This window comes from Nostoc sp. (assembly GCF_036917535.1).
Classification (GTDB): domain Bacteria; phylum Cyanobacteriota; class Cyanobacteriia; order Cyanobacteriales; family Nostocaceae; genus Nostoc.
On sequence record NZ_JBALDA010000100.1, the window covers coordinates 1 to 115,343 of the forward strand.

The 115,343-nt window shown below is 41.6% G+C and carries 95 protein-coding genes and 9 pseudogenes (1 of these 104 running past the window's edge); 35 read left to right on the forward strand and 69 right to left on the reverse strand.

The features are described from left to right. A pseudogene (locus V7K56_RS33465) lies at positions 1–577 on the reverse strand (ISAzo13-like element transposase-related protein); the annotation flags it as partial. Between the two features lie 425 nt (positions 578–1,002). After that, the gene (locus tag V7K56_RS33470) at positions 1,003–1,230 is read right to left on the reverse strand and encodes a hypothetical protein (protein ID WP_334917896.1); all 228 of its coding nucleotides are present in this window, start codon (positions 1,228–1,230) and stop codon (positions 1,003–1,005) included. Positions 1,231–1,358: 128 nt separating this feature from the next. On the opposite strand from V7K56_RS33470, the pseudogene V7K56_RS37360 reads away from it, so the two are divergent. After that, positions 1,359–1,481 (forward strand): annotated as a pseudogene (locus tag V7K56_RS37360) (ISNCY-like element ISAtsp9 family transposase); the annotation flags it as partial. 37 nt (positions 1,482–1,518) lie between these two features. On the opposite strand, the gene V7K56_RS33475 reads toward V7K56_RS37360, so the two are convergent. Continuing rightward, positions 1,519–2,292: a MinD/ParA family ATP-binding protein gene (locus V7K56_RS33475; RefSeq protein ID WP_334917898.1), complete on the reverse strand. Its 774-nt coding sequence runs from the start codon at positions 2,290–2,292 to the stop codon at positions 1,519–1,521. Between the two features lie 18 nt (positions 2,293–2,310). Here V7K56_RS33475 and V7K56_RS33480 point away from each other — a divergent pair. Beyond that, positions 2,311–2,532 (forward strand): annotated as a pseudogene (locus V7K56_RS33480) (IS982 family transposase); the annotation flags it as partial. Between the two features lie 938 nt (positions 2,533–3,470). On the opposite strand, the gene V7K56_RS33485 reads toward V7K56_RS33480, so the two are convergent. Further along, the gene (locus tag V7K56_RS33485) at positions 3,471–3,950 is read right to left on the reverse strand and encodes a HAMP domain-containing protein (RefSeq protein WP_334917900.1); all 480 of its coding nucleotides are present in this window, start codon (positions 3,948–3,950) and stop codon (positions 3,471–3,473) included. Positions 3,951–4,383: 433 nt separating this feature from the next. Beyond that, a pseudogene (locus V7K56_RS33490) lies at positions 4,384–4,608 on the reverse strand (helix-turn-helix domain-containing protein); the annotation flags it as partial. Between the two features lie 80 nt (positions 4,609–4,688). Between V7K56_RS33490 and V7K56_RS33495 the strand changes: the two are divergent. Beyond that, the gene (locus tag V7K56_RS33495) at positions 4,689–7,541 is read left to right on the forward strand and encodes a cyclic nucleotide-binding domain-containing protein (RefSeq protein WP_334917902.1); all 2,853 of its coding nucleotides are present in this window, start codon (positions 4,689–4,691) and stop codon (positions 7,539–7,541) included. 297 nt (positions 7,542–7,838) lie between these two features. On the opposite strand, the pseudogene V7K56_RS33500 reads toward V7K56_RS33495, so the two are convergent. The 11 genes and pseudogenes from V7K56_RS33500 to V7K56_RS33550 all read right to left on the reverse strand — a co-directional run. Beyond that, positions 7,839–8,166: pseudogene (locus tag V7K56_RS33500) on the reverse strand (IS5/IS1182 family transposase); the annotation flags it as partial. Between the two features lie 170 nt (positions 8,167–8,336). Continuing rightward, positions 8,337–8,681, reverse strand: coding sequence for a slr1659 superfamily regulator (locus tag V7K56_RS33505; RefSeq protein ID WP_334917904.1), 345 nt, complete (start codon positions 8,679–8,681; stop codon positions 8,337–8,339). A gap of 40 nt (positions 8,682–8,721) precedes the next feature. Beyond that, entirely contained in the window at positions 8,722–9,282 is a 561-nt protein-coding gene (locus V7K56_RS33510) for a DUF6272 family protein (protein WP_334917906.1), read from the reverse strand. A 24-nt stretch (positions 9,283–9,306) separates the two neighbouring features. Further along, on the reverse strand, positions 9,307–10,470 hold the full coding sequence (locus V7K56_RS33515; protein ID WP_334917907.1) for a PP2C family protein-serine/threonine phosphatase: 1,164 nt from the start codon (positions 10,468–10,470) through the stop codon (positions 9,307–9,309). Positions 10,471–10,658: 188 nt separating this feature from the next. Beyond that, positions 10,659–10,892 carry a transposase gene (locus V7K56_RS33520; RefSeq protein WP_334917908.1) on the reverse strand — a complete coding sequence of 78 codons (234 nt, stop codon included), beginning with the start codon at positions 10,890–10,892 and terminating at the stop codon, positions 10,659–10,661. A gap of 348 nt (positions 10,893–11,240) precedes the next feature. Then, a complete protein-coding gene (locus tag V7K56_RS33525) occupies positions 11,241–12,878 on the reverse strand; it encodes a DAHL domain-containing protein (RefSeq protein ID WP_334917909.1) in 1,638 nt (545 codons plus the stop codon). Next, positions 12,875–13,912 carry a cytochrome-c peroxidase gene (locus tag V7K56_RS33530; protein WP_334917911.1) on the reverse strand — a complete coding sequence of 346 codons (1,038 nt, stop codon included), beginning with the start codon at positions 13,910–13,912 and terminating at the stop codon, positions 12,875–12,877. The genes V7K56_RS33525 and V7K56_RS33530 overlap by 4 nt, the downstream gene beginning before the upstream one ends. Before the next feature lie 197 nt (positions 13,913–14,109). Next, positions 14,110–17,082, reverse strand: coding sequence for a CHAT domain-containing protein (locus V7K56_RS33535; RefSeq protein WP_334917913.1), 2,973 nt, complete (start codon positions 17,080–17,082; stop codon positions 14,110–14,112). 63 nt (positions 17,083–17,145) lie between these two features. Then, the gene (locus tag V7K56_RS33540) at positions 17,146–20,487 is read right to left on the reverse strand and encodes a two-partner secretion domain-containing protein (protein ID WP_334917915.1); all 3,342 of its coding nucleotides are present in this window, start codon (positions 20,485–20,487) and stop codon (positions 17,146–17,148) included. 51 nt (positions 20,488–20,538) lie between these two features. Then, positions 20,539–22,218 carry a ShlB/FhaC/HecB family hemolysin secretion/activation protein gene (locus tag V7K56_RS33545; protein ID WP_442940365.1) on the reverse strand — a complete coding sequence of 560 codons (1,680 nt, stop codon included), beginning with the start codon at positions 22,216–22,218 and terminating at the stop codon, positions 20,539–20,541. Positions 22,219–23,384: 1,166 nt separating this feature from the next. Beyond that, positions 23,385–23,630, reverse strand: coding sequence for a hypothetical protein (locus tag V7K56_RS33550; protein ID WP_334917919.1), 246 nt, complete (start codon positions 23,628–23,630; stop codon positions 23,385–23,387). A 103-nt stretch (positions 23,631–23,733) separates the two neighbouring features. Between V7K56_RS33550 and V7K56_RS33555 the strand changes: the two genes are divergently transcribed. The 3 genes and pseudogenes from V7K56_RS33555 to V7K56_RS33565 all read left to right on the forward strand — a co-directional run. Beyond that, positions 23,734–24,258, forward strand: a complete 525-nt coding sequence (locus V7K56_RS33555; protein ID WP_334917921.1) for a plasmid pRiA4b ORF-3 family protein — start codon at positions 23,734–23,736, stop codon at positions 24,256–24,258. Positions 24,259–24,556: 298 nt separating this feature from the next. Then, positions 24,557–26,482 (forward strand): S9 family peptidase, encoded by a 1,926-nt coding sequence (locus tag V7K56_RS33560; RefSeq protein ID WP_334917923.1) that lies wholly within the window; start codon positions 24,557–24,559, stop codon positions 26,480–26,482. Positions 26,483–26,788: 306 nt separating this feature from the next. After that, a pseudogene (locus V7K56_RS33565) lies at positions 26,789–26,881 on the forward strand (hypothetical protein); the annotation flags it as partial. 154 nt (positions 26,882–27,035) lie between these two features. On the opposite strand, the gene V7K56_RS33570 reads toward V7K56_RS33565, so the two are convergent. Beyond that, complete coding sequence (locus V7K56_RS33570) at positions 27,036–27,431, reverse strand: tetratricopeptide repeat protein (protein ID WP_334917925.1); 396 nt, start codon at positions 27,429–27,431, stop codon at positions 27,036–27,038. A 114-nt stretch (positions 27,432–27,545) separates the two neighbouring features. After that, positions 27,546–27,743 carry a hypothetical protein gene (locus tag V7K56_RS33575; RefSeq protein WP_334917927.1) on the reverse strand — a complete coding sequence of 66 codons (198 nt, stop codon included), beginning with the start codon at positions 27,741–27,743 and terminating at the stop codon, positions 27,546–27,548. A 574-nt stretch (positions 27,744–28,317) separates the two neighbouring features. Between V7K56_RS33575 and V7K56_RS33580 the strand changes: the two genes are divergently transcribed. Next, positions 28,318–28,716, forward strand: a complete 399-nt coding sequence (locus tag V7K56_RS33580; RefSeq protein ID WP_334917929.1) for a nuclear transport factor 2 family protein — start codon at positions 28,318–28,320, stop codon at positions 28,714–28,716. A 152-nt stretch (positions 28,717–28,868) separates the two neighbouring features. Here V7K56_RS33580 and V7K56_RS33585 read toward each other — a convergent pair whose 3' ends face one another. Continuing rightward, positions 28,869–29,486, reverse strand: a complete 618-nt coding sequence (locus V7K56_RS33585; RefSeq protein WP_334917931.1) for an S-layer family protein — start codon at positions 29,484–29,486, stop codon at positions 28,869–28,871. A 10-nt stretch (positions 29,487–29,496) separates the two neighbouring features. Between V7K56_RS33585 and V7K56_RS33590 the strand changes: the two genes are divergently transcribed. The 5 genes from V7K56_RS33590 (at position 29,497) to V7K56_RS33610 (ending at position 39,239) form a co-directional block, all read left to right on the forward strand. Next, complete coding sequence (locus V7K56_RS33590; protein ID WP_334917933.1) at positions 29,497–29,646, forward strand: hypothetical protein; 150 nt, start codon at positions 29,497–29,499, stop codon at positions 29,644–29,646. Positions 29,647–30,109: 463 nt separating this feature from the next. Continuing rightward, the gene (locus tag V7K56_RS33595) at positions 30,110–30,535 is read left to right on the forward strand and encodes a GFA family protein (protein ID WP_334917935.1); all 426 of its coding nucleotides are present in this window, start codon (positions 30,110–30,112) and stop codon (positions 30,533–30,535) included. A 946-nt stretch (positions 30,536–31,481) separates the two neighbouring features. Continuing rightward, positions 31,482–37,781 carry an ATP-binding sensor histidine kinase gene (locus V7K56_RS33600; RefSeq protein WP_334917937.1) on the forward strand — a complete coding sequence of 2,100 codons (6,300 nt, stop codon included), beginning with the start codon at positions 31,482–31,484 and terminating at the stop codon, positions 37,779–37,781. Between the two features lie 307 nt (positions 37,782–38,088). Then, positions 38,089–38,292, forward strand: a complete 204-nt coding sequence (locus tag V7K56_RS33605) for a hypothetical protein (protein ID WP_334918080.1) — start codon at positions 38,089–38,091, stop codon at positions 38,290–38,292. 230 nt (positions 38,293–38,522) lie between these two features. After that, positions 38,523–39,239 (forward strand): pirin family protein, encoded by a 717-nt coding sequence (locus tag V7K56_RS33610; protein ID WP_334917939.1) that lies wholly within the window; start codon positions 38,523–38,525, stop codon positions 39,237–39,239. Positions 39,240–39,542: 303 nt separating this feature from the next. Here V7K56_RS33610 and V7K56_RS33615 read toward each other — a convergent pair whose 3' ends face one another. From V7K56_RS33615 to V7K56_RS33625, 3 genes are all read right to left on the reverse strand, one after another. Beyond that, the gene (locus V7K56_RS33615) at positions 39,543–40,895 is read right to left on the reverse strand and encodes a serine/threonine-protein kinase (protein ID WP_334917941.1); all 1,353 of its coding nucleotides are present in this window, start codon (positions 40,893–40,895) and stop codon (positions 39,543–39,545) included. A gap of 418 nt (positions 40,896–41,313) precedes the next feature. Next, a complete protein-coding gene (locus V7K56_RS33620; RefSeq protein ID WP_334917943.1) occupies positions 41,314–44,682 on the reverse strand; it encodes a tetratricopeptide repeat protein in 3,369 nt (1,122 codons plus the stop codon). A gap of 84 nt (positions 44,683–44,766) precedes the next feature. Continuing rightward, a complete protein-coding gene (locus V7K56_RS33625; protein ID WP_334917945.1) occupies positions 44,767–45,090 on the reverse strand; it encodes a hypothetical protein in 324 nt (107 codons plus the stop codon). A gap of 336 nt (positions 45,091–45,426) precedes the next feature. Between V7K56_RS33625 and V7K56_RS33630 the strand changes: the two genes are divergently transcribed. From V7K56_RS33630 to V7K56_RS33640, 3 genes are all read left to right on the forward strand, one after another. Next, a complete protein-coding gene (locus tag V7K56_RS33630; protein WP_334917947.1) occupies positions 45,427–46,131 on the forward strand; it encodes a mobilization protein in 705 nt (234 codons plus the stop codon). Between the two features lie 217 nt (positions 46,132–46,348). Further along, a complete protein-coding gene (locus V7K56_RS33635) occupies positions 46,349–46,549 on the forward strand; it encodes a hypothetical protein (protein ID WP_334917948.1) in 201 nt (66 codons plus the stop codon). 20 nt (positions 46,550–46,569) lie between these two features. Beyond that, positions 46,570–47,292 (forward strand): class I SAM-dependent methyltransferase, encoded by a 723-nt coding sequence (locus V7K56_RS33640; protein ID WP_334917949.1) that lies wholly within the window; start codon positions 46,570–46,572, stop codon positions 47,290–47,292. An 8-nt stretch (positions 47,293–47,300) separates the two neighbouring features. Here V7K56_RS33640 and V7K56_RS33645 read toward each other — a convergent pair whose 3' ends face one another. The 3 genes from V7K56_RS33645 to V7K56_RS33655 all read right to left on the reverse strand — a co-directional run bounded on the left by V7K56_RS33645 (position 47,301) and on the right by V7K56_RS33655 (position 49,552). Beyond that, entirely contained in the window at positions 47,301–47,858 is a 558-nt protein-coding gene (locus tag V7K56_RS33645) for a YidH family protein (RefSeq protein WP_334917950.1), read from the reverse strand. 262 nt (positions 47,859–48,120) lie between these two features. After that, positions 48,121–48,777, reverse strand: coding sequence for a hypothetical protein (locus tag V7K56_RS33650; protein ID WP_334917952.1), 657 nt, complete (start codon positions 48,775–48,777; stop codon positions 48,121–48,123). Positions 48,778–48,838: 61 nt separating this feature from the next. Continuing rightward, complete coding sequence (locus V7K56_RS33655; RefSeq protein ID WP_334917953.1) at positions 48,839–49,552, reverse strand: cadmium resistance transporter; 714 nt, start codon at positions 49,550–49,552, stop codon at positions 48,839–48,841. Positions 49,553–49,777: 225 nt separating this feature from the next. On the opposite strand from V7K56_RS33655, the gene V7K56_RS33660 reads away from it, so the two are divergent. Beyond that, positions 49,778–50,764 carry a LysR substrate-binding domain-containing protein gene (locus V7K56_RS33660; RefSeq protein ID WP_334917955.1) on the forward strand — a complete coding sequence of 329 codons (987 nt, stop codon included), beginning with the start codon at positions 49,778–49,780 and terminating at the stop codon, positions 50,762–50,764. Between the two features lie 108 nt (positions 50,765–50,872). On the opposite strand, the gene V7K56_RS33665 is transcribed toward V7K56_RS33660, so the two are convergent. From V7K56_RS33665 to V7K56_RS33680, 4 genes and pseudogenes are all read right to left on the reverse strand, one after another. After that, the gene (locus tag V7K56_RS33665; RefSeq protein WP_334917957.1) at positions 50,873–51,241 is read right to left on the reverse strand and encodes a pentapeptide repeat-containing protein; all 369 of its coding nucleotides are present in this window, start codon (positions 51,239–51,241) and stop codon (positions 50,873–50,875) included. Then, positions 51,231–51,545 carry a hypothetical protein gene (locus tag V7K56_RS33670; RefSeq protein WP_334917959.1) on the reverse strand — a complete coding sequence of 105 codons (315 nt, stop codon included), beginning with the start codon at positions 51,543–51,545 and terminating at the stop codon, positions 51,231–51,233. The genes V7K56_RS33665 and V7K56_RS33670 overlap by 11 nt, the downstream gene beginning before the upstream one ends. A 175-nt stretch (positions 51,546–51,720) precedes the next feature. Further along, a complete protein-coding gene (locus V7K56_RS33675; protein ID WP_334917960.1) occupies positions 51,721–52,251 on the reverse strand; it encodes a hypothetical protein in 531 nt (176 codons plus the stop codon). A gap of 94 nt (positions 52,252–52,345) precedes the next feature. Further along, positions 52,346–52,471, reverse strand: a pseudogene (locus tag V7K56_RS33680) (DNA-binding response regulator); the annotation flags it as partial. Positions 52,472–52,666: 195 nt separating this feature from the next. Here V7K56_RS33680 and V7K56_RS33685 point away from each other — a divergent pair. From V7K56_RS33685 to V7K56_RS33695, 3 genes are read left to right on the forward strand one after another with little or no spacing between them, the layout of a single operon-like run. Next, positions 52,667–53,647 (forward strand): ABC transporter substrate-binding protein, encoded by a 981-nt coding sequence (locus V7K56_RS33685; RefSeq protein WP_334917962.1) that lies wholly within the window; start codon positions 52,667–52,669, stop codon positions 53,645–53,647. Positions 53,648–53,656: 9 nt separating this feature from the next. Continuing rightward, positions 53,657–56,320, forward strand: coding sequence for a hybrid sensor histidine kinase/response regulator (locus tag V7K56_RS33690; protein WP_334917964.1), 2,664 nt, complete (start codon positions 53,657–53,659; stop codon positions 56,318–56,320). Next, positions 56,310–57,677 carry a diguanylate cyclase domain-containing protein gene (locus V7K56_RS33695; protein ID WP_334917966.1) on the forward strand — a complete coding sequence of 456 codons (1,368 nt, stop codon included), beginning with the start codon at positions 56,310–56,312 and terminating at the stop codon, positions 57,675–57,677. Before V7K56_RS33690 ends, V7K56_RS33695 begins: the two co-directional genes overlap by 11 nt. A gap of 74 nt (positions 57,678–57,751) precedes the next feature. Here the strand turns inward: V7K56_RS33695 and aat are convergent, their stop codons facing one another. After that, complete coding sequence (aat, locus tag V7K56_RS33700) at positions 57,752–58,327, reverse strand: leucyl/phenylalanyl-tRNA--protein transferase (RefSeq protein WP_334917968.1); 576 nt, start codon at positions 58,325–58,327, stop codon at positions 57,752–57,754. Between the two features lie 164 nt (positions 58,328–58,491). On the opposite strand from aat, the gene V7K56_RS33705 reads away from it, so the two are divergent. After that, complete coding sequence (locus V7K56_RS33705) at positions 58,492–58,821, forward strand: hypothetical protein (protein WP_334917969.1); 330 nt, start codon at positions 58,492–58,494, stop codon at positions 58,819–58,821. A 129-nt stretch (positions 58,822–58,950) separates the two neighbouring features. Here the strand turns inward: V7K56_RS33705 and rpsN are convergent, their stop codons facing one another. The 5 genes from rpsN to V7K56_RS33730 all read right to left on the reverse strand — a co-directional run bounded on the left by rpsN (position 58,951) and on the right by V7K56_RS33730 (position 63,162). Continuing rightward, complete coding sequence (rpsN, locus tag V7K56_RS33710) at positions 58,951–59,253, reverse strand: 30S ribosomal protein S14 (protein WP_334917971.1); 303 nt, start codon at positions 59,251–59,253, stop codon at positions 58,951–58,953. Between the two features lie 76 nt (positions 59,254–59,329). Next, positions 59,330–60,019 (reverse strand): endonuclease III, encoded by a 690-nt coding sequence (nth, locus tag V7K56_RS33715; RefSeq protein ID WP_334917973.1) that lies wholly within the window; start codon positions 60,017–60,019, stop codon positions 59,330–59,332. After that, complete coding sequence (gene rseP / locus V7K56_RS33720; protein WP_334917975.1) at positions 59,995–61,095, reverse strand: RIP metalloprotease RseP; 1,101 nt, start codon at positions 61,093–61,095, stop codon at positions 59,995–59,997. The genes nth and rseP overlap by 25 nt, the downstream gene beginning before the upstream one ends. A 103-nt stretch (positions 61,096–61,198) precedes the next feature. Further along, on the reverse strand, positions 61,199–62,479 hold the full coding sequence (gene serS, locus V7K56_RS33725) for a serine--tRNA ligase (RefSeq protein WP_334917977.1): 1,281 nt from the start codon (positions 62,477–62,479) through the stop codon (positions 61,199–61,201). A gap of 104 nt (positions 62,480–62,583) precedes the next feature. Next, on the reverse strand, positions 62,584–63,162 hold the full coding sequence (locus V7K56_RS33730) for a DUF3611 family protein (RefSeq protein ID WP_334918071.1): 579 nt from the start codon (positions 63,160–63,162) through the stop codon (positions 62,584–62,586). Between the two features lie 630 nt (positions 63,163–63,792). On the opposite strand from V7K56_RS33730, the gene V7K56_RS33735 reads away from it, so the two are divergent. Both V7K56_RS33735 and V7K56_RS33740 read left to right on the forward strand, forming a co-directional pair. Beyond that, positions 63,793–64,140 (forward strand): PadR family transcriptional regulator, encoded by a 348-nt coding sequence (locus V7K56_RS33735; RefSeq protein WP_334917979.1) that lies wholly within the window; start codon positions 63,793–63,795, stop codon positions 64,138–64,140. 52 nt (positions 64,141–64,192) lie between these two features. Further along, positions 64,193–64,723 (forward strand): cofactor assembly of complex C subunit B, encoded by a 531-nt coding sequence (locus V7K56_RS33740; protein WP_334917981.1) that lies wholly within the window; start codon positions 64,193–64,195, stop codon positions 64,721–64,723. Between the two features lie 451 nt (positions 64,724–65,174). On the opposite strand, the gene V7K56_RS33745 is transcribed toward V7K56_RS33740, so the two are convergent. Further along, complete coding sequence (locus tag V7K56_RS33745) at positions 65,175–65,492, reverse strand: DUF3155 domain-containing protein (protein ID WP_041566316.1); 318 nt, start codon at positions 65,490–65,492, stop codon at positions 65,175–65,177. A 286-nt stretch (positions 65,493–65,778) separates the two neighbouring features. Here V7K56_RS33745 and V7K56_RS33750 point away from each other — a divergent pair, with 286 nt between their 5' ends. Next, a complete protein-coding gene (locus V7K56_RS33750) occupies positions 65,779–67,134 on the forward strand; it encodes a GAF domain-containing sensor histidine kinase (protein WP_334917983.1) in 1,356 nt (451 codons plus the stop codon). 640 nt (positions 67,135–67,774) lie between these two features. Here the strand turns inward: V7K56_RS33750 and V7K56_RS33755 are convergent. The 4 genes from V7K56_RS33755 to V7K56_RS33770 form a co-directional block, all read right to left on the reverse strand. Then, entirely contained in the window at positions 67,775–68,662 is an 888-nt protein-coding gene (locus V7K56_RS33755; RefSeq protein ID WP_334917985.1) for an aldo/keto reductase family oxidoreductase, read from the reverse strand. Positions 68,663–68,787: 125 nt separating this feature from the next. Then, positions 68,788–69,543 carry an SDR family oxidoreductase gene (locus V7K56_RS33760; protein WP_334917987.1) on the reverse strand — a complete coding sequence of 252 codons (756 nt, stop codon included), beginning with the start codon at positions 69,541–69,543 and terminating at the stop codon, positions 68,788–68,790. Between the two features lie 274 nt (positions 69,544–69,817). Then, positions 69,818–70,747 (reverse strand): NADP-dependent oxidoreductase, encoded by a 930-nt coding sequence (locus V7K56_RS33765; protein WP_334917989.1) that lies wholly within the window; start codon positions 70,745–70,747, stop codon positions 69,818–69,820. 180 nt (positions 70,748–70,927) lie between these two features. Then, positions 70,928–71,893, reverse strand: a complete 966-nt coding sequence (locus tag V7K56_RS33770; RefSeq protein ID WP_334917991.1) for a quinone oxidoreductase family protein — start codon at positions 71,891–71,893, stop codon at positions 70,928–70,930. 280 nt (positions 71,894–72,173) lie between these two features. Here V7K56_RS33770 and V7K56_RS33775 point away from each other — a divergent pair, with 280 nt between their 5' ends. Then, positions 72,174–73,094 (forward strand): AraC family transcriptional regulator, encoded by a 921-nt coding sequence (locus tag V7K56_RS33775; RefSeq protein ID WP_334917993.1) that lies wholly within the window; start codon positions 72,174–72,176, stop codon positions 73,092–73,094. 561 nt (positions 73,095–73,655) lie between these two features. Here the strand turns inward: V7K56_RS33775 and V7K56_RS33780 are convergent. The 4 genes and pseudogenes from V7K56_RS33780 to V7K56_RS33795 form a co-directional block, all read right to left on the reverse strand. Continuing rightward, complete coding sequence (locus V7K56_RS33780) at positions 73,656–74,897, reverse strand: S-layer homology domain-containing protein (protein ID WP_334917995.1); 1,242 nt, start codon at positions 74,895–74,897, stop codon at positions 73,656–73,658. A 404-nt stretch (positions 74,898–75,301) separates the two neighbouring features. Beyond that, positions 75,302–75,943 (reverse strand): annotated as a pseudogene (locus V7K56_RS33785) (S-layer homology domain-containing protein); the annotation flags it as partial. Between the two features lie 1,634 nt (positions 75,944–77,577). Then, positions 77,578–78,291: a conjugal transfer protein TrbI gene (locus V7K56_RS33790; RefSeq protein WP_334917997.1), complete on the reverse strand. Its 714-nt coding sequence runs from the start codon at positions 78,289–78,291 to the stop codon at positions 77,578–77,580. A gap of 402 nt (positions 78,292–78,693) precedes the next feature. Beyond that, positions 78,694–81,030 carry an NACHT domain-containing NTPase gene (locus V7K56_RS33795; RefSeq protein ID WP_334917999.1) on the reverse strand — a complete coding sequence of 779 codons (2,337 nt, stop codon included), beginning with the start codon at positions 81,028–81,030 and terminating at the stop codon, positions 78,694–78,696. Positions 81,031–81,191: 161 nt separating this feature from the next. Between V7K56_RS33795 and V7K56_RS33800 the strand changes: the two genes are divergently transcribed. Both V7K56_RS33800 and V7K56_RS33805 read left to right on the forward strand, forming a co-directional pair. After that, entirely contained in the window at positions 81,192–81,389 is a 198-nt protein-coding gene (locus V7K56_RS33800) for a hypothetical protein (protein ID WP_334918001.1), read from the forward strand. A 355-nt stretch (positions 81,390–81,744) separates the two neighbouring features. Beyond that, the gene (locus V7K56_RS33805; RefSeq protein ID WP_334918003.1) at positions 81,745–84,771 is read left to right on the forward strand and encodes an SMC family ATPase; all 3,027 of its coding nucleotides are present in this window, start codon (positions 81,745–81,747) and stop codon (positions 84,769–84,771) included. 533 nt (positions 84,772–85,304) lie between these two features. Here V7K56_RS33805 and V7K56_RS33810 read toward each other — a convergent pair. From V7K56_RS33810 to V7K56_RS33820, 3 genes and pseudogenes are all read right to left on the reverse strand, one after another. Continuing rightward, a pseudogene (locus V7K56_RS33810) lies at positions 85,305–85,952 on the reverse strand (DUF4114 domain-containing protein); the annotation flags it as partial. A gap of 186 nt (positions 85,953–86,138) precedes the next feature. Next, positions 86,139–86,393 (reverse strand): hypothetical protein, encoded by a 255-nt coding sequence (locus tag V7K56_RS33815; RefSeq protein WP_190875772.1) that lies wholly within the window; start codon positions 86,391–86,393, stop codon positions 86,139–86,141. 126 nt (positions 86,394–86,519) lie between these two features. Beyond that, the gene (locus tag V7K56_RS33820; protein ID WP_334918010.1) at positions 86,520–87,938 is read right to left on the reverse strand and encodes a peptidoglycan-binding protein; all 1,419 of its coding nucleotides are present in this window, start codon (positions 87,936–87,938) and stop codon (positions 86,520–86,522) included. A gap of 271 nt (positions 87,939–88,209) precedes the next feature. Between V7K56_RS33820 and V7K56_RS33825 the strand changes: the two genes are divergently transcribed. Next, positions 88,210–89,979, forward strand: coding sequence for an MHYT domain-containing protein (locus V7K56_RS33825; RefSeq protein WP_334918012.1), 1,770 nt, complete (start codon positions 88,210–88,212; stop codon positions 89,977–89,979). A 76-nt stretch (positions 89,980–90,055) separates the two neighbouring features. Here the strand turns inward: V7K56_RS33825 and V7K56_RS33830 are convergent, their stop codons facing one another. Continuing rightward, on the reverse strand, positions 90,056–90,565 hold the full coding sequence (locus tag V7K56_RS33830; protein ID WP_334918073.1) for an SH3 domain-containing protein: 510 nt from the start codon (positions 90,563–90,565) through the stop codon (positions 90,056–90,058). Between the two features lie 291 nt (positions 90,566–90,856). After that, the gene (locus V7K56_RS33835; protein ID WP_334918014.1) at positions 90,857–92,368 is read right to left on the reverse strand and encodes an AAA family ATPase; all 1,512 of its coding nucleotides are present in this window, start codon (positions 92,366–92,368) and stop codon (positions 90,857–90,859) included. A gap of 30 nt (positions 92,369–92,398) precedes the next feature. Between V7K56_RS33835 and V7K56_RS33840 the strand changes: the two genes are divergently transcribed. Continuing rightward, a complete protein-coding gene (locus V7K56_RS33840; protein ID WP_334918016.1) occupies positions 92,399–92,527 on the forward strand; it encodes a hypothetical protein in 129 nt (42 codons plus the stop codon). A gap of 25 nt (positions 92,528–92,552) precedes the next feature. Here the strand turns inward: V7K56_RS33840 and V7K56_RS33845 are convergent, their stop codons facing one another. From V7K56_RS33845 to V7K56_RS33880, 8 genes are all read right to left on the reverse strand, one after another. Then, positions 92,553–94,523 (reverse strand): AAA family ATPase, encoded by a 1,971-nt coding sequence (locus V7K56_RS33845; protein WP_334918075.1) that lies wholly within the window; start codon positions 94,521–94,523, stop codon positions 92,553–92,555. A 177-nt stretch (positions 94,524–94,700) separates the two neighbouring features. After that, positions 94,701–95,219: a YceD family protein gene (locus tag V7K56_RS33850; RefSeq protein WP_334918018.1), complete on the reverse strand. Its 519-nt coding sequence runs from the start codon at positions 95,217–95,219 to the stop codon at positions 94,701–94,703. A 147-nt stretch (positions 95,220–95,366) separates the two neighbouring features. Then, the gene (locus V7K56_RS33855; protein WP_334918020.1) at positions 95,367–95,894 is read right to left on the reverse strand and encodes a Jag family protein; all 528 of its coding nucleotides are present in this window, start codon (positions 95,892–95,894) and stop codon (positions 95,367–95,369) included. Beyond that, a complete protein-coding gene (gene yidC / locus V7K56_RS33860; protein ID WP_334918022.1) occupies positions 95,891–97,042 on the reverse strand; it encodes a membrane protein insertase YidC in 1,152 nt (383 codons plus the stop codon). Before yidC ends, V7K56_RS33855 begins: the two co-directional genes overlap by 4 nt. A 273-nt stretch (positions 97,043–97,315) precedes the next feature. Further along, positions 97,316–97,708: a PH domain-containing protein gene (locus V7K56_RS33865; protein ID WP_334918024.1), complete on the reverse strand. Its 393-nt coding sequence runs from the start codon at positions 97,706–97,708 to the stop codon at positions 97,316–97,318. Then, positions 97,695–98,117 carry a ribonuclease P protein component gene (gene rnpA / locus V7K56_RS33870; protein WP_334918026.1) on the reverse strand — a complete coding sequence of 141 codons (423 nt, stop codon included), beginning with the start codon at positions 98,115–98,117 and terminating at the stop codon, positions 97,695–97,697. The genes V7K56_RS33865 and rnpA overlap by 14 nt, the downstream gene beginning before the upstream one ends. 28 nt (positions 98,118–98,145) lie before the next feature. After that, a complete protein-coding gene (rpmH, locus tag V7K56_RS33875) occupies positions 98,146–98,280 on the reverse strand; it encodes a 50S ribosomal protein L34 (RefSeq protein WP_334918028.1) in 135 nt (44 codons plus the stop codon). Positions 98,281–98,394: 114 nt separating this feature from the next. After that, positions 98,395–98,907, reverse strand: a complete 513-nt coding sequence (locus tag V7K56_RS33880; RefSeq protein ID WP_334918030.1) for a DUF2808 domain-containing protein — start codon at positions 98,905–98,907, stop codon at positions 98,395–98,397. An 808-nt stretch (positions 98,908–99,715) separates the two neighbouring features. On the opposite strand from V7K56_RS33880, the gene V7K56_RS33885 reads away from it, so the two are divergent. The 5 genes from V7K56_RS33885 to V7K56_RS33905 all read left to right on the forward strand — a co-directional run bounded on the left by V7K56_RS33885 (position 99,716) and on the right by V7K56_RS33905 (position 103,525). Beyond that, a complete protein-coding gene (locus V7K56_RS33885; protein ID WP_334918032.1) occupies positions 99,716–100,888 on the forward strand; it encodes a Re/Si-specific NAD(P)(+) transhydrogenase subunit alpha in 1,173 nt (390 codons plus the stop codon). A 191-nt stretch (positions 100,889–101,079) separates the two neighbouring features. Continuing rightward, positions 101,080–101,373: an NAD(P) transhydrogenase subunit alpha gene (locus tag V7K56_RS33890; protein WP_138499926.1), complete on the forward strand. Its 294-nt coding sequence runs from the start codon at positions 101,080–101,082 to the stop codon at positions 101,371–101,373. After that, on the forward strand, positions 101,370–102,776 hold the full coding sequence (locus V7K56_RS33895) for an NAD(P)(+) transhydrogenase (Re/Si-specific) subunit beta (RefSeq protein ID WP_334918035.1): 1,407 nt from the start codon (positions 101,370–101,372) through the stop codon (positions 102,774–102,776). The genes V7K56_RS33890 and V7K56_RS33895 overlap by 4 nt, the downstream gene beginning before the upstream one ends. A gap of 173 nt (positions 102,777–102,949) precedes the next feature. Next, positions 102,950–103,240 (forward strand): hypothetical protein, encoded by a 291-nt coding sequence (locus tag V7K56_RS33900; protein WP_334918037.1) that lies wholly within the window; start codon positions 102,950–102,952, stop codon positions 103,238–103,240. Positions 103,241–103,321: 81 nt separating this feature from the next. After that, the gene (locus tag V7K56_RS33905) at positions 103,322–103,525 is read left to right on the forward strand and encodes a hypothetical protein (protein ID WP_334918039.1); all 204 of its coding nucleotides are present in this window, start codon (positions 103,322–103,324) and stop codon (positions 103,523–103,525) included. Here the strand turns inward: V7K56_RS33905 and V7K56_RS33910 are convergent. The 6 genes from V7K56_RS33910 to V7K56_RS33935 all read right to left on the reverse strand — a co-directional run bounded on the left by V7K56_RS33910 (position 103,509) and on the right by V7K56_RS33935 (position 105,677). Further along, complete coding sequence (locus V7K56_RS33910; protein WP_334918043.1) at positions 103,509–103,958, reverse strand: type II toxin-antitoxin system VapC family toxin; 450 nt, start codon at positions 103,956–103,958, stop codon at positions 103,509–103,511. The two genes, V7K56_RS33905 and V7K56_RS33910, sit on opposite strands and share 17 nt — an antisense overlap. Then, positions 103,955–104,233, reverse strand: coding sequence for a hypothetical protein (locus V7K56_RS33915; protein ID WP_334918045.1), 279 nt, complete (start codon positions 104,231–104,233; stop codon positions 103,955–103,957). The genes V7K56_RS33910 and V7K56_RS33915 overlap by 4 nt, the downstream gene beginning before the upstream one ends. Positions 104,234–104,244: 11 nt before the next feature. Beyond that, the gene (locus tag V7K56_RS33920) at positions 104,245–104,505 is read right to left on the reverse strand and encodes a hypothetical protein (protein ID WP_334918047.1); all 261 of its coding nucleotides are present in this window, start codon (positions 104,503–104,505) and stop codon (positions 104,245–104,247) included. Between the two features lie 244 nt (positions 104,506–104,749). Beyond that, positions 104,750–105,112: a DUF5615 family PIN-like protein gene (locus V7K56_RS33925; RefSeq protein WP_334918049.1), complete on the reverse strand. Its 363-nt coding sequence runs from the start codon at positions 105,110–105,112 to the stop codon at positions 104,750–104,752. Between the two features lie 9 nt (positions 105,113–105,121). Next, positions 105,122–105,352 (reverse strand): DUF433 domain-containing protein, encoded by a 231-nt coding sequence (locus V7K56_RS33930; protein WP_334743507.1) that lies wholly within the window; start codon positions 105,350–105,352, stop codon positions 105,122–105,124. A gap of 67 nt (positions 105,353–105,419) precedes the next feature. Beyond that, positions 105,420–105,677: a hypothetical protein gene (locus V7K56_RS33935; RefSeq protein ID WP_334918051.1), complete on the reverse strand. Its 258-nt coding sequence runs from the start codon at positions 105,675–105,677 to the stop codon at positions 105,420–105,422. Between the two features lie 273 nt (positions 105,678–105,950). On the opposite strand from V7K56_RS33935, the gene V7K56_RS33940 reads away from it, so the two are divergent. Then, positions 105,951–106,181 (forward strand): type II toxin-antitoxin system HicA family toxin, encoded by a 231-nt coding sequence (locus tag V7K56_RS33940; RefSeq protein ID WP_334918078.1) that lies wholly within the window; start codon positions 105,951–105,953, stop codon positions 106,179–106,181. Beyond that, positions 106,168–106,386, forward strand: a complete 219-nt coding sequence (locus V7K56_RS33945; RefSeq protein ID WP_334918053.1) for a type II toxin-antitoxin system HicB family antitoxin — start codon at positions 106,168–106,170, stop codon at positions 106,384–106,386. Before V7K56_RS33940 ends, V7K56_RS33945 begins: the two co-directional genes overlap by 14 nt. A 536-nt stretch (positions 106,387–106,922) precedes the next feature. Here V7K56_RS33945 and V7K56_RS33950 read toward each other — a convergent pair. From V7K56_RS33950 to V7K56_RS33975, 6 genes are all read right to left on the reverse strand, one after another. Further along, the gene (locus V7K56_RS33950; protein WP_334918055.1) at positions 106,923–107,678 is read right to left on the reverse strand and encodes a hypothetical protein; all 756 of its coding nucleotides are present in this window, start codon (positions 107,676–107,678) and stop codon (positions 106,923–106,925) included. A 456-nt stretch (positions 107,679–108,134) separates the two neighbouring features. Next, a complete protein-coding gene (locus V7K56_RS33955; protein WP_334918057.1) occupies positions 108,135–111,275 on the reverse strand; it encodes a GAF domain-containing sensor histidine kinase in 3,141 nt (1,046 codons plus the stop codon). A gap of 154 nt (positions 111,276–111,429) precedes the next feature. After that, the gene (locus V7K56_RS33960) at positions 111,430–111,591 is read right to left on the reverse strand and encodes a hypothetical protein (RefSeq protein WP_322732972.1); all 162 of its coding nucleotides are present in this window, start codon (positions 111,589–111,591) and stop codon (positions 111,430–111,432) included. Positions 111,592–111,598: 7 nt separating this feature from the next. Beyond that, positions 111,599–111,688, reverse strand: a complete 90-nt coding sequence (gene petN / locus V7K56_RS33965; protein WP_012408302.1) for a cytochrome b6-f complex subunit PetN — start codon at positions 111,686–111,688, stop codon at positions 111,599–111,601. Between the two features lie 347 nt (positions 111,689–112,035). Continuing rightward, positions 112,036–112,740: a Uma2 family endonuclease gene (locus tag V7K56_RS33970; protein WP_334918061.1), complete on the reverse strand. Its 705-nt coding sequence runs from the start codon at positions 112,738–112,740 to the stop codon at positions 112,036–112,038. Between the two features lie 564 nt (positions 112,741–113,304). Continuing rightward, positions 113,305–115,343 carry the 3' portion of a tetratricopeptide repeat protein gene (locus tag V7K56_RS33975; RefSeq protein WP_334918063.1) on the reverse strand. The gene runs 1,708 nt beyond the window's last position, so the window shows 2,039 of its 3,747 coding nt (coding positions 1,709–3,747); its start codon lies beyond the right edge, outside the window — the gene reads right to left on this strand; it ends in the stop codon at positions 113,305–113,307.

The window sequence follows — 115,343 nt, forward strand, 5'->3', positions numbered from 1 at the left end:
AAATATCAATAAACCATTTCCCTAAATCTGGGAAGGATTCATAGTTGGAATCAGTCAAACGCTTGATTTGCTTCTCAAGAGTTAACATAGCTTCTGTAGTCAGCCTAACTCCTAGCTCAGAAGTTTTAGTGACTAGTTTAACAACAGGATGTTTTCCATTCCACGTCATGTTCTGAGCAAAATTTAAAGCGGTTTCTACTTCATCTAAAATGCTTCCATTCCAATAATTTTCTAGTACAGCCCAAGTCCGTTCGATGGGATTATATTTACTGTGATAGGGAGGGTAGTAAGCTAAACGTAAATTCAGCTGATATTTCTGAGAAAATTCAACTATGCGTTTCATGAATTGTGTGCGCCGAGAATTATTCTCTCCTCCATTATCTTGATTAATAAGCAGAGTTTTTATTTCTGGAAATCGCCAACTTTCTGATTCCCAAAAATCTCCTAAAATATCAACGATAAAATCACTCGTTACTTTTGATTCTGTAAAATACAAAAATAGTTCGTCAAGCCCTGGAAGAAAGATACCATAAGGAGTCACGCTTGTTTTCGGGTGGAAGTCGTGGTCAGGCAGTTCCCTTCAATAACTTTTTTAATGAATCCGTTAGTTGTATTGACATCTATGCACACCCAAAAATCGAATCATCATCGAATTTACTACAATTTGGGGAGGGAGAGGCTGCCGTTGGCAGCCTCTCCCTCCCCTCGTAATGATTATCATTCTTATTAAATGTATATTTTATTTTTTGGAAGTCCCCAAATTTAAATTCTTTAAGCAAATACTGACATCTTGCACCTAACGATTAAAATCGCGGCTAAGAGAACAAATCCTGCCTCCACAAGCTTCAAAACACTTGATTTTTCGTTAGTCCGCGCAGGCGGACGAGAGTTTGTGTAGCCGCGACTTTCAGTCGTTTGGGCTTGATGTAAGATGTGAGCGCCCGACTAGCCGCGTTTTTCGCCGCTAGCAACGAATGAAACAAATACATTTTTTTGTTTGGCTCAAAGCCTTGCTATATAAGGGTTATGAAATGTGTTAGTTAAAAGCATATCTGGAGTTATTGTAGCTCGTTCGCTTGCGATCGCTTTTAATAATTCTTGCGTCAATATCATCAAATCTGGTAGCCGTCTGCTGCCTCTAACTTCCCCCTCATAATGATTGTCATTACTATAACCGTGAAGATTTAATTCCTCAAAGTCATGTCTGAACGGGGTTTTGGTGAATTCCACCCTTAGGGTGGCTTGTCAATATTTAGATGCGTTTGCCCTAGAGAAAATCGCGCCCGTCAATTTATTTTATAAGAGCGATCGTCTACACCAACTCCAGTAGATGGGTTTCGCTGTTTTGAGAACAATTTGCTGGTAGTTCTGGATGGAAGGTTGAGAACGAAAATAACAATACGCTTAAAACCAAAGGTTACAACTTAGAACATAATTTCGGTCATGGTAAAACGCATTTATCCTCTTTATTTAGAGGCTTGAGAAATTAACAGATGTATAACACTTGCATTTTGTGCTTTAGCTCAGAATTTGCCCCGCAACCTTATTGATCTCTTGAGTCCAAGGATGCTTTGGGTATTGCAGGCAAAAAATATCGCTACTAGCAAGTTCAACCATCTCTTCGCACAGGGGGAAGACACCAGCAACTGGCACGTTATAGGCTTTTTGTATTTTTTGCCGTAGGGCTTCAAAATCAAATTTCGTTAGGACTTTATTAACCACTAACAGCATATTAGGAACCTCAAGTTCACGAGCGATGTCAATAGCCACAGCCGTACCCTGGTAATCTTGAGTATCTGGACGCAGGATTAGCACCAGTATATGAGACATAGCAATTGAGAGGAGAGTCTCTTCATTGATGCCGGGATGAGTGTCAATGAATAGGTAGTCCAGCTTCAAACTATGGATCAGTTCCTGGAAACCATCATTGAGTAGCTCAACGTCATACCCTTCATTTAAGATTTGGGCGATTTCAGTTGCCTTAATGCTGGAAGGAACTAGGTAAAGAGCGCTGTTGGGTGCAGCTGCCCGACCTTGTTCTGTCTGTAGAATTTGGCTGACATCGTAAGCAGCTTCCTTGATCGCGCAGTTACCCCACAAGTAGTCATTCAGGGCGTAGTCTATCTTTTCCTCATCCAAGCCAAAAAGGGCATGTACCCCTGGTGACTGAATGTCAGTATCAACAATACCCACTCGATTGCCGTAGGAGGCAATCGTTGTAGCTAAGTTGCTAGTTGTATTTGATTTGCCAGTTCCACCCCGAAACGAGTGAACAGATACAATTTTAGCCATAGCGTCTCCGTGTTTTATCGTCACCAATATTTAGTTCGGTTGATGCAACGTTTTCGTCACCAAATTGAAACAGTTATTAGTCAACTTGTTGATAGATTTCATATAAAGAAGATTCCTGGCAGAGATATCTAGCATCTTACTAGTCGTCTCAATCGCAAGATTTTAGCTCATATTGTTTCTGGCTTAATCGCCATAATTGTTACCCTATAAGAGTTTGACAAACTTGTTACAGAATATTAAGTCCCACATCGCGTTATTTATATAATTTAGGTTCCTATTAAATTCTGAATAGTGCAATAGGGAAAAATCAGGTATTTGTAGGCTGAAGTAGCCTAGTAGCGCAAGGCGGAAGTCAAAAGTCACGCATTCAAAAGGAGCCAGTGCGTTGGGGAGACAGCGCCGTGGGCGGGTTTCCCGACTTGAGGCGACTGTCGTCGGCTCTGCCGACTTGAAGCAACTGGCGTTCAAAAGTATTATGGAATGGGCTTTTTAGGGGTTTTAAATGATTGCTCTATTTACGCCGTGGCGTACTAGTAAGTATGAAAATATTGGTTAAAATCAGGTTAATAGGGGCCGATATTGAGAGGCTGTGTTGTTGCGAAAGAACCCAAGTTGCTAGTACAGCATGGCGCAAGGGACTTCCAAAAAATACAGGACTTACGCAATTGGCAGAATGCGATCGCCATTTTATAGTACAGAAGTATTATTTAACCCACATTCTGAAAGCTTTGTATTTGCAATAGAAATCGCATTAGTGAAGCACTATTGAAACCCACCTTCCGCACCCATAACTGTCACACCTCAACTAACAGTAAACCACAAAATGCGTGGAAATGAACGTAAAAATAAGGGTTACAGCCCTCGTGAATAAGGAGTATTCAGCATTGGAAATAGAGCAGTCGCCGTCATCAGTGCTAAAGCGTGTTTTTAATCCCAGTTAAGACTTATATAGGACTTACGCACAGGTAACGGAAAACGAACCACAGAGAAGCCAGTGCGTTGGGGAGACAGCGCCGTGGGCGGGTTTCCCGACTTGAGGCGACTGTCGTCGGGTTCCCCGACTTGAAGCAACTGGCGCGTCACGGAGAAATGAGAGTTTGAGAGGGTTTTTGCGTAAGTCCTATTATATGAACTTGCTTTGTTTTCTTGATTCGTGCAAGAGGTCTAATCAAACAGCCCTACTTTCTAAGCTGTTTGACTTTCTGTTTCAATTGCTGGAAAGAATCGGTTTTGGTAATCTCAGACACCTGCTGCATTCGTTTAAACTGATCGATTTCAATTCGGAGTTGTTCAACTTGCTGTTTTAATTTTTCCTCACGAGTCTTTATTTGTTCAGTCATTCGTTGGAATACGCGTGCCAGCTGTCCCAGCTCGTCACTGCGATTTGCTACTTCATCTAGGGTATGAGATTGAAACGTTCCTGCTTCAACGGCAGCAGCAGCGTTAGTAATAGAATAGACTTGCTGCAAGTATCTACTCATCTGTTCATTTGTGTTATGTAGTTCAGCTTCAATATTAGTAGAGTGTTCAGTAGTAGTTTCAAGCAATATTTCTAAATCTGACTTTTCATTTTCCCGAACAAGGAGTTTTTGCTTGAGACCTTCTATTTCTACCAGCAGTTGCTCTACTGATTTATTTTGTATGTGTACTTTTTGCATAGTTTTCCTCCGGAATTTTTGCTCAAGGTTTAAGTATTAATAAAGCGATTTATTAGAATTATGTTAGCTCAAATTCTAAAAACTTATATAGAACTTACGCATTGACAATAGCTAGCAGCGCTACTTTCAAAACTATCTCCGATTTGATATTCAAAGTTTGACTTAGCTGGTGTCATCAAGGCTGTCCTTTACATTTTCCATTTTCCAACATATTTAGCTTGAAGTTCATCATACAGACATAACATATAAATAATTTATTATCTAGCATTCCTAGAGAAGAATTATACCATTTTTCATTCATTAACTGACTTTACCTGAATTTTACCTATTTTCAATTTTTTCGGATTCCTAATTAATTAACAAACATCTGACTTTTTCCTATTGTATTATTCACAACTTAGTATAAACATAGTGGGTAGAGGTTGAATAAGCTTACAAATATCATTCTAGACTCTCTTTTAGCTCGTCGTGACAACAGCACACATTTTTTTGATGTAATTAATTCTGGATCGTGTTTGGGATTATTCGCTTGAGTTTTCTTCCAACTTTTACCTGGCTCATCAAATAAATTGTAGTAGCTTTGTTTCGAGGAGAATGTTACCCCAAAACGAAGCGCAATCTCGGATTATAACTCGCTCAAAGTCAACCTATTCTTTGTTATAGTCTCAAACTACATTTTCACAATAAATATAGATTAACCTCGCTCTAATTATGTTTGCAAAGACTCCAGAAAGGCAAATGCATACGGTCAGGTGGCTGCTAACCTGTGCTTGGCTGCTCCTGATTTTTTCTATGTTTTATGACCCTATCTCACCTTGGCTAACTGACCCCAACAATACACTGAGTCCTTTACGCATTCATCCAGAGGTCTGCATTAAGGTGCAGGGAGTTTGCCTGGAACAAACACCCTATGCTCTGGGAGCACGAGTATTCTGGACAATGATCGTTCCCGCTGCAATTTTTATTCTTCTAGTTTTTGGGCATGAACTTTGGCGACGCATTTGTCCCCTGTCATTTCTGTCTCAAATTCCTCGTGCGCTAGGATGGCAGCGACAGCATCGGCGAGTCGATCCCAAAAGCGGAAAAACTTCCTATGAGTTAGCCAAAGTCAAAAAAAATTCCTGGCTTGGTCGCAACTATTTATACCTACAGTTTGGTTTATTTTATCTTGGTCTGTGCATTCGGTTACTCTTTGTCAACTCTGATCGTTTGGCACTGGGTATTTTTTTAATCTTCACAATTTTCTCAGCGATCGCTGTAGGCTACCTCTATGGTGGTAAATCGTGGTGTCAATATTTCTGTCCAATGGCTCCAGTGCAGAAAATCTACGCTGAACCGAGGGGACTGCTGACAAGCAAAGCTCATGAGGGCGACCGACAAACCATCACCCAATCCACGTGCCGTATTGTTAACCAGGAGGGTAAGGAACAGAGCGCCTGTGTTGCCTGTCAAAGCCCCTGTATGGACATTGACGCTGAGCGGTCTTACTGGGATGGCATTACCAAACCTGACCAAAAGTTGCTCTACTACGGCTACATTGGACTAGTCATCAGCTTCTACTATTACTACTACCTCTACGCAGGCAATTGGGATTACTACTTCTCTGGCTCCTGGACTCACGAGGCAAATCAACTTACTACCCTTCTAAGTCCTGGGTTTTACCTGTTTAACAACCCGATTCCAATTCCAAAGCTAGTAGCAGTGCCTTTAACTTTGGGTTTTTTTGCCTGGGGTAGCTATTTTCTAGGATGTAAGCTGGAGAAAAGTTACAAAAACTACTTGCTACGAACAAACCAATCCCTGAGTAAAGAGCAGATTCAGCACCGGATTTTTACCCTCTGCACCTTCATCGTCTTCAATATCTTCTATGCGTTTGGGGCCCGTCCAAATATTAATCTGCTGCCCGTGTGGTTGCGATACTCTTACGAAGTCTTGCTGGTAGTGGTTAGCACCCTTTGGTTTTACCAAACCTGGAAAAGTAGCCCAGAACTGTACTCACAGGAAAGCCTTGCCAGTCGTCTTCGCAAGCAGCTCAGTAAGCTCCATGTCGATGTCTCTCGATTTCTTGAGGGACGTTCTTTGGACTCTCTCAATCCGAATGAGGTCTATGTGCTGGCGAAAATCCTCCCTGGTTTTACGGAAGAAAGACGACTCCAGGCTTATAAAGGAGTGCTACAGGAAGTGCTAGAAGAGGGATACTCGAACTCCTCCAACAGCTTGGAAATGCTACAGCAGATGCGCCAACAACTAGATATTAGCGACAAGGAACATCTGACAGTCTTGACAGAACTGGGGGTTGAAGACCCAGACTTGCTCGACCCCAGCAAGCAGCGAACCCGAGAAGATCAGGTGCGCTTGCAAAGCTATCGCGACCAGATCGCAAATATGGTGGGCAATAAGCGACGGCGGACTGCTAAAGGACTAGGGCGAGAGCTATTAAAAGTGGTGCAAAAGAAAAAGTCCATTCAGGACGTACTGCCGAAAGATTCTCAGGCTGTGCGATCGCTAAGACGAGAGTACGCCATTACCCTGGAAGAGGAAGAAAAAATCCAAGCGAGCCTTGACGAGGAAGCAGACTTGCTCCGTAGATCTGATATCCTTTTAAACCAGCTACAGGAGTTGTTTGAACGCTACCAAGCTTTGAGACAGCCCCTACTACCAGATAAAGCAGCAGCTTGGACTTTATTGCAATCAACTGTGCAGCAAAAACAACGACTGATTGCCAAGGGTGTGCTGGAAATTCTCAAAAGCTTAGAGCACGGTACTGAAGCTACCCGCATTGCTCTTACTCTCGGTCGCCTAGCGTCGAATGTGTTGCCATTGCTTGAGGATGAGACATCCCAATGGCAGAAGCGCTTCAGTTTAAAGGTAATTTCACAGTTGATTCAACAGAGCAACGTAGCAACTGATACCATACCTCAGATAGAGCCAGCAGTAATTGTGAGCCATTTGGAAGTGCTGCTCCAAGAGCCAGACTCACTGACCCAGACAGTTAGTCTCTATATGATTTCTCAACTAGATGTTCAACGCAGCCAGGAGTTGGCGCAGCAATTGCTCGACTCCAAGCTAACGGTGAAGGCTCTGGTGCGGGAAACTGCCCAAATGTTGCTGAAGCAGGAAGCTCAACCCGGCACTACCCATGCTGCCCTTAGCACCATTGAAAAACTACTGTACCTATTGGGTAGCGACTTGTTCAGCAGCCTGAAGACTGAAAACCTGGTGGAGCTTGCTTACCAGGCTCAAGTCAAGGTATACAATGCTAATGAAGTTGTGATTGAGCAGGGTAAAAAAGGTAAGGAACTTTTGTTACTCATCAAAGGAGAAGCCCAACTTCAGGTCAACCTAGATGACGGAAAGGTAATTATTGAAAGCTTACTACCTGGTCAAATACTGAATGAAATGGAGATTTTGGCTCGTACTAAGCAAGATGCCACAATAGTGGTCACAGTCCCAGAAACACACATCTTGGCTATTGATGTAGATACATTTGAAGCCCTATTGTATCGGGTTACGAACTTTGCCCGGAGGGTTTTGGAACGGAAGAGTCTTCTCCTGCAACAATTAGTTCAGCAGAACCGAGGGAGCCATTAACTAAGTCCTAACCCTCTTCCATCACTCTGGTAAAAGAAAAATTTCAGCCAACTTCCAAACAAACCACAGAAACTGGGCTTGAAGCTTTATTTTCTAATATTATGGGTAAAATTATCTCTTTTGCCTGAAAGTGTTGTGTAGTAAGGATTATTGTTTTATTCTCTGGTGAGAGTGATGAAAGAGCGCTAAGTAGGGTTTGCTGAAAAAGTCATAAAAAAGCAATCTTAAGGGGTGACTAGTTATTTAAGCAAGGTCAAAGATAGGTTTTTGTTGTCTATAGCTTGTAAAAGCATAACATTAAATTATATCAATCTCTAAAAAAGGTCTATTTTGGAAAAATAGACATAAAAAGGCACAAAAAATCCGTAACAGGTGAATAGAAAGATTCATTACTAAAAAAGTAATAGCAATTGCTGTTTGAAAAGTATGAGAAAGTTTCGCCATCACTCTACCCAGGTTCTAAGAGTGTGCGATAAATTTGATCAACATGAACAGATTCGGGATAATAACCAGTATAGTTTTTAAAGGCTTCGACTTGTGCTTTTAAATCTCCTGATTCATTAAAGTTATCCCAACTAATATGGTCTAAAAACACATATCCATCAAAGCAACTAGCTGAAAGTTTTTCTTTGGTCAGATAATCTATATACTGTGAGCTTCTTTTTCTTTTTCAGCAACCCCTACTTACAAAGTTCTGATTAGTTTTTAGCATGAGGTTAATTTCCTGCTTCCACTGCTCATTTTTGCCAATGACTAACGTTGCAATTCTCTGTGATCCCAAATCCGAAAGTCTCTCTATTCCCATTCCAGTTCTAAACTGGGCATCAAACGTTGCAAGTTCTTCAATGACTTGCCTTGCCAGTAAATATTTGTGGAGCCTTGTACCATTAGCTGCATATTTTTTTGCTGTCGCACCTTAATAACGAACTTCGACAGCACATTAATTCCTGAACTATTAAGGAATTTCAATTCCCGTAGGTTCAGTGTTAAAGTTAACGGTTGTTCAACAACCACATTATCTAGCAACTGCACAATAGGTGCATATTCTTCCATTCCACCTAACCGTAATGAACCTTGAAAAATCACAGCTTTAGCTGCTGCGTCGTACCAGATGTTGTAATCTTCGGTTTTAATCTCCATTCACCTAAAGCCTCTTAGATATTCGTGGTCGCCAGGTAGTTTATATTATTAACTGCACCATTGTGCTTACAATGATGACTTCTGGTTCCTTTTGGACGGTCTCAAATTTCCAGCCTATTTTGGTCAGATAATCGTTGATCATTGTCAAAAAGCCCAATCCAGAGGCGGTGTGTGTCTCATCTTCCGCATTCTTTTCTAACTGACGGATATACAACTCACCTGGGTCACAGGTCACTAACTCCTGGATGAATGTTTGAAATTTTCCGACTGCTTGGGGATTGACACTGTTAATTGTAAGAAACACAAGTCTATCCTCATACAGTTTGAGCGAAACGCTGATGAAATAGTCTGATGTCTCGTCTTTAAACTTCATGGCATTTTCTAACAACTCGTTAGCAATAAAGCTAACAGCACTCTTTATCTCCGCTTCAGTGTCACTTTTAGTAAAGAAGACTGCAAAGTAATCAGCCATAAAATCAGCCGACAACCCATTGGTTCGCCAGCGCTGCTTGAGTGGGACGGAGGCAGGCGAAAATACGATTTCCAAGTATTCCTTACTCTCAAGCAACTCGTCAATGAAGTCTCCAAATATTTTCGTCATACTCAACAAATCCTCATTCGCCACCTATTTCTGCTTCAATACAAGCATCGTGATGTCATCGTAGACTTTTTGCTTACCAATATGCCGCTTTACATCGTCAATTACGGTCTGCCTGATTTTATCAGCTGAGTGACGCCAATTGAGTTTGACTAACTCACACAGCCGCTCTAACCCATACTGTCTGCCGAGTATGTCTTCTGCTTCGATGATGCCATCGGTGTAGAGTACTACTACATCCCCTGAATGTAACTGCACTTCCGTTTGAGCCACGAACACAGCAATGTCTGCTTGCAACCCAAGGGGAAATCCTAAATCTACCGTGTCTATCTGCTGTACGTGTCCACCAGAGCGCACCACAATCATCTCTTCATGTTGCCCCGATAAACGCAGTCTGCCTTCCTGGTAGTCCAGCAAGGCTAGGGTCACGTTTTTATCAGACCTCATTCGCTGCACATTGTCGTAAATTGTCCGGTTGAGTACGTTTAAGAATTTAGTGGAGTCAGTTTCATTGCTCGTCAGTAGGGTACGCACAGCAGTTTGCACCATAAGCATCAACACGCCGCTCTCTAAACCGTGTCCGCTGACATCACCAATACCGATCTTGACGAGACCCTCATGGTTCAGCACGTCGTAGTAGTCGCCGCCCATCTCATCAGCAGATTCCATAAACCCTGAAATTTCCAAACCAGCAATTTGACGAAGTTCTTGCTCTTTAGGCAGGAGCATCTGTTGCAATTCACGGGTAACTTCCAGTTTTGCTGCCATGCTGCTATTTTCAGCGTTGAGACGTTGGTTGAGCTCGATCTCAATTCGGAGTTGTTCAACTTGTTGTTTTAATTTTTCCTCACGAGCCTTTATTTGTTCAGTCATTCGTTGGAATACGCGCGCCAGTCGTCCCAGCTCGTCACTGCGATTTGCTACTTCATCTAATGTATGAGATTGAAACGTTCCTGCTTCAACGGCAGCAGCAGCGTTAGTAATAGAATAGACTTGCTGCAAGTATCTACTCATCTGTTCATTTGTGTTATGTAGTTCAGCTTCAATATTAGTAAAGTGTTCGGTAGTAGTTTCTAGCAATATTTCTAAATCCGACTTTTCATTTTCCTGATTGAGGAGTTCTTGCTTGAGACTTTCTATTTCTACCCGCAGTTGCTCTACTGATTTATTTTTTATTTGTTCTTTTTGCATATTTTTTTGCTGAAATTTTTGCTTTAAAATAAAGCAATTTACAAATTTGTTATATTATGGTTCATTGTCCGGACATCATACAGGAAATTGCAGGTTTATGAGCTACAGTTACAGCAAGGTGCAAACCAGTTTTTTAAATGCTTGGGATTAATCTTTCTGGTGTGCAGTCGCAATTAAAATATAACCAATCAGTTTTTGTGGTTGGGAGAGAACTGAAGTAAAAAAGCTTTTAGTTGTGACCACCAATGCTTGATAGGATTAAAATCCGGAGAATATGGTGACAAATTTGGAACACGAGCGCCGACCGATTGAATTAGAGGTTCTATTGCAGCGACCTTGTAGGCTGGGATATTATTCATAACAACCACAGCACCCGGCCATAATTCAGTTCGTAAACATTTTTCAATAAGAACTTTACTCATGGTTTTCACCCATCGATCTGTTGAAAGTCATTAACTGCTAAAACTCGGTCTAGGCTAATGGCTCCAATTACCGTAACTTTCGCTCTTTTGTAAAACGGTTTTAGGTCATATACTCTTTGTCCATAAGGGCTTCTCTACGAGACGCTCCGCGAACGGGCATTGCTAGGTCTTAATCCCAACAAAACACCTATTTCATCCAAAAATACCAGATTTTTACTGATGCATACTCCTATAATCGTACCTTATTTACCTGCAATCTGCTGTATGATACCCTACTTTTTGAGGTATATCTTGGCTGTTTTGGCAAAGATATACCTTAAAACACAGTTCCCCACCTGCTCTGTTCGTCTATTTTTGTTTGAGTACCAGTAAAGTGATGTCATCAAACACCTTTTGTGCGCCAATATACTGCCGTAAATCCCGAATCACTGCTTCATTAATCTCGGTGGCGCTTCTTTGTCGGTAGTACTTAACCACCTTACACAACCGCTCTATGCTGTATTGGACTCCATTGATGTCTTCCGCTTCCGTAATACCATCGGTGTAAAGCACTACTACATCTCCAGAGAGCAACTGCACCTGCTCTTGGGCGATGAAGTCAGCAATCTCCGAGTCCAGCCCAATTGGAAAACCGAGATCCATTGTCTCTACTCGTTCTACTTCCCCTGACGCTCGCACTACCACCATCTCTTCATGCTGTCCGCTAATGTTGAGTTGACCTTGGTGGTAGTCGAGTAACGCCAGCGTCAGATTTTTATCGGTATTCATGCGCTCGACATTCTTGTAAATCGTGCGGTTGAGTACATCCATGAATCTCACTGGATCAGTCTCATTACTTTCCTGAAGTGTTCTAATGGCAGTTTGTACCATTAGCATCAGCACCACACTTTCTAATCCATGTCCGGTGACATCGCCAATGCCAATTTTGGCTGCCTCATTGTTAGCGAGTACGTCGTAGTAGTCGCCACCAACCTTATCAGCAGGTTCCATAAACCCAGCAATTTCTAGTCCCAGAATCTGGCTGAGTTCGTGATCTTTGGGCAGGAGCATTTGTTGCAACTGACTCGTAATTTCTAGTTCTGCACCCATCCGGAGATTTTCAGCTTTGAGGCGTTCATTTAGGACTGTTATTTTGTGATTAGCTTCAGAGAATTTCTTGATGATTAGATAGAAAATGCTACCAAGCAGGACTAAAGACCAACCGTAGGCAAACAGACGATAAATATTGACGATTTTAATTGCTTTTTGATAGGAATAATCATAAGCAGTTTCTAGAGTTTTGGCATGCTGTGCTATGGGAATATTTAGAATTTGATTGGTTAGCTCGTCCACTTGAGGTTTGTTCTTGAGAATAATTATAGTGTGAGAAATTGTCAAGTTAATTGAGAATTGTTTCTCACTAACTTTATACTCGTCTTTAATCTGGGATAGCTTCCTTATCTGTGTTTTGATCAGCGGTTTTAGTTCTTCACTAGCTGTGAGATTGTAGAGCAGAATATCATATAGTAGGTTGTTAAGAGTGGTTTTTAACGGCACAAACCATTTTTCATCAGAGGCTGGTTCTTTAATTTCAGCTATCAGTGTTGGAAGGTAACGTAGAGAGTTTTTCAGTGTAGCATTCTGAGATTTGAATCGTTCGCTTAAATTTTCTTTTCGCTGAAGTAATTCTGCTTGCTTTGCAAGTAGTTTATGGATTTGTTTCTGCTCTTTTCCATTCATGAAACTGGGAAGTTCTTGCATCTGTTGTTGAATCTTTTTTTGAGCAGTTAAACTATTAACTAATGAATCGTAGGAGTTGAACAGTTCATATCTAAATTTAAGAATATCTTGATTGAAAGTGGCATCTTTTTCCTGCAACTCGACTATAGCGCTACGGTATATCTGGTGTTGGTTAAAATCAATGGACAGGCTTTTACTTATCAGAAAAGCCAAGATGAGAATGGCAGCCAATGCAATAGAGACTCTTTGCAATTGGACATGTTTCATAATGGCTTTCCCTGGTACTCTCCTGTTAAGGTTATAAGGAATTTAATAATGAGAGCAATATCTGTTTGGGGAAGCTGGCGACCCAACTGATATTTAGCCATAACTTTAATTGCTTCTTCGAGTGTTTCAGCAGAGCCATCGTGAAAGTAAGGAGATGTTAAAACAACGTTCCGCAAACTGGGAACCTTAAAAGCATAGCGATCGCGCTCATCCCCTGTAACATTGAATCGTCCAAAATCAGCTTTGGTTACTTTACCGCGATCGCTAAAATAATCCTCAAACAGCCCAAAGGTTTGAAACATATTACCACCGAGCAGCATACCTTGATGGCAGCTAATACAGCCATAAGATTTAAAGCGACTATACCCTTGTTTTTCTTCTTTAGTTATGGCGTTTTTATTGCCGTGTAGATATTGGTCGAAGCGTGAATTAGGAGTATATAGAGAGCGTTCAAACGTAGCGATCGCATCCTTAATATTATCGCTAGTAATTCCATCTGGGTATAATTCTCTAAACCAGGAGTCATATTTAGGAAACTGCTTGAGCTTATTAATAACTTCTAACCAACTCCCCCCCCCCATTACACGCCTTGATAATATTACTTCCTCAACTTGAGCTTCTAATGTTTCAGCCCGTCCATCCCAAAACTGCTTAAAATTAAACCCACTATTAAATACCGTTGGTGAATTAACAAAACTCAATTGCTTTTGAATCCCAATAGAACGCACTAATCGATCTGTGCCACCTATATTAAAATTGTGGCAGCTAGCACAAGAAATCTTATTGTCACCAGATAACCGAGGCTCATGAAATAGTTTATCCCCCAGTTTAACTTTGCTTTTATTAAGTTCTAACTGAAGCGGAATTGGCTGTATTGGTTCATGAAGTGCAATATTTTCTTTTGATTCACTAGGTGTAATTAATAGTTGCTGTGTTTGCCAAAAATCCTGCCACCAAAAGATAAATACTACCCCACAAAAAATCAGTATGGGAATCAGGTAAAATCGTTTAATTAACTTATTTTTAAAAATCATTTTCTCCGAAAGCTTCCTTAACATGGATACTTGGCACTGAAACATCAGATCGCTTTCACTAAAACTAATACCAATTTTGAACCGGGCATCACCGTGCCAAAACGGGAAAATTAGATATATCTGGAAATTAGGTTTTGACCCTTGATTTAGAAGGCTTTGAGGTTAATTCACGGATATGTCTATTTAATACTTGCTGTTCACAACCAATTACCTACTAAGACAAATGGTGCCCAGTAGTAAGGACGACGATAATTTGGCGATCGCAACAGGAACAACTGAGCTTGACGAAGTGCCTCAGCTTTAGTGACTCCAGGTTGGTTCAATTTTGAATAGAACCTGTTCATCAGCTCAACTGTAGATTCATCTTCTACTGACCAAAGCGTTGCTAATGTACTACGTGCCCCAGAACGCACCGCCACCCCTGCTAGTCCTAGAACCGCTCGATTATCACCTGTGGCAGTTTGGCAAGCACTCAAAATTAACAATTCCAAAGGACTTCGACCAGGGCGATCGCGTGCTTGCAATAATTGGTCTAATTCTTTAACATTAATCCGACCATCCCAAGTCAACAAAAAAGTATTCTCAGCCTGGGAAGAAAACTGACCGTGGGTTGCTAAGTGAACAATGGGGAAAGGTACATTGTTAATTTGAACTTTTAGGCGACTACGGGTAAATTCTTGGTTTAAAAGAACTTCTGTAGGAACTATCTTTGTAATCTCTCGAACTTCCTCTTCCACTCCCGGTAGTTTGGAAAACCCTTGACTAGCCTCAGCCAAACCTCCCACTAAAGTTTGCAATTTGTTTGGGGAAAGCGAAGGTGAATACAACAGCTGCAACCCCGGACTCAACGCCAGGTTATATTTTTCAATTAGATATTTCCCCTTGTGACTATCATAAAGTGCCGACATGGGCACTCCACGTAAAACTCCATCTAGTACAAACACCAAAGTTTTAATGTCATCCTTTTCCAGTTCTGCTTCAATTGGACGGATTAACCAGTCATAAAAAATTTGTTGTGCACGAAGTGAATCTAAGTCAGAACTATAGATGATCGGGGTGAAGCCAGCAAACATATCATTATAGACACGCTCGACCTCCCCAACTTCTCCTAGCTGGGAATTAGGCTTCAGAGGTGTTGCGTAGTATTTTAAAGGCTTTTGAGGTCGAGACAAGATGACAGCAAGGCGATCGGGCAAAATAATCGAATAGATGACCGCAGCATTTGGATCTAATTGGTCGATTGGTTGGGGTTGGCTGGTTACACAAGCTTCTCGAAAAAAGTTGGTCAGTTCTGCTAATTGGAGTGCTTCTATAACATCACGAGCAAGTTTGAGATTCTCCTGATTAATCTCCGTTTGGTTTATTTGTTGAGAAGCAAGGGGTTGCAAGAGCAAATTGACCAGCTCTCGATAGACTGGTTCTACACTATCACGAAAAGTAAATTGAAGTTCTGGATTAATACCAACCAAGTCCTTACGCAAAGACTGAAGAGTTTCATAGGCTAAGGTGTATGCTTTAAGTGCGCTTTTTTGATCTTGTTGAGTTTGGTAAATCCGTCCTAGCTGCCACTGCCAAAGATAGGTAATACTGGAATCATTAAAAGCAGATTTCTGCTGTAAAGCTTGTTCAGTTAATTGTCGTGCCTCTGCCAATTTTCCCATTTGCTGGTAAACTCCTCCTAGATAACCACGAGCATCGGCTTCGGCTTGCTTGTTTCCCAATTGTTGAGCTTGGTTGAGGGCGGTTTGTAAAATTTCCCCAATTTCTGCCCATGAAGGAATTTTTAAGGATTCAAGAGTTTTAACACCAGTGCTCGTAGGTGTATTCTTGACAAAATTACACAGTTGCAGAATCGGGGATAAAGCATTTGATGAGTTTTCACTCAGTCTTGATTGCAGACACATTAAACTTTGAGCAAATTTGATGTGAGCATAGACAGTCGGATGACTAATAGGTAAGTCATTAAAGTTAGACGTGATTTCAGATAGCAAAATTGGTACTTCAGACCATTGTTGAGTTTGTACCAAGAGGCTAAATCTATTCAATTGAGCTTGTATTTTGATGTCTGATGAGGTAGATGATTCAGCTTGCCGATAGCAACTAGTTGCCTGTTGATATAATTGGGTAGCATTGGCTGTACTAGCTGCTTGGATGCAGTCTAGAGACTGTGTGAGTAGTATCGTTTGTTGCCTTGGTGTTTCTAACTGTATTTTTCTATTGCCCAAAGACCGGGCTGTATTGCCTAAACTCAGGTAAGTAGCAGCGAAATTTTGTGAATCTCCTGATTGTTGAGCTAATTGCCCAGCTGTGGACAAGACCATTTGCGATTGTTCAAGTTGATTAACAACTCGTAAAACATTGCCGAGACTACGCAAAGCCAGGATATTTAAAGAAGAGAAATTTCCCTTGTTGACAAATCGTTCTTTCAAGGTTTGCAGTTCTTCTTTTGTGATCTGGCAGTTTTGATGATCAAGCTCTAAAGTTTTTAGTAAAGTCTTGCAAGCTCTTGGGTAAAGACCCAAGTCTTGCATGGCTTGAGTTTGGTTAATCTGGCTTTTAATTGCACCATTTTGATTGCCGAGATTTTGATAAATTTCAGCCGCTTGTTGCCAAGTTGCTAGGGCTGCTTCTGATTCTCCTACTGCTAGTTGCAACTGTCCTTGGATGTCTAGTGTAGAACTGAGGATTTGCGAGCGCTCTGGTGTTTTTGGCTGTGTTTGTAGGATATTTAAGCTGGTAGCGATCGCTTTTTTAGCTTGCTCCCACCTACCGAGTTGTTGAGATGTCAGGGCAAGATTGCTCAAGGCCATTGCCTGGTTGAGTTTATCCTCTCGTGCTGCAAAAGCCGCAGCAGCCTGTTCCCAAACCCTTAGGGCTGACTCAAATTGTCTGTTTTGGTAAAGCGATTTGCCTTGTTTTACTAGTTCTAAAAGCTCTTGTTGAGTTTGGACGATCGCAGTTGATGCCCAAACTTGGGTAGTAACCAGCACTCCTCCTACAGACAAGAAAAATAACAGAACTGCTAAGATTAGCGATCGCACTTGACTACTATAGAGTCTAGGGATTATAAAATCACTCGGTTTATAACGGCTAATTTGCGAGAAAAATCTCGGTTTGAGCGTAGGCGTAGCCCGTCGTAGACATCGCCCTCTCTGCTTTTTTTGATGCATATTTTATTTATTATGTCAAGTTATTTAAAAAATGCCTATTTTATTAACCTTTTTTCCTGCGTCTCATCGTCCAGGACAACTATTTAAATTTTTAGGTAGGCGATGAATTTCTGTGACGTTGGGATTGTAGGCGGTGAGAACTACTTCACCTTGATTGTTGAATACCCATCCTTGAGTCGGCACAATCCGGCTGGGGATTTGGGATTTTGAATTCTGGCTGGAGGAGGTTTTCTGTGGTGGTTTTACATTACTGACGATTGAGACTGGTTCAACTAAACCAACCTGAGTAGCTTCTGGGCTCAAATCTTCGTTGGGACTAGGAGGTAATCCACCACGTCCTGTGATCGTGAATTCACTACCAACACCTTTACTACAAGGATTTTGGGCGATTTGGTCATTGGGATCGACAATATTTGCAGGTAATTCCACTAAATTCCGGCTGGGATCAATCACCTGATTGATATTCACCACTCCCGGATTGCCACCAAACTCTGAACTAGCAGTGATGTCATTTAAAAAATCCCTGGGCTTGTCCCGATATTCAATTCCAAAGATCCCAGTAGCTGTGATATCAACACGACCACCGTCACCATAAGTTGCATTGGCGGTTATATCACTACCCTTTGGTTTTGCAGGTGGTGCAACTAGAAATTGGGTGTTAATCTTAATGTTCCCGCCAGTACCAATTGCCCCTGGTTGGCTTTCAGTGCCTGCACTAGTAGTAATTTTGCTGTCGCCTTGCATCAGCAATAAATCTGCTACCTCTAGGCTGATATTACCGCCTCTTTCTTTAGCGGTTTCGGCTGAGATCGTTCCTTCATCCAAAGTCAAAGAATTGGCTTGCACAGATATATCACCTCCAGCTCCACTTCCCTGACTATTGACAGAGAGTTTTGCACCATTTTGAATCAGGGTAGTTTGGGTATCCATGAAAATATTACCGCCTCTGCCAGTAGACCCTGCCTCGGTGTTAGCGAATATACCACTATTTTCGTTAGCCAAACTTATACTGTCTTCGACTTGTAGAAAGATATTACCTGCTGCCCTGTTGCCTGTGGTTGTGGAAAGCAATCGCCCACCTGAAGTAATTTCAGATGTGTTCGTAGTAACTGTGATATTACCTGCGTCACTCTCTCCGAAAGTACTGGTAGCTAGGAAAGCTCCATCTTTGAGAGTGAAAGAGGTTGTATCGATATCAATTGCACCTGCATTTCCTAAAGCTCCTGATTCTACTATGGTGGATACACCACCGACACCGAGACCAAAATTTCCCTGAATAAATTTGCCTTCAAACATTACTGAGTCAGTAGCTTTAATTGTCACCTTGCCAGCATTTCCCGTTCCTGAAGTACTGGCAGTCAGGAAAGCCCCATCTTTAAGCAAGAAGGAGGTTGTATCGATATCAATTTCACCTGCATTCCCCAAAGCCCCTCCTCCCACTACGCTTTCTATTCCACTAAGGCGTTCTTGACGGCTAGATTCTCCTTCCATTACGACTGAATCTGTGGCATTAATCTTCACTGTGCCACCCTTGCCATCTCCAAAAGTCGTGGTAGATAGCCTATTACCATCTTTGAGCAAAAAGGAGGCTGTGTTAATCTCAACTTCACCTGCATTCCCCGAAGCCCCTCCTGCCGCTAGGCTCAGTACACCACTGAATAACCCTTTTTGAGATTCTCCTTGAATCACCACCGAATCTTTAGCATCAATCTTGACTGTGCCACCATTTCCAGTTCCATAAGTTGTAGTATCTAATCTGGCACCATCTTTCAGCAAGAAGGAGGCTGTGTTAATCTCAACTCCACCTGCATCCCCCAAAGCCCCTCCTGCCACTACGCTTTCTATTCCACTAAGGCGTTCTTGGCGCTTAGATTCTCCTTGAATTACCACCGAATCTGTGGCATTAATCTTCACTGTGCCACCATTTCCATCCCCATAAGTCGTGGTAGATAGCCTGGCACCATCTTTAAGCAAGAAGGAGGCTGTGTTAATCTCAACTCCACCTGCATCTCCCACAGCCCCTCCTGCTACTACGTTCAGAACACCACTAAATAACCCTTGTCTAGATTCTCCTTCAATCACTACTGAATCTGTGGCATCAATCTTCACTGTGCCACCATCTCCACCTCCAAAAGTTGTAGTATCTAATCTGGCACCATCTTTCAGCAAAAAGGAGGCTGTGTTAATCTCAACTCCACCTGCATCCCCCAAAGCCCCTCCTGCCACTACACTCTGTACACCACTAAAGAACCCTTGTTGAGATTGAGATTCTCCTTGAATCACTACTGAATCTGTAGCATTAATCTTGACTGTGCCACCATTTCCACCGCCAAAAGTTGCGGTAGATATTCTCGCTCCATTCTGAACTAGCAAATCTTGAGTTTCAATATTTATATTTCCACCTTGCCCTAACCCACGTGCATCCGCACTAATTGAGGCATTCTCAAGGGTTAGCTGCTCTGCTTGGATAAGGATTCCTCTGCCATCTTGACTTCCTAAATTATCGGCAAACAGCCTCGATTCATCCTTGAAAGTAACGTTTCTACCCTGCATCCGGATACTGCCGCTACCGTTGCCATTGATATTAACAATAGCTTGACCTGATAGAAGAATATCTTGGAAGTTTTCAACGCCAGAATAGTCAAAGTTATAGCCAGTATTGCTATTGATGAAATTGACCAGACTGCTATCACCAACACTTGCAATTTCAATCTGGACATCAGGGTCTATGAGCCAACCGCCCTCTAGGTCAACATTACCGCCTATAAGAGCCAAAGTTTTTTCTGGTGGTATCTGTAGACCTATCGAAATACCATCAACAGTAGCTTGAGAGCGATTGATAATCTTTCCTGAAGCATCTCTAAATCGCAATCCCACAGGGATATTTACAGTTAAAAGTGGTGCTTGCGGGTTCGTGGCACTAAACTCAAAACCATTATCAAACACTAGGCTATCTGCGGTAGAAGCTACAAATGATCCTCCCATATCCAAACGAGCATTGGGGCCAAAGACAATTCCTTTAGGATTAATCAAAAACAGATTGGCTGGGCCTAAAACCCCCAGAGTTCCTAGAATATTCGAGGCATTACTTCCTGTCACCCTAGTCAAAATATTCGTAATTCCTCCTGGATTTGTAAAATAGGCTGGTTTTTCACCAACGTTAAATTCTTTGAAGCTGTGGAATAGGTTGGCTCCTTGAATTACTCCCCCATTAATTCTGTCGATAGGACTGCCTTTAAAATTGTCTGGCACTACAACTGAACTTTTATCGCCTAGAGTTCCATCAGGTGTGATTTGTGCTTTTGCTGGACAGAGAGCACTACAAGACAATAAAGCCAACACAAAATTCACCCCTATAGATAGAAGTAAAGTGTTGAAGAGGAGCGATCGCTTAACGTATTGCATAACTTTTGACTCCTAAACCTTTGCTAATCAGAGATTTTTTGACAAAAATTTTTAGAAAGGACTCGCAACTATTGAGAAATAAAGACCGTTTTCCTGTAAAGTCCTGCCTGTGTCTTGAATATCTGTTAATGGAATCCCATAATCAAGACGAGCATTCAGGCGATCGCCCATTTGCCACTGTAAACCCAATCCCAACCCTACCAAGGTATTAGTCAAGGTATTAGTATTTTGGTCTGAATTCCCAGAATTATTCCAACCCACACCAAAATCAATAAACGGCACTACTTGCAAAACTCCTTTGACCTTTTCTACCCGCAGTACTGGTAATTGCACTTCTGCTGATGCTAAAAAGCCGTTATCTGTCAAGAGAATATCCTGTCGATAACCCCGAACACTACGCAGACCGCCCAGCCCAAATTGCTCTAAAGGCACAAGGGCACGGGTTGACAATTGCAGGTCAGAACGGAGCACCAGTAAAGTTTGTGGTGCTAAAAGTCGCACGTATTGTCCTTGTCCCCGCCAAGAAAAAAACCGACTATCAGGAGGGTCATTGTTGACGGTAGCATTGAAGATATCTAAACCAAGGTTAAATTGAGAGCGTAGGGCTAAGGCTTGTTGAGAATTACGCTGCTGATATTCTTGGAAGAATTGTAAGGCAAAGATGCGGGTTTCTCCCTGTTCGTTAGCACCTGCTGACACTAGGGGAAAACCTTGCACTTGAGATTTGCTTTCTTGTCGTAACACAGATAGACCCACAGCAAATTCTCTATTGGGAGATAAGATTAAAGGTTGACGGAAGCCTAACTCGAAATAATTAGCATTACCAATGATATCTATGCGGTCAAAGGGTGGTTCGACAATTTCAACACTCGTCAATCCACCTCTAAGGGTAATTGTGCCATTACGAGGATTAACAGGTATGTTGTAGCGCAAGTCAAAGGCGTTGCTACCATCAGTATTGATATATTCCAGATTGAAGGCATCCCCAAAACCGAATAAATTTCCTTCGTTAATGCGGACACCGCGTCGTAAGCTGCCAACACTAGGCGCACGACCATTATCTATAAAAAATTCTGTATCAAAGGAGTCAGCTTCTACTACCTTGACTGTTAGTAAACTTAATTCCGGACGCGACCCAGCAGACAATTCGGCTGATATATTCTGAATTAGAGGGTCAAGTTGCAATAGTTGTAAAGCTGACAGCAAGCGCTTTTGATTTAGGGGTCTAGCTGTGGCAATGGCTAATCTGCTGCGGATATAGTTCGAGTTCAACCGTCGTGTACCGATCACCGCAATTTCTTCTAGTCCTCCTTCAATAATCTGGACTTTGACGACAGATCCCCGTTGAGATAAGGTTTGACCAGCCGGAATCACAGCACCACAATTGATATACCCCGCATCGGTATAAAGTTTGGTGATAGTAGCTTCAACTTGTAGTAATTCTACAAAGGTTAGCGATCGCTTGGTGAATTGGGCAGTAACTTTAGTTAACTTTTCGTCGCTAAAGGCCGTATTCCCATCAAACTCGAATTTGCTAACGATGATACTTTGAGGAAGGTCTAAGTGTTTTTCAGAAGAGGGAAATTTTTTAAGAGGAAGTTCAAGGGCAGGTTCTGGTCGTGGCTGTGGGATTGGGATTGGCTGTTTTGGCTCTGAGTCAAGAACCTGAGACAAAATTGGCTCTAATGTTAGTTGCTTCAAGTTTGATAAGCCTGTTGTGAATACTGGCATCTGACGAAATTGGTGCTGGCTTGTCAACAGACGAGTTCCTGACAAAGCGTGGCTCTTAATGTTGAAATTTAAACTTGAACTACTAACATTTTCCACAGGATGAGCTAAGATATTAGCCAAGGCACTACTCTGGGAAAAAGCAAGTAACACTCCTAAAATTCTGATAAATTTTAAAGCTAGTATTAAATTCCAGAAACATGTAGAGCATGTTTTAATCATTTTTATGAAAAAGATGACTATTTTTAAATCATTGTGCGACCATCATAGGGAGACAAGCAAAGAACTCTAATTCACAGCAATTACTCACCTTTTTAACTAATACAGAAAATAGTTTTATCAAGAAACTTTAGAACGTGGCAGACCAGGTAAAAAATTTCAGGTATTTGCTGCTGAGAAAGGTTACGATTCACTCATAAAAACGTGCTGCCCTATGTAACGTCACCGGGGTATTCGATCCCAAATACCAAAACAGGTATGGAAAACCAAGAAAAATAGAGGTAGACCTATTAAAATCGCCGTTTCAAGATTTCAATAGGAACGTTGTTTTGCTTGGTATCAACGCAAATACCGTCGTCTAACCATTCATCAGGAACGACAAAAAGTATATTTTGATGCATTCATTAACCTTGCTACTATTTATATCTCGATTAAAAGAATCTTATTAGTGGGATACACTCATAAAACTACAAAGGCACAGAAATGGATTTCAGAAAATATTATCATTTCAGCTAGATATTTGATAGCTTTTTTATACTCTGTACAAATAAAAACAAGCTTCTATTTTGTCGAAGATTCCTGGCTAATTCAAAAAATACCCTACGCTTAAGAATAATTAGGGACTTCCAAAGATTAAATTGTCTTAAAAAATTAATTTCTAAGATATCTTTGCTGGTCTAGGGCGTGTTTTCTTGCCTCGTCATATACTTAGAAAAAGGCGATCGCTATATAGTTATGATCAACTGAGGAGACTTAAGTAACGAGCAGTGGGAGAGGTTAAAATCGTTACTACCATTAGAAAAACCGCGAATAGGCAAACCGAATCATGATTACCGTAGGGTTGTGAAGTTACGTCAATTTCATAACGACGAGATAATTCAGCTTTGCGCTGCTGGTGTCGTTCGGTTTTGGTTTTCGCCCTTTTGTCAAGGAGTTTCTTAAGTTCAGTGTTAGGAGAGTTCAAAAGCCGTTGCGATCGCCTGACATGATTTCAATGTGCTGGTATTTTTTAAATCGTGATCGCGCAATCGTCCATCATTACGGCGAGAGATTTTGGGATTGTAGAGCAGATATTCGTAGGGTAAAGTCCTGTAGAGCGATCGCACATTCACCTTGAAGATTTCTTCTTCAACCCCACTGCCTTGCAAGACAACTTTTGACAGATTTTCAACAAAGATAGGTAAACTGAGATTCAAGCCTCGCAATCGCTATCGTACTTTGACTTATCCCCAAATTGAGGATTTTCTCAAGTAAAATTTTAAAAACCGAATATTGATGATCTCAACCAAAGTAATGAATATGGCTAAAACTAAAAAATCAGAAAACATTACCAAAAAAGCGGTTAACCCTTCTTCAAATGCGCTATACCTGCTAGAGGTTTTTTTAATTGATGGCCCAATTACAGAGAAATTTGCAGCAGAAAATCCAGTGGTGTCTCGAACAATTGAGATCAAAGGTAGTAATACTTTAGCAGATCTGCATAAAATCATCTTTAAAGCATTCGACCGCCAAGATGAACATATGTACGAATTCCAAGTGGGAGGAAGTAGACCGCAAGATCCAAATGCAAGACGCTATTGCATAAAACAAGCATTTTCCAGTTCCGATTTTACACCAGCGCCTACAGGAGATGTATCTAGTACATCAATTGCGTCGTTGGGTTTATCTATTGATGATGCTTTTGGTTATTGGTTTGATTTTGGTGATGATTGGTGGCATCAGATCAATGTCATAAACATAAAAGACCTCGTTCAATCTGGTAAATATCCCAGAATTACTCAGCGAGTTGGAGCTAGTCCTCCGCAATATACAGATTTTGAGTAGAGTCTGGGGTTGATACAATCAAAGAGTTTCTTTCCACCCTCACTAGTGAGAGCGTTGGGGCATGATGCTGGAGTTTGACGATATAGATCCGACCAAGTTTGGTCAACTGATTGCAGCTGCTCTCAATTGGGTGAATTGTTGGGGTTGTGATCGCGATCGCTTTGGTTCAAGTTATTGAAATAGCTTAGTCAATCTGTGATTGCGTCCTAGTTTTTTCTAATTTTTGAGGTAAGTCGAACATTGGGCGATTAGAAGTTCGATAATGACATTAATTATTAAAACTAAGGAGCTTTAGCGCGTGATTCAACCAAAGGTAGCATCTTACGGTTCTTGGAAATCTCCCATCACAACAGATTTAATTACTGCACGTACAATTGGATTGGGGCAAATTGCTCTTGATGGTGAAGACGTTTATTGGAGCGAGTTCCGACCGTCTGAACAAGGTAGAACTGTAATCGTGAAACGGAATATCAATCATCAAATTCAGGATATCACTCCTGTCCCTTTCAATGTACGTACCCGTGTTCATGAATATGGCGGTAACTCTTTTTTCGTCGTTGATGGCACTGTTTACTTCAGTAATTTTGCAGATCAACGCCTCTATCGTCAGCAGATAAATACTGAACCACAAGCCATCACACCAGAAGCTGCTGTGCGTTATGCAGACGGAATTTTTGAGCGTCAACGTCACCGAATTATTTGTGTATCTGAGGATCACACTATTGCTGGTCGTGAGCCGATTAACACACTGGTGAGTTTAGGATTAGCAGGAGATAGCAAAACTTTAGTATCAGGAAACGACTTTTACGCTTCACCACGTCTTAGTCCTGATGGCTCTCGCTTGGCTTGGCTGGCTTGGAACCATCCAAATATGCCGTGGGATGGTACTCAACTGTGGGTAGGAGAACTTTTAGCAGATGGCAGTTTAGGTAATACTCAACAAATTGCAGGTGGTTTAAGCGAATCTATATTTCAGCCAGAGTGGTCTAGTGATAACAACTTATACTTTATTAGTGACCGTACTGGTTGGTGGAATCTCTATCGTTGGCAAGATGAAAATATTGAAGCATTGACACAAATGGAGGCAGAGTTCGGTTGTCCCTTGTGGGTGCTAGGCGCGTCAACGTATGGTTTTGAGTCAGCTAACCGTATGATCTGCACATATACACAACAAGGTATTTGGTACTTAGCCAGTCTTGACACAACAACAAGTCAATTGAAACTATTGCCAACTCCATATACAGAAATTAGTGGTGTCAAAGTAACCGCAGGAAAAGTAGTTTTTCGCGCCAGTTCTCCAACTGAGTTAACAGCTATTGTGCAACTTGATTTGGCTACTGAAAAATTAGAAGTGTTACGCCGCTCCAGTGATGTAACTATTGATCCTGGTTATCTTTCCCTTCCACAGTCAATTGAGTACCCGACAGCCAATGGTCAAACCGCCTATGCTATATTTTATCCACCCAAAAACCGTGATTACACTGCTCTTGAAACTGAAAAACCGCCTCTGATTGTCAAAAGTCACGGTGGCCCAACCGCAGCGGCTTCTAGTAACTTAAGTTTTATGATTCAATACTGGACTAGCCGGGGTATAGCAGTTCTAGATGTGAATTATGGTGGTAGTACAGGTTATGGACGAGAGTATCGTCAAAGATTAGATGGTCAGTGGGGAATTGTCGATGTTGATGATTGCGTCTTTGGTGCATTGTACCTTGTGAACATAGGGATAGTTGACGGCGAGCGTTTGGCAATTTCCGGTAGTAGTGCTGGTGGCTATACAACACTTTGTGCATTGACTTTCGGTAATACTTTCAAAGTTGGTGCCAGCTACTATGGAGTCAGTGACTTAGAAGCTTTAGCACGGGATACACACAAATTTGAATCGCGTTACTTGGAACGTTTAATTGGTGCTTATCCACAACAACGTCAGATTTATCAACAGCGCTCACCAATCAACCATACTGAGCGTCTTGCCTGCCCAATCATTTTTTTCCAGGGGCTAGAAGATAAAGTTGTTCCACCAAACCAAACCCAAGCAATGGTTACAGCCTTGCAGACTAAAGGTCTGCCAGTGGCTTATCTTCCCTTTGAAGGTGAGCAACATGGCTTTCGCAAAGCTGAAAACATCAAAAAATCACTCGAAGCTGAACTCTTTTTTTATTCACGTATTTTCTCCTTTGAACTTAGTGAGCCAATTGAACCAATAATTATTGAAAATACTTGACAATGCCTGATGAATTTCAATTTGTTCGCATTCTTCTAACACTTACTAAAATTTTTACTAATACCAATTTTCTAAAAGCCAGTTACAGATAACGCGGTCAAAATATATTGTCTTCTATCAACAGATGCAATAAATGATTTAGTTAATTTCCAATTTTCAGCGTAGAGAGCAGCACGTAAATCATCAAGATTTTTGGATAATAACCAATGAAGTTGGCGCTTAATATATTGCCAAACCTGCTCAATTGGAGGTTATCAAATTTTACTTAATTATCACGGTACAGAACAAAATTTTCAAAGCTTTTCCATCACAGATTTGTTGCAAGAACGGATACCAAAAGAAAAAATCCAAAATCGTATTGTCTTAATTGGTGCAATAGCTGAAAGTATTAATGACTTTTTTCAGACACCTTATAACAACCGCTTATTGGGGTCAACAAAACAAATGCCAGGAGTATTTTGTTCTTCTCCTTGTCGCTCAATTACTCGTAGGTCTGGCTGCACAGTTTTTCCACATACAACTACCAAAGACCATTCATAATTTTTACCTACAGTTAGCGGCGTTTTTTCTTTTGGTTGAGTGAAGCTAACAATGCTTCTAATTCAGTATGAGCGTCACCAATTGCGCTTGCTTGTTGATAAAATTCTAAGGCAGCTTTAAAATCTTCCCTAGCTCTAGCAGTATTTCCCAATCTTAATAAGGTTTCCCCGATATCTGTGGTAGAATTTACTTGCTTTGCGATCGCTAAACTTTGCGATAATACTTGTTGTGATCGCTCTAAATCTCCCACTACTTGCAGAGTTAGCCCCAAACTCCGCAATCCCCTGGCTTTTAGGAGATTATTAGATAAAACAGCAAGGTCTTGATTGATTTGTTCTAGTTGCCTTTGTGCCCGACGATACTTTCCTAAAGTTTGCAATGCTTGAGCTTGGTTAATCTGCGACAGCACAATCCCTGTTACATTCTTGAGGGAACGATAGATTTTCTCGGACTGCTGCCAAGTTTCTAAGGCTAATTCCGGTTGACCAGTGTTAAATTATAAACTTCTTTGGGTATTGATAACTTAGGCGTAAAGGAAGGAATCATCCACTGTTTTTAGGATATTCTGTGCGTAGGTGATTAGCGATCGCGCTACTTCCCACTTGCCTAAATCTTGATAAACAATAGCTAAATAGTTGTAACTTAATACTTGATAGTACTGCTGTTTACTTTGCTGAAATATTTGGGCTGTTTGTGAACAAATTTGTACAGCTTCTACCAACTTTCCTGCATCATAAAGTTGTTTTCCTTGTTCGAGTAGGGTGACTGGAATTGAGTTGGGGAAATAGAATACTGGGCAGTGGTTGGGAAAATAGTTGTTATTAAGAAAAAGAATAGTAAGCCTAAAATTATGTGATGATGAATACGCATAAATTGTTATAGTAATTTACAATTTATAATTCACAATTCGTAAGTTTGGCGTTGATTAATCATTTTGCAGTTTTGGGCATAGTAGTAAATTCAGTTTTTCATTACCTCGTTTGATAACTGAATTTACCTAGTAATGTTGCCCACTTTTTATAAAGTTATTCTCTCGTGACAATAATTTTTTCTCACATTTTAGCTGTCAAAAATTCTGTTTGATTATTATTCTTAATAAAATAGTTTTGAGTATTTTAACTGATTGACAAAAAACATTTTATCTTAACCTCTCACGGATGCTTTACTGGTCGCTTTTTTGCCAAAAGCGGCTCTCAAAGTGTTACCTGCTATTGAGCCATGCTCATTCGGTCTATCCACCCGCTGCGGGATCTTATGCAGAAGCGGTCTGTATAATAATTGTGAGGCCCAACTGCATGTCCTTCACCACACCTTTTATGCCAGATAAACCTGCACCAGAAATTGAACTGATACGCGCGGCGTACGCTGCCTTCAACGCGCGAGATATTGACGCTGCCCTCTCCACAATGACTCCTAATCTGGCTTGGCCGAAAGCGTTTAAAGGCGGTTATGTCCATGGACATCAAGCAGTCCGCGCTTACTGGACGGAGCAATGGTCTGAGATCAATCCGCACGTGGAGCCGATTGCCTTTTACCCGGAGGATGCTGGGCATATTTTAGTCGATGTGCATCAGGTTGTGCGTGACCTAGCTGGAACAGTTCTTTTTGATCAGCACCTTGGTCATCGTTATACCATTGAGCATGGCTTGATTCAAACCATGGAAATCTGTCCACCTCCATTGTCCGACCACTGAGCCTAACAAGGCGCTGCAACGAACGGCGGCGTAGTGTCTGTCGCAAAGAGGTTGCTTTCCGACGCAACGCTACAGGAACGCGCTATCTCACAATATGTTCTCCTGACTTTATAAAACAGGGATAAACTTTCCACCCGTCTGTAACATTGAGATCAGTTCTCACAATCACCTTTATTTCTGCTATAACTAAGCTTGACTTGGTTAATATTAGCTACCAATTCCACCTGTCCTTGTTGATTAACCGTCCATCCATTAGCTTCTAGTAGTGGTTGCTGTTTGGTATTTGATATTTCTCTATTGCTAATTTGCCCTGAAAGTTCATTTGGGGAATCTGCACCAGATCGCATATCCTGCAAAACTACCTGACCACGCAATACTTGGCGAGGGTCTTCTGGTAAACCTCCTCGTCCACTAATCACAAAATTTGCTTCTTCGTTGCTAGGGCAACCTGCCACAATTTGATTTTTAGGGTCGATAGGCACAGAAGGCAATTGAGTTAATCCTCTAGTAGGATCAACATCTGGAGTATTAATATCAACGATGCCATTGATGCCTAATTGAGAACTGGCGGTGATATCACTATTTGGAGTGAGTTTGTCATTAACTTGTAAGCCGAAAATACCTTGAGTCGTAATGTTGATATCTCCACCATTTCCTGCAAAAGCATTGGCGGTGATGTCGCTGTTTTCTTGAGGGACAGCAGTAATAAATTTACTATTAATATTGATATTGCCACCATTACCACCACCACTGTTTTCTGTTCCCGCCATTAGTGAGGATTTGAGAACTTGGGTTTATCAAAAATTGCGCTACTCCAGGATCTCTCTCGGTGGCGATCGCATTTTCATCGTTAATTTTGGCGTTAAAATTACCACCATTGAGAATAATACTGCGGTTGGGATTAATGATGAGCGATCGCCCCGCTTCTAAATTAAGATTATTTGCCCCAACGCCGTTCCTAAAGTGTTATCGGGTATTATTTGAGCGTTAGCTGGGTGAAAATCTGTAATAAAATAAGTAAATATATTACTAAAAAATAAAATTATATATATTTTTAAATACCAAGAGTATTGTCTAGGAATATTTATTACTTTCAACATGAGTCAACTTGTTTTTTATTCGTGGTAATGAAATTATGTCACTTTCAAGAACAATCTCTTTAATCTGGGTTAAAGCAGATGTTCTTGTGCAGAAATGCCCAACTGTTGCAGCAAGAGTTGGAGCTTGAAGCTAAACTATTAGCGGATAACCCAGAGTTAGCCGAGGCGATTCATATTGTTAATTTGCAGGAGATTTAAGCCCAGCAGCAAGGGCTATATAATGTTTTTGGGTTAGAAACACAATCAAAGTCTCAGAACGCTTGAAGCGCCTGCGTGGAATTGGAGAAAATAATATGTCTAACATGAGCATTGTAAAAGGTAGCTGCCTCTGTGGAGCGGTAAGCCTTTCTACAACTAGTATGAGTAAAAATGTGGGAGCGTGTCATTGTAGTATGTGTCGCAGTTGGGGCGGAGGGCCTCTATTAGCTATTAACTGTGAAAGTGATGTTAGCTTCTCTGGTGAAGAAAATATTGGGGTTTATCAATCGTCACAGTGGGCAGAACGTGGATTCTGTAAGCAGTGTGGTAGCCATCTATTTTATAAATTGAAACAAAATAACCAGTATTTCATTCCTGTTGGACTACTCCAGAATTGTGAAGGTCTTGTTCTCGATCATCAGGTATTCATTGATGAGAAACCAAAATATTACTGTTTTGCCAATGAAACTAAGAACCTGACAGGAGCAGAGATATTTGCACAGTTTGCACCTTCTGAATGAGTATTAAACAGTAGAGCTACTTTTATACCAGTTTGAGTTAAGTTGAGGCAAATGAGCGCACTGCTTCACTAAACAAAGCGCGATCGCTCTTAACCTTAGAACAATAACTTATTCCGCAACACCTTTGTCGGTGTTACTGAATCAAAATATGAATCATGCGTAGGCGTAGCCCGTCGTAGACATCGCCTCAATCAATAACTAGCAAATTGGGTTAATAATTATACCAAGAATGCTTGCAGCGTTAGCGTAGCGGCACGAAGTGCCGTATAAAACGTCCTTGTTTCAATTCCACCTTTTTAAGGGTGGGTTCCTCCTGCCTTGTTCTACGACACGCTACGCGATCTGCCTTTTGCCTCCTGAACACTGAGACTCGTTATTACATTTCTTCATTAAGTTTAACAGCCTAAGAATTTGCCGAGCGTATCCGTGGATATTGGGGTGTTAAGAATAAAGTCCACTATGTTCGAGATCTTTGCCAGGGCGAGGATGCATGGAGAATTCGCACTAACCCTCTGCCTCAAATTTTTACCATTGCTCGCAATTTTACACTCAATTTATACTGTGAACAGATGTTTAAAAATATGGTAAAAGTCCAACGACTCTGCTGTTTTGGTTTAGATATACTCAAACAACTTTTTAGAATGAAATAGCCTTGCCCTACCCCTACCCCCCACACCCTGTTGATTTCAATTCCTAAAACTACTGCTATATCTACTTTCTACACCTTCACTCTTTTGTTAAGAAAGATGTGACTAATGCATAGCTGTTTGATAATAACAAGAGCAAAAAATTTGAGTCTTTCATGTACCAGGGGCAAGTTATGCAAGCGTTGATGGGAATACTAGTAAAGTGTAGACGCGCTCTGCACGGCTTTTTAAAGTGTAGACGCGCTCTGCACTGCTTTTTAAAGAGAAGCAAAAAGCAACTTTTATCAAAATATATATAGATGGCTACTAAAAACCCCAGCCCAATCATTCCCGGATATCAAATTAGCTCTCAACTGTATGCAGGCTCTAAAACCAGAGTCTATCACGCTATTCGAGAGCAAGATAGACTCGCAGTCGTCATCAAACTTTTGACCTCAGCATATCCCAGCTTCAACGAATTACTACAATTTCGCAACCAATACACTATTAGCAAAAATCTCAACATTCCCGGAATCGTTCATCCCTTATCATTAGAACCCTATGGTAATGGTTATATTTTGGTAATGGAAGATACGGGAAGAGTAGCTTTACGAGAATACATTCAAACCACTACCCTCTCTCTGGTGGAACTTTTAACAATCGCCATTCAATTAACTGATATTCTCCACGATTTACACTACAACCGTGTTATCCACAAAGACATCAAACCCGCCAATATTCTGATTCATCCGCAAACGAAACAAGTTCAACTAATTGACTTTAGTATTGCCTCTCTCTTACCCAAAGAAACCCAAGAAATAAAAAATCCTAATGTGTTAGAAGGTACACTCGCTTATATTTCTCCCGAACAAACCGGAAGAATGAACCGAGGCATAGACTACCGTAGCGATTTTTATGCACTGGGTGTGACATTTTATGAATTATTAACCGGAGAGTTACCATTTATCTCGGATGACCCAATGAAATTGGTGCATTGTCATATCGCACAACAACCAGATCAATTCAAAATTCAAAATTCAAAATTCAAAATTCAAAATGACGCTCGCGGACTCGCTAACGCTGCGCTAACAAAATTCAAAATTCCGAAGTCGATTTCAGATATCGTGATGAAATTGATGGCGAAAAATGCCGAGGATAGATATCAAAGTGCGTTGGGATTAAAGTATGATTTAGCAACTTGTTTGGCGCAACTTAAAGATACAGGAGAAATTACGGATTTTGCCATTGGCAAGCAGGATATTTGCGATCGCTTCTTAATTCCCGAAAAACTTTATGGACGAGAGTCAGAAGTTACTACCTTGTTGCAAGCTTTTGAGCGTGTAGCCAATGGCACAGCAGAAATGATGCTGGTAGCGGGATTTTCTGGGATTGGTAAAACTGCCGTCGTCAATGAAGTCCACAAGCCGATTACCCGACAGCAGGGGTACTTTATTAAAGGTAAGTTCGATCAATTCAATCGCAATATTCCCTTCTCTGCTTTTGTCCAAGCTTTGCGCGATTTGATGGGGCAATTGTTGTCAGAATCTGATGCACAATTGGCCCAGTGGCAAAGCAAGATCCTCGAAGTTGTGGCAGACAATGGCCAAGTTATCATTGAGGTAATTCCAGAACTAGAGCGAGTAATTGGCAAACAACCGCTTGCGCCAGAATTATCGGGAACTGCGGCACAGAATCGGTTTAACTTATTATTCCAAAAGTTTATTGCTGTATTTACCACAGCAGAACACCCTTTAGTGATGTTTTTGGATGACTTACAGTGGGCAGATTTGGCTTCCCTACAGTTGATAAAATTGCTGATGGAGGATCGGCGTTATCTACTGTTGTTAGGGGCTTATCGAGATAATGAAGTACAAGCTGCCCACCCGTTTATCATGACGGTGGAGGAACTGAAGAAAGCTGGAAAGACTGTCAATACAATTACCCTTGCCTCTCTTACCTTAAGTGATACGAATCAGTTGGTTGCTGATACCTTGCATTGTGCGACTGAGCGATCGCTTCCTTTGACAGAATTAATCGATCGTAAGACTCAAGGTAATCCCTTTTTTATCACCCAGTTTCTCAAAAGCTTACACGAAGATGGGCAAATTACTTTTAATCGGCATCAAGGCTATTGGGAATGCGATATTGCCCAAATTAAGGCGCTATCTGTTACTGATGATGTGGTGGAATTTATTAGCCATCAGTTACAAAAATTACCTATGAAAACGCAAGATGTACTTAAATTAGCTGCTTGTATAGGCAACTCTTTTGATTTAACAACCTTGGCAATCGTTTCACAGCAGTCTCCAACCAATGTTGCGACAGCATTATGGAAAGCGTTGCAAGAGGGCTTGATTGTACCAACTAGCCAGACTTACAAGTTCTTTCAGGCAGAGAGTAGCGAACAAGCTGATTCCCAAACAGCGGTTGACGATCGCTGTGTCAATTTAACTTATCGCTTTCTGCATGATCGCGTCCAACAAGCTGCTTACAAGCTAATTGCGGAAGATTGCAAACAAGCAACTCATCTAGCGATCGGTCAATTATTACACGCTAGTACACCTGAAACTGAACTAGAAGCAAATATCTTTGAAATTGTCAATCACCTGAATATAGGCATTGACTTGCTGGTTCAGCCTGATAAAAAACTTGAGTTAGCCCAACTGAATCTAATCGCAGGACGCAAAGCAAAAGCAGCGATCGCCTATAATGCTGCCGTCAACTACTTCACCCAAGGCATTGATTTACTACCTTCTAATACCTGGACAGCACACTACGAATTGACCCTGAATTTGCATCACGAGCGTTTAGAAGCTGCCTGCCTGAATACAGACTTTGACAAGCTGGCAGCATGGGGTGATGTTATATTAAAATCTGCTGCTTCTTTGCTGGACACTATTAAAGTCCATGAAACCCGAATGATGGCATTCCGGTCTCAAGGTCAATTTACCAAGGTAATTGAAACTGGGTTGCAGGTGCTGAAATTACTCGGTGTGGAATTTCCCGAACAGCCGACTATGGCAGATATTGGCGCAGCAGCCCAACAAACACGGCAACTATGGATGGGGCGCGCACCCCTAAGTTTGCTAGATTTGCCTGCGATGAGCGATTTGCATCAACTTGCAGCCATGCAAATCTTGACAAAACTGGTGCCTTCTGCACACATTGCTGCACCTCCACTTTTACCACTACTGATCTTCAAGCAAGTTGAGATGTCCATCCAGTGTGGAAATTCGTCTATTTCCATTTTTTCCTATGCAGACTACGGATTGATTCTCTGTGGTGTCATGGGAGATATTGATGCCGGGTATGAATTTGGACAACTTTCATTAAAGTTACTAGAACAACACCAGATTAACGCCTTTAAAAGCAGGGCTTACTTTATTGTCAACAGCTTTATTCGACACTGGAAAGAACCTCTAGATCACACTATTCCATGTCTGCTGTCAGCTTACCACAATGGACTCGAAAACGGAGACTGGGAATGCGTGGCGCTGAACCTAGTGTCATATAGTCAGTGTAGCTATTGGAGTGGTCGAGAATTAAATGATTTGGCTGAGGAAATGGAGACTCATCGGCAAGTCATCAGCCAGGTCAAACAAGAAGCAACGATAAAATATCATAAATGCTACCAGCAAGCGATTCTCAATTTATTAGGACAAGCTGAAGTTCCCTATTGTTTACAGGGCAAAGTCTTCGATGCCGCCCAAATCTTGCCTAGCTTACAAGCTGCCAGCAATCACACGGGGTTATTCTATCTTCATCTCAATCAAGCTTTTCTCTGTTATTTGTTCGGAGAATACCAAGCAGCCTCACAACAAGCAGCCTTAGCAGAACAGTATAGCAATGCTGTAACTGGCTATTTCGTCGTAGTTGTCCGAGTTTTTTATGATGCTTTAATTCATCTAGCACGCTACATCGATGCTAACGCCCAAGAACAATCAGCTATTTTAGAGCGAATCAATGCTCATCAAGAAAAACTACAAACTTGGGCAACTCATGCTCCATTCAATCATCAACATCGTTGGCAACTTGTGGCAGCAGAACGCTATCGAGTACTTGGTCAATTTGTTGAGGCGATGGAAAATTACGATTTGGCTATTGCCCAAGCCAAAACACATGGTTATGTGCAAGAAGAAGCACTCAGCAATGAACTGGCAGCTAAATTTTACCTAAGTTGGGGCAAACCGAAGGTGGCAGCAGGCTATATGCAGGAAGCATACTACTGTTATGCTCGTTGGGGCGCAAAAGCCAAAACCGAGGATCTGGAAAACCGCTACCCCAATTTACTGCACCTGATTCTCCAGCAAGGAATACAACCTCTGAATGTGCTGGAAACATTATCACAGAACGCTACTCAGCTTTCGATTCATAGCTCGACTGATTTGAGCTGTTCCTCTAGCGCCAACATTAATGTTACCCTCGATTTTGCCGCTATCCTCAAAGCCTCTCAAAGCCTCTCTGGCACGATTCAACTGGATGAACTGCTGCACCAACTGACTCAAATTATTCTGCAACATTCAGGAGGCGATCGCTGTGCCTTAATCCTACCTAATAGTCAAGGAGGATGGGAGGTGAGAGCCATTGCCACAACCGAAAACACAAAACTGTGTTCCCAACCCCTAGAGGGCAATCCCGACTTACCCCTCAAGTTGATCCAGTACGTCAAAAACACCCAAGAAATTGTGGTAATTGATGAACTCAAAACTAATTTACCTGTAATTGATGAGTATTTACGTCAACGACAACCAAAAAGTTTGCTGTGCTTGCCAATTCTCAATCAAAGACATTTAATTGGGATTTTGTATTTGAAGAATCGCTCCACCAGTGGTGTATTTACGAGTAATCGCATCCTCATTCTCAATTTTCTTTGTACCCAAGCGGCGATTTCTCTGGAAAATGCCCGTCTTTATCAGGATTCACAAACCTATGCTCAACAGTTAGAACAATCTCTGGAAAAGTTACGGCTCAGTGAAGCCCGCTTTCAAAAACTGGCAGACAATATTCCTGGATTGATTTATCAAATCCGGATTAAAGCTGATGGTTCAGCTTCAGTACCCTACGTCAGTTCTGGGTGTCAAACTCTTTACGAAGTAGCACCAGAAGATGTGAAGTCAGGGAAATACAGTCTGCGTGATTTTGAACATCCCGACGACCGAGCAGAGGCTTTTCAAGCAGTTGTCGAGTCAGCGCAAAATCTTACCCCATTTCGACATGAGTGGCGCATTGTTACGCCCAATGGGAATATCAAATGGGTAAAAGCTGCTTCCCAGCCAGAACGTGGCGAGGATGGTGAAATGATATGGGATGGAATTCTAATTGATATTACTGATCGCAAACGTGCTGAACAAGAGCAACAGCAACTTTCGGAGATTTTGGCTGCTACCCCAGATATTGTTGGCATTGCAGATGCCAATGGCAATAGTCTCTATACTAATCCAGCTGGACGGAGATTTTGGCAGATTGCAGATAGTACTGCTGGATTTCACATTTCTAGAGTCACCCCACCTACAGCAATGGAATATCTGCAATCCGTCGCTATTCCCACCGCCATCCGCCAAGGAACTTGGAGCGGTGAGTCAGCCATTTTCGACTCCCAAGGCAATGAAATTCCTGTTTCTCAGGTGATCATTGCTCACAAAAATGCCGCTGACGAAGTTGAATATCTGGCAACTATCATTCGAGATATTAGCGATCGCAAACGTGCTGAAGCTGCAATTGAGCAAAAATCCCAGGAACTTGAAAAAGCTCTGCAAGAACTGCAACAAGCCCAACTACAAATGGTGCAAAATGAAAAAATGTCTGCTCTAGGTAACTTAGTTGCTGGGGTAGCCCATGAAATGAACAATCCTCTTGGCTTTATTTCTGCAAGTCTTATACAAGCTAAACCCACCTTGGCTGATATCACCGAACACCTCAAACTATATCAAAAAACTCTACCCAATCCCCAAGAGGAAATTAAAGACCATGCCCAAGAAATTGACTTGGATTATAGCTTAGAAGACTTGCCAAAGATGATCGATGCAATGATGATAGCTTGTGACAGATTAAAAAATATTAGCACCAGCTTAAGAACTTTCTCCCGTGCAGATAAAGATTATAAAGTACCATTTAACATCAATGAAGGTATTGATAGTACAATTTTAATTCTCAAACATCGCCTCAAAGCTAACGAACAACGTCCAGAAATTGTAGTAGGCACAGAGTACGCTAAATTATCGCCAATTCCATGTTTCCCTGGACAATTAAATCAAGTATTTATGAATATCTTAGCCAATGCTATTGATGCATTGGATGAGTCAAATACCGAGCGTAGTTTTAAGGAAATTCAAGTAAACCCTCATAAAATTATCATTAAAACTTCAATTGAAAATCACCACCTAAAAATATCAATTGCTGATAACGGTAAAGGAATGAGTGAAGATGTAAGAACACGTATATTTGACCATTTATTCACCACCAAAGCAGTTGGTAAAGGTACAGGATTAGGACTAGCTATTGCTCGGCAAATTGTAGAAGAAAAGCATGGTGGAAGAATTGAAGTCAATTCTGTATTAGGATCGGGAACGGAATTTGCAATTTTCATTCCAATTACAGATGAATTTATTAAAATTCATTAGTGAAACAATACCATTTTGTCAAGAGATAGCAATCCAATGGCTTCAAGAGATTACTTAGTGTACAAAAATCTTTTCTGGCACAGTTACCCCTACAGTTATAGCAGGAGGCAGGAGGCAGGAGGCAGAGGGCAGGAGGCAGGAGGCAGAAGGTAAAACTATTGCTAACTCTAGTATTCACCCCATCCTTATGTCCTAACCTGTGTGACTACGGCTATAACAAAATAGTTATAGCGCTATAAGGGGTAAAAGTAGCGAAGACACTGTTGGCGAATTCAGAAATGCCTATGCTCTTGTAGTTAATTCAGCAATGAAACGATTGAGAGCTTTAAGTGCCGCTTTGTATCCAGTGGCTTGCTTACCTAACTTCAGATCCAATAAAATGCGATCGCACCACGTCAAGATTACATTGATACCTTTCAAAGCTCTTAGTAGTACTTATGTCAAGCTTACCGTCTGCGATCGCTTATTTTTTCGGATACAACGAGGCAAGAAAACACGCCCTAGCAGCTAATCTTGTTGTGCAAAAATTTAAATTGTAGTAATTTAGTTTTGCAAAAGTGTATTTTATTCAATTAAAAATATCTGTGAAATTTCACAGTATCTTTTTGGTAAGTACAGCACTTTTTAGTGCGTACTTTTCATTTTATATGTATATACTCTACTATTTAAATAGTTACAAATTAGGTCTAATCAATCAGAACTCTAAATTCTTCTAAAAATAATTAACAACGAGGTAAATTTATGTCTCAAAATACAGTTACCCACTTAATTCACGATCGCAATTCCCGTGGTCACGTTAATATGGGCTGGCTTGATACTTATCACACATTTTCTTTCGGTAGTTTTTACGATCCTAACCGTATGGGATTTCGCTCTCTGCGGGTGATTAACGACGATCGCGGGGCCCCTGGTGCTGGATTCCCTATGCACGGTCATCGTGACATGGAAATCCTCACTTATGTCTTAGAAGGTGCAGTAGAGCATAAAGACAGCTTGGGTACTGGCTCGATAATTCATCCTGGTGATGTACAGATTATGAGTGCTGGTACTGGAATCAGCCACAGCGAATTTAATCCTTCGCCAACTGAACCACTTCATTTACTACAAATCTGGATTCTTCCCGAGCGAGAAGGGTTAGCACCAAGATATGAACAAAAAACTTTTCCTCTAGAAGAAAAGCGCGGCAAACTCCGCTTAATTGCTGCTAGAGATGGGCGTGATGGTGCTGTGACAATTTATCAAGATGTTGATTTATATACATCTGTTTTAGAGGATGGTGATGTTGTTAATTATCAAGTAAAACCTGGTCGTTATGCCTGGTTACAAGTAGCGCGAGGCATAGTTGACTTAAATGGTGAGGAACTCAGAGCCGGTGATGGTGTACAAATCAACGGTGAAGAACAGCTAGAAATTAGTACTAATATCGGCGGCGAAATCTTGCTTTTCGATTTAGGCTAATATCTCCTTTCTCTGTTAGAAGGCTCATTTAGATGAGCCTTTTACTGAGAATATTACGTTTACTAATTAAGTATGTTTGCGTGTTCCGTGAAGGCAAAGAAAATCACTGGAAATGCTAGTAGCATAAATGCGATTGCCACCAGCGAAAGTGGTTTGTGGCAATATGGATGCATTAGGGATTGGACTTTGGATAAATAGAAGGTGATTGATGACAGGGGATTCTTCAAAAAGGGCGATCGCGGAACATAAACTGTGCAATCTCTGCCCCCAAGTGAGGGCTATTTTTAGACAACATTATGAAAATTAGCAATTTGTTAATCTTTGTGCCACCGCGTCTATGTGTCGCCACCATTGAGTCCCACCAGCCCAAATACGCGAAGGTAAATGTCCTAGAGGAGATGAACTTTGAAAAAAGAATTGCCATTGGGGAGGAGAATTGACATTATATAAATGCCAACCAACGGCACTACAAAATCTGACATAATCACACTCAAGACTTTCGTATATTTGTTTCTGCACACTAAAACCAAAATGTCCTTGACTGTATTTAATCCACAACTGGTCAATTATCTGTAAATCTTCACAGGGTAGCTTGGCAATATCACTCATGAATAGATAGCTACCAGTTGGTTTTGAGATAGCTTGACACATCAATACCCAAGTTTCTTTATCTGCTAAGTGCCATTGTTTAGTGGCGAGTAAATCGCGCAGTCGATGATAGTCAACTCCTACTTCAGAATGCAGCTTATTAACTGACTGTTGTGGAACGATGTGGTCACAGAAATTTAATGCTTGCAAAACTTCCGTCGCTGATTTGTAACGTTGCAAGGTGGCATTTTGCAACAGCTTATCCAGAATTTTGCCGAGTTCTGGACTGATAGTATTCCCTGGTAATAGATAATCACGCCAGACCCAGCGATCGCAAGTCACATCAAACAAATCAAAAGGGGAAATATCAGTTAATAAATGAATGCAGGTGACACCTAAACTGTAAAGGTCACTGGCTGGTATTGCTTTTCCCCTAGTTTGTTCAGGAGCGATATATTCTGGACTACCTACAGTAGTTCCTGTTTGTAGTAAAGCTGTAGCGGTGATATGTTTGGCAACACCAAAATCAATTAAGATTAATTTCCCCTGGACAGAACTACGAATAATATTTGCTGGTTTGATATCCCGGTGAATAATTTGCAAGTCATGAATAAATTGCAACACTGGCAATAATTCTTTGAGTATTTGCTGAATTTTTTGTTCGTTAAAGACTCCATTTTCTTGCAATTCTTCTTTGAGCGTCTGTCCTGGAATCCATTCTTCCACTAGATACAGACGATTTTCTTGTTCAAAATACCCCAGCAGTTTTGGGATTTGTGGATGTTGCAATTCATCAAGACGCATTGCTTCCTGACGAAATAATTTCATTGCTTGATAGGAGTTGCGACCAGATGAAGCAGGAAAATTAAATTGTTTGATGATGCATTTAGGTTGGGAGGGAAATTGCTCATCCACAGCTAAGAATGTTATGCCAAACCCACCATGCCCAACTTGTCGCCATAAATGATAACGGTGATTGAGCAGAAGTTGTTCGCCACATTTGAGACAAACTTTAGTTGTCTGGGGGTTGTGGCTATATAAACAGCCAATATTAGGACAGAGTTTCATAACTCGCTGTTCTCTTGGGATAGTCCATCATAATCTCTGTCTGAAAAAATCCAGTTTAATTTCAGCGATCGCAATCTCTGACAACCAAGCCACAAGTCTAAAAAACTGGTGAGCGAGTATCAAAGACTCATCCACGAGTATTAAAGACTCGCTCACGAGTATCATAGACTCTCGCGTGAGTATAAAAGACTCTCGCGCGAGTATTAAAGACTCGTTCGTGAATATCAAAGACTCTTGCGTGAATATCAAATACTCGCTCACGAATATCAAAGACTCTCGCGTGAATATCAAATACTCGTGGATGAGTCAGCTTAACGCAAAATAGACGGATTGCTTATAACAATTCTTCAAAATAGGCGATCGCTGCCAACCTGAAAAGCCAAATTCAATTCCAACTTTCTTAATTACGAACTACAAATTACGAATTACGAATTAAATCTTCCACTCTCGCTACCATTTGCCTAACTTCCTCAGCATCAGAAGATTGGATATGCTGCAATATCTCCAAGGATTGCTGTAAACGAGCAAGTGCCATGTCAAAGTTTTCCTGTTTTGTCAACAGTCGCCCTAACATTCCCAGTGTCGCGGCTTTCCCTGGAATATCATCAATGCTTTCTTGGAGTTCCAATAATTGCTCGTATAAGATAATTGCTTCTTTAACTTTACCCTGTCTAGCCTTAATAAATGCCATATTAGTAAGTGTTGTTGCCTGACCCTTAACATTTTTGAGGCTTTTTGTTATTTCAAAAGAGCGTTTAAAATATGCAATTGCTTTGTCAAATTGATCTTGTTTACCGTAGATAAATGCAATGCTATTTAATGTTACGGCTTTTTCATGGATATAACCATTATTTTCTTCAATTATTAGAAGTTCATCTAGAATAATAATTGCGTCTTTATGCTTACCTTGCATATCATAGATATTTGCAAGATTAAGGGCAGTTACTACCTGACCTTGAACATTACCGATATTTTTATAGATTCCGAATGATTCCTGAAGATATGTTATGGCTTCTTGAAGTTTACGTTGATTGACATAGATAGTAGCTATGGTATTCAAGGTCGTTGCCTTGCCTGGTAAATTATCGAGGCGTTCGTCTATTTCAGTAACCTGCTGTAGATAGGTGATGGCTTTGTCAGACTGTCCCTGGCTGGCATAGATAGTAGCTAGATCGTGCAAGGTAGCAGCCTGCCCCTTAAAATCACCGAGACGTTTTGTAATTTCCAAAGACTGCTCAAAAAGATTGGTAGCTATTGGAACTTGACCTTGCTGACCATATATTTCTGCCAAATTATGAAGAATTGCTGCTTTATTTTTTTCATCTTCGACAGGACACCGACTCAAAGCTTGTTTATAGTCTTTAAGTGCTAGTTCGATTTCACCAAGTTCTTTTTCAGAACGGGCTAGTTGATGAAATATATGATAGTTGTCGGTGATTTTTAAAGTAATTTGACAAATCTTAGTTGCTTGGCGAAATTGGCTGAGATTAATCCATGTTCTTGCAAGCACAGTTGTAACATCAATAGCAATTTTTTCTGCTTTACCTCTGTATGCTAGCCGATGAATTTCTAACCCTCGTTCTTCTGTGGATTTCTCTGCCTCCTCCCACCAAAGGCGATACAACACCTCAGTCGCTTGTTTATGCAAAGCTTCCCCATCTCTCGGTAACTGCACAGGTAAAATACGCGGCACTCGTAACGCTTGATCGTGACTCACTTCCAACAGTCCCAACGCCACTGCCCGATTAATATAATGTTCTAAATTGGGGATATTCTCACAAACTGCGGCTAAAGCTTCCCTTGGAACTGGTAACTCAAACACCAAACCCCGTGACAACATCTCCCGCATGGTTGTATCCATCTGTTCCAGCAGCGCCTCTGCTAAAACTTGCTCTCGCAACTCCACCGGATCTGCTGCTAACCGATTCAAAATTGCCGCCACATCAACTGTTGTATTTTGCAAAATCTTATTCAACCATTCCAGCAAGCGGGGATTACCATCCGCCAACTTCTGCGCCTGGAATTTTAACGCCTCATCCACCTGAGATTTAGCACTAAAGGCAGTGAGGCGACTAAACTTTTTTTGCAAATCTGCACCTTGCAGTGCATCTAACGGCTGCTTGTGGAAATACTGCAACTGAGTAAATTCAAAATCGTAACGGCAGGTAATGATGATGCGGTGGGAAGTGAAATTTTCTCTAATTGCCCAAACTAAAGCTTTCATTACCTCTGCTGCTTCTGATTGCAGCACATAACTCTCATTGCGGGTTTCCAAATTCACTTCAAAGTCATCCAGTACCAACAAAAACAGCTTTGCAGCATCATGCAACTGCTGGAAAACTCGCCTCAGCCGATATTTCAATTCTTCATCGTAATTTTGTAGGCTTTTGCGTTGTTCGTTGTCATCTAACTTTTCCGCCAAGCGACTCACTAAACTAGCTTCATCAATTCTCCCCACCCAGACAACACGCTCAAAATTCGGCAGTCTGTCACACAGCCTAGCTGCTAAACTACTTTTACCCAAACCGCCCATTCCATAAATCAAGACCCCTACCCCCCCTGTGTCCCCCCCTTGGTAAGGGTGGGATAGCAAACCTTGACTCAGCACCCGTAAACAATTTTGCAATTGACGGCGACGACCAACAAAACTCTCCCGTGTCGGGACTTTCACCTTACCCGCAGGATCTAAAAACTGGGTAGAAACAGAAAGCGGTGGTGCTGGTTTACGTTCACGAGTCCGCAAAGGTGTGACTAATGAACTTGGTAAATTACCTCCTGCATAAAGACGCAATAAATGCCAATCACGCGCCTCGTTCTTAATTAATGCTTGGTATGTACAAGCAACAGCTTCAGTGATTTGTTTTCCGGCTGACAATTCCTGATATAGTGCGGCAGCTGCGGCTGTTGCATCAGAATCTAAAACCTTTTGACCCCAACCCAAAACTGCTTTTGCACCCGATTTGAGCAATTCTTCAGCCATTGACGGCACAGATTCCGAATCGCCTGCTTGTCCAGTGCGACAACCAGAGAGGAAGATCAGTTTAGGCACTCGAAATTGTAATTCTTGAGCTATATTCCTAGCACTTGTATAGAAAGCTTCACCGATTTCGGTTTCTGTAATAAAGCGGGGTTGCCCATCTTGTAAAGTAGCATGACCCGTCAAGTGTAAAACGTCAAAATAATCCCCGTCGTAACAATCGACTAAATAACCCAACTCCGACAAACAGCCGCTTTCTTCCACCGTCAGCGCTAAAGGTTGCCGCTTTGTCGCCTCCAAAATCCGTGCTTCCTCTCCCTCAAAATCCAGCACAGGTTTGACATCCAAGGGCGAAGTTGCCATAAACAAAACTTGCAGCGCCCGGTTTTCAGGTTCCCCGTCAATAGTTAATTTTTTTACCGCGCTATTGGACACCCAGCGCACGGGGACAACAGCCGGGACTCGCTCAACCAAAAAGCTAACGCCATCGTGCAGCACTTCCCAAGGCAGATGGGCAAGTTTTTCTGTTGCAGTGATCGCCAACACAATCCCCTCACGCCGATACTTATCTAGTAAGGGTTGCAGCCAGCGATCGCTCCCATCCAACCAGTTATACAACCGCCGTCCAGTTATCGTATAATCCTCTGGGAAAAACGAAACGTAATAATCTCGTTCCGCCAACTCAATCAAATCGGTGATTTCTAATAGAGGAAGCGATCGCTTTTCATACTGATTTGGATTATCAATAAAGTAACGTAACTCTACGTAATTATCATCAACTGGTTTGAGGTCGAGGTGGAGGGTTTGCACGTTCTCAATCTTGAGACTTCAGTATTTACCCCAAGTCTACCACCCCCAATTCCGTAACAACAGACGCAATTAATCGCGTCTCTACTATTCTAAAATTTGGCGAATCTGTTCCAGGGTTGCATCCTCTAAAAGAAGTCGCCTGCCATTGCGCCCGACAATCAACACCTTTTCAATTCTTTTACCAGACTGCTTGGCTTTATACTCTTGATACCACTTGCGAATTTGTTCAGCAATAGCGATCGCACCCCCAACAATACCAACGATGGTAGCAACTGTTGCGGTTACTCCTTCTCTTTCCGGTGCATCTGAACTCACTGCATAGTTACCAGATATACCAGAAATTGCCAAAAGCGCCTCTGTTGCTGCGATCGCATCTTTACCCTCAATCACCAACTGAATTTCTGCCATAGTGTTGCTCTGCAAGTAACTCCAGGCATATTTTAAACAACATCCCAAGGCAGTTTCTTCTAAAAATTCCTAATTCTTGTCGTAAAGAATGTCTGAAAACCTAAATTTTCGGTTTTTAGTTCTCAATCAACTTATAACAAGGGGCTTAAGCCCCTTGTTTTGTCTTAGTCAACGCAGACGGACTTTGCATGTGTAAAATGAGACTGTTGCAAAACAATATCCAAATCACGGTTATACTTTCTCATAAAACCACCAAAATACTTGGGGGCAATGGCCAAAAAGTTCTTAGTTTGGGAAAGATGTATCAGACTTTAATAACTATTAGAGGTGGCTGTAATGCCGACGATTCATTTTGTGGATGGTGAAAAAGGCGGGGTAGGAAAGTCTCTCTTTGCTAGGACAATGATTCAGTATTGTCTGGATAAGAGAATCCCATTTGTACCAGTGGAGACAGATAGATCGAATCCAGATGTAGCAGGGGTATATAAGGAAATATGTAAATATGCTGTGTTTAGTGAGAATGAACGACAGGCAAACAAGGCAGATAGAATATTTGAGTGGGCGATAGAGAAGCCAGTAATTGTGAATTTAGCCGCACAATCGCATAGAGCAGTACAAGAGTGGATTGAATCTAATCAATTACTTGAACTAGGAAGTTCGCAGGGAGTGATGTTTTGCAAATGGTTTGTATCGACAGGAGGATACGACAGCATTAACCTGTTTAATCAGTCAGTGAATACTTACGGTGAGAAAATCCCTCATATTCTGGTGAGGAATTTAGGGCTGTGTGATGATTGGGAGCATCTAGACTTAGACTCCAACTATCAGAACATAGTCAATAAATATCACATAAAAGTTATGGATTTTCCGAAGTTAGCATACAGAGAAAGAAACATAATTGACCAAAATCGCCTGACGTTTGCAGAAGCTAGAGAGTACAAAGAATTTGGGATAATTGGGAAACAGAGAATAGTGAATTTTCTAAAGCTTGCTTATGGTGCTTTTGAGAAAGTAGGTATCTGGTATGAAAAAGTTGAGTAGCAGTCATTAGTCATTGGTCACGCCCCTTTGAGGAAGTCAAAAATCAAAAATCACGCATTCAAAAGTAACCCCATCAGTCGCTTCGCTCAAAGTCAAAAATCACGCATTCAAAAGTCAAAAGTAAGAATTATTTAATTATTTTTAACTTCTGAATTTTGACTTTTGACTTCCCCCGTTGGCGCAGCCTCTCCAAGAGTTGTATTGGTCATTAGTACCAATGAATTCGGACAAACCTTATACCAATTTGCAATCATATGTAGTATTTCTCCCCCTGCCTCCCCTGTTTCCCCTACTCCCCGTGCCTGCCAAAACTAATATTTATGAACGCAACTCGGTATTAGCAGGAGATTGGATGGGGGTGCGATGGCGTAACCGCCGCCGTAGGCGATCGCTTGGCGAATTTGACTACAATCCTTAGAAAGAGTAGCAAAAATCTAAATGTCTAAAAAGCCTGATTCGCAGTTTCAAAATCTCTTTAGTTCACCCAAATCAACCAACTGGGACGAAAGATTAGCCCAAATAGCCTATCGCTTTAACCGAGAATATCAACGTGAAACCTTTGAACTTCCAGCAGAAGTACAGGCGATGCCGATATTCGGCGAGTGGATTGCTGGAAGTTTTTCAGGGAGAATTGCTTCCCCTTTTTGGGAAATTGCTAAACCTCAAAAAAACCAACACTGTATAGATATTGGCTGTGGTATCAGCTTTTTAATCTATCCTTGGCGGGATTGGCAAGCATTTTTTCATGGGCAAGAAATTAGTAATGTGGCACGCGATACCCTGAATTCTCGCGGCCCACAGTTGAATTCTAAGCTGTTCAAAGGTGTTGAGTTGGGAGCAGCTCATCAGTTAAACTATTCATCAGAGCAGTTTGATTTAGCGATCGCCACAGGATTTAGCTGCTATTTTCCCCTTGAATATTGGGATGCTGTACTAGCAGAAGTCAAGCGGGTGTTAAAACCAGGTGGACATTTTGTATTTGACGTTCTCAATCCAGAACAGCCTTTAGCAGAAGATTGGGCAGTTTTGGAAACCTATTTAGGGGCTGAAGTGTTTTTAGAACCTTTGCCTAAGTGGGAAAAAACAATTAAAGCCGCTGGTGCTAAAGTAGTAACGCATAAATCAGGAGAATTATTCGAGTTGTATAAGGTGCGATTTTAAAAATCTTATTACTCAGGGATAAGTGGACTCATTGGATCTAAAGAAGTGGTAAAAACAAAATAGATTACCCCAGCGCCGAGAATCATCACGGCGAGACTGAACAGTAACACCCATCGGTCTGTTGGTTCGTAAGTATCTTCTTCGATATCACGACGAACGGCAAAATAGTGTCCTGTTGAGAGCCACACCGTAATTAAACCCACCAGCGAGAAGACTAAACCTAACTTCCAGCCGTTACCAGGACGGGGTATCAAAGGTACTTGGAAGGCACGCAAACGCACGATGACGACACCAAAACCTAAAAGAGCGATCCCTGTCCGCATCCAAGCGAGGTAGGTACGCTCATTTGCCAAGTGATCTCGAATTCTGGACGGATTTAGTCGTCCTGGCTTTTTTTTATCTTTATCTTCTTCTGTAGGTTTCAATTTTAACTGCATCAATAACACCCTTATTACCAAAGCGGCTTTTCTCAAAAAAATGCGGAGGTAGTAAGAAATCTCTTTCCAGATGACTTGCACCCAGCGCAATAGTTGCGCTACTGAAATATGCTTGTTGTAATTGTGCATTTTTCCAAAATTTATTTTAATGCAGATATCGAAATAAAACAAGCCTGACCGAATAATTCGGAACTGATAATTGATGTTATGGAGCAACTATAAGTAATAAAATTCATAAAAAAACAGCCAAGATCAGAGAGATTTTTCACCAGTTTTTGTCCTGTTTTTCTCTGAAATTGGCTGTTACCCTGTTGAAATTGAGAACAATTTATAAACAGTTATCAGTCTTAATTATTACCATACACCTAGTAACTGTTTAATGTTCAATGATTTAAGACTTCATGGTAGGCGCATTGGGAACGCGTGTATATATTATAGCATGTGATACATTCGGGATAAACCAGTTAACTTCGTTAGCTTTGACAATTTGAGCATTAGGAATGTTGATTTCAATTGCAGCAGTATCTGGATTAGTTTTAATTGTTAACTTACTGCCATCAGGTATCTTAATAGCCACTGCCTCTGTAAATTCTTGAGCTTGTCCGTCTGCGGTTAAACCTGTAATTGTGGCATCATTTGGCAGATAGAAGCCATCACAATCCCAGTTATTTTTAGTGGACTGACCATCAGCTAGAAAATATAGACCGTTCTCGTACATGGCATCATCATCCTCTTCTTCATTTGGTCTTTTGCCATATACTGCTATGGTGTTACCTGTTTTGTTTTCGCATTGACCCCAATTGATTCCCGTCTCTAAAGCATATTTTTGGAATGTTAACTCATCGATTTTCTGCTGAATTTTCTCTGGTGTGACACCTTCTACTTGAGTTTGGGCTTCTTTTGCTTGAGTCAGTTTATCAAGCGTTTTCGTGACTTCGATATAATCAGGGTTTTTGCTAAATTTTGGTTTATCAGCAAAAGAAGGTTGAGCAAAGGCGAAATTAGCGACAATCATTAAGATAATTAGCAGAGATTTCCATATTTTCATGTTTTGATTCCTGTTGATGAGTAAGATATTTTGCTGTTGGGAATTTATAATGCCCTTATTTTTAGACAATTAGTTTTTCTTGTTCTTCACTCGACGGTTGAGTATTGAAACCTAAAATTAATGAGAAGATATAACTAGAAATTACAGATAAAAGAGTCCAAGTAACATTTTCTGTAACAATAAACACGCCCAAACCAATCAAGATACAAGGTACAAAAGTCTTGCCATTTTCAGTTAAAAAATTTGCGATCGCAGGCAAATAGGTTAATTTACAAGCGGTATAACACCATACACCAACTAGGGTAAAAAATACACTTAGTATTACCAGCAGACTATCTAATTCTGAATTGGCAAACAGGGGTACATAGACACTGATATTATCACTGCCATTAGCAAAGGCGATCGCAGCGACATTGCAAGTTTGCGGAGAGAGAAAACTGCTAACTATAGAGGGACGACAAGACGGCTCAGTTTCTTCTTCGGCTTCCTCAGATGAATCCTCTTCGCGTTTTAGTAAACTGCTCATACCAATAATTATTGGCATAAAACCAAGTAGTCTAATCCAGTCCTGCGGTATGATTAGTCCACCTAAGAAACCAGGAAGGCTAGCAACGATCAATGCTGCAAAACCGAGATACTGACCAGCAAGGATGTGACGACTGCGAAACGTTGTACTTATTTGTGAAAAAAACAACGTCAGAATGACAATATCATCAATGTTGGTGGCAGTGAATGCGGTAATCCCTGTGGTAATTGCAGTTACTAAATCGTTCATTTGTGGATATCCTTATGTTCATGCTTGGGAATTGAGCATGGGGCATTGGTTGTTCTCCCTCTGCTTCTCCTGCTTCTTCCGCTCTCTACTTAGCCGTTTGATTTCGTGCCAAAGCTTTGATTTATACTTTAGTCAAACTAACCGATAGAATCAAATGCTTTTATTTGTCAAAATGATAAATGAAAGTGATTAAAATTTTGACACCAAGTCTTAGGGATACGATAAATGGCAGGAATGACGCTTGAGCAGCTAAAAATATTTCTGGCTGTGGCGCAGAACTTACACTTTACTCGCGCAGCAGAGGAGCTTTATATTACACAACCTGCTGTCAGTGCAGCAATCCACAATCTAGAGCAAGAATACGGAGTGAAACTATTCCATCGGATTGGTCGCCATATCGAAATTACTGAAGCAGGTAAATTACTGCAAGTGGAAGCGCAAAAAATTCTCGATCAAGTTTCTTTGACAGAAAGGGGATTGCGAGAATTGAACAATCTGCAACGAGGTGAATTGAAATTAGGGTCGAGTCTGACAATTGGTAATTACTGGCTACCAAGTAAGATTAGTGAGTTTAAGAGCCAATATCCTGGTATCCAGATTGACTGTACCCTTGCCAATGCAGAAACGATTTGTGTCGGTACAGCAATGGGACAATTTGATTTAGGTTTGGTAGAAGGAGATGTGAAGCCAGCACTTCAGAATACTCTGGAGTACGAAATAGTGGGGAGCGATCGCTTGCAAATTGTAGTTGGTCAAAAACACCCTTGGTTTGAGTGGGGAGAAATTGACTTAAGCCAACTAACTCAGACTCCTTGGGTGATGCGGGTGCGGGAATCTGGTACACAGCAAAGGTTTGAGGAAGCGTTGCAAAATTGGGGAATCAACCTCAGCGAACTGAATGTAATTTTAGTGTTCACCAGTGGTGAGATGGCAAAAGCCGCGATTGAAAATGGTGTAGGTGCAACTGGAATTTCTGAGTTAATGGTAAAAAAAGAAATACAGCTGGGAACTCTGCGGGCAATTCGAGTTATTGATAATAGAGAAGGCAAGGGTGCGATGCCTATGGCGGGCTACGCCTACGCAGAAATAGTTCGACCTTTTTTCAAAATCAAGCATCGTCAGCGTTTTCAGACTGCTCTTTCCAAAGTCTTTGAACAAATGTTGATATCGTCTATGTTAGATGGTTCACATCAACATGTGTCAGTTATTTAAAAGGGACTGGGCATTGGGCATTGGGCATTGGACATTGAAAAGAGGCAGAGGGGAAAAACTTACTGCAACTGCTCCCCTGCTCCTCTGCTCCTCTGTCCCCAATCCGTTTCACACCTTTTGCATATTTTGACTGATGGGGTCAAAACCTCTAGAAAACCGCGTGCTCTCATCGTAGTAAGCGCCAGTTAGATTCGCTCCATACAACTTGGCATAATTAAGTTTTGCTCCCCGGAGATTTGCTTCATTCAGATTGACACCGCTCAAATTAGCTCTGGTCAAATTCGCTTTAGCTAAATTAGTTCTACTCAAATCTGCTCCCCAGAGTTTAGCTTTAGCTAAGTTAGCTCCACTCAAGTCAGATCCCCATAAATTAATTCCAGGCAAATAAACTCCAATCAGCTTGTTTCTACTCAAGTTGACGGCTGGAAAATATCTTTCTCCTGCGGCAAAACGTTTTTTTAATTCTTCAGCATTCATGCGTCACGTTGACCTTCTTTAGCAATACAGAAGTTATTTCTTCCCATTCCTGGCTTAGTTCTCCTGAAAATGCTGGCTGACCACTGCGTTCATACCAGAAATGGGCATTTTTCAAATCGCCTTCTTTGCGGTGCAGATAAGCATGAACCCAGGCACTGTCAGCATCGCTGGCATTTTGAACTATTTCATGAGCCTTGTTCCAATCACCTTTGTTGTCATACCACATTGCTTGCAGCCCTTTTGGTAATGTCTGAGGACATGGGGGCTGCTTTTCGATCAATCGCAAGAATTCCTCTGTATTCACGATCGCCACCTAACAAGTATCAAACTTCTATCTCTAAGATACTCCTCAGTTTCAGGGGAAGATTAGGGAGCAGGGGAGCAGAAAAGACAAGGGGGACAAAAGACAAATCTCTTCCTTGTCTCCCCCCTCTTCCTTGTCTACCTTGTCTCTTCTTCATGCCCAACGCCCTTCATCTCTACTTAACTGGAATAACTTCAAACTGGAAAGTACCGATCAAACGGTCATTAATATAGACTTCTATTCTATGCTTACCAACTGGATCGCCAGGGGCGATTGTCCAAAAATTTTCAATTACACCTTCTGGAGCCGACTGTGTGCGCCGTGTTACAGATGTCTTACCATCTGCTGATATTGAGAAATCTTCACCATTATCTGTACCCCAAGTTTCTGGAGGTTTTGGTAAATACAAGACTTCACGCCATTTCACTTCACCTTGGTAGTTTTTGAGTTTAATCCGCCATCCGTAGGTGTTTCCTTCCTGAAGTGGCACTCTTGTTGTCTGGAAAATGGTAACGTTTCCTTTGGAGTCAACTCTCTTCAGACCAAACTCGGTGTTACTGACAGTAATCTGTTTTGCATTCGTTGGCGCTGGAGATGATATGGCATTTTCTACCAAAACAGAAGTAGCGTTGATTGGCTCAGAACCGATGATCCCAGGTATTAGCCAAAAAGCAGCTAGCACAGCAGTAGTAGTCCAAATTCTCATTAGTATGGTTTTCCTGTCAGACTTTTGGTACTTATTCAAGTAATCTGCCATGTTTTCCGGGTCAAGGTTAGCGATGGTTAGACAAAGACGAAATTGCTTTGATATATTTGGCGGATTTAATCAACCCACTGACTTTGGTCAACATCCAATCTAAAATCAGTAAATCATAGTCTGTGCAAAAGGCAAACCATTGCGCCGTCTTTTCTCCATCTGCGTAGGCTAGCAAGCACCGTAGGCATCGCATTTACTGCATAGCCATTCTTCACCGTCTTACTCTACGAGACACTATTACGAACAAGACAGTGTGGAAGCATGGATATAGTATTCTAAATTTTGAATTCTAACTCCTTCTTTATAAATTAGTTTTTTTAGCTGAATCTTTGATTAACAATAATTAAAAAATATCAAAGTTTATATGCTTAAACTACTCAGATACATTAGTATTTTCCTGATTACCGCCTGTTTACTACTTGCTTGTAATACTTCAGTACCAACTGAAGTAAAACGCCCTCCATTGAAAGTGATATTTGCATCTTTTGTTGGAGAGCTTCCAGGCATCATTGCTCAAGAAAAAGGATTCTTCAAAGCCCAAGGGGTAGATGTGGAACTAATTCATAAACAATACCCCCAATTGGAACAAGCAAACTTCAATGCGGGTAAGTATGATGGTATTACATCGTCCTTGGGGAATTTTATAATCTTGAGTGCCACAAATCTAGATATACAAAGCGCGATCATTATAGACGAATCAACAGGAGCAGATGTGGTAGTTGCCCAATCACAAATTAAAACCGTCGCTGACTTGAAAGGGAAAAAGCTGGGTGCAAATCTAGGCGGTTTTAGCGAAGTTTTCGTGACTGAAATGTTAAAAACTGCCAACTTAACCAGTGATGATGTGAACTTGGTTAAATTAGAGGCTTCAGAAATTCCTCAACGCCTGAAAAATAATACAATACAAGCCGGACACACTTGGGAACCCCATCTCTCTGAAGCGATGAAATTAGGGGGAAATATCCTATTTACCAGCAAACAAACCCCTGGCTTAATTTTAGATTTGATTATCTTTAGGGGTGAGACAATCCGCGATCGCCCCGAAGATATTCGTGGATTTGTGCGAGGATGGCTGCAAGCCTCGACCTACTGGAAAGCAAATGTTGAAGAAGGAAACGCCATCGTCAGCAAAGCATTAAAAATTCCGCCTGATACTCTCTCTCTAGGGGGAATAAACCTAACTGATTTAGATGAAAATAAAAAATATTTTCAATCTAGCAACCCTAACTCCATTTACAAAACTGCCAAGATATATGCAGACTTTTTTATTCGCTCTGGAAACATTATGCGTATTCCTGAGCTAAAAAGTTTGTTCAATTCTTCCTTCTTGAATTCTCCTCCCTAGTTTGAAGCTATGCAGCACTCTTTTTTGGGCAGCATCCGTACAAAGTTAATTGCCTCGTTTCTCGTTGTTGCTTTGATTCCATTGCTGTTATTGGCATTTGTCAACAAACAGACAACCGAAAAAGCACTAACTGACAACGCCCGACAAGCCCTATCTGCGGCGGCTAACGAAACTGCTAACAGAATAGATGCCTTTATTGATGGAAATCTCAATGCCGTGCGTGTAGAGGCGATTTTACCAGGTTTGGCACGCTACCTCAGCCTAACTCCAAAACAGCGAGATGACAGCCCCGAAATGCAATTGGCGACAGAAACATTAATCCGTCTCAGTCGCAAAGATATGCTTAATATTCTCTCTTATGCTTTGCTCGACTTAAACGGTAAAAATGTATTAGATACACGTACACTGAATATTGGCAAAGACGAATCAGTTCAAGATTATTTTAAAAAACCGCTAAAAACTGGTTTCTCCTTTGTTTCTAGCATGAAGCGATCGCCGACAATTCCCGATCTTATTACTCTCTTTTTTAGCAGTCCGGTTCGCAATGCCAAGGGAGATATATTGGGTATATTGCGTGTTTCATATAATGCGACTGTTGTTCAACAGTTAGTAACTCGACAAACTGAACGGGCTGGGGCAAAATCTTTTGCTATTCTTTTAGATGAAAATAATATTTATCTGGCACATAGTACTGCACCAAAACTGCTTTTTAAATCAATTGTGCCTCTGCCTGACGATATTGTAACTCAGTTACAACGGGAAGGACGTTTGCCTAATTATCCTCTCAAAGAATTGGCAACTAATGAGTCAAAACTTAAACAAGCATTGGATAATAAACAGTCGGATTTAATTGCATCTTTGTCAGCAACAGGTAATCAATTTAATCTGATTGCAATCGCTCGTTTGCAGTATAAACCTTGGTCTGTGTTGTTTGCACGACCCCTTTATATTGCCCTAGCACCTGTAAAAAAGCAAATTCGTGACGCAATTTTTCTATTTGCATTTATCGCTGGAATAGTCACAATCATTGCTTTTATCATTGGACAACTGCTAACAAAGCCCATAATTTATCTTACCAATATAGTTTTTCAGTTTACCGCAGGTAACTTAAATATCCGCGCAAAAAATAACTCAAAAGACGAAATAGGTCAACTGGCAGAATCGTTTAACAACATGGCACTTCAGTTGCAAACATCTTTGGAAACTTTGGAACAACGGGTACAGGAGAGAACAGCAGAGTTAGCCATTGCTAAAGAAAAAGCCGAAGTAGCAAATCAAGCTAAAAGTTTATTTATTGCTAATATGAGTCACGAATTGCGATCGCCCCTCAATGCTATTCTAGGTTTTTCTCAATTAATGTTACGCGTTAAAAACTTACCTGCCGACCATTATGAAAATGTCGGCATCATTTATCATAGTGGTGATTATCTCCTAACGCTAATTAATAACATTCTCGATTTATCAAAACTAGAAGCAGGTAAAACTACTCTTAATCCCAGAGATTTTAACCTGTATCGCTTGCTGGATGATTTAGAAGATATGCTACATTTACAGGCAAGTAATCAAGGCTTAAATTTAATATTTCAACGTAGTGAAAATCTTCCATGTTATATTTGTACAGATGAGTTAAAACTCCGGCAAGTATTAATTAATTTGATTGGTAATGCTATTAAATTTACTCAAAAAGGAACAATTAGTTTAATAATAAATAATACTAGTGAAGAAATCACAGATATTTTAACTCTTTATTTTAAAGTCCGTGATACAGGAGTGGGGATTGCAGCAGCAGAATTACCCAAACTATTTAATGCTTTTTCCCAAGCACAAGCTGGAAAAGAATCCCAAGAAGGAACGGGTTTAGGTTTAACAATTAGTCGCAAGTTTATTCAGTTAATGGGAGGAGATATTTCTGTTGAAAGTAAATTAGGAGTAGGGACAACTTTTAAATTTTATATTCAAGCAAAATTAGGTCAAGAAACCAATAGCAATGCTTCAGAAGGATATCCTAAAGTATTAGAACTTGCACCAGGACAACCTATATATAAACTATTAACAGTAGATGATAAACATATTAATCGCCAATTATTAATTAAACTTTTACAACCATTAGGGTTTGAGATGAAAGAAGCTAGTAATGGCAAAGAAGCGATCGCTATTTGGAATGAATGGGAACCCCACCTGATTTGGATGGATATGCGAATGCCTGTTATGGATGGTTACGAAGCTACAAAACATATCAAGTCTACTACAAAGGGGAATGCTACAGCTATAATTGCTCTGACAGCAAGTGTTTTAGAAGAAGAAAAAGCGATCGTCCTTTCAGCCGGATGTGATGACTTTCTCCGCAAACCTTTTACAGAACATGCAATTTTTGATATACTAGCCAAACATCTTGGTGTCAAATATATATTTGCTGAAAATAATTATTCAAATTTGGAATATACAGAAAAACATCTTTTAACATCTAACAATTTAATTTGTATGTCTCAAGAGTGGATTAATCAATTCTATCAAGCTGCTTTAGAAGCAAACACTAATCGTGTTATAGAATTAATTAGAGATATTCCCAAAACAGAAACTTTTTTAATTCAATCTTTAACAAAACTTGCTCGTAAATTTGAATTTGAGAAATTGGTTGACTTAGCCGAACCCCTGAGAAGTAATGAATATTGATTCTGATAATGAAAATAAAGGTAATATTCTCCTAGTAGACGACAGTCCCAAAAACTTACATTTATTAAGTGATTTTCTGGTCAAACTTGGCTACACTGTTCGCAGCGTCACAAGCGGACAGATGGCAATAAAAACAATAAAAGTGAAGCGACCAGATATCATTCTTTTAGATATTAAAATGCCAGAAATGGATGGCTATCAAGTTTGTAGAATTCTCAAAGCAGATGAAGGTCTACGCACCATTCCCGTTGTTTTTATTAGTGCTTTAGATGATGTTTTTGATAAAGTGATGGCCTTTGAGTCAGGAGGCATAGACTACATCACCAAACCCTTTCAGATGGAAGAAGTTGTAGCGCGTCTAGAAAATCAGTTAACCATTCAACGTCAGCAACGGCTTCTAGAACAAGAAAATATTAAGCGTAGGGAAACAGAAGAGATACTGTATCAGTCCAGGGCAATGCTAGCCAGTATTTTGAATAGTTCGATAGATGGAATTGCCGCTATGCAAGCTGTTCGCAACCTTGCAACCGGAGACATTGAGGATTTTCGATGCTTAGTTATCAATCCTGTTATTGCTAGAGCTTTCGGAAGCAAATGTGAAGAGATGATTGGCAAAGTAGTACTCAAAAAACTTTTAACCCGTCTAGAACCAGAACTTTTTAATCACTTTGTTAATCTTGTTGAAACGGGGGAAGCTTTAAAACGGGATTTTTACCATCCATTAGGCAATTCTTGCTGGTATCACTTTGTTGCAGTCAAACTAGATGATGGTTTTGCTATTACCATACGCGACATCACTGGACGTAAACAAATTGAATTGGCTCTCCAAGATGCAAATCAAAAACTAGAACAACTGGCAAATATAGATAGCTTGACTCAGGTGGCTAACCGTCGTTGCTTTGATACACGACTACAACTAGAATGGAGACGCCTTGCACGAGAACAACAACCCCTGTCACTGATTATGTTTGACGTTGATAAATTCAAACTTTACAACGATTACTATGGTCATCTTGCAGGCGATAATTGTCTAATGAGGATAGCGCAAACAGTGCAACAGACAATTCATCGTCCTGCCGATTTAGTAGCGCGTTATGGTGGAGAAGAATTTTTGGTACTCTTGCCCAATACTAACTTAGCGGGAGCGATTAAAGTAGCGCAAAGTATTCAGCAAGCAATTCATGCTCTGGCTATTCCCCATGTACAGTCTGATGTCAAGAATATCATCACCGTTAGTTTAGGAATCACCTCTCGCATACCCATTTGGAACATCACCTCAGATACACTCATTGCCTCAGCCGATAAAGCACTGTACCATGCCAAACAAAATGGGCGCGATCGCTATTGTAATGATTGAAACATTTTATGGCAATACCTTCATTCCCGGCACTATTACATCAGTAACAATTACATCCGGCTTTTCTGGCAAAATTACACTAAGTTATAAGTACGTTGCAACGCTTGCTGAAGTAAAGATTGATATTCTTCATCCCCAACCCGATAAGCACCAAATCTTTCCAAATGGGGATTCATCATTTGGCCATCAAAAAACACAAATTGCCTCTGACGCAATCTTTCTACCAACTTTACCATCGCCACCTTTGAACCTTCGGGGATGCGGTAAAACATCGACTCACCAATAAAAGCCCCACCAATCACAATCCCTAAAATTCCCCCAGCTAGTTCGTCACCTTGCCAAGTTTCAAAACTATAAGCATAACCGTTCTGGTAAAGCAGCCAGTAAATCTTTTGCAATTCTGGTGAAATCCAGGTTGTCTCTCTGTCAGCACAGCCAGCCACTACAGCCTGAAAGTCTCGATTAATTGCCACAGTAAACCGCTCTTGATTCAGAACGCGCTGCAAAGACTTAGGGTAGCGAAACCTCTCATCCAAAGGAATAAAAGTCCGCTCGCGACTTCTGTACCAATTCAGGCGATCGCGCTCATCAGCCATGAGAAAATAGCCTTGTGCATAGCCCTCAACAATAGCGGCGATATCATATTGCATAAATAAATATAAAAAACACTCTTAGAAACGCAATTTGATGCTAGAAAATCAACCTCAGCGTTCCACTAAAGTTATGATGCCTACGGCGGGCTGCGCCAACGGCAAAAGCCGCCGCTCATACTTCTCTGTGCGTTTCCCTCCACGTCCCTCTGCGTTTAAAAAAAATGACTCAACCAATTCCACCCATTACCCTACCACCGCCTGAAAATCCACTGCTCGAAGGTGAATGGTTACAAGAACGCTTACAACGGTGGTTAGATACAGAATTTATCCCCGAAGCAGTCAACCAAAATATTGCTCAACGAGCCGCACAGATTTTTGTGCGTCAACGGATGGAAGGAGAAAATGACCTTGGTTCTCTGGTAATTGCCATTGTCACAGAGATGCAGTCCTATGATTTTTCCAATAGCTTCTATGGAGAGTTTGCGATCGCCAACGCCGTCAGCGATCTACTCTTAGAAAGTCTGGGAATTGATAAGTGTTGTGGTCAATAATATTTTGTCATTTGTCTTTGAAGTTCTGTTCGCCCTTGGCGTTGCCGCAGGCATCGGAGGAAGCCTCCGCTCAGACTTCTCTCTTTGTCTTTTGTCCTTTGCAAATGACTAATGACTAATGACTCTTGACTACCAACTAGCCTTAACAACTCCAGGTAAAAGACCTTCATGCGCCCATTCTCGCAGTACGTTCCGAGACAACCCAAAATCGCGGTAAACACCTCTAGAACGACCAGTCAACCAGCAACGGTTGCGGTGGCGGGTAGGCGCACTATTCCGGGGTAGCTGTTGAATCTTCCGGTGGATTTCTAGCTTGTCCAAAGGAGATGCTGCACTTCTGAACTCTTCCAAAAGAGCTTCCCGCTTGTCAGCATACTTTTCGATCAACTTGGTGCGCTTTTTCTCGCGCTCAATCATGCTCTTTTTTGCCATATATTCTCTAACTTATTTAAAGACACCGTTTTCCATTCTACAGTCTCTCCATCAATTCTGGGGTTACTTGTGTTGCTTATCCTACAACCACTGGCTGATTCGCAGCCGGACATAAATCGGCAAGTTCACAAGCAACACAGATGGGAGAGCGGGCTTTACAAATAGCACGACCGTGATAAATCAGCCCAATTGACCAATTTTCCCAATCAGACTGAGGCAATAAACCCATTAAATCTTGCTCAATCCGAACGGGGTCTTTTGCTTGAGTTAAACCCAAACGTTCGCTAAGGCGCTTGACGTGAGTATCTACTGTCACGCCAGCATTAATGCCATAAGCATGAGCCAGGACGACATTTGCTGTCTTGCGCGCCACACCTGGAAGCTTTAATAATTGCTCCATTTGGTTGGGGACAACAGAGTTAAACTCAGTGACAATCATCCGACAGGCGGCTTGAATGTTCTTGGCTTTATTGCGATAAAATCCTGTTGAACGTACCAAACTTTCTAATTCTACCAAGTCAGCGATCGCTAAACTTTCAGCATCAGGAAACCGAGCAAATAAAGCTGGTGTCACCTTATTCACCCGCTCATCAGTACATTGAGCAGAAAGAATCGTTGCCACCAACAGTTGTACTGGCGTTGAGTAGTTCAAAGAGCAAGTAGCATCTGGATAAAGACGCTTCAGCCGAGCTAAAATTTCTATCGCCCGTTGCTTTTTAGATAACGATTTGCAGGTAATGCTCACTGCAACAATTTTTGTACCCATTCCAATTGGCTAGTTAATTGGGTAGTTTCTTTGACGATCAGAAAAATTCCTAAGCCTAAGAGTAACACCAAACCGGTTTGCATTACACTTTCTTGAATGCGGGCTGGTACAGGCTTACCGCGTAAACCTTCAATTAGCAGAAAAGCGAGTTGTCCGCCATCCAAAGCTGGTAAAGGCAAAATATTGATAATAGCCAAGTTAATGCTGATAATTGCCGCAAAAGATAACAGATTTGCACTATTGTCCTGAGCTAGTTTTGCACCTATTTTGACAATATTAACTGGTCCAGAAACTTGTCCAGCAGTTTGTTGAAAGTTGGTAATTAACTGCCCAAAACCGCTGAGTGTCCCTACAAATAATTGTTGAAACCTATTAGCAGCAATGCCAAAAATTTCAAAAGGATTATTAGGACGGCGATAAACTGCTGTACCATTGGGGCCAAGTTCAATGCCAATTACACCTTGGCCTTTATTTCCCAGTTTTGGGGTTAATTTTAGAGACTTTGGTTGGTTTTCATGTTTAATTTTTAGTTCGATTTGCTGATTGGGATGAGTTTGAATTTCTTTTGTGAGAAAAGCTGTCGCTTTTTCAGAAGCGGGGAGTTCCTGACCATTAACAGCCAGAATGATATCTCCTTCCCTAATACCTGCTTGGTAGGAAATAGATTGTTCATCGACCGGCTTGACAATGACACCAGGTTGAAAGTTAATCCTCTCTGGAATGCCGACGATACCCAATTGCAGAGCCAACACCAAGTAGGCAAATATTAAATTGGCGATTACTCCGGCACTAATAACTATTGCCCGGTCTAAAACTGGACGGTTACGCAGCAAATTCGGGTCATTGGGTGGAATATCGCTATCGGGGTCATCATCAGGAAAGCCCACAAAGCCGCCCAAAGGAAAGGCGCGGACAGCATATTCGGTTTGTGAACCTTGGTACTTAAAAAGAACTGGGCCAAAACCCAGAGAAAAACGGTTAACGAGAATGCCTTGAGAACGTGCTGCAACAAAATGTCCCAACTCGTGTACCAAGATCAAAACAGCCAAGACTGCGATCGCTGCTAAAACTGACATAGAGTAAATTAGTGAAGATATTAAGCTATGGTTATCTCCATTCTAATTGGGCATTGGGGATTGGGCATGGAGGATGGGGCATTGGTAAAAGACTAAGGACAAATTACAAAACTTCACGTCCTAAGTAAGGTTGCAACACTTCTGGTATCCTGACTGTCCCATCAGGTTGTTGATAATTCTCTAAAATTGCTGCCATTGTCCTTCCCACAGCCAAACCCGAACCATTTAGAGTGTGTACGAACTGAGTTCCTTTCTTCCCCGCCTCTTTGAAACGAATATCAGCCCGTCGTGCCTGGAAATCTATAGTATTGGAACAGCTAGAAATTTCGCGGTATTTGCCAGAAGAGGGCAACCAAACCTCTAAATCATAAGTTTTGGTAGAGGCAAATCCCAAATCTCCAGTACTTAAATTTACTACTCTGTAAGGCAACTGCAACGCCTGTAAAATTGCTTCTGCATTCCCTACCAATTTCTCCAATTCATCAAAAGATGTATTGGGTTCGACAAACTTCACCATTTCCACCTTGTTAAATTGATGCAGGCGAATTAATCCCCGCATATCGCGCCCATAACTACCAGCTTCGCGGCGAAAACAGGGAGTAAAGGCACAGTGGTAAATAGGCAAATCTTCAGCAGCAAGAATTTCACCCCGGTAGAGATTTGTAACTGGAACTTCCGCCGTAGGAATCAGCCACAAGTCATCATCTGCACATTTAAAGCTTTCTTCGGCAAACTTGGGTAACTGACCGGTCGCCGTCAATGACTCGGTATTAACTAACAGCGGCGGACTGACTTCTACATACCCAGCTTGAGTATGGAGAGTCAGCATAAATTGAATTAATGCCCTTTCTAATGCCGCACCAGCGCCTATCAATGTCACAAAACGACTTTGGGCAACTTTTACAGCTCGTTCAACATTGAGAATACCCAGCTTTTCGCCTATTTCCCAGTGAGGGAGAATATTCGGATTTTGGGGAATGTACCCATCACCCCAACGGCGCACTTCTACGTTATCTTCCTCATTCTTTCCAAGGGGTGTAGAGTCGCTTGGCAAGTTGGGAAGTGCCAACACAAGTTGAGCAATTTCAGCTTTCAGGTCTTTTTCTTGGGGTTCCAGTTGACTCAACGTAGCCTTGACAGAGTTACCTTCATCCCGCAAAGCTTGAATTTCTGGGTCTTGAGAATTGATCCCAGATTTTATCTTCTGCCCAACAATTTTACCAATTTCGTTGCTACGAGCTTGGAGTTGACTACGTGTCCCCTCAAGTTCCCGTTGTTGCCGATCTAACAATAATATCGGCTCGATGTCGTATTTACCACTACGACTATTCAATCGTTCTTGAACTAATTGGGGATTTTCCCGTATTTGCTTGATATCCAGCACAGATTTTTCTCAGTTTTTAGCCTATTATCTACCTGTCAAGAGGAAAAAAGAAGTCAAAAGAATTGTTGATTTTTAACTATTACCTTTTCTTCCGACTCCCCTTTCTAAGGTCGGTGAATGCGATTGAGTAACCAAAGTGATGCTATAAGCCCTGCAAAGTGGGCTGAGACAGTGTTGGTGTTTGCCTGTACCACAAGCATATCTAGACCGCTAATAATTCGCGTAGGGTCAAAAAATTGGGTAGTTATCGCTTGCGGAGATATGGATCGTGCTACCAGTGTTCCAACGATCGCCTGCGCCCCCAAAAGAGTCACCAGCGTTCCTCCTAAATTCACCCACACCCCTAAGCGTAATAATTGTACAGTCTCGCTTTTCCGAGGGCGGTTGCTGGGATTGGAGGATTCCAATTGCTTGCCAATCCTAGTGTAACGGTAAGCTAAATAAATGCCCCCACCTAAAACAACCAGTCCACAAATTGCTAAAAATACGCCAAAACCAGTCCCAGGATTATTAGTAGGACTGCCAGATCTTTGATTAAAGATGGCGAACAGCAACACAATTATGCTAGAAACAACGCCTAGTACTAGCTGAATCCAAAAGCTAATCCAACCTATAAGGCGAAAAGTTTGGGCAATTGCCCTGAGAGTTGAGGAAAATGATGGGGCATCGGGAGTTTGTGACATAGCGATCGCCAATGTGCTGGGTGCTTGATTAAGGGAGGCGAGGACGAGGGGACAAGGGGACACGGGAGAGTTCTTTCCCCTGGTTTTTAGCGCCTTCTTTGATAAATTTACTATTACACTTGCCAAATAAGACAAGAAATTCTGCGATCGAGGAAATCAGAAATGGTTACTGCTTAAATGTGTATACTGACGTTGCAGCTTGATCCCAGATATATCCCGTAGCTTAAGATTTTAGAATTTGCATTGGGAAAATCACTGTAAAACAAAGTGTTTATTAAGTTTTACAGACAAAATAGCATTTTACCTGTAAAATTTCTTCGATGGCATTTTATTGCTTTAAGCAGTTCTAACCAGCTCGGCATCACTTAACACCAAGATAGTGACTTCCTCACTGTCTATTTGCTCCTCACCACACCATATCGAGCTTGAGTGGGGGTACACTGTTTTGTTTCCCTAAAACTCACAAACTCGCCCCACAACTTCACAGGCGTGGGTAATTATTTGATATTTACGCTTTGGAAATTTAGTCTAAGTAGCTTTATATGTATTACTCACGTAGTAGTAGCACTGTATACTGGCTACAAGGATTGTAGACTTTACGCTAAGGTATTTTTTAGCCATTCACTAACCATGAAACTTGAGGATATATATCAATTCTTTGAGAATCCTCCGCCAACTTACCTTTGTCAGGAACTAGCAGTTTGTTATATACTGTCTGTTTTATTACAAGGTGAATCCTACGGAACCGAGTTGATCGAGCAATTAGAAACTAAGTATCCCGTCTATCGACTTTCAGATACCGTACTTTATAGTGCAATCAAATTTCTGGAAGACCAAAGGGCAATCGCTGGATATTGGAAGAAACTCGAAGGACGTGGACGCCCCAGGCGGATGTACCAAGTTTCTGCCGAATGGCAAGTTCAAGCTCAGGATTTAGCTTTTCTTTGGCAAGACTACATCAACGGGAGGAAAAAGTAACGAATAATTGATAATGAATAAGTCTCCTCCAGTCAAACACTAACAATTAGTTATGGATACTGCTATTTTGCCATCTACGTTCCTGCTAACCTTGTTGTTATCGGTTGGGCTGTTTTTCTTTATTCGTGCCTCGACTAAAGACCGCACAGAAATAGCCCACCTGGTATCTGAGCAAGAGGAAGCTGTTTTAATGTCTCAATTAAAAGAGTATTTTCGATCGCGGTCTTACCGAGTGGCAGCGGTAGACCGAGAACAAAATCAGGTAACTTTTGAAGGTAATGTTCGCCCTAGCTGGTTCTTAGCTATATTTCTAACTTTACTGGCAGCTACTGGGATTGTTTGTCTATCTTTGGTCGCATCCCTGCTTTTTCCTAGCCTCAGTACCCTTGTTCTGGCGATGGTACTGTTGTCGCCTTTAAGTGGTCTATTTTATTGGAGAAAATCTGGAAGACTTGAGAAGGTGTCGCTCAAAGTAGAAACAACTCAGAGCGAACAAACCTCCTCAAGTAAGGTAACTGTAGTTGCCCATCGAGATGAACTCAGCGAGTTGCAGAGGACTCTACAGCTCAAGCCTGGGAAATAATTGTTGATTCTTGCGACCATCTTTTAACTATGATATGCAGACTTCTGACCTAACCTACTCTTTAGGCTATGGAAAGTAGTCAGGAGAAAATCAAGATTGCTGCTTTGCCAGTTTTCCCCACGACCCAAACTTGTGGGGAAAAATTTAAATTCATTAACTTAAATTCATTGACAGAGCTTAACTTAACCATCTACGGCATAGGAGCGCAACTTCACTAGCACTTTTAGACGCGCTTGGCTCTATACCCACTCCCTTCTGCATCATCAAAGTAGTATCAACCCATGCAATATAGCGTGGTTTGAGACAAGTTCACTTTCCAACTACCTGGACTAGATTTACTGGCAAATCAGCTACAAACTAAAAAAAAATTAAATTTTGCATAAACTTAGCAATTTTGCCAGTTAATAGTAGTCAGGAGCCACATTCAATGCTCAAGATGACCATCTATGGTTCACCGACTAGCTAAAGCAAGAGGTTCTTGACCTGGTGAAGGTTCTAACACCCTCAAACTAGGAAACAAGAAATGGTTTTCCTCTACGTATTGAGCACCAAACAGTCCCTTTTCTGCCCAGAAATAACGATCCGTAGTGTGTTCATTTCGCTTTACAAGTAGCAACGCTGGTGGCAAAATCCCTTCAGCTTGAATGAATCTTCTCGCTGCTGTCACAGGCTTTTCTTCGCCACTTTCGATACTATATTGAGGCACGTGTTCCAAAATACGCCGTCCTTCCTGACGACGACGACTCTTCCTTTTGCGTCTCCTTGCCAATATATTGTCCTCCTCTTTCAAGCTATAGATTGTAGTGATAGCTACAAAATCCGTCGTAATTATATAGGTTCTAGTTCAGAATATCAATAGTTTTTAAGCTTTTAATATAAGAAAGTTAATATCTTTAAAACATAGAGAAAATAAAATTACCTAAGAATATAATCCCCTAGTACAAACCATCTCTAAGAAAATTTTAGTTAAGCTTTATTAAATGAGTGAGGTAAAAATTAAGTATCCTCTCTTACATCATGCCTCAAAATCTATAATCTTGAGCAAGAGCTAAAAAATGTTAATGTCTGCCAGTTCCGATTTTCTTGCTCTGTGTCGAGAGCAAATAGCGCTACTAACCCAAGGGCTAGGAGCAACTTTAAGTATTGTGTACTTAACACAAGAATTGGTAGATACTCCTTCTGGCGATGCCAAACTGATTCCTGTGGTGATTTACCCGGAAACAGCATTATTGCTGTCAGGAGAGGAAACTATTGAGGCGACGGCATACAAGCAACTTCAAGTTGGAAATGCGTTTATATTACCCAATCATCAAGGAAGGTTATTGACAGCAGGTTCAGAATCTCCAACTTCGTCACGGGAGTCTGAGATACCAGATGCGTCTCAACCCGATCTTAAAGAGGAATACCTACTTAATGGCAACCAAATTGTTTTACCTCTAATTTATGAGGGTGTGATGATGGGGTTACTAGTGACCGGTAGGAAAGACCGAGTATGGAATGAACACGAGCAAAGTCAGATTCAACGGATAGCCCAAACATTAGCGATCGCTTGTATTTTAGATCAGCGGCGAGCATGGTTTGAGCAACAGTTGCGCGAGCAACAAATTCTCCAAGAAAAACAGCGGGATTTGCTAGATAACCTGTTGCATCAGTTTCGTAACCCATTAACGGCGTTACGGACTTTTGGCAAACTGCTATTGAAGCGACTACGACCAGCAGATGCCAACCGGGATGTGGCAAATAGTATTGTCAGAGAAAGCGATCGCCTTAAAGAATTACTGCAACAATTTGAACAAGTAGTTGACTTGACAGAGGCAGATTTAGCACCACTACATCTACCGGAAGATGGATTATTTGTAGAAGCAACTATCCAAAAAGATGCTAAACCGTTGCTATTATTACCGGGAACGGGAGATAAAGCAGTTGACTGCTCCCTAGCAGATATATTAGAACCATTATTAATATCAGCCAAAGCGATCGCCCAAGAGCGAAAGCTAAAACTAATAACTGAAATTCAACAGAATTCATCCCTAGTGCGTGCCAATATCAAAGCATTACGAGAGGTGTTAACTAACATTATTGATAATGCTTTGAAATACACTCCCACTGGTGGCAAAATTTTGATTCAGGCGGGGCAAGAAAAAGCTCATTTTCAGGGAATAGTCATTAGTGATAATGGGCCTGGCATTCCACCTCAGGATTTAGAACATCTTGGAGAACGACATTATCGAGGTATACAAGCGCAAACAGAAATCCCAGGTACAGGTTTAGGGTTAGCGATCGCTAAACAATTAATAGAGCAAATGCAGGGCAAAATCGAGATTTTCAGCCCTGCAATTAACTCTAAGCTAACTTCACCTAATAGACCAGGAACTACTTTTATTATTTGGTTACCGGAAGTTGAGAATTAGTCTATTGAGAACGGGTTAGGCCTTTCCAAGTAATAAAATAACCAATTTATAGCTATTTGAGCCTTAACTGAACCGTATTGTCTCATGCTTGACTTAGATTCAGACAATTCTGAATGCCTAGCTAAATTCGTCGCATCGGAAAAAGAAATGTACTGTTCTAGTTCATCAACTGGCTGATTTTACTTAATAGTCTTCGATTTTTCCAAGCTTCAACGTAAAGATTGCTATAGCCGTAGTCACACAGGTTAGGACATAAGGATGGGGTGAATGCTAGAGTTAGCAATAGTTTTACCTCCTGCCTCCTGCCTCCTGCTAGAAGTCAAACCGCAACTTAATTGACTTCATTAGTTCTTCGCTGAAGTGATACCAATTTGAAAAAAGAATGCGACAGACACATACTCTTAAACCTTTGTTCTGTCTGGCTTTCTTAATGCATGAATTTTGTTAGCGCAGCGTAAAGCCTTCTCTTCTCTTTGGGAGACGAAGACAGCGAACGCCAACGGCATGGCAACTCTTAGAGACGCACTCGCGTTCGCTTAGAGCGAGTCCGCGTACTCTGTAAGAGTTGCAAGCTACGCGCAGCGTCTCGTAGAGAGCGTCATTTTGAATTGGTATGACTTAGCCTTGGACAGTAATGTTTTCACTGAACCGCAGTTGTAGCGATCGCGTCGAGGTCTTTGATCGTTTGCGGTGAAAGCTGCAGATTTGCCGCTTTGATGTTTTCGTGCAGATGACTAATGGATGACGTTCCGGGAATTAACAGGATGTTCGGCGATCTCTGAAGCAGCCATGCCAAGGCGACCTGCATCGGTGTGGCTCCAAGTGATGCTGCGACAGCATCGAGCGCTGACGATTGCAACGGATTGAACCCGCCTAGTGGGAAGAACGGCACATAAGCAATTCCCTGCTTCGCGAGGTCGTCAATGAAAGCATCATCTTCCCGGTGCGCTACGTTGTACTGATTCTGCACGCAGACAATTTCTGTGATGGTTTGCGCTTGTGCCAATTGCTTCGGAGTGACGTTGCTCAGACCCAGGTGACGGATCAACCCTTGTTTTTTGAGTTCGACTAAGGTCGTCAGCGGCTCTGTAACAGAACCCTCCGATGGCCCATGACCGTCACCCATCAGTCGGAGATTGACAACATCGATCGTCTCGAGTCCGAGGTTACGCAGGTTGTCATGAATCGCTTCGGTCAGCTCCTGCTGCGACATCGCGGGTACCCATGATCCATCTTCAGGACGACGCGCTCCAATCTTGGTGACAATCACTAAATCTTCCGGGTAGGGATGCAGTGCTTGTCGGATAATCTGATTCGTGATGTGAGGTCCGTAGAAGTCGCTGGTATCGATATGATTAATGCCAAGTGCGATCGCTTCGCGCAAAACAGCAACGGCAGCATCTACATCGCGCGGTGGACCTGATACACCCGGACCTGCGAGTTGCATGGCACCATAGCCTGTGCGCTTCACTGTGATTGAAGTGTTCGGCAACGTAAAACTGCCGCCAAGGTTCGTTTGTTCAGACATATTGCTACTTTCTCCAAGAATTTTTTAGTGATTTAACAAAAGCAATTTTGAGAGTCCATTTTTCATTAATATTACTGCGTGCGATCAAAGCCCTCTATTGCTGATCGATAGATTCTTATCGCTTGTCATTGTTCGTTGCGGCTAGCGAATATTTGCTCATAGTCACCGTTCCGTTCGGCAAATCGTAGTGCTTTAGCACGATCAACCAGGATTTCGCCGTGGGGCGGGTTTGGAGTGCTGAGAATCTGCATCACTTCAGCAATATAGTCAGCCAGTGGCATTGCGGCAGGATCAGTCGCCTGACTTGCCCCGCCAAGCTCCGTCTGTACATAGGGTGGAACAAGTTCGAGAACCTCCACGGAGGTTTCCCGGATCTGAACGCGGAGCGACTGCAACCAGGAGTGCAGAAAAGCCTTGCTCGCGCAATAGGTCGGGTATGGACTGATGGGAAGGAAAGCCAAGCCGGAGGTCGTGGTGATGATCGTTGAATGCGGTTGCTGTTTGAGAGTGGGGAGGAGTAACGCCGTGAGGTGAAGCACACCGACAATGTTTGTCTGAATCGTAGACTGTATCACGGAGAAATCGATCGAGTCTGAGGTGAGGTCTTCCGTCTTACTAATTCCGGCATTATTGATCAGAATATTGAGTTTAGGGAACTGCTCTCGAATGCGGGAGGCAAAGGCTTCGATGTCCGCCGGGTCTTGGACATCAAGTTGAATCCCGTGCATCCCGGAGTGAGCGGTGGTGATTTCGTCGAGGAGTTGCTGACGGCGACCTGCGATGATGACTTGATTCCCGCGTTGATAGAACGCCTCGGCAAGCGCACGACCGATGCCGCTTGTGCCACCAGTGATCAGGATAGTGTTGTCTGTGAGATTCATAGGTATTTCTCCTGCAAAGATATCAAAATAAAGAATGTCAGAGTTTGTTGAAAGTAACGTTGTTGCAAATGTTAGGGAGTGTTCTGCATGAGTAGGTTCTCCTATACTGCTTCGGTCTCTTGGAGGGTAACAATTGTTCCATCTGACAACGTGAGATCGACGCTTCAGTCAAGCTGCACATTGTCGCCCAACGAACAGTTATTGAAAACGGCTGAAAGCCAGTTTTAATATTCTCAAACACCACAATGTTTTCCGCTTGTGCTGAACTCAAGCATCAAGGCGCTGCCACCCGTAGCACAACCTTGCCGCCCGTGTGTCCTTGTTCTAACTGCGTGTATGCCTGGCGCACGTCTTTGAGGTCGTACACGGCTGCTATCGGAACTTGCAACTCACCGTCTGCAACCAGTTCGGCAATCTCAGCCAGAACCGCACCCGACTCAGCCTTAGCGCTGCCATCGGCGTGTGCATGGTGTCGAGCCGCTGCCTCAAAATCGATGATCGTATTGATGCGATTTGGCGCAACCCCTAGCTTGATCGCGAGATCGACATACCCGTGACCCACCGTGTCAATGACTGTATCAAAGCCATCTGGAGCCACACTACTCAAGCTCGCCTGCAAATCGTCGTCATAGCCGACAGGAATTGCACCGAGCGATCGCAACCAGTCGTGGCGCGACGCTCCCGCTGCACCCACAACCTTAGCGCCAGTCCGCAGCACCAATTGCGTCACGATCGATCCCACGCTGCCCGCCGCACCAGAGACCAGAATTGTTTCTCCCCGTTGAGGAGCCACTGCTGCAACGGCAGCCTTTGCAGTCGATGCCACGATGAACAGGGCACCCGCTACCTCCCAACTCAGCGATTCTGGCTTGACAATCACTTGCTCGGCAGGAACAGAGACAAACTCAGCTTGGGCAGAGCGCTCATTCGACCAGCCCATGACCGCCGTGCCCACAGCAGGACTGGTGACACCATTTCCAAGTTCAGCCACGATGCCAGCGAAGTCTGTTCCTTGACCACAAGGAAACGTCGTTGGATACTTCTGCTCAAGCTGACCTTTTCGGATTAAAATCTCACCGGGATTTGTCCCCGCCCTGACGACGCGAACCAGAACCCGACCTGGACTGGGTGAAGGTTTTTCAACCTCGACAACATTAAGGACATCTACACCTCCAAAATGATCAAAGCGTACTGCTTTTGACATCTCATTCCTCCTCTGAATTCGTTGTTATCCATTTGCTCATCCGCCCAACTCAAGAAATATCCTCGTAGAGTCTTCGTATTTTCAGAAAGATTGACTGCCAGAGACTTCGATTCTCTGTCCCGTGATCCAGCGATTGTCTTCAGATAACAACGCCGCAATCGCGATTCCTTCAATCAGCTCTTATTCGCCGCTGACGCGCAACACGATTTTGCCCAGATAGTGCTGTTTCATCGCTGACTGCGCTTGTGCCGCCTCTTCTAGCGCAAACGTCTGCGCGATGTGAACTTGAAACTCACCCACGTCGATCAATCGGTTAAGTTCGTCTAATATCATCCGATTAGCGATCGCATTTGTCTTCTTGAGTTCCACACCGTCGGGCGCTTTGGGTTCGGGCATCACGCCGTTAGGAAAGGAGATGATCCCGCCTTGGTGCAGCAAACTCAGCGTAGATTGAACCTTGTCGCCACCCACCAGCACCAGCGCAGCATCGAAACCATCGGGCGCAAAGGCGCGGGCACGTTGCACAATGTCGTCGCTGTGTCCGTCCACTGCTTCATCGGCACCTAACTGTTGAGCCAATGCTACACCATCTGCACCCGATGCGATCGCGAAAACGTGTGCCCCCATACGTTTAGCCAGTTGCAGCGCGACGTGACCGACGCCACCACTTGCGCCCCACAGCATTAATTTGGTTTTGCTGCCTATCTCCAGCGCCTGCAAATTGTTTAGTGCTGTTATACCAGCAATAGGTAGTCCGCCTGCCATCAGCATATCGAGACTATTGGGCATCGGCGCGATCGTTTTTTCACAGACAACAACGTATTGGGCATAGCTACCGCCTTTGTCGTTCATGAAGCTCTGGGCGTAAACGCGATCACCAATAGCAAAGCGCTCAACGCCATCACCAATCGCAACAATAGTGCCTGCACATTCGCCGCCCAGCACACGCGGAAAGTGAACTTCGTTATACACCAGATCACCTTCACGCTCCATCTCATCCCAGATGCCAACTCCGGCGATCTCGATGCGAATCAAAACTTCGCCTGCGTCCACTGTAGGCACGGGTAAGGTGTTCAAAGTCAGCTTGTCAGCATGACCAAACTCGTTAACAGCCATTGCTTTCATTTCTTGGGGAGTGTTTTGCACAAATAGGTTCTCCTGCTAATTACTTGAATTGTTATTGAGGGTTTGGAGGCATAAAACTGCTGACAAAGTTTGTTTGGACAAATTGTCATTTCCTCCAAAAATTTTTTAATCGTTATTGTTCTCTGGACTCTTTAAAGTCTTGCTTGAGATGCTTTCATCCTACGAATTCGATCCAGCGTTTCCAATGCCTAAAGCTCTTTAATCTTTGCCTAATTCTCCAACATGGAACTCGAAGACCGTCTATAATCGGCTAGGGCGTTGAATGAGTTGAAATTTTACCATGACAGTCAAAATCCCCAATTCTGATGTCGTTGCAGATCAGTGCCAAGCGCTGGCGGCATTAGTGGCGCGGCACACCGAACCCTATGGCAACCTTGTCTATCCAACTGCGATCGCACCCTTAAGCCTTTCACGCTCAGATGCGTCCTCTGCCATTATCTACCAGGATTATGAACCGCGTCTCGCTATTCTGATTCAAGGCAAGAAAGACATAGTGTTGGGGGAAGAAAAGTATCCATATGAGGCAGGGCAATGTCTTGTTGTCTCAGTTGATCTCCCGGTCGGTGGGTGTATTGTTGAGGCGACAACTGATCAGCCGTATTTAGGATTAAAGCTGACCCTAGACCCAATGCAACTCTGTGAGATGGTTGCTCAAATGAATTTCAGTTCAGCGAAGAAAGAGAACTCTGTCCGAGGCTTGTTTGTAAGTAACGCTGATCCCACGTTGCTGGACTGTGCCCTTCGCCTGATTAAGCTTTTAGATACACCCCAAGATATTCCCATGCTGGCACCGATGATCATTCGGGAACTCTACTACCGTCTACTGATAGGGGAACAAAGTGAAGCCGTGCGCCAAATTGCTACCTCTGGCAGCAGTATGCAGCGAATTGCTGAAGCGATCAAACGGATCAGGTCTAAGTTTACTCAGCCGATGCAAGTCGAGGACTTGGCAAAGCAGATGAGAATGTCTACTTCGTCATTTCATCAACACTTCAAGCAAGTGACCTCAATGAGTCCACTTCAATATCAAAAGCAGTTAAGACTGTTAGAAGCTCGTCGCCTGATGCTGACGGAAGATTGTGATGCAACCTCTGCTGCCTACCAGGTTGGGTACGAAAGTCCCTCACAGTTCAGCCGGGAATATTCACGCCTGTTCGGTGCGCCACCGATGCGAGACATCGAACGGTTACGAACGGCTTGACTTAGACTTCTTTCAAGGATGGAATGAATCAATTCAAAATTCAAAATTCAAAATTCAAAATTAAATACAGCCACCCACAAGGGTTGGAGTTTCCACCGACCGAGTGAAACAAGGATTTTTTGTCCACGTTAGCGTAGCGGGACGAAGTCCGGGGCGAGGTTTTAAACCTAACTTTTTTCATAAAAAACAATAGAGCGATGTCTACGACAAGCCTATGCAGTGTCTACGCTTATGGTCGTGATGGAAAACTCCAACAAAGTCACCTGAAATCCTTATTCTTTCCTCAACTTTCAAAACTTTTCAATCTACTGAAAATACCAATCATTGAAATTATTTTTTTTAAGAATACCTGTAAAATTAGTCTTGTCTCACCTCTAAAGCGCTATTATCATTCTCATAAATTAATAAAAAACGGCGTAAAAAACTTGCTTAAATTAAATTTAGTTTAAGCAATTTTCTAAAAATTTTTAGTTTGATAATAAAAACTAGCGTAAATGCTATATACATACAATATACAGCATTTACGCTATTCTTACAATTCGACTTTAAATGTACTAATAACTATCTTAATGAAACCAATAAGTTTTGATTGATGGTCATTTGTAAATCGGTATTTGGGTCAATGGCGATTAAGTCAACACTCTTCTTACCGAAGAACAGACCAACCAACGCACCGATACCAGCACCACCCAAGACTTCTTCTGTGGCAATGGCGCGATCGCCAGTGACAGCAGATATCGCAGTTGCCGCACCTGCGCCCAATACAGTATTCTTGATAATTGAACCAACACTAGTACCCCTCTTGACGGTTTCAGTTTTGGTAATAACGTCAGAAGTAGCGTTGAGCTGATACTCTTGACCACTGGTCAAAACTAGTTTCTCGGCAACGAATTGAGAACCGCCTGTAGCAGGTTTTAGTTGACCAACAACTTGACTACCAGCAGGAATCACTACAGATCCGTCTTGCGTCACCACGTTTTGGGATACTGTCAATGTCAAGGGCGATGTTTCATCCTTTGTAACTAGAATTTTTTCCGCCTTGTCATACTTCACAGGAATAGTAGTCCCTTGGGCAATTGTCGCTGATGCAGGTGTTGGGGTAGTAGATCCGACAGCCACAACATAAGGCGAGTTAATTGCTGAGGCTTGATTAGAACTAACCAATGCTTGGTAGATAAAAGCTGCTACCTGGGCGCGAGTGGCGGTTGCAGTTGGATTTAGGAAGTTCACATTCGGATAGTTCACCACAATTTGCTTTTGGGTTGCGGCTGCGATCGGGCTACGGGCATAGCTAGCGATGTTAGAGGCATCGTTGAAGTATTGCAGAGTGCTTTCGGTATTACCGCTAGGAATATATGCCAGACCGTTAGCAAGAGAAACCAAAACCTGCTCGCGAGGAATAGCTTGGTTAGGCTCAAAGCGATTACCGGGATAACCAGATAAGAAACCAATAGTATAAGCTTGCTCAATTGCGCTGGATGCCCAATAGTTGCTAGGCACATCAGCAAAATTGATCGCTTGTCGTTGCGGTGCTTTTTGGAAAGCTTTGTTGACCATCGCGGCAAATTGAGCGCGTGTCACTGGTTCTTCTGGGCGGAAGCTACCATCAGGAAATCCGGCAATTACACCTCGCTGAGATAATTGTTGAATAAATTGTGCTGCCCAATAGTTAGATGAAACATCAGAAAAAGTCGTTTGAGCTAAAGATGGTGAAGCTGTAATGAAAGGCGTTACAGTCCCAACTGTGACGCTAAAAGCCATGAGTGCAGCTGTTCTAGATTGCCAACGATTTAAGTTAAACATTATTTTTTTGCTCCAGTTATATTATTTTTTACTGTTAATTAGTTAGACATTTACTAAAGTACAAGGTTCCTAATTTCTCTAGGTTTTGTCAAAACCATTACTTTAGTCATACAGTCATAATTAAAAATATTCATGCTAATATAAGTAATATAATCACCCTATTAACTCTTAGCAAGTTTTCCAAAAATATTAAGTACTAAGTGAGACGATACATAAATATAATAATTGCTGTTAAATAGAAAATTTTATGGTTAAAACTAAAGGCGATCGCACACTCTAGTTAAGGTAGCGATCGCCTATTAAATAACTATCTAAGTCAACAGATTCTAATTGTGACTAATACAGGTGTTGAAGTAATAAACCCGACAACTACTGTATATAGCGATTTAATTGCTAAGTTTTAATACGACATAGGGTGAGTTAATTGCTGAGGCTTGATTAGAACTAACTAATGCTTGGTAGATAAAAGCTGCTACTTGTGCCCGTGTAGCAGTTGCAGTTGGATTCAGTAACTTCACATTCGGATAGTTCACCACAATTTGCTTTTGGGTTGCTGCGGCGATTGGGCTACGGGCATAGCTAGCGATGTTAGAGGCATCGTTGAAGTATTGCAGAGTGCTTTCGGTATTACCGCTAGGACTATATTTCAGACCGTTAGCGAGGGCAACCAAAACCTGTTGGCGGGGAATAGCTTGATTAGGTTCAAAGCGATTACCAGGATAACCATATAAGAAACCAATGGTATAAGCTTGCCTAATTGCAGTGGATGCCCAATAGTTGCTAGGTACATCAGTAAAATTGATTGCCTGCCGTTGCTGGGCTTTTGGGAAAGCTTTGTCGATCATCGCGGCAAATTGAGCGCGTGTCACCGGTTCTTCTGGGCGGAAGCTACCATCAGGAAATCCGGCAATTACACCTTGCTGAGATAATTGTTGAATAAATTGTGCCGCCCAATAGTTAGATGAAACATCAGAAAAAGCAGTTTGAATTGGAGATAGCGAGGAACATCCCACTTTGATGGGTTTGTCTTGCAAAGGATAATTCACTGGCTCACAAACAAAACCTGCTGACTTAGCCTGTATAACAGTCCGCGTTGGCGGATTTTGTTGCTCTGGCTGTGATTTCCAATCGTCAGATATTTTTTCAAGAGTGGGATGCTTACTTAAAAACTCTGAGTCTGCAACAATATCGTGAGTTCCCTTAACACTTATCTTAGAACTATTGAAATAGATGTTATAGTCATAAACAACGTTTTGGTTTTTAGTATTATTATTAATATTTTTATCAGGTAAAGCATAGAGAATGTTCCTGAGAATTTTGACATCAGATGATGTATAAGCAAATATTTGCCCATCATTAATTTCTGGACTCTGATTATTGAAAACAGCTGTGTTATTTACAATATCAACATGATCGCTTAAAAATGCATGAATTCCCGATCCACCATTATTATATGCAAGATTGTTTTGAACTAAAGTACGTCCTTTATATGCACCCAATTTTGAGATACCTTGATTTTTTGTACTATCGATGATAATGCCATTACCATCTGTAATCCTTCCGACTGCAATCCAAGGGATATACATGCGATTGTTGTAAGTCTTGTTGTTAGTAACAAACATCTTGTATCCCTGGTTGTTGTCAGAATTCCAATTATTCAACATTGAAATACCACTAGAGCCAAAAACACTATACCAGGCATTATTAAATACTACATTATTATCTATTGTCACATAGTCTGCTTGAATCGCTGAAATACCTGCTCCTCCACAGTCATGCACTTTGTTATTTAAAATACGGATGTGATGAACATGACCATTGGTTCGTCCATCAACACTGATACAGTTTCCATTGGTCAGTGGGTTTTGTTTGTTAGTCTTCTGACTCATCGCATAATCAAGGGTTATATTGGCATTGTTTCCCACAACCTCTAGCCCGTTGATCTCGATATATGAAGCTCCATTTGAAATCGCGATCCCATTCCATGTATTGTGCTGAATTTTTGGGAAATGACCAGGATATGCTTTATACTTAATCCATGCATTTGCAGTTCCAGAACGTTTAATATTTACTACACTCCCAGCTTTGCCTGTATTTGTGTATACTCCGTTCATAATCAACACTGTATCGCCAGGGTTGGTAAGGTCTGCTGCCTTTTGAATTGTTCTAAAGGCGGATGAAGTAGAGAGTCCGCTTTTATTGTCGTTTCCATTACCACTAACATAGTATGTTTTCGGTGTTGAATTCTTGCTGATTAGGTTGTCGTGGTTGGATAGGCTCATTTCTTTGTTTGTGGATATCTGACGGACGTTTTCAACTAAAGATACTTTTATACTTTCTCCCTGAACCAAAAGACTTAATACTACGGGAATTGCAAGATATGTACTTAAACCGAAACCTTGAATTACCACAAGAAAAGGCTCCTTGATCGCTACTACTTAACAAAAGTATCAGGATATTCCCTAATTTTGAATACTCTTTTAGATACAGAATACAATAGAGCCAACTTTTAAATAAGTATTCCAATAAATATTGATACTGATTAAGACGATATACAGGTGGAATAGTTGCTGTTCAATAGAAATTTTTATGGTTAAAAATAAAGGCGATCGCACACTCTAGTTAAAGTGGCGATCGCCTCTTAGGCATGATTAAATTCACAACTTGAATGAAGTTAAATTTAGTAGCGAGATTGTGGTACTAAATTCAAGTTAGAATTCAGTGTGAGCCTTAAATCCTGTTCAGGTCTGAGGACAAAAGCATCTCTTTCTTTTTTCCGCAAAAGTACACTCGCACCTGCACCCGCAGCCGCACCAATAACAGGTTTTAAATCGTCAATTTTACTGTTGCCAGTAACTAGTGAACCTAAAAGACCAGCACCCCCACCAATAGCTGCATCAGTTAAAACCTGATTTGTGCTGGGCCCCTGTTTAACTCTTTGAGTTGTAGTGTATGTCCGAGAAGTTGCGTCAATTGACTGACGCTGACCATTAGAAAATTCTAATTCTTGAGCGACAAACCGCACGCCTTTTCCTTGGTTATCATCTCTATCTCTGGAATAACCATCTAAGTCAACAGGTTCTAACCGTCCATTTACTTTAGTACCAGCAGGAATTAAGACATTTCTATTTCTATCGATAATGTCATTGGCAATTCTCAAGGTTAGAGATTTACTTTCCCCAGGAGCAATAGTAATTGTCTCTTTATCGTAGGTGACAGGAAAAGCAACTCCAGAAGGAATAGTAACGTTTCCGTATTGCCCAATTCTGTCTTGGTTAATTCTATATTGTGCATTAGCAGGAGCCAAGCTCAATAGGGGACTAATGACGGTTGTAGTAACCGCCATTGCCATAAGTGCAGCAGTACCAGATTTCCATTGATGTATGCGAGTCATAAAAGGGTTATCCTTTGTATATGTGATGTATGTAATGACGAGGATTCACTGAGTTTGTTTCTGACTGTTTTTAAACCTGTCTATAGACGTATACAAGTACTTATTATGATGGGAAGTTTTTGCGATCGCTTAGGTATAGCCGCTTGTAGACATCGCTTTTCAGAATTTGTATTCTGCTAATGTGCGTTACTAAAATCAAAGGTGAAAAGTTTACACGACGTAAATGAGTATCATTTTGTTCCAGAATGCTGTTTTATTACTCATGTCCACATATCTAAGCTATTGAATAGAGGCGAATAGGTTGACTGTGAACTCTTACTTCCATTCTAGATTTATTTGCTAATATTTGTGAAACGTTTTCACTTTGGTTAACGAATAATTAACTATTTATTATATGGGTATTTAAGATTGCTGTTGGCGCTGTTTAATCTCTGCGATCGGTAATAGCAAGGTATCTTCTATTTGCTGTCGCACTTCCCGGCTGACATAACAATCACTATTTAAGTAATCTACCAGTAATTGATTGGCATCATAATACTGTTGAAGCAATTCCTTTTGCTCGTTATTGAACTGCCAATCATGACCGATATTACGATATTTAATCATTACTATTCTTAATTCTTCACACCAAGCCTTCCCATTAGCTAACCACCATTTCTCAGATTCTTGCCGATTATGTCTGTTTGGTAGTTGTTCTCGAAGTTTTTGCAGCAAATTCTTGAGTTCTGGATCGAGGGAGAGGTCGAGAGAGAGTGAGAGAGAAAGGGAGAGAGACAGAGAGAGGTCGAGGTCGAAGGAGAGAGACAGAGAAAGAGAAAGGGAGAGGTAGAGGTCGAGGGAGAGGTCGAGGGAGAGGTCGAGAGAGAGGGATCGGGAGAGGTTGAGGGAGAGGTCGAGGGAGAAGGATCGGGAGAGGGCGAAGGAGAGGGATTGGGAGGGAGATCGGGAGAGGGAGAGCAAGAGGGAGAGGTCGAGTGATCGGGAGAGGGATCGGGAGAGGTCGAAGGAGAGGTAAAAGGCCCTTAGTGCTGCTGGTTTATAAGAAAAATTAATGGAAAGAGATTTTTCTCTTACCCACAAAATAAACTGCTGCAATCTCGGATCATCAGTCAATATAAAATCAATTTTCTCTTTGATTAACAGTAATAACCGATCTGCACTTGGAGACATCCCAACCGCCAGCAAAAAGACTTCCCGCCAGCGTTTCTCAGTAATATGGCTAACAAGATTTTGCAGTGCTTCCTCTGATGACTGTCTCACAACCACAAATTCTCTCGCTGTGAAATACTCATGAAATGTGAGGTGAGAAAATGAATAAATCTTTTTCGCTCTTGCGACAACTAGCCCATGATGATGCTCAATCGAACGTAAAACTTGCTCACTGTCAAGTTGCAATGCTTCTTCATCGGTATTAGCACCGGGTAAATTGCGGATGTATTCTGTAATGTATTGTTCTGCTACTTTCTGCTTAAAGAAATATTCACTTCCCTCAAAAGTAGTTAATGCAATTTTGCTAAGTAAATCTTCTTTGCGTTGGACTGATAGCTTTTTGTAAATCTGATCGCGTTGAATTCCCCGCTTGGCATCCCATTTTTTTAATAACGCATCCAGTCCTTCTTTGTATAACTCAGAACGATTTGCAGGAAAATCTCCTGACTCTTCAAATGCTAAACAAAGTAACGTCAGCAGCAGAGGACTTGCAGCAAGTTGTTTAATGCGGTTATTTTCTTTGAGACGTTTGATAAAAGTCTCTGGTTTTACAGCTTTATCCTTAAACCAGTTATTGGTAAAGTTGGAAATTTGGTCATCGTCAAAATCAGCAACTTCCACCTCTGTGAACTTCTCAAAGGTATACTCCCGTGCTGCAATACGACAAGTCATCACAAACTGATTGTTTGGGAAACGGTCAGAAAACTCACGAATTTCCTTTAAGATGCGGTTACTATCCTCTTCTGTAACCTCATCCAACCCATCGAGTAAAACTAATGCCTTGCCATAGGTTAGTACATCTCGAATAGAAGAGATAGGATTTATTATCTCTTCAGTGATATATTGCAATAATCCAGGTTTATTTGCAGCTTCTGCAAAGTTTTTGAGGGTAACAAAAATCGGTACATGTTCAGCCTGAAACTCACCTCCAAGACACTGAATTGCTAAATACTTTAAAAACGTGGTTTTGCCTGCACCTGGTTTACCCAAAATCATCAGCTTGGAATATTTTTCAACCGCTTCCAGTCCTGGCAATCGTTTTTCAGTAATTCTGTTGAGTCCAAAGCGATCAAAATCCTGGCTTTCACACTGTTGTAATAATTCATCAATGCCTAATCGCCGCTGTCCAGTGATTTTATCCAAAATATTAACGCTGGTATAGATGTCATTTAACCCAATGGGCTGAGTCATATCTAGCACTCGCATTGTACCGCAGCGTTCTTGAATGAGAGGTTTTGTCTTTTCGCGTACTCCTTGGACGATCGCATCAATATCAATGCTATTGTCTTGATTCACCTCTTCTTTAATAACTGGTTCAGCAACTATTTCTTCCCACTCTAGGTCTAGCCTGTCACAAATCTGGATAAAGAGATTGCGGTCAACAGGTTTACCTGTAAAGAATTTTCCGATCGGCTGGCGAGTTACTTCTAACTCTTCAGCTAATGCCTTTTGAGTTAAGGAATAACAAATTAAAGCTTTTTTTGCTTTTTGGATACCTTCTGGAGAACAGGAAAGCGATCGCCCGTACATAAGCTAACCATCACACTTTTGCTGATTCTAACTACCAATTTGGCATTCATGCTCATCGCATACACAAGTCACTCATATCACCAACCTGTATTTAAGCCTAGAACAAACACTCACCTGTCAAAGTATAGATGTAGTAATTCTAACGATTTGGGAGGGAGTCAATGTTATCCAAGAAGTTTCCTTCAAGAGATGAAGTGCTGGCTGTTGTAACACTGATTATGGTGATTGGTTCTCTCACTATTGCGGTTATCGACGAAAAGAGTCGCCCTCCATTTTTAGATTTAACCAAATTTGCTGTCGGTACATATATTGGATTGTTGATACCTCGGTCAAGGTCAAGCGATCGCGATCGCAATTAGCCAATGACAAATTCTTTCTTGGTGACTATTACAAACCTAAATAATTCCTCAGAGACAAGATCCCTGACAACTTCTAAAAAGTCAGGGATCTATAACTTTTAATTTTCACAAATCAAATAAGAACGTTTTCTTTTCAATCAACAAAAAAAATAACGAAAAGCTTCCAGAAGAGTTTCATTTTTCTTTGAAGACAGTAAAACTTTTTCATGCAACAAGAAAAATTCACTCAGATAATTGTAAATTTTTGTAAATTTGATGTCTTTAAGACTAGAAACCTGATATCTAGATAGCTAAACTAACAAACAGTGCATCTGTACTGTTAATAATTAAAAGTAGATGTGGCGCTATAGCCTGAATGATCCCAGTACAACTTATCCTCAAAAACTTCCTTAGTTACCGTGATGCAACTTTAGATTTTGGCGGTTTGCATACGGCTTGTATTTCGGGTTCCAATGGTGCGGGTAAATCTTCTCTTTTAGAAGCAATCACTTGGGCAATTTGGGGTGAAAGCCGCGCCACTGCCGAAGATGATGTCATCTATTCTGGGGCGAAAGAAGTTCGGGTTGATTTTACTTTCAAAAGTAACCAGCAAAAATATCGGGTGATTCGTACCCGAATTCGGGGAGGTACTAGTGTCCTCGAATTTCAAATAGAAATACCATCTGGGTTTCGCTCACTCACTTGCAAAGGGGTAAGAGCAACCCAAGATTTGATTTTAGAACACATCAAGCTTGATTATGATACTTTTATTAATTCTGCCTACTTACGTCAAGGTCGCGCAGATGAATTCATGCTCAAGCGTCCCACAGAACGCAAAGAAATTTTAGCGGAGTTATTGAAACTCAATCAGTACGATGATTTGGAAGAACGGGCAAAGGAATCTTCTCGTCAGTTCAAAGCCCAGGCAGTAGAGTTAGAGCGTTCTTTGGAGTCGATAAAAATTCAGCTGCAACAACGCCAGATCACCCAAGCGCAAAGAGTGGAATTAGAAGCTGAACTCAACCAACTGCAACAGGTGCAAGCTTTTGATAATATTCAATTACAAAGTTTGCAAGTTGTCCAGCACCAGCGCCAAAATTGGGAACAACAACTCAATTTTGTAAAGCAGCAATACCAAAATCTTACCCAAGATTGCGATCGCCTCCAACAAGAACAATCAGCTATTGGCTCTCAGCTAGCAGATTTAGAAAAAATATTACACCAAGAAGCTGAAATTAAAGCTGGATACGCCCAATATCAAAGTCTCCAATCTCAAGAAGAAGCCTTTGCAGTCAAATTTGAAGAACACACCCGCGCTGGGCAGACTCGCCAACAAAAGCAACAACAGCTTACCAAAGAAATTCACGAAATCGAACGGCAACTGCAACAAGCCCAAGCGCAGCTAGAAGCTTTGCAGCAACAAGAGCGAGATATTCAACAAACTTTAACTAAATCAGGTGAAGTCGAAGCCGCTTTATCACAATTAACCGCAGCTCGTCACCATGTTGCTCGTTTAGATCAACTGCAAATGCAAGTGACTCCCTTGTTGCAACAACGAGCAACTTTACAAAGTCAACTTGATCGCACTCATGCTGGTTTAGTAGCGCGACTTGAACAACTGCAAAGTACTGAGAACCAATTGCAACGCCAGCACAGTCGCCAACCGCAACTGCAACAAGCGGTGATGGATGTAGCAATTCAGATTGAGGAACTGGAGAAAAAACGAGTTTATCTGCAACGAGTCCAAGAAAAAGGGCAAGAAAGGCGACACTTTATCGAACGTTTGCAAGCTCATCAACGAGATTATGAAAAACTGCTGGGAGAATTAGAGCAAAAATTGCAAATGCTGCAAAATCCTGAAGCACTTTGTCCATTATGTGAGCGTCCACTGGATGAACATCACTGGAGTCGAGTGGTAGAAAAAACCCAAAGTGAGTTAGAAGATACTCAAGGGCAGTTTTGGGTAGTGCGGGAACAATTGGCTGTGTCTGACAAAGAAATTCAGACACTCAGGCAGGAATATCGCGATATATCTCAACAGTTGGCGGGCTATGATGGTTTACGCGAACAACGGGGACAATTAGCAGCACAGTTAGAAGCGACAACTGATGTGCAACAACAGTTACAACAAATTGCTGATGAAAAACAGCATTTAGAGCGATCGCTCCAAGCTGGTGATTACGCTCCCGATAAACAAGCCGAACTTCGGCAGCTAGAGCAATACTTGCAACAAGTTAATTATAGTGAACAAGACCACGCCCTCGCCCGGAGTGAAGTTGAACGATGGCGATGGGCAGAAATTAAACAAGGGCAAATTAAAGATGCGACTAAGCGACAAGCGCAACTATTAGCCCGAAAACCAGAACTTCAATCCCAAATTGCTCAATTACAAGCCAAAATCCAGCAGGATCAGATTGATTCTGAATGTGCTAAACAAATCGCGGCCCTTGAGCGTCATATTGCCGAAATTGGCTACAGTTCTGAACAACACAACAATCTCCGCATGGCTGCAAAGAAAGCTCAATCTTGGCATTTGCGGTATCAACAACTGCTATCAGCCCAGCAGCAGTATCCGCAACTCCAGACGAGGTTGCAAGAGTTAGAGGAGTCTAGAAGCGCCAGAGTAACGGAGCGCCAAAAACTCGGCAGCCAAATAGAAAGCATTATCCAGCAACTACAAGCAACAGCTAACCCATCTGCCCAAATTCAAGCTTTAGAGCAGCAGTTAGCAATCCGCAGACGGCAACTTGATGAGCAGATAGCCAAGTTGGGGCGTTTAGAACAGCTGGCGCATCAACTGGAAACGCTGCAAATTCAGTACGAACAACAGCAGCAGCAATTACAATCTTGCAAGCAGGAATATCGTGTTTATCAGGAATTAGCGCAAGCCTTTGGTAAAAATGGTATCCAAGCACTGATGATTGAAAATGTGTTGCCGCAACTGGAAGCTGAGACAAATCAACTACTTTCGCGGCTGAGTGGAAATCAGTTTCATGTACAATTTATTACTCAGAAAGCTGGACGCAGTGCTAAATCAACCAAGAAAAACGCCAAACTGATAGACACCTTAGATATTTTAATCGCCGATTCTAGAGGAACACGAGCTTATGAAACTTACTCAGGTGGAGAAGCTTTTAGAATTAACTTTGCCATCCGTTTGGCTTTGGCGAAATTATTAGCGCAACGGGCGGGGGCGGCGTTGCAATTGTTGATTGTAGATGAAGGTTTTGGTACACAGGATGCTGAAGGATGCGATCGCTTGATTGCCGCGATTAATGCGATCGCTTCTGATTTCGCCTGCATCCTCACTGTCACCCACATGCCTCACCTCAAAGAAGCTTTCCAAGCCAGGATTGAAGTAAATAAAACTCAAGAAGGTTCGCAGTTGAGCTTGTCAATTTAACAATTCACTCTAAAGTATTAATTCATGAATCTTCATCGCCCGATCACGAGATGATGAGGTTGAAGCAATTAAGACCTTACGCACTGTATATTATCATGTCCTGTTAAAGACTTATTATTTAGAGGGCAGGGGAGCAGGGAGCAGGGGGAAAGAGGCTTTTGGGATTTTTGCACAGATACAGTAATCATAAGTGATTAGCCGGACATGATATAACTAGGGTTTTTGCTGTATCAAGAAAACCAAGTTTACTTATACCAATTCTCTATGAAAATGCGCCTAATTAATTTAAGACATAGCAAATTATATGCAAGAAAACCTCTGCGTACTTTGCGCTAACCTCCGCGTACCTTTGCGTTGAAAAAAAGCTAGGAGTTGGCGTTCCAGAGATTTGAGTATAGTGTGGGCATTTTCCAGTTACAATAAAAATGCTTGATGTACACCATTGTTATGAGCGATCACACCTGATGTTTTTCTTTTCAGAGCGATGTCTACGACGGGCTACGCCTACGCACTTCATCCCAATAGGTATTTAATCACCCAGGAATCTCCATCTCGATCGGATTAAATTGCACAATGATATCGTTGAAATCACGATCGCCACCACCAAGTAAATCTTCAAAACCAAAGATATTATCACCCAGCAAGCGAATGTGATCGTGTTTGTCGGAGTTAGCTCCTACAAAAGGGAAATAAACTGCCGGAGCATTGGAATTATTATCTAAAATAGCATCAGGTTTCCCATTAACAATCAGAAATGGTGCAAAGATGCTATCAGCTACAAAACTACCAGTATAAGTAGCCGTACTTTGGTTAATAACTGTTAAATCAATACCTGCCACACGTCCACGTACAGCCGCTTGAGTATAACCAGACTGTCCAGGAAAAATATCTGCTTTGCTATCACCATTGGTATCAATTCCACCATTTTCATCAGCAATCTGATAAAATCCCACAAAGTTATTAAAAGCAGCTTCTCGATAGACACTAAAATTAGCTGTTACTGGTGTCGTTACGCCCTTTAAATCAATTATTTCTGCTTGTGAGTTACCTTGCAATTTTGCACCTAGAGGTACACTTTGATTGCTACTTTTAATTTTCACCACCAAATCTTGAAAATCATTAGTGCTATTACCAGTACCATCTTCCCAAGCTATACGAAACTCGTCATTGCCCAAATTGCTGCATATCGCCGACGGTCTTTCTCCGACAGAGATTCATAGTAAGATTGAATCTGCTTTTCTATCATTGGAGAGTAAATTTTCATTACAATACTGCACCCGCTATAACCACCTCTTCAATCTACTATGCTTTGTTCTCAAATTTTGCACTTTATTTAATCCACATTCCTCAGCATCGCTAACAAGTCTCTAACTTTCTTGATTGCCTCGCCTTAAATAGCGGACTTCTTCTAACAAAATATTAAATCTTTGATCGTTTTCTTGTTGTCGCTGCTTCATTAATTCCATATCTCGCTGGCTTTGAGCAGCCACTTGTAACAAAGCTTGAACAGTTACCCTCAGACCATCAACACTGTCACGCACCTCACTAACGCTTTCGCGCAGTTCAGTAACACTGGAAGCCAATTCATCCAGCATTTCATCCGTCCATCTCTCAACCGTCATTTGATTTTTCTAACCAAATTTAATCTCGTTTAGTTTGATTCTACTTTATGCTTTTGTTCGCGTTGAAAGGTTTGGGTCTGAATAACCCATACTCTTGATTCTGAATTCTGAATTCTGAATTTTTCTTCAATTGTATTTTACCCGTGCATCCAGACCTAACGAGCGGAGCTTTTTCGTTAGCGTTTCTGCTTGGGCGCGATCGCTAAATGCTCCAGCATTTACATAATCTCCTAAATTGGATTGCTCCGCGACAGCATTGGGTATATATTGTTGCACTTTACTCAGAGTATCATTACTAGAAATGGGAATTATTACTCTGTAAGGATTATTAGCAACTAATGTATTGCCATTGGTAATAGGTACTACATTGTCATTGGCGGGAGGTAATGCATAGCGATTAGTGTCAGCTAATACATAATCATTATTTTGAGTATAATTGCCCCCATTTGAACCATTCAACCCCAATGCTTCCCAAGTTTGCCAATCTACATTTCCAGTGGAATTAATTCGAGAAGATTGCTGAAATGCAATCACAGATTGTCTAGTGTAATCGTTGAAAAGTCCATCAGGATTGGTATTAGAGAAACCCAACTGCACCAAACGTTCTTGAACTAATCTGACATTTTCTCCGCGATCGCCTACAGTTAGATAACTTCTACCTGGTTGTTGAATACCACCTGTAGAAACTCTACGCACTGAGTCCAAAACTTGGGCATTAGCAATGCCATCAACACGTAGTCCATTATTTCGCTGGAATGCAATTACAGCTTCTCTAGTCATTGGGCCAACATTCCCAGTCGCATCAGCATTTAAATAACCTAGCTGCCGCAAACGCACTTGCAGTTCTCTGACTTGTTGAGTGGAAAGACTCGATCTCCCTGAAGTCTGATAGGAACCCATTAGTGCGTTCCAAGTTTGTCGATTCACAATTCCGTTAGCAGTTATGCGATAATTTCGCTGAAATGCAATTACAGCATCTTTAGTAATTCGCCCAAAATTCCCAGTAGGTTTAGCATTAAAGTAGCCTAACTGCCGTAGACGCTGTTGTAATCTTGTGACGGCTGCACCAGTTTTGCCTTGAGAAAGAGTAGGATATTGACCAACTGGCCGCGATGCGCCACTGATATTTCTATTGGAACTTCTACTTTGACACGCTCGTTGCAAGGCTTGTTGAGTACTAATACCTACAACTCCATCAGCCGATATTCTATTTGCTTGCTGGAATTTGATCACAGCATTTTGAGTCAAGCTAGCAAACTTACCTGTCACCGGACCGTTAAAATAGCCTAACTTTTTTAAACATCTCTGGCTATTGCTAACTTCAGGCCCATTACTTCCTATTTTCTGAAGTGCTAAAGCTTGCCCAGCAATACTCACAAGCCCTGTAATCAGAGCCACAGACAAAAAACGCATCGCTGCGCCGCTAGATAACTTTTTCCAATTTAAAAATTTGAAATTAGCTACGGTAGGAACAACCTTGACGCTTTCGGATGCCTCGTAGACTGAGGCGAGCTTGGTTAAATAGCTATCTACCCCTGTTTTCACTTGCTTTTTTCAAGTTATGGCTATGCAAGATTATACCACTTACTCTGTATTATGTTTGTTTTTAGTATGATTATTTACAAGAAATTTCCCAAGCTGATATGAAATACAAGCTTCTGAGGGGGAATAATAAGCAATGTAAAGCTTTCGAGGCTTGTTTTCTATTTGCCTGACAAAATTTTTGCTATACCCATTTGGGTTTCGAGCATGAGCAACGCAGACAAATAGTGGGTCTAGTCTTGCTTGCATTGAATCGCGGATAATATTCAACCTAATGCTCCACGGTATCTACGATATTCGCTTAGTCTTATTTTCCGTTGTCATTGCCATGCTTACAGCTTATACCACACTTGATCTAGCTATAAGAGTAACAGACGCTAAATCGCAGCAAAGGTGGTCGTGGCTGCTAGGGGGAGCGATTGCAATGGGAATCGGTATCTGGGCAATGCATTTTATTGCTATGTTGGCGTTCAGTCTGCCAATTCCCATTGACTATGACTGGTTAACAGTTTTGATTTCGGTGCTACCTGCAATTTTTGCCTCTGGATTAGCTCTGTATCTGGTTAGCCAGCCAGAATTTGGTATTTTGCGGTTGTTGAGTGGTAGCCTCCTAATGGGCACAGGAATTAGTGCAATGCACTACATCGGTATGGCTGCTATTCGTTTACCAGGCAAAATGTCCTATGACTTGAGTGTGGTTGCACTCTCGATTGCGATCGCTATTCTCATCTCACTGGTTGCTCTCTGGTTGGGGTTTAACCTCAGAGCTAATAGTACACTAACAGGACGCTTTTTGAGGATTGGCAGTGCAATTCTCATGGGTGCTGCCATTCCATCAATGCATTACACAGGAATGATGGCTACCCATTTTTCAGTCGTCGAATCAGTCGAGTTTTCGGCAGTTGATACCGCTGCAACCTATTGGATAGCTACGATTATTGGCTTATTCACATTACTCCTTCTAGGATGGACGCTGCTCACATCTTTTTTCAACGAACAATTGAGTGTTCAACTAGTCAAAACAGCTGATCTTAAAGAAAACGAAGAACGTCTCAAACAAGCCTTAGAAAACCAAGAAGCACTAGCTGCTCTAGCTAAGTCTCGGTCTGAAGAATTAGAGACAGCTATGTTAGCACTTCAGAAAGCTCAATTGCAATTTATTCAAACAGAAAAAATGTCCTCTTTAGGACAAATGGTAGCGGGAGTTGCTCATGAGATTAACAATCCTGCTAACTTCATTTATGGAAACCTGTTTCATACGGAAACTTATCTGCGACAACTCTTAGAATTAATCAATACCTATCAGCAACATTATCCAACTCCAGTGCTTGCGGTTCAAGCTCAAGTAAAGTCTATTGATCTACCATTTTTGCTAGAAGATTTACCTAAACTACTCAACTCAATGCAAGTCGGAGCCGAGCGGATTAAACATATTGTAGAATCCTTGCGTAACTTTTCTCGTCTAGACGAGGCACAATTGAAGGCTGTGGACATCCATGAAGGGCTGAATTCGACACTGCTCATTCTTCAGAACCGTATCAGTTATGAGCCAAATAATCGACCAGAAATTATTGTAATTAAAGAATATGGTGATTTACCCTTAGTTTATTGCTATCCAGGACAGTTGAACCAAGTTTTTTTCAACATATTGACAAATGCTATTGATGTGTTGCAAGAAAAACTTACTACTAATATAAAACTACAAGCAAGCTTCACACCTTTGATCCAGATTAAAACAGCCGTTCATCAAGTCGGTTGGGTCAGCATTCAGATTTCTGACAATGGTTATGGCATTAGCGAAGACGTACAACATAAAATATATGATCCCTTTTTCACAACTAAACCAGTTGGACAAGGAACTGGTTTAGGGTTATCAATTAGCTATCAAATTGTCGTTGAAACACATGGTGGTAGGCTCAACTGTATTTCTACCAAGGGACAAGGAACTAATTTTAAAATTGAGCTTCCAATTGATACATTGATACATACTTCATGTTGTATAGGAAAGCAATCTCAAGTAGTTCCAGATGAAGCTATTGAGTAGACACTTCTCATTTTTGATCTTGCTTTCCTGTTTGTTATAAATTTTGTGAATCTTCTATTTGCTCTGATTTATTAGGCTATTGTTGATCAACTTTTTCAGTATTACCTGCTTTCACCCAACCTTCTTGTTCGCTACCTTCCAAACGGATCTTTTGCCAGGATTTGTCGTCGCTTTCTTGCAAAATAATAATTTTTTGATTAAAACCAACTCCACCAATCTTTTCAGATTCTTGATTTGGTTGCGATCGCAAACTCAAGCCTTCAGCCCAACTAACACGTCCTCGGTAAGCTCCCGCTGGCAATGGTTTTGATGATGGTTTCGCCTTTGGTGATTCTGTGGGAGTAGAGGTTGAGCTTGGAGATGATTGAGCCTGAGTCTTAGGTGTAAGGGCAGATTTACCTCCTCTAGGCTCAGTTGCTTTTGGAGCTTGGGCTTTCACCGAGGGACTATCGTTAGAAAAAACGGGTTTGGCGGGGGGTATGCCGGTGCGATTCATAAAATAAAGTGCAATTGCAGCACCGCCACCTATTAACACAGCGATCGCTAAGAAAAACCCCAATATAAACTTTGTTAAGCCAGACAACATAATTAAAACCTGATTATCAACAGTCAAGAGTGAGGGTGAGCCAGTCATCTGCGTATTTTCCTCCCATTGAGGAGAGTGGTGTTGAACTGGCTCTCACGGATTACAAGTAGAAAAGCAAGTAACCCATTAGTATAAGAATCAATAGTCCATAATAATTCATCATTAACTATTGACTTTTGACTAACTCATTATTGTACCTATGCTGAATAGACATCTAGTGAAATTAAATATGCATTATCGAGATCCCTTGTAGAGACATAGTACTGCTACGTCTCTACATTTTTTTGGGGTTCACGTAGTGCGCCGGAGGCGTTCGCTCAAAGGACTGTGTTTGGATGCTAAACGCGCTCTCCCAGCAGCAGCCCATTCTTGGAGTTGCTGAATTTGCTCTACGGCAGTTCGTGCCAAGGGTATAATCTGACTGGCTGCTTCTAAAATGTCATCGGTAGCAAAGTCGCGGTTTTGGCTAAATCCAATATGCATCGCTTCAATTAAAGTTTGCTCAATCTCAGCCCCAGAAAAATCGGGCGTTTCATAGGCTAACCTTTCGATGTCATAACTTTTTAAGTTATGGGGGCGCAATCGGGATAAATGAACATCATAAATTGCTTTTCTCTCTTCTTGGGTGGGCAATCCCACAAAGAAAATTTCATCAAATCGCCCCTTACGGAGCATTTCCGGCGGTAAAGCTTGGATGTCGTTGGCGGTGGCGACGACAAACACGGGTGAGGTTTTTTCAGCTAGCCAGTTAATAAAAGTGCCAAACACACGGCTGGCTGTTCCTGCATCACCTTTGCTACCAAGTCCGGCAAAGGCTTTATCTATTTCATCTATCCACAAAATACAGGGAGCAAGAGCTTCAGCTACTTGGATCATCTGGCGAGTCCGAGATTCTGATTCACCTACCAAACCACCAAATAACCTGCCCACATCCAAACGTAGCAGGGGTAAATGCCAGTGATGAGCGATCGCTTTTGCTGTTAACGATTTACCAGTCCCCTGAATACCCACTAACATTAAACCACGGGGGTGCGGTAATCCGTACTGTCGCGCTCGATTGGTAAATGAACCACCCCGACGAATTAGCCAGTCTTTCAAGTTATCCAGTCCGCCAATATCAGAAATTTGCTCAGTGGCGGGGTAGAAGTCCAAGATTTGGGTTTGGCGGATAGTTTGGCGTTTTTCTTCCAAAACTAGATCCACGTCTTCTGGTCGCAATTCTCCGTGGGTAGCGATCGCTTTTGCCAAAACCCGGCGAATCCGTTCCATCGAAAGTCCTTGACAAGAGCGCACCAAATCATCTAAAACTTTTCCAGAAAGGGAGTTACCAGTACTTTGTAGTAAGCGTTCTACCTCAGTTTTAATTTCTGGGGCGGCGGGTAAGGGAAATTCGACCACTGTCAACACTTCGGTTAAATCGTCAGGGATGGCGATGCGTGGCGACAGTAAAACAATATTTTTTGGTTGCGACTTGAGGAGTCGGGACAAGTTACGGAGTTTGCGGGCGATCGCTACATCATCTAAAAAGCGATGATAATCTCGTAGGATCAATACCGCAGGTGCGGAAGCTGGTAATTTTTCGATGAATTCTAAAGCTTGCAACGGGTTACGCCGCCCAAAGCCAATATCATTGGGGTTTCCTTGGTAGCCATCGACAAAATCCCAAGTATATACTGGGCGATTACCTTGGTTGGTTGCTTCTTCTCGGATAGCTGCTTCTACCCGCTCCTCCTCGTATGTGGGAATATAAATCAAGGGGTAGCGGGCACGTAGCAGCAATTTAAACTCTTCACGGAAGTTCATATATAGCTGTGGTTATTTGTTCTTCTCTCATTGTTCAGGTTTGTATCGCCTCTAACAACTAAAAAACCAACATCTGCCTGTAGCATGGCTGTTGGTGGTGCGATCACTCTATGTGAGATATTCCTCAAGGGTGAGCGATCGCTCGGTTGCGGTGATTGAGATTAGATAATCAGTATAAAAATAACTACTGACTTTTATGTAAAAAATTTCCTAATTCTTCGGCCAGTTCAGACAAAAAATCAGGTTTATTTTCAACTAGCCATTCTGTAAGCTTTTTAGAGTGTTTAGTCTTTCTAAATTCCAATTTATTCTCACATAATTCTTGAAATAAACTTGAAAGTATATTTGCACCGTGAATCTTAGATAACCAATTATTATCTGAAACTTCTTCTCTTTTTCCACCTTGATGAAGCAGATAGGATTTTTCCTGTTTAATTTTGTCAAAATATTCCTGAACCTGAGTAATACTGATAGGTGTTTCTAGCCATGTAGCTTCTTCATTTATTATCACTGATATAGCTTCAGGGTAAAGTAGATAATTTTCATACATGGGTAGGCGTAAAAAAGTCACACCTCTCTTTTTGAGTTCTTGAATCTTTGTTTCTGTCTTACTCTCTCTATCAAATATAAATCCAATGGCTGGCGGAAATAGAGTTGCCCCCGTTGTGAGTTTTTTATATATATCAAAAACAAGGTCAGACCGTTTTCCATCCAAAAGAGCATCAGTGCTATTGACAGATAAAATTTTAATACCCATTAATGTTGTTCTTGCAACTTTCTCCAATATCAGTGGAAAACATATCTCCTCAGTTTGTCCTTCCACCCAGAGAATACTATCAGCACCGAAAACGTCGGATAATCTAACTCCAAGTTCAGCTAAAATTTCGTTTTGTGACTCTATCTCTTTTGGATTTATTACTGATGCAGTTGTTTCACAATCTTGATATTGAAGCTTGATAATAGTAGATGGATTCGCAGATGCGATAATTTCTGGCGAATGAGTAGCAATAAAATATTGGTGCTGCGGAAATTGTTTGATAGTTTCTATAAGTTTTTTAGCTGCACCCGGATGTAAAAAAGATTGTGGTTCATCAATAATTAATGTTCTATGTTCTTCTGAAGAAACTAGAATATACAAAATGGCTAGTACTTGACTAACTCCACTTCCACAGGATGAAAGAGGAAGTGATAAATCATTTCTATGAAGATTATCTGTATTCCAAACCAGGATTTCAACATTTGTATCATCTCTCATTACAACAGATATCCATTTTATTTCCGGTAAAATATTTGAAACTAATTTATTGAACTGAGTAAACATTCCTGGGATTTTACCTTGCAATATAAAGAGTACTTCCGCAAGATTAGAAGCGTTTGATTTTAGATTTATATCAGCTTTGCTCTCATATTTACAAATCCCAATATTTAGACGTTCAGCCTGAAATCTATAAATACGATTTTGAAATTTATCAAATAACTTATAACCTATGCTTTCTTTAATTTTTCCACTATAATTAACGAAAGGTTCTTGTACAATGCCGTCATCATCGGAAGAAGTAGTCTCTTCAATAACTATCTGGTTACTATCATCATATTTAATTTTATAAAAAACTTTATGAAAAGCTTGTTTGTATGATTCAAAATTAAGTAATTTTATTAAACTCTTATTCTCCATTTTTATATTAGGCTGCAAAAATAAACTTATCTGTATAAAATCAGGATTTTCTAAAAAATATTGAAATTGTCTAACGGCGTATCTTACAGATTCGTCGATAGCGCTCATATATTGGTCATAAAACTCATTTGGATCATCCTCATATTTATCAGCAAAAAAATAATAGTTTTTAGTTGCTGCTCTAGGAATTCCAATAATAGATAATTCTTTTATAAAACTTTGCAATTCTTCTTTTTCAATATTCAGAGTAATTTCTATTTTCGACTCTTCTTGTATACTCGAAAGCTTATTTGGTAAGGTCTTTAAACTTCTGTGAGGATGATTTTCAAAATTTAGCGTCAGTACCTCAAGGAAAGAAGTTTTTCCCGCATTATTTCGCCCAACAATAATATTAATACCTGGTGAAAATTCCATTAGGCCAGAGTTGAGATATGATTTATAGTTAAATACTTGTAGCTTCTTGTAAACATTTTGTATTATTTATTGACTAAGTTAATTCTATTATTGGCAATTTCACTTATTTTGCCAAGTAAAACCGAAAAAACCCGGTCTTTTAGAGAAGCCGGGTTTCTATGGAAATGTCATAGATTAGCTTAGTAAATTACTGCATAAGTTGTAAAACTTAAACTGAAAAGTAATGCACTGGTATGCGTCTTACTATCCTGGAAGTTGCTTTTTCAATGCTTCCAGAGAAGCCCAACGGTGATCAACTGGAGTTTCAGAACTATCAGAACTATCAATTGTACTACTTACAGGAATACCTGGACAATTGCGATCGCATAATTGGCGTTGGGGTATTGCCAAACACATCTGCTCATATAGCCATTCGTTAGGATAAAAATAACCATCGGGCGGTAAGCTTTCTAGCAAATCTTCCATAACCACTTCCCTTTCTAAAGGCAAGTCATTTGCCTGATTTGCAGTTTCATCTAACCAGATGATTTCCTTCGTATCAAGCCCTAAACGCCGATTGTATTGCTGCAAGCAACGGTTGCAGGTACAAGTAATAATTGTTTCTGCCTGACCCGACACTTCCAGGTAATTGCCATGATGTTGCACGCGCACATGACCGCGAACTGGTGTTAACGTTTCTAGACCAGGCAGAAATTCTTTAACTTGAACTTCCTCTGTTCGCTCCGATGCTCTAATTAGCTGCGGAATATAAATTGCGTCCATAGGATTTGTGAGACATCCTCACTAAAATTTATCTTGATTATCAGCAATTATACTGATACTGAATCTTTATTTTATCCCTTGAGAACAAGAGAAATTTTGAAATTATATATGGTTATGAGTTTTCAATTAACTCCAAACTCATAACTCCTAACTCCTAACTCCTTCCAACGAAGCTGGACAGACAACCAGATGACGATGTGGCTCTTTACCGCGACTGAAGGTTTCTAAATCTCCAAATTCCTTCAAGAAGGTATGAACTTGACGCCGTTCAGCAGAACTAAGAGATTTGATTTCCACTTCTCTACCAGAAAAGCGCACTTCATCGGCTGCTGCTTCTGCTAATGCGCGAATTTCGGCTTCTCTTTTGACCCGGTAGCCATTTAACTCAATGGTGTAAGAGGCTTGTTCTTGGGGGGATTGGCTAAGGTTTAGAACCGAATTTGCTAGATACTGAATCGCATCTAACACAGAACCATCAGCACCAATTAATAGCTGGATTTGTTCTGATGTCAAACTGGTTTGGTCAATAGTCAACCAGTAGTTATCTGGTTCTGGGGAATCACCATCTTGAGATTGAGCAGTTTTTAAATCACCCTGAATCTCAGCAGGTATTCCAGTGAGTTCCAGCAGGGTTTTTAACCACTGCTGACCTCGCTGCATCGGAATGTCGCTCATGATCCCCCTGTCGCCTTTTTCTTAGGACTTTTTGGTTCAAACGGTAATGCTTTTTGTTCTGTGACTGCTGCTTCTTTCTCCTGAGTGTCTACAATTTTTTGTAATTCCTCCGGTAGAGGTTCGCGGGAGAGAAGATAAGTTTGTGCAGTCTGGAAAATATTACCAATCACCATATACATCAGTACCCCAGCTGGTAGGGGGAAGAACAAGAACATCCCAGAAAAGATGACGGGGGTAATTTTGTTAACTGTATCCTGCTGTGGATTGCCACCGCTAGAATTTTGCCCGGAAAGCATTTGGCTAACATAAAGGCTGATTCCAAAGAAGACGATCATGGCGACGATATCCCAGTGGATTGTGCCATCTGCATCTTGTGCGCCAACCCTGCCTAAAGCATCAATAAATAAAAATCCTTTTTCTGCTGCTAGTCCAGGAATTGTTCCTTGAATAGTAACTTCTCCCGGTTGCAAGGCTTCTACATTGCCCTGGGTATCAATTTTTATCCTATCTTCACCTTTGGTAATTTTCCAATCAGGAATCAGCTTATTTTCTGGGTGTTCTGCTAAAAGCACCTGAAATGGTTTCCCCTCAACAGTCTGATACTGTATCTTGGTTTGTTCTCCCACCGCTAATTTGTTTCCGCTAGGAATAATGGCAGCTACTTTAACGTGTTCCCCATCTGCAATGTAAATATTTTGAGGAGCAGTGGCAAAGGCTTGCGGTTGAATTTGTTCGATTTGTTCTGCAGGAAGAATTTGCAGGTTAACGCTATAGTTCGCACTTGCAAAAGGCGAACCCCGCAAAGTGGCAAACAGCGCTAACAAGACTGGCATTTGCACTAGTAATGGAAAACAGCCTGCCAAAGGGTTGCCAAATTCTTTTTGGACATTAACCATTTCCTCCTGCTGCTTTTGCGGATCGTCCTTATAGCGCTCTTTGATTTCTGCCATCCGCTTTTGCATTAGAGGTTGTACAATTCGCATTTTCCGCATGTTGCGAATTGAGCCAGCACTCAGGGGATAGAGCGCAAAGCGGACTATCAAGGTCAGAGCAACGATCGCTAATCCGTAGCTAGGCACAATACCATAGAAAAAATCTATGATTGGCAGCATCACGTTGTTCGAGAGAAAGCCGATACCAAAATCCATTATTCTGAATTCAACCTGAGGTACTGTAAACTGAATCTAATTTATCTAAATCACGATCTGTCGGCGACTATCTTTTGCTACGGATAGCCGCACATTATAAATGGGCCATGGGGCATGGGGGAGCCACTGCGGTCTTGGGGTCTCACGCCACTCCCTTCAAGTCGGGCATTGCCCGCCCAACGGGGTGGCTCCTCAAGTGGAGCAAGTGGTGTCATGGGGATTGAATCTTCAATTTTGAATTTTGAATTTTGAATTGATTTCTCCCCTTGCTCATCACTTATTAGCAGTCCCGCTAAATTCAGGATTTTTTGCAGCAATTCTATCATTGATGTAGTCATAGACTTCCCGAAACTTGGGAATTGCACGCAATTCGAGACGACTGCCGTTTTTTAAGGTAATGGCCATATCTCCCCAAAAGCCAATGCCACGGGGGACTTTGACGATTTTGACAATTTCTGAGTAAATTACGTCAGTGCGATCGCGCCCCTGCCAACCTCCGGTAACAGTAATTCGGCGATCGGTAATGCGGAAACGCAGCCACAATGCCCTGACAATTGCCCCAACTGCTAATGGTAGCCCGACAATAGTTAGCCCAATCAGCAGGTTGACAATTAAATCCCCAACATGGGGGCCACCTTCATAATAAACATCTTCACGAATTCCCATCGAACACCTCAGCTTGTGCCAACAACTGCTCTAATTCTTGCAGAAATTGTGGGCTTACGCACTTAGATTCTGCTGCTGTGGGTTTGACAATGAATACTAGCCGCCATCCTGGTGATAATTTTGGCAGCAAGTTGTATAAAGCAGCAGTAATTTGCCGTTTGATTCGGTTGCGAACCACTGCCCTTTTACTGACTTTTGTGCTAATCGAAATGCCAATCCGCGTGCTGGCAAGATTTGCTGAGTCAATTGCTTGTGTAGTCTGGGTGACAGTGTCCAAAGGAGGTTTTGTTGAACATAAGGGCTTTAAGGCTCTCAATGTTAAATAAGAGCCATGACGCCGAATTCCTTCTCGGAAAACTGCCTGGAAATCCTTTCGGGATTTTAGCCGATTTGCTTTGGGCAAAGCCACAGATGCTCTTTTAGCTTGATGATATGCCCTAAACGCTCAGACGATGACGTCCTTTTTTTCTTCTAGCCCTAATCACGTTTCTGCCGTCTGGTGTCCGCATCCGGGCGCGAAAACCAGAGGTTCTTTTTCTCTTACGATTAGTGCCGCCCAATGTTCTTTTCATATTGTTCTCCCTTTAGGTGATTTTTATAAAAACTCACAATCTCTAATTGTATCACTTTGTTAGGGAATTGCGAATTTGGGATTGGTTCTTCTCCTTGTCCCCATATCCCCACTCTTAATTAATGCTCAAAATCCATGTTCCCATGTAGCGCAGTAGTGGTACATCCCCAGGGGAGAGCACTTGACAGTTAAAATAGTAAACTCCGCCGAACGATGGGTTTTTCACGTTAGATAACACTACTTCAACTCCACTACCTGCTGGCACTGGTTCTTCAGGATAAATGTTAATCAGTTTACCTTCTTTGTCCCATTTCACCTCAGAAAGCGGAACTGCTTTGCCTTTGACTCGGACTTCAATTTTTTTCTGGTCAAAAGTTCCTTTGTAATAATCAGGGTAGGTAATGGCAAATTGACCAACTGCCAATTTCATTCTTTTGGCTGGAATCCTTAATATGTATCGATCCCAACCATTGGCTTGTCCACCAAAATCTAACCGGAAGGGTAACTGATTTTCGGCTTTTACGCCGCTAAACAGCGTAAATCCAGGTAAGCTTTGTGCCAAAGTTAAGGCTGGTAATCCAGTAACCAAAAAGCTACTCACGGCTAAAGCAGAAAGTAAACGTCGCATAATTGAACTTCCTCTACCAAAATATAAATCTGTTATCTAAAATAACTGTGTGTTAGTATTCTTTACTAAACTTTACTACTGGCTTCTTGACAATGGACGTTTAATTTTCAAAAAAAGTGCCATCCTACCTAAAGTTTAGGCAACAGCATAATCACTTAGTAGCAAAATAAACATATTTGGACTTACTTCATTACCCTTATGTAGTCCTGATTTGATTACCGAGTTGGTCAAATTTGCACTAAATATAAATACAGTTGGGGTTGGATTGTGTTGACAAATATGTATAAGTGTATCTAAATTTGAGAATTTTGTTATAAAATTTGATCCATGTCATCAGCGATCGCCAGTTAACTTGGGCTAAATTGATTAAGATAAGTTGAAATTGCAATCGTAATTATTAAAATTTGATTGGGAAATTATAAAGCTTTCAAAATTCGGTCAATATTACTCTATAAGAAAGGAATACCAAAATTTCTCAATCCCGAAAACAAGCTAAAGATAAAGATGCAAAATTTGGGAATCAATTTAGGATGTGCAATACGTAACCCTGTTTGCAACTATCTGAAAAGTATGACATCTGCGAGCAGCAAAGCGGAAAGTCTGAGCGGAGGGAACCTTTGCTCAGAACTTCACAAGAAAGTGAGGCTTTGCCTAGAGAGCTAAGAGTGCGAGAGGAAAAATTCAAGGTTCAATCTACAAGTAAAATTCATGGCTGATGTTCTTGCCTAAGTACTATGAGTGCGGGACACGCATCATCTGGACAATCGCTTACTTGGCAGAGATTAGGTATTTATCTTCAGGAGATTTCATGAAAATAGCAGTTGCTAAAGAAATTGAAGTTTGTGAACGTCGTGTGGCATTAATTCCTGACACCGTTGCCCGATTGGTAAAACAAGGTTTGGAAGTGTGGGTAGAAGCAGGTGCAGGAGAACGCTCATTTTTTGGCGATTCTGACTATGAAGCAGCAGGAGCCACAATAATCAGCGATACTGCCAAATTATGGGGTGAAACAGATATTCTGCTGAAAGTCAGTCCACCGCAAGAACGAGAAGATGGACGCTCAGAAATTGATTTGTTAAAGGAAGGGGCTGTTTTAGTCAGTTTCCTCAATCCATTGGGAAATCCTGTTGTGGCGCAGCAACTAGCAAATCGGAAAGTCACAGCTTTGAGTATGGAGATGATCCCCCGTACCACCAGGGCGCAAAGTATGGATGCTTTGTCCTCGCAAGCTTCATTAGCCGGTTACAAAGCAGTATTAATTGCCGCCGCGGCATTACCGAAATACTTTCCGATGTTAACCACAGCCGCAGGCACGATCGCTCCAGCGAAAGTATTTATTATGGGCGCTGGTGTCGCCGGATTGCAAGCGATCGCCACCGCTAGACGTTTGGGAGCAGTGGTAGAAGCCTTTGATATTCGTCCCGCCGTCAAAGAAGAAGTGCAAAGCTTAGGGGCAAAATTCGTTGAAGTCAAATTAGACGAAGAAACCGTCGCCGCAGGTGGCTACGCCAAGGAAATTTCTGAGGCTAGCAAACAACGTACTCAAGAAGTTGTTGCCGAACACATTAAAAATTCTGATGTAGTGATTACTACAGCCCAAGTACCTGGAAAACAAGCACCACGGCTAGTTACAGAAGAAATGGTGGCACAAATGAAACCAGGTTCAGTGATTGTGGATTTGGCTGCTGACCAGGGTGGTAACTGCGCCTGCACAGAACCAGGTAAAGATATTGTGTGGAACGGTGTAACAATTATCGGCCCTATCAATCTCCCATCATCGATGCCAATTCACGCCAGCCAATTGTATGCCAAGAACGTAACATCGTTGATGCAATTGCTAATTAAAGACAAAGCTTTACAGGTAGACTTTGGTGACGACATCGTTGATGCAGCTTGCGTTACCCACGCTGGTGAAATTCGCAATCAACGAGTGCGGGATGCACTACAAGCATCGAATACTCAACAACCAGCGGTTAATTAGGGAGTGGAAGGTGAGGGAGATAAGAGGAGGCAGAGGAGCAGAGGAGCAGGGGACAAGGGGGACAAATCAATTCAAAATTCAAAATTCAAAATTCAAAATTAAAGAACTTCTGCCTCCTGCCTCCTGCCTCTTCTTTTTCAATGCTCCATGCCCCATGCCCAATGCCCATTTATACAAGGAGTTTTGATTTCATGACAGAGGCATTACTTGCTGCTTTGTTTGTATTTGTTTTAGCATCTTTTATCGGCTTTGAAGTTATCAACAAAATACCACCGACTCTCCACACACCTCTAATGTCAGGCTCAAACGCGATTTCTGGCATTTCGGTACTTGGGGCAATAGTAGCTTCAGGTGCTAGAGAAACAACCGTGTCAGTAATTCTTGGTTTAATTGCTGTAGTACTAGCTACAGTCAACGTTGTAGGTGGCTTTCTCGTCACAGATAGAATGCTGCAAATGTTCAAGAAGAAGGAGATTAAGGCGTGAGCGACTTTTTACCAACTGGCATTCAGCTGACATATTTAGTCGCTGCATCCTTATTCATTTTTGGTTTGAAAAAGCTGGGTTCACCAGCTACAGCGCGAAACGGTAATGTAATTGCATCTGTGGGAATGCTGCTGGCAATTGTGGCGACAATGCTGGATCAGCATGTGTTGAACTACGAGATGATATTGTTGGGCTTGGCGATTGGATCGGGAATTGGGGCGATTGTTGCCTATAAAGTCCAAATGACGGAAATGCCCCAAATGGTGGGTTTACTCAACGGTTTAGGTGGTGCGGCTTCAGCATTAGTCGCCGTTGCCGAATTCTGGCGATTATTGGATTCTGGCGCACCCGTACCCCTAGATGTGAATATTTCCATGCTATTGGACGTGTTAATCGGTGGCGTTACCTTCACAGGTAGTTTTTTAGCCTTTGCTAAATTGCAAGGTTTAGTTAGCGGTTCGCCGATTACATTTCCTTTCCAGCAACCATTTAACCTCTTACTTCTGGGTGCTTATTTGGTAGGCAGTGCCTATTTAATCATCACACCAGATAGCTTACCCATATTCTTGGGAGTGGTAGCTGTTTCCTTAGTGCTGGGTGTGATGTTTGTCATCCCCATTGGTGGCGGCGATATGCCAGTGGTAATCTCACTGTTGAACTCCTTGTCAGGTGTGGCGGCGGCGGCGGCTGGTTTCGTGGTGATGAACAATATGTTAATCATCGCTGGGGCTTTGGTAGGAGCATCTGGCTTAATCCTCACCGAAATTATGTGTAAGGCAATGAACCGCTCTCTCTTCAGTGTGCTATTCAGTGCTTTTGGTACAGGAGCTACTTCTGGTGATGGTGCTGCTAGTGGTGGTGCAACAGATCAAACTGTCCGCAGTATCGATCCCGAAGAAGGAGCGATGATGTTGGGTTATGCCCGGTCTGTGGTAATTGTACCTGGTTATGGGATGGCAGTTGCCCAAGCGCAACATAGCGTCCGGGAATTGTCAGATCAGTTAGAAAAAATGGGCGTTGAGGTCAAGTATGCCATTCACCCTGTTGCTGGGAGAATGCCGGGACACATGAATGTGTTGCTAGCAGAGGCAAATGTGGCTTATACCCAGTTGTACGACATGGATGATATTAATCCCCAGTTTGAACAAGCGGATGTGGCTTTGGTAATTGGGGCAAATGATGTGGTAAATCCGGCGGCGCGAAGTGATACAAATAGCCCAATTTATGGTATGCCGATTTTGGAAGTAGATCGGGCGAAGCAGACGATTGTGATTAAGCGCGGGATGAGTACGGGTTTTGCTGGTGTAGATAATGAGTTGTTCTACAAGGATAAAACTACGATGCTTTTTGGTAGTGCGAAGGATATGGTGGCGAAGTTGGTTTCAGAAGTGAAGCAACTTTAACGAACCGCGTTCACAACGCTTTTTGCACACAAGGTGCGAAGAAAAAAAGAATTAGCAATTGGGCTTGCTTTGGGAATTTGTTATTTCCAAAGCAAGTTTTTTAGTAAAAAATAATTCTTGTATGTGCTATTTTATAGTACAGATGTTTTATATTCTCCATTAGGAGGTTTAATATGGATAAAAACTCTATTCGCTTTACCTCGCTACAATACCCAGGAAAAATAATGAACAAACAACATTATTCACTATTTAGCCCAACTTTTTGGGCTACACCAGCAAATCAACAAAAACTAGAGGAAGAAACTCAAACAAGAAGTAACGAGTTAGCAAAAGAGCATGAAAGGATACTGCATGATTATGAAATGACACTGAATGCTATTCACTTAGCAGTATTATATACACGAATAAGAATGGAGCAACCACACAATTCACTATTTGGTTCATCTGATTCCCTATTTGGGTAATAAAATCTAGCTACGCCAACACAAAAACCAGAACAATAAACTCAAAGAAGAACCCAAAAATTAAACAAGGAGTTTTGGTTTGTGAAAAAAAGCGAAGCGATCGCTCCCCTTTTTCGTCTGTGTCTTCTGCGCCTCTGCGGTTCGTTAAAAAGAGCGATAGCCTGCAAAATCTTCACCATGCGATCGCTCTCTTTTTACTCTGCACCTCTGTGGTTCGTTAAAAAGAGCGATCGCCAATTTTTCAGCGTGCGATCGCTCTGCAATATAATTAAGACTGCGGTATAACACTGCGCGGCTCAACAACTACGATTGCAGAAAAACGTTTAAAGTCATCAATATTAAATGTAAGTAGATGTGTAATCTGGTGTGTTATCATCGCCGCAACTAAACGTGCATCATGCACCTTTTTTCCCATGACTTGGTATTTAACAATTAGAGATTCCCACTCATCAAAAATAGCAGGGATATCAAGGTATAGTATAAATATTTTCTTGAGTTTATCAGTTTCTTCTACTGCTTGAGCCGTGGATAAACCTAAACCATTACTATTAATTGGTCTTGTAGCAACAGCCCAAAACTCAATGAGATTCTGTGGAATTATATATAATAATTCCCCTTGTCTCTTGAGCATCAATATAGCTCTTTGAGTATCAAAGTGCATTGGGCTATTCTTCTGCACCAAACGCAGCAAAATATTAGTATCCACCAAATAGCTCATAACATTTCATCTTCTCTGGTGTAAATACTCTCTCGACTAATTGCTTCATCTGAAAGTGCTGGTGCTAAAGAAAAAGCAGGACTATTTATTAAATCTGTTAATATAGCTTCCCACTCTTCTTGAGTTGATACTTGATAAAAAAAACTTTCTTCATGGCTGGTTAAACTGTTTTCAATCAGAGATGCAAGATAAGCTTCTACCGATAAACCTTGTGCAGCAGCTTCAGCAATGAGACGAGCCTCTATTTCTGGTTTCAATTGTAGCTGTATGGTCATTATGTTGTCTCCTAATTCCCTGAGTTGTAGAAGTCTTCATCTGGATCATCGCAAAAGTCTTCTCCCTCTAACTCTGAGAATATATTTAATTCACTACCAGGTGCATAATCTGCAATAGCTGTGGTTGTGGCTAGTGTTAATTGGTATTTTTGCTCATCTTTGGTAAGTGAGTGCTTTTCTTGAAGAATCAATTGCAGGGCTGATTCAGCTATCTTTAGGCGATCGCTTATGCTTAGGTTTGGGAGTGCTTGGAGAATTTCTTTAGTTTCCATACTAATTCAGAGAGCAACTTATATTACTAATGATAGTGAAATTATGATAAGCGATCGCCTATAAAAATCTCCACAGTGCGTAGGCGTTGGCGTAGCCTCTCGTAGAGAAGCCCATCAAAGGTATCGCCCTCTCCTTACTCTGTTTTTTCTGTGCCTCTGTGGTTCGTTAAAAAGAGCGATCGCCTGTAAAATCTCCACAGTGCGATCGCTACGGTAAGCTACACTAACAATTAATCAACTTAACTTATATCAGTAATCGCCTTATCCGGAAAGTTTCGTTACTGACAGAAATAATCGCCCCTAGTTCTAAATCTGCTTGACATTCCCTTAAAACTTCTGTCAAACGCTCATTAATTGCGTTGTAATTTTCATTTCCTAATCTAAACAAAATTACACTGGGTAAATTATCCCCACTAGTGGCTAAAAGTTGGGCAAAATCCAAGTCTACAGTTAATAAAATCCTCTCTTCTGTACGAGCTTTCACTAAAATCTGATCATCTGGTAGTCTTTGCAATCCTTCATCGCGCAAATGTACCACATCATAACCAGAACTACACAACCAAGACACAGTGCGTAGAGAAATTCCCATATCAGCTAAAAATTTCATTTTACTGAATTAAGCGGTTTTGAAGGGATAAACCCGTTCTTGAGTTAACCAAGCTGCGTAAAGTAAAGATTGACGAATATCCTCTGGTTCTAAATCAGGATATTCTTCTAAAATCTTTTCTACAGATTTGCCATTAGCTACCAAATTAACCACCAATGAAACTGGAATCCGCATCCCGCGAATACACGCTTGTCCCGCCATAATGCGAGGATCAAATGTAACTCTTTCCAAGCCTAACATAAATTATTTTTTGTAATATCTTCTAGTTTCTCATAAATTGCTTGAGCATAGAGGGGATACCTCCAGTTCATCTCTGTACATAATTCTTTGAGTTGTGGAAGTCTTCATCTGGATACTCGCAAAAGTCTTCTCCTTTTAAGTCAGAGAATATATCTAATTCACTACCAGGTGCATAGTCTACAATAGCTGTGATTGCGGCTAGTGCTAATTGGCGTTTTTGCTCATCTTTAGCTTGAAGAACCAATTGCAGGGCTGATTCAGTTATCTTCAGGCGATCGCTTATGCTCAGGTTTGGGAGTGCTTGGAGAATTTCTTTAGTTTCCATATTTATTCATAGAGCAACTTATATTACTAATGGTAGTGAAATTATGATAAGCGATCGCCTATAAAAATCTCCACAATGCGTAGGTGAAGCCCATCAAAGGCATCGCTCTCTTCTTACTCTGTATCCTGTGCGCCTTTGTAGTTGCTTAAAAAGAGCGATCGCATAAGCACTTAGTTGGGAATACGTACGCTCTGAACTCATCTTTGAGTATTGCATTCTCCAATTTGCTATAAGTGCGATATCTTGGGATTAATTAAGCGTCTAAACCTGACAATGCCAAAGAAAATCAGGGAACTCAAACAAATGTTAGCAAGAGCGAATTTTACAGAAATCCCAGGTAAAGGAAGTCATACAAACTGGATACATCCTTTATATTCAGGAAAACTTACGGTTTCTGGGAAAGACAGTTCAGACGCAAAACGCTATCAAGAGAAAGACGTTCAACAAGCAATTCAAGAAGTAGAAGAAAAACAGCGAAATAATCAAGAAGATGAGCAAATTTAAATATCAAATGCTAATTCAATGGTCTGATGAAGACAACTGCTTTTTAGTCGGATTTCCCGATTTCCCTGGACAGCCTTTTCGGACGCATGGCGACACTTATGAGGAAGCTGTTGCAAATGGTGCTGAAGCATTGGAGTCACTGATAATGGCTTATGAAGCCACCGGAGAAGCACTTCCAAAACCGACCGTTTGTAAGACGGCTTAAATGGATAGTGCGTTGAGAAAGTGACTCGCTTCTTTTGTATAGCCTAACCGTGACTTTATAAGCTAGATGATCATTTGCTTTTTATTGAAATGCGTAGGCAAAGCCCGCCGCAGGCATTCCTCTCTTCTTCCTCTGTGTTCTCTGCGCCTAGAAAGGTTCGTTAAAAAAAGCGTAGGTTCGCGCAGCGTCTCGTAGAGAAGTCCGCCGTACCCTTCGGGACAAGCTACGCGTAGCGTCTCGTAGAGAAGTCCGCCGTACCCTTCGGGACAAGCTACGCGTAGCGTCTCGTAGAGAAGGCGAGAGATCTGCAAAATCTCCACTATGCGTAGGCGAAGCCCACCAAAGGCATCGCTTCTTCTTCCTTTGTGTCTTAGTGTCTTTGTGGTTCGTTAACAAATAATTTGGTAACTGAGATAAACCAGTTGTAAAACACGAAAACGTAGTGATGTGATTATACAAAACACCCCACTCCACATTAGCCTCAGCCAAAGTGAAATGAGGTGCTTTTATTATCGGTAATTAAACAGACTTTAAAATTAATCTAATGACTTGCCAGCTTTACTTAGAAGCTTACCTAATCTTTGAATTGGCCCCTTAAATCCCCTTGGGGCTTCAGTTGCAGCTTGTTGAGTTTGTTCGCCCAGTTTTGTCAGCACCTCGGCAAAGTCAGCCCCTTTAGCGGTTTTGCGCTTCAAAAGTTGCTTAAGTTCTTTAAGTCCATTAGCAACTTCTTGGAGATTCTCGTTTTCAGACTTATGCAATAAGGTGTACCACGTATCAATCACACCTTGCGCCGCCTCAGGTTCAATTTTAGTCAAGTCTCCTTCAAGGGTTTCTATTACTGATTCTATATGTTCAATCTGTTCGCGGTCTTCCGCCTTACCTAGTGAAACACCTATATTGCGAAGTTGCTTACCTAACTTCTGTAACGGAGTTTTTAGTTCCTTATCAGTATCAGAAGCAACATTACCTGTTTGCTCACCAATTTCAGTTAGCACTTCACCAATTTCATGACCTGTAGCTTTACCACTTTTCAACAGTTGCTTGAGTTGCTTGAGGTTATCGGCAATTTCTTTGATTTCTGGCTCTTTAGCTTTGTGTAAATAAGTATACCACTCATCAATTAAGCCAGTAGCAGTTTCGCTATCAAGAGCAGTCAAGTCTCCTTCTAGTGCAGAAAGAAGTGAATCTAAATCCAAGTCATCAGCTTTATCAGCTTTTTTAGCTGCTGTGCTTTCTTTCTTGGCAGCAGTCTCCCCTTGTTTACTATTGGATTTTTGTTGAGAACTCATGGTGTAATTTCCGTAACAAAACTAAATAAATGTACAGGTATCACTTTATAAAGGCTCTACGGAATTGCCCTCATTCTTAGGTAAGACTTACGCACTATATAAATCTATAATTATATATATTAATAGGAATCAAACTTTTCAGACCTTTAGTGAAAGCCCAACAACAAGTAGTATTCACTTTTTCTGTAAGCTTTCCTACAGAGTAGCTGTTCTCGAAGCTAGGGGCTGATTGTAGCATAGGTGTAAAAGTGCTAATAAATATTTCTACCTTTGAGCGAAATAAGCTGTTAAGTACTTAATTTACACATTGAAACCGCAGGGGAGCAGGAAAGCAGGGGAGAGGGTTTGAAGTTCTTACCTACAATTTAAATTGTGCAACTTGTATGCACAACAGCTTATAAAAAAATTATTGTCGTCTGACACTGCTGTGTTGGGCTTGGAGTTCTTCTAGCTAACTCACAGTTTGCTCGGAATTTGGATACAGAACTCAGAGCCATTACCAGGTTCAGAAATACACTTGATATTACCGCCATGTTTTTCCACAATAATTTGGTAGCTAATAGATAATCCCAAGCCAGTACCTTGACCTGGTTGTTTGGTGGTAAAGAAAGGTTCAAAAATGCGCGATCGCACAATCTCTGGAATCCCACAACCATTGTCAGCAATCCAAATCAGAACAGTATTCCCTTCTATAACTTCTGTACGTATACAAATTTTAGGATTTTCAATTATTTTTCCACTAGTTACTGAGTTTTCCAGTGCATCGATCGCATTGTTGAGAATATTCATAAATACCTGATTCATCTGGGCTGCATAGCAGATTACTGGAGGCAATTCACCATATTGCTTAACTACCTCAATAGCAAAAGAATTAGTTTGTGGTTGCAGTCGATGTTGTAAAATTAGCAAAGTACTATCAATACCTTCATGAAGGTCAACGAGCTTCATTCCTGCTTCGTCAAGTCGAGAAAAACTTCGTAATGACAAAATTAATTGAGAGATCCGCTCTGCCCCCATCTTCATTGAAGTCAGAATTTTGGGCAAGTCATCACTAATAAAATCTAAATCCACTGCTGCTGCTTGCTTTTGAATTTCTCCTGTTGCTTTAGGATACTGTTTCTGATAGAGGCGCAGTAATTTAAATAAATTTTCGGTATGTTCAGTAACATAAGTGATGTTGCCATAAATGAAACTAATCGGGTTATTAATTTCATGTGCTACACCAGCAACTAACTGCCCTAAGCCTGCCATTTTCTCACTTTGAATTAACTGGCTCTGAGTATGCTGTAATTCTTTAAGAGTCTGAGTCAGTTCTTCTTTTTGACATTGAGTTTGTTCGAGTAATTCCGCTTGCTGAAGTCCTACCCCTAACTGAGTACCAATCTGCATTAGCAAATCTACCTCATCTTCTTGCCAATCACGGGATTTAATATTTTGATAAGCTGCTAGTAATCCCCAAAGTTTCTCACCTTGAAAAATCGGCACAATCATATATGCCCTAGCCTCCATTCGTTCAATTAAGGCAATATAAGGAATAGAATCATCTATGCTGTAAATATCCTTAATGACCAGAGTTTTACCATTAGCAAAGTCTCCTACTTGGTTTTTTTGCAAGTAATCATCTGAGGCAGCTACGCCCGTCGTATACATCGCAGGTACAATTTTCTTTACTGGTGTCCAACCTTGAGCTAAAGACTCAGCAACAAATTCGCCACTCCAATCAGCTCGGAATCGATAGATTGTCACTCGGTCAACTTCTAATAACCGCCGGACTTCTTCTGTACTAGTAGCAAAAATGGTGTCAATATCAAGAGAGTGGCGGATTTTCTCTACGGTTGCAGCCAGGGCCTTCTCCCTTTCAGCTGCTTTCCGTTCTCGTTCGGCAGCTTGAACCAGTTTTTGGGCTTGCACCTGCATCTGTTTCAAGGATTCAGCTTGCTGTAATGCTACCCCCAATTGAACCCCAACTTGTGCCAGCAAGTTGATTTCTTCATCTTGCCAATAACGAGGCTGGGAGTTTTGATAAGCTACTAACAATCCCCAGAGTTTTTCGCCTTGAGAAATTGGTACAAAAACTTCATTACGTGCATATTTACCTGCTTGTTTTCCTTGCACAAGTACGCGTTCTGTAACTGGCTGCGGCCTAACCATTGGTGTCCAGCCATCAACGATGGAATCAGCTACAAATTCCCCACTCCAATCAGGATAAAAGCGATAAATTGCAACTCGTTCTACTTCTAATAGCCGACGAACTTCTTGAGTAGTGGTTTTAAAGATGGCTTCAATTTCAAGTGACTGACGAATTTTTTCTACTGTGTGCGCCAACGCCCTTTGCCTTTCAGCAGCTTTACTGATGTCTGCTGCTTGGATCTGCATTTGTTGGATAAATTCCGCTTGCTGTAAAGCCACACCTAGTTGGGTGCCCACTTGGGTAAGCAAGTAAACCTCATCTTTTTGCCAATCACGACCTCCAACATTTTGGTACGCTGCTAGCAAGCCCCAGAGCTTTTGACCGTGGTAAATGGCAACGATCGCATAAGCTCTTGCTTGATATATCTCTAAAATTTTAATGTAGCAGTCACTAAAGCCTGAATTGTAAATATCATTACAAATTCGGTATACTTCACTCTGAGTGAAACTGCCACCCTCTGTATCTTGTAAATAGGTATCAGCAACTGGGGGTTTAGCTAAATCTCTAGCGCTACATTCGCTGACGTTGTCTTTCAATTCCGGGCGTTGCGACTGTCTCTCTATGAGGGAAACCCAACCGTCTGCGACTGATTCAAACACGAATTCACCACTCCAATCGGGATTGAAGCGATAAATAGCCACGCGATCGGCATTTAGCAGCTGCCTAAGTTCTGCGGTGGTTGTGTGGAAAATGCTTTCCAAATCTAGGGACTGACGAATTTTCTCAACGGTAATGGCTATGGTTTTCTGCCATTGGGCTGCTTTTTCTCTGGCTTTTGCTTGTGCTAGTTCTGCTGATTGTAGTTTGACTTGTTCGAGGAAATCTGATTGCTGTAAAGCAACTGTTAGATGTTCGGCGATTAATTGCACAAACTCAATTTCTGATGCTTCCCATTGTCTAGGACCACCACACTGATGAATACACAACAATCCCCATAAATCTTTACCTTTGATCAAGGGGGCAGTTATATTGGCACGTACTTGGAATTTTTCTAGAATCTGGATGTAGCAATCACTAGCATTAACTTGATAAATATCAGCTATTGCTCTAATCCGACCTTGCTGATACAACTGGGCGAACTCCTCACTAAAGCAGTGGTCGCGCAGTTTGGCTGTTAGTGCCGAATCCCATTGTGTTGCTACATCTTCGTAGATAAATTCTCCTTCCCATGCTAAATCAGGATAAAAACGAAACACGCTAACCCGATCGCTTTTCAGAAGTTGGCGGACTTCAGTGACTGTAATTTTGAAGATAGTTTCTATGTCTAGAGACTCCCGAATACGGGCAATAACTCCAGATAAGGCTTTTTGTTGCTCATTCTGACGCAAGGAGAATGTCACGTCTGAATAAGATTCTTGCCGTTCTGAATTTAGTTGTATGGGTTGAGTAGTAGAGGAGTTTTCCATTCCCAGTGGGACTTTAAATATTGAAAGTCTTCTATTTCATGATTCCCGTTGCGATCGCAAAGGTAACAGTTATTTTTTGGGAATATCATAAAAAACATTGTAGGGACACGATAGTATCGCGTCCCTACAAAAAGATTTTTCAATCACAAGAAAATTATCGCCGCTTGGAAGTGGCGCTGCGGGTGGTGCGTTTTTCTTCATCTCGACGACGGCGATCGCGCCAATCTGCCAGGGTTAAATAACCAATACCACCAGTGACTACTACGAGCAGCACTACAGCAAATAAAGCCAAAATACTCAAGAATGGACTTTCCACAATGCCTCTACAGTCCGTTACGTCCCCACACTACCATTGCAATTGACCAAGTGAACACAACTAACAACGATACCCAACCTAGTGTCAAAATCTCCATAGTCCCACTTTTCAAATAATTACAAAAGGTTTCTAATACTTATCATACAGGCATTGGGCAGGCTGAAATTTTATTATCAAGTAAGATTATAAGTTTTGCGTGCGATGTCTACGACGGGCTGTGACGCTCCTGCGGACGCTTGAGTACTCGCTACCGCTTCTCTACGAGACGCTGCGCGTAGCTTGCTTCTCTGTAAGAGTACGCTAACGCTAACGCTACGCTATCGGTGACGCAAAAAAGACACCAAACAAATTTTCTCGATACGCTAGCATTTTAAGCAACGATAAACACTAATGTAAAAAAGTAGCGATCGCGTTTTCGTCTATGCAGTTTGAGCTAGGGGTAGTTCATAGTAAATTTGGGTCAATTCCTTGTTGTTGTAATCTGGCCAAAAGTTCTTGAAGCTGCTGCTGAGTTTGTTCTAGCTGTTGTTGCTGTTGTGCGTTTACCTCTTCTGGAGTTTGGCATCTGTTACCATCTTGCTCATACCAAAACAGCCATTCTCGTGTTCTTCCTTGATAAATACCTTGTTCTCGTCCAATCCCTAAACCAATTTCTGGCATCCAAATTTTATCGCCGAGTTGTAAAATATACTTACCTTCAACTAAGCGATAAACTTCTAAACGTTGACGCTTACGACGTAGGCGCGTTGGTGCATAAATGACATAATATAAGATGCCTAATTGAGCATAGTCTATTTTCTTTTGTTCATATTCGCCATTGTAGGTTTGAGAAACCACTTCTAAAGTTAAAATGGGCGTAATTCCTTCTTCTTCCCATAAAACGTAACTAGAACGTCCATTTTCTCCAACAAAACGTTCAACACCTAAACTCAAAAACCCATCGGGGACTATAGCAGGTTGTAATGGTGTATAGTAAATCCCCATATTGATACCGAAAAACCAGTCATCACGGTTGTGCCAAATCGAGGCTAAGATGGCTAACAATAAATTAGGAATTAATATTTGTAGTTCGTTATCCACAGGGATATCATCAGAATCTGGTAATTCCGCCGATGAAGGTAGGCAGTCCAAGGGATTGTAATTATACATAATACTTGGTGGTTGACAGTTATCAGTAAACGGTTAACTATTTTGATGAGAGCAATGCTTTTCGATATAGTTTAACCGCCTGTGTTTGATTAGTTTCACAGCTCATTTGTGCCCATTGATTTAAGGGTAACTCAGGTTGCACATAATTCACCTTCTCAAACCTCGACGCGGTTGTGGTGATGACTGCCGAGAAATAGACAAGTTAGCTTGACGTTGCTGTTTACAGCAGTTTTCATGTATTTGAACCACATCTGTTGTAGGGGCGCAAGGCCTTGCGCCCCTACCGCGTGGTCTATTTACCTGAAAATAGCTGTAATTTCTTCTTGTCTTCCTTGTCCCAGTGAAGAGAAGATGCACAAAGCCAAGCGTATTGGGTTATTGCTGAGACTGTGGCTAAGAAACAAGCTTCAGCTTAAGAGGAAGATTGATTGGGAATTTTGCTCAAGCGATCGCTTGTATATTTGTAATTGAGGTAAAAGTTGCGATTAATGACATGAAATTGTACATTTATTGTGGGGTGGGCGTCTCGCCCGCCCAAGATATGCAATTTTTATATGGAACAGCTTAGTTAACCAATGGATCTGTATTTCCCTGACAAATCCATGCTCCCCAGTAAAAGGGATGTTCTAATAGTGTGTCTTTTTCTTGACAATCAATTTTATCATTTACTGATAACTTTTTGACCGCTAAAAGTTCCTTTAGCACTTCCAGACCCAAAGCTGATTCGCGCAATTGTTTAACTGTAATTCTACGTATATAATTTTGAGCAGAATGTAATGCTTCAGACCGACTCATGCCAAACTGTAAGTAATCAAAAAAACGCTCCATCAGTAAGGCAGTTACTTTGTCAGGAACAGACCATAGGCTCATTACCAGAGTTTTTGTACCCGCCACTGCGAAAGCGCGACGCAACCCAAATACTCCTTCGCCAATTTTAATATCTCCTCTGGCAGTATCGCAGGCAGAAAGAACCGTCAATTCATTCGCCCACAAATCTAAACTGGCAATATCTTGAGCAAAAACAAAGCCTTTGCCTGCTGCTTGCGGAAGTCTCCCACCAGCAAGCCTTGTATTAGCACCCGCTAACGCCAGCCCAGAACGCAACATGGGATTTTCTACCTTGGTTGTTCCAAGACCTTCCATGTTTAATAGGTTGCGCCTCAAGGTGACTGATTGCGGTTGGGAATCGCTTTGGAATAAGCCATGAGTCGCAATTAGCATGATACTAGGACACTCGCTACTTGTCAGGCGGGTTTCTAGTGCTTCTGCGCCTAAGTATAATTTGGCATCGGGCAGTTTTTTCGCTACACTTTCCCCCAAAAACCTTGTCCCTGGAGCGCGGAACAAGCCTTTTGTAGTCAGGGTAGTAAGTAATTCTGGTATTTTTGGTGCTAGTGCATTGCCAGTTTCTTGATCTGTGGCTGCATCTGCTGTTAAATCAAAATCAGGATCGGCAATGATTAATGGTGCTGAAATAAAACCTGTTGGTCGCTGAACTTTGCTACGGAGAATTTCTCGCCCGACACCCAGATAACTGATGGTATATTCATCCATTAATAGACGTGAGCCTGTGGCATCAATCGGCAATATCTGAAACGGCACTAAGTTTAAATTACCATCGGGTGCAATAATTAGATGTCTGCAATCTTTCACTAAGTCCCGGATGGGATCGAACAGTGCTTGACTCAGTTGCATCGCATCTGTGGGATTGTATGATTTGATGTACAGCTTTGGTGCGTCACTACCTTTACCCCAAGTTAATGTCGGGTAGGTGTAGTCAGATGCTTGTAAGCGAAAGGCTTGAATCAGTTTATCGATGGATGTGCTTGCCCCTAAATCTACCATCTGCACGGCATCTGATTGTCCGGCTGTTAAAATAAATGCTAAATACCGAGCTGGATGCCATCGTGTTTCTGGATTCGCTGGAATTGTCTGAAAATCGAATATGTCAAAGCGCACAAACTCGACCAAAATGGAGTTAGGGGGTAATGCTAGTGCGATCGCCTCACAGTCGAAAGTTTGCTGTAATAGCTGAATTTCTGGAACTTGTGCCGCTAATTGTTTTTGTAAGTTGTTATGTGTGTTTTGCAGTTGTCTCAAATTATCTTGGTATGTAGCTAAGTCATCTGTTTCGGGAACTGCAAAAGTGAGATGGATGATTTGGTTGCTAAGGTCACGCAGTTGACGGAATTTTTCTGTGAGATGCGGGTAGCGACCATTGTAAAATGCTTCATTTTGAGCCGCCAGAGCCGATGCGGTTAAGGCTTTACGTTTGAGGACAAATAAAAATGCTGCCAGTTTTGCTTTGTCTGAATCAGCAAGATGGTTGCAGACTAGGGAAAGAAATAAGTCAAAGTTATTTCTGATTTTTTCTAGAAAGACCAGGCGATCGCTTTCGGAACTAAAAGCAAATATATTACGAATAATCTTATCATTGATGTTACTGGCTTCGATGCGATGAGATAAAGCTTCATCTGGGCGGTTAGTCGCAGCTAACACAGTTGCGAGATTATTTAAGCTAAATGCAACATCAGGATGTTTATCTCCCAACAGGCGTTTTCTCATCGCTAAAGTTTCTACATACTTCTGTTCTGCTTCTTCAT

Excerpts from the sequence above, each read along its gene's own strand:
- V7K56_RS33520 (WP_334917908.1), bottom strand. The coding sequence starts at position 10,892 with ATGAGTAAAGTTCTTATTGAAAAATGTTTACGAACTGAATTATGGCCG.
- V7K56_RS33765 (WP_334917989.1), bottom strand. The coding sequence starts at position 70,747 with ATGTCAAAAGCAGTACGCTTTGATCATTTTGGAGGTGTAGATGTCCTT.
- V7K56_RS33635 (WP_334917948.1), top strand. The coding sequence starts at position 46,349 with ATGAATTCGGACAAACCTTATACCAATTTGCAATCATATGTAGTATTT.
- V7K56_RS33600 (WP_334917937.1), top strand. The coding sequence starts at position 31,482 with ATGGCTACTAAAAACCCCAGCCCAATCATTCCCGGATATCAAATTAGC.
- V7K56_RS33505 (WP_334917904.1), bottom strand. The coding sequence starts at position 8,681 with ATGGAGATTAAAACCGAAGATTACAACATCTGGTACGACGCAGCAGCT.
- V7K56_RS33690 (WP_334917964.1), top strand. The coding sequence starts at position 53,657 with ATGCAGCACTCTTTTTTGGGCAGCATCCGTACAAAGTTAATTGCCTCG.
- V7K56_RS33815 (WP_190875772.1), bottom strand. The coding sequence starts at position 86,393 with ATGACGGTTGAGAGATGGACGGATGAAATGCTGGATGAATTGGCTTCC.
- V7K56_RS33970 (WP_334918061.1), bottom strand. The coding sequence starts at position 112,740 with ATGTATAATTACAATCCCTTGGACTGCCTACCTTCATCGGCGGAATTA.
- V7K56_RS33665 (WP_334917957.1), bottom strand. The coding sequence starts at position 51,241 with ATGAATGCTGAAGAATTAAAAAAACGTTTTGCCGCAGGAGAAAGATAT.
- V7K56_RS33595 (WP_334917935.1), top strand. The coding sequence starts at position 30,110 with ATGTCTAACATGAGCATTGTAAAAGGTAGCTGCCTCTGTGGAGCGGTA.
- V7K56_RS33510 (WP_334917906.1), bottom strand. The coding sequence starts at position 9,282 with ATGACGAAAATATTTGGAGACTTCATTGACGAGTTGCTTGAGAGTAAG.
- V7K56_RS33605 (WP_334918080.1), top strand. The coding sequence starts at position 38,089 with ATGAAACGATTGAGAGCTTTAAGTGCCGCTTTGTATCCAGTGGCTTGC.
- V7K56_RS33935 (WP_334918051.1), bottom strand. The coding sequence starts at position 105,677 with ATGGAAACTAAAGAAATTCTCCAAGCACTCCCAAACCTGAGCATAAGC.
- V7K56_RS33760 (WP_334917987.1), bottom strand. The coding sequence starts at position 69,543 with ATGAATCTCACAGACAACACTATCCTGATCACTGGTGGCACAAGCGGC.
- V7K56_RS33755 (WP_334917985.1), bottom strand. The coding sequence starts at position 68,662 with ATGTCTGAACAAACGAACCTTGGCGGCAGTTTTACGTTGCCGAACACT.
- V7K56_RS33885 (WP_334918032.1), top strand. The coding sequence starts at position 99,716 with ATGAAAATAGCAGTTGCTAAAGAAATTGAAGTTTGTGAACGTCGTGTG.
- V7K56_RS33735 (WP_334917979.1), top strand. The coding sequence starts at position 63,793 with ATGAAACTTGAGGATATATATCAATTCTTTGAGAATCCTCCGCCAACT.
- V7K56_RS33865 (WP_334918024.1), bottom strand. The coding sequence starts at position 97,708 with ATGGGAATTCGTGAAGATGTTTATTATGAAGGTGGCCCCCATGTTGGG.
- V7K56_RS33540 (WP_334917915.1), bottom strand. The coding sequence starts at position 20,487 with ATGCAATACGTTAAGCGATCGCTCCTCTTCAACACTTTACTTCTATCT.
- V7K56_RS33830 (WP_334918073.1), bottom strand. The coding sequence starts at position 90,565 with ATGTTGTCTGGCTTAACAAAGTTTATATTGGGGTTTTTCTTAGCGATC.
- V7K56_RS33625 (WP_334917945.1), bottom strand. The coding sequence starts at position 45,090 with ATGGCAGAAATTCAGTTGGTGATTGAGGGTAAAGATGCGATCGCAGCA.
- V7K56_RS33585 (WP_334917931.1), bottom strand. The coding sequence starts at position 29,486 with ATGGCGGGAACAGAAAACAGTGGTGGTGGTAATGGTGGCAATATCAAT.
- V7K56_RS33515 (WP_334917907.1), bottom strand. The coding sequence starts at position 10,470 with ATGCAAAAAGAACAAATAAAAAATAAATCAGTAGAGCAACTGCGGGTA.
- V7K56_RS33740 (WP_334917981.1), top strand. The coding sequence starts at position 64,193 with ATGGATACTGCTATTTTGCCATCTACGTTCCTGCTAACCTTGTTGTTA.
- V7K56_RS33795 (WP_334917999.1), bottom strand. The coding sequence starts at position 81,030 with ATGTACGGGCGATCGCTTTCCTGTTCTCCAGAAGGTATCCAAAAAGCA.
- V7K56_RS33900 (WP_334918037.1), top strand. The coding sequence starts at position 102,950 with ATGGATAAAAACTCTATTCGCTTTACCTCGCTACAATACCCAGGAAAA.
- V7K56_RS33645 (WP_334917950.1), bottom strand. The coding sequence starts at position 47,858 with ATGCACAATTACAACAAGCATATTTCAGTAGCGCAACTATTGCGCTGG.
- rpsN (WP_334917971.1), bottom strand. The coding sequence starts at position 59,253 with ATGGCAAAAAAGAGCATGATTGAGCGCGAGAAAAAGCGCACCAAGTTG.
- V7K56_RS33610 (WP_334917939.1), top strand. The coding sequence starts at position 38,523 with ATGTCTCAAAATACAGTTACCCACTTAATTCACGATCGCAATTCCCGT.
- V7K56_RS33780 (WP_334917995.1), bottom strand. The coding sequence starts at position 74,897 with ATGTTTAACTTAAATCGTTGGCAATCTAGAACAGCTGCACTCATGGCT.
- V7K56_RS33950 (WP_334918055.1), bottom strand. The coding sequence starts at position 107,678 with ATGAGTTCTCAACAAAAATCCAATAGTAAACAAGGGGAGACTGCTGCC.
- V7K56_RS33615 (WP_334917941.1), bottom strand. The coding sequence starts at position 40,895 with ATGAAACTCTGTCCTAATATTGGCTGTTTATATAGCCACAACCCCCAG.
- V7K56_RS33705 (WP_334917969.1), top strand. The coding sequence starts at position 58,492 with ATGACTCAACCAATTCCACCCATTACCCTACCACCGCCTGAAAATCCA.
- V7K56_RS33945 (WP_334918053.1), top strand. The coding sequence starts at position 106,168 with ATGAGCAAATTTAAATATCAAATGCTAATTCAATGGTCTGATGAAGAC.
- V7K56_RS33485 (WP_334917900.1), bottom strand. The coding sequence starts at position 3,950 with ATGCAAAAAGTACACATACAAAATAAATCAGTAGAGCAACTGCTGGTA.
- V7K56_RS33525 (WP_334917909.1), bottom strand. The coding sequence starts at position 12,878 with ATGAAACATGTCCAATTGCAAAGAGTCTCTATTGCATTGGCTGCCATT.
- V7K56_RS33835 (WP_334918014.1), bottom strand. The coding sequence starts at position 92,368 with ATGAACTTCCGTGAAGAGTTTAAATTGCTGCTACGTGCCCGCTACCCC.
- V7K56_RS33805 (WP_334918003.1), top strand. The coding sequence starts at position 81,745 with ATGATCCCAGTACAACTTATCCTCAAAAACTTCCTTAGTTACCGTGAT.
- V7K56_RS33495 (WP_334917902.1), top strand. The coding sequence starts at position 4,689 with ATGCATACGGTCAGGTGGCTGCTAACCTGTGCTTGGCTGCTCCTGATT.
- V7K56_RS33775 (WP_334917993.1), top strand. The coding sequence starts at position 72,174 with ATGACAGTCAAAATCCCCAATTCTGATGTCGTTGCAGATCAGTGCCAA.
- aat (WP_334917968.1), bottom strand. The coding sequence starts at position 58,327 with ATGCAATATGATATCGCCGCTATTGTTGAGGGCTATGCACAAGGCTAT.
- V7K56_RS33650 (WP_334917952.1), bottom strand. The coding sequence starts at position 48,777 with ATGAAAATATGGAAATCTCTGCTAATTATCTTAATGATTGTCGCTAAT.
- V7K56_RS33880 (WP_334918030.1), bottom strand. The coding sequence starts at position 98,907 with ATGCGACGTTTACTTTCTGCTTTAGCCGTGAGTAGCTTTTTGGTTACT.
- V7K56_RS33800 (WP_334918001.1), top strand. The coding sequence starts at position 81,192 with ATGTTATCCAAGAAGTTTCCTTCAAGAGATGAAGTGCTGGCTGTTGTA.
- V7K56_RS33685 (WP_334917962.1), top strand. The coding sequence starts at position 52,667 with ATGCTTAAACTACTCAGATACATTAGTATTTTCCTGATTACCGCCTGT.
- V7K56_RS33750 (WP_334917983.1), top strand. The coding sequence starts at position 65,779 with ATGTTAATGTCTGCCAGTTCCGATTTTCTTGCTCTGTGTCGAGAGCAA.
- V7K56_RS33695 (WP_334917966.1), top strand. The coding sequence starts at position 56,310 with ATGAATATTGATTCTGATAATGAAAATAAAGGTAATATTCTCCTAGTA.
- V7K56_RS33655 (WP_334917953.1), bottom strand. The coding sequence starts at position 49,552 with ATGAACGATTTAGTAACTGCAATTACCACAGGGATTACCGCATTCACT.
- V7K56_RS33930 (WP_334743507.1), bottom strand. The coding sequence starts at position 105,352 with ATGTTAGGCTTGGAAAGAGTTACATTTGATCCTCGCATTATGGCGGGA.
- V7K56_RS33660 (WP_334917955.1), top strand. The coding sequence starts at position 49,778 with ATGGCAGGAATGACGCTTGAGCAGCTAAAAATATTTCTGGCTGTGGCG.
- yidC (WP_334918022.1), bottom strand. The coding sequence starts at position 97,042 with ATGGATTTTGGTATCGGCTTTCTCTCGAACAACGTGATGCTGCCAATC.
- rseP (WP_334917975.1), bottom strand. The coding sequence starts at position 61,095 with ATGTCAGTTTTAGCAGCGATCGCAGTCTTGGCTGTTTTGATCTTGGTA.
- V7K56_RS33475 (WP_334917898.1), bottom strand. The coding sequence starts at position 2,292 with ATGGCTAAAATTGTATCTGTTCACTCGTTTCGGGGTGGAACTGGCAAA.
- V7K56_RS33850 (WP_334918018.1), bottom strand. The coding sequence starts at position 95,219 with ATGGACGCAATTTATATTCCGCAGCTAATTAGAGCATCGGAGCGAACA.
- V7K56_RS33630 (WP_334917947.1), top strand. The coding sequence starts at position 45,427 with ATGCCGACGATTCATTTTGTGGATGGTGAAAAAGGCGGGGTAGGAAAG.
- V7K56_RS33825 (WP_334918012.1), top strand. The coding sequence starts at position 88,210 with ATGCTCCACGGTATCTACGATATTCGCTTAGTCTTATTTTCCGTTGTC.
- V7K56_RS33535 (WP_334917913.1), bottom strand. The coding sequence starts at position 17,082 with ATGCATCAAAAAAAGCAGAGAGGGCGATGTCTACGACGGGCTACGCCT.
- V7K56_RS33530 (WP_334917911.1), bottom strand. The coding sequence starts at position 13,912 with ATGATTTTTAAAAATAAGTTAATTAAACGATTTTACCTGATTCCCATA.
- V7K56_RS33855 (WP_334918020.1), bottom strand. The coding sequence starts at position 95,894 with ATGAGCGACATTCCGATGCAGCGAGGTCAGCAGTGGTTAAAAACCCTG.
- V7K56_RS33890 (WP_138499926.1), top strand. The coding sequence starts at position 101,080 with ATGACAGAGGCATTACTTGCTGCTTTGTTTGTATTTGTTTTAGCATCT.
- rpmH (WP_334918028.1), bottom strand. The coding sequence starts at position 98,280 with ATGAAAAGAACATTGGGCGGCACTAATCGTAAGAGAAAAAGAACCTCT.
- V7K56_RS33580 (WP_334917929.1), top strand. The coding sequence starts at position 28,318 with ATGTCCTTCACCACACCTTTTATGCCAGATAAACCTGCACCAGAAATT.
- petN (WP_012408302.1), bottom strand. The coding sequence starts at position 111,688 with ATGGAGATTTTGACACTAGGTTGGGTATCGTTGTTAGTTGTGTTCACT.
- V7K56_RS33955 (WP_334918057.1), bottom strand. The coding sequence starts at position 111,275 with ATGGAAAACTCCTCTACTACTCAACCCATACAACTAAATTCAGAACGG.
- nth (WP_334917973.1), bottom strand. The coding sequence starts at position 60,019 with ATGGGTACAAAAATTGTTGCAGTGAGCATTACCTGCAAATCGTTATCT.
- V7K56_RS33915 (WP_334918045.1), bottom strand. The coding sequence starts at position 104,233 with ATGACCATACAGCTACAATTGAAACCAGAAATAGAGGCTCGTCTCATT.
- V7K56_RS33925 (WP_334918049.1), bottom strand. The coding sequence starts at position 105,112 with ATGAAATTTTTAGCTGATATGGGAATTTCTCTACGCACTGTGTCTTGG.
- V7K56_RS33545 (WP_442940365.1), bottom strand. The coding sequence starts at position 22,218 with ATGCCAGTATTCACAACAGGCTTATCAAACTTGAAGCAACTAACATTA.
- V7K56_RS33920 (WP_334918047.1), bottom strand. The coding sequence starts at position 104,505 with ATGGAAACTAAAGAAATTCTCCAAGCACTCCCAAACCTAAGCATAAGC.
- V7K56_RS33640 (WP_334917949.1), top strand. The coding sequence starts at position 46,570 with ATGTCTAAAAAGCCTGATTCGCAGTTTCAAAATCTCTTTAGTTCACCC.
- V7K56_RS33675 (WP_334917960.1), bottom strand. The coding sequence starts at position 52,251 with ATGAGAATTTGGACTACTACTGCTGTGCTAGCTGCTTTTTGGCTAATA.
- V7K56_RS33940 (WP_334918078.1), top strand. The coding sequence starts at position 105,951 with ATGCCAAAGAAAATCAGGGAACTCAAACAAATGTTAGCAAGAGCGAAT.
- V7K56_RS33555 (WP_334917921.1), top strand. The coding sequence starts at position 23,734 with ATGGCTAAAACTAAAAAATCAGAAAACATTACCAAAAAAGCGGTTAAC.
- V7K56_RS33910 (WP_334918043.1), bottom strand. The coding sequence starts at position 103,958 with ATGAGCTATTTGGTGGATACTAATATTTTGCTGCGTTTGGTGCAGAAG.
- V7K56_RS33730 (WP_334918071.1), bottom strand. The coding sequence starts at position 63,162 with ATGTCACAAACTCCCGATGCCCCATCATTTTCCTCAACTCTCAGGGCA.
- V7K56_RS33790 (WP_334917997.1), bottom strand. The coding sequence starts at position 78,291 with ATGACTCGCATACATCAATGGAAATCTGGTACTGCTGCACTTATGGCA.